115 protein-coding genes, 1 tRNA gene, 1 pseudogene and 1 riboswitch (1 of these 118 cut by a window edge) are annotated in these 111,475 nt (G+C 67.3%); of the genes and pseudogenes, 44 read left to right on the top strand and 73 right to left on the bottom strand.

Going from position 1 to position 111,475, the window contains the following annotated elements:
- Nucleotides 1–132, bottom strand: partial view of a hypothetical protein gene (locus JNB50_RS18505; RefSeq protein WP_179603901.1) — the 5' portion only. The gene continues 93 nt to the left of window position 1, outside the view; 132 of the gene's 225 nt are visible here — the first part of the coding sequence; it begins with the start codon at nt 130–132; the stop codon falls past the left edge of the window.
- Nucleotides 133–239: 107 nt separating this feature from the next.
- On the bottom strand, nt 240–899 hold the full coding sequence (locus tag JNB50_RS18500; RefSeq protein WP_179608787.1) for a hypothetical protein: 660 nt from the start codon (nt 897–899) through the stop codon (nt 240–242).
- Nucleotides 900–1,238: 339 nt separating this feature from the next.
- Between JNB50_RS18500 and JNB50_RS18495 the strand changes: the two genes are divergently transcribed.
- On the top strand, nt 1,239–3,920 hold the full coding sequence (locus tag JNB50_RS18495; RefSeq protein WP_307794792.1) for an AAA family ATPase: 2,682 nt from the start codon (nt 1,239–1,241) through the stop codon (nt 3,918–3,920).
- Between the two features lie 16 nt (nt 3,921–3,936).
- Here JNB50_RS18495 and JNB50_RS18490 read toward each other — a convergent pair whose 3' ends face one another.
- Entirely contained in the window at nt 3,937–4,260 is a 324-nt protein-coding gene (locus JNB50_RS18490) for a hypothetical protein (protein ID WP_179608789.1), read from the bottom strand.
- A gap of 741 nt (nt 4,261–5,001) precedes the next feature.
- Here JNB50_RS18490 and JNB50_RS25840 point away from each other — a divergent pair.
- The 3 genes from JNB50_RS25840 to JNB50_RS18475 all read left to right on the top strand — a co-directional run bounded on the left by JNB50_RS25840 (nt 5,002) and on the right by JNB50_RS18475 (nt 8,908).
- A complete protein-coding gene (locus JNB50_RS25840) occupies nt 5,002–5,448 on the top strand; it encodes a toll/interleukin-1 receptor domain-containing protein (RefSeq protein WP_208041631.1) in 447 nt (148 codons plus the stop codon).
- Between the two features lie 278 nt (nt 5,449–5,726).
- A complete protein-coding gene (locus JNB50_RS18480; protein WP_208041630.1) occupies nt 5,727–8,270 on the top strand; it encodes a hypothetical protein in 2,544 nt (847 codons plus the stop codon).
- On the top strand, nt 8,267–8,908 hold the full coding sequence (locus tag JNB50_RS18475; RefSeq protein ID WP_179608793.1) for a hypothetical protein: 642 nt from the start codon (nt 8,267–8,269) through the stop codon (nt 8,906–8,908). The genes JNB50_RS18480 and JNB50_RS18475 overlap by 4 nt, the downstream gene beginning before the upstream one ends.
- Before the next feature lie 105 nt (nt 8,909–9,013).
- Here JNB50_RS18475 and JNB50_RS18470 read toward each other — a convergent pair.
- Nucleotides 9,014–10,164, bottom strand: a protein-coding gene (locus JNB50_RS18470) for an IS3 family transposase (RefSeq protein ID WP_208041702.1) whose coding sequence is annotated in 2 segments (ribosomal slippage) — nt 9,014–9,894 and nt 9,894–10,164 — 1,152 coding nt in all. Because the reading frame shifts where the segments join, the coding sequence is not laid out codon by codon here.
- Between the two features lie 688 nt (nt 10,165–10,852).
- On the opposite strand from JNB50_RS18470, the gene JNB50_RS18465 reads away from it, so the two are divergent.
- On the top strand, nt 10,853–11,428 hold the full coding sequence (locus JNB50_RS18465) for an HD domain-containing protein (protein WP_179608817.1): 576 nt from the start codon (nt 10,853–10,855) through the stop codon (nt 11,426–11,428).
- Here the strand turns inward: JNB50_RS18465 and JNB50_RS18460 are convergent.
- Both JNB50_RS18460 and JNB50_RS18455 read right to left on the bottom strand, forming a co-directional pair.
- The gene (locus tag JNB50_RS18460; protein WP_179608819.1) at nt 11,416–11,886 is read right to left on the bottom strand and encodes an NUDIX hydrolase; all 471 of its coding nucleotides are present in this window, start codon (nt 11,884–11,886) and stop codon (nt 11,416–11,418) included. The two genes, JNB50_RS18465 and JNB50_RS18460, sit on opposite strands and share 13 nt — an antisense overlap.
- A 4-nt stretch (nt 11,887–11,890) precedes the next feature.
- Nucleotides 11,891–12,670: a helix-turn-helix domain-containing protein gene (locus JNB50_RS18455; RefSeq protein ID WP_179608820.1), complete on the bottom strand. Its 780-nt coding sequence runs from the start codon at nt 12,668–12,670 to the stop codon at nt 11,891–11,893.
- A 208-nt stretch (nt 12,671–12,878) separates the two neighbouring features.
- Between JNB50_RS18455 and JNB50_RS18450 the strand changes: the two genes are divergently transcribed.
- The 4 genes and pseudogenes from JNB50_RS18450 to JNB50_RS18445 all read left to right on the top strand — a co-directional run bounded on the left by JNB50_RS18450 (nt 12,879) and on the right by JNB50_RS18445 (nt 14,641).
- A complete protein-coding gene (locus JNB50_RS18450; protein WP_208041629.1) occupies nt 12,879–13,235 on the top strand; it encodes a hypothetical protein in 357 nt (118 codons plus the stop codon).
- A gap of 54 nt (nt 13,236–13,289) precedes the next feature.
- Complete coding sequence (locus JNB50_RS25920; RefSeq protein ID WP_374222272.1) at nt 13,290–13,517, top strand: helix-turn-helix transcriptional regulator; 228 nt, start codon at nt 13,290–13,292, stop codon at nt 13,515–13,517.
- A pseudogene (locus tag JNB50_RS25915) lies at nt 13,517–13,927 on the top strand (site-specific integrase); the annotation flags it as partial. The gene JNB50_RS25920 and the pseudogene JNB50_RS25915, both read left to right, overlap by 1 nt.
- 105 nt (nt 13,928–14,032) lie before the next feature.
- Nucleotides 14,033–14,641, top strand: coding sequence for a tyrosine-type recombinase/integrase (locus tag JNB50_RS18445; RefSeq protein WP_179608822.1), 609 nt, complete (start codon nt 14,033–14,035; stop codon nt 14,639–14,641).
- A 46-nt stretch (nt 14,642–14,687) separates the two neighbouring features.
- Here JNB50_RS18445 and JNB50_RS18440 read toward each other — a convergent pair.
- From JNB50_RS18440 to JNB50_RS18425, 4 genes are all read right to left on the bottom strand, one after another.
- Nucleotides 14,688–14,778 (bottom strand) — tRNA-Ser (locus tag JNB50_RS18440).
- A 70-nt stretch (nt 14,779–14,848) separates the two neighbouring features.
- Nucleotides 14,849–15,493 carry a DUF2510 domain-containing protein gene (locus JNB50_RS18435; RefSeq protein ID WP_208041628.1) on the bottom strand — a complete coding sequence of 215 codons (645 nt, stop codon included), beginning with the start codon at nt 15,491–15,493 and terminating at the stop codon, nt 14,849–14,851.
- A gap of 31 nt (nt 15,494–15,524) precedes the next feature.
- Complete coding sequence (gene pntB, locus JNB50_RS18430) at nt 15,525–16,916, bottom strand: Re/Si-specific NAD(P)(+) transhydrogenase subunit beta (protein ID WP_208041627.1); 1,392 nt, start codon at nt 16,914–16,916, stop codon at nt 15,525–15,527.
- The gene (locus JNB50_RS18425; protein ID WP_208041626.1) at nt 16,913–18,544 is read right to left on the bottom strand and encodes a Re/Si-specific NAD(P)(+) transhydrogenase subunit alpha; all 1,632 of its coding nucleotides are present in this window, start codon (nt 18,542–18,544) and stop codon (nt 16,913–16,915) included. The genes pntB and JNB50_RS18425 overlap by 4 nt, the downstream gene beginning before the upstream one ends.
- A gap of 95 nt (nt 18,545–18,639) precedes the next feature.
- Between JNB50_RS18425 and JNB50_RS18420 the strand changes: the two genes are divergently transcribed.
- Nucleotides 18,640–19,497: a DUF6578 domain-containing protein gene (locus JNB50_RS18420; protein ID WP_208041625.1), complete on the top strand. Its 858-nt coding sequence runs from the start codon at nt 18,640–18,642 to the stop codon at nt 19,495–19,497.
- A gap of 64 nt (nt 19,498–19,561) precedes the next feature.
- Nucleotides 19,562–19,861 carry a Dabb family protein gene (locus tag JNB50_RS18415; protein WP_208041624.1) on the top strand — a complete coding sequence of 100 codons (300 nt, stop codon included), beginning with the start codon at nt 19,562–19,564 and terminating at the stop codon, nt 19,859–19,861.
- A gap of 15 nt (nt 19,862–19,876) precedes the next feature.
- Here the strand turns inward: JNB50_RS18415 and JNB50_RS18410 are convergent, their stop codons facing one another.
- Nucleotides 19,877–20,473 (bottom strand): class I SAM-dependent methyltransferase, encoded by a 597-nt coding sequence (locus JNB50_RS18410; RefSeq protein ID WP_208041623.1) that lies wholly within the window; start codon nt 20,471–20,473, stop codon nt 19,877–19,879.
- 184 nt (nt 20,474–20,657) lie between these two features.
- Between JNB50_RS18410 and JNB50_RS18405 the strand changes: the two genes are divergently transcribed.
- From JNB50_RS18405 to prpB, 3 genes are read left to right on the top strand one after another with little or no spacing between them, the layout of a single operon-like run.
- Nucleotides 20,658–21,326 carry a GntR family transcriptional regulator gene (locus JNB50_RS18405; protein ID WP_208041622.1) on the top strand — a complete coding sequence of 223 codons (669 nt, stop codon included), beginning with the start codon at nt 20,658–20,660 and terminating at the stop codon, nt 21,324–21,326.
- Entirely contained in the window at nt 21,323–22,876 is a 1,554-nt protein-coding gene (locus JNB50_RS18400) for an MmgE/PrpD family protein (protein WP_208041621.1), read from the top strand. Before JNB50_RS18405 ends, JNB50_RS18400 begins: the two co-directional genes overlap by 4 nt.
- Nucleotides 22,876–23,781 (top strand): methylisocitrate lyase, encoded by a 906-nt coding sequence (gene prpB / locus JNB50_RS18395; protein WP_208041620.1) that lies wholly within the window; start codon nt 22,876–22,878, stop codon nt 23,779–23,781. The genes JNB50_RS18400 and prpB overlap by 1 nt, the downstream gene beginning before the upstream one ends.
- A gap of 30 nt (nt 23,782–23,811) precedes the next feature.
- On the opposite strand, the gene JNB50_RS18390 is transcribed toward prpB, so the two are convergent.
- On the bottom strand, nt 23,812–24,822 hold the full coding sequence (locus JNB50_RS18390; RefSeq protein WP_208041619.1) for an aldo/keto reductase family protein: 1,011 nt from the start codon (nt 24,820–24,822) through the stop codon (nt 23,812–23,814).
- A 158-nt stretch (nt 24,823–24,980) separates the two neighbouring features.
- On the opposite strand from JNB50_RS18390, the gene JNB50_RS18385 reads away from it, so the two are divergent.
- Nucleotides 24,981–25,412 carry a VOC family protein gene (locus JNB50_RS18385; protein ID WP_208041618.1) on the top strand — a complete coding sequence of 144 codons (432 nt, stop codon included), beginning with the start codon at nt 24,981–24,983 and terminating at the stop codon, nt 25,410–25,412.
- A 24-nt stretch (nt 25,413–25,436) separates the two neighbouring features.
- Here JNB50_RS18385 and JNB50_RS18380 read toward each other — a convergent pair whose 3' ends face one another.
- The 4 genes from JNB50_RS18380 to JNB50_RS18365 all read right to left on the bottom strand — a co-directional run bounded on the left by JNB50_RS18380 (nt 25,437) and on the right by JNB50_RS18365 (nt 29,902).
- The gene (locus JNB50_RS18380) at nt 25,437–26,645 is read right to left on the bottom strand and encodes a family 1 glycosylhydrolase (protein ID WP_208041617.1); all 1,209 of its coding nucleotides are present in this window, start codon (nt 26,643–26,645) and stop codon (nt 25,437–25,439) included.
- A gap of 25 nt (nt 26,646–26,670) precedes the next feature.
- Nucleotides 26,671–27,564 (bottom strand): carbohydrate ABC transporter permease, encoded by an 894-nt coding sequence (locus JNB50_RS18375; RefSeq protein WP_208041616.1) that lies wholly within the window; start codon nt 27,562–27,564, stop codon nt 26,671–26,673.
- Nucleotides 27,564–28,502, bottom strand: coding sequence for a carbohydrate ABC transporter permease (locus tag JNB50_RS18370; protein ID WP_208041615.1), 939 nt, complete (start codon nt 28,500–28,502; stop codon nt 27,564–27,566). Before JNB50_RS18370 ends, JNB50_RS18375 begins: the two co-directional genes overlap by 1 nt.
- A 77-nt stretch (nt 28,503–28,579) precedes the next feature.
- Nucleotides 28,580–29,902, bottom strand: coding sequence for an ABC transporter substrate-binding protein (locus JNB50_RS18365; protein WP_208041614.1), 1,323 nt, complete (start codon nt 29,900–29,902; stop codon nt 28,580–28,582).
- Between the two features lie 164 nt (nt 29,903–30,066).
- On the opposite strand from JNB50_RS18365, the gene JNB50_RS18360 reads away from it, so the two are divergent.
- Nucleotides 30,067–31,056, top strand: a complete 990-nt coding sequence (locus JNB50_RS18360; protein ID WP_208041613.1) for a LacI family DNA-binding transcriptional regulator — start codon at nt 30,067–30,069, stop codon at nt 31,054–31,056.
- Nucleotides 31,053–32,873 carry a glycoside hydrolase family 2 TIM barrel-domain containing protein gene (locus tag JNB50_RS18355; protein ID WP_208041612.1) on the top strand — a complete coding sequence of 607 codons (1,821 nt, stop codon included), beginning with the start codon at nt 31,053–31,055 and terminating at the stop codon, nt 32,871–32,873. Before JNB50_RS18360 ends, JNB50_RS18355 begins: the two co-directional genes overlap by 4 nt.
- 9 nt (nt 32,874–32,882) lie before the next feature.
- Here the strand turns inward: JNB50_RS18355 and JNB50_RS18350 are convergent, their stop codons facing one another.
- The 5 genes from JNB50_RS18350 to JNB50_RS18330 are packed head-to-tail and all read right to left on the bottom strand — an operon-like array spanning nt 32,883 to nt 36,624.
- Complete coding sequence (locus JNB50_RS18350; RefSeq protein ID WP_208041611.1) at nt 32,883–33,965, bottom strand: hypothetical protein; 1,083 nt, start codon at nt 33,963–33,965, stop codon at nt 32,883–32,885.
- Entirely contained in the window at nt 33,962–34,582 is a 621-nt protein-coding gene (locus JNB50_RS18345; RefSeq protein ID WP_208041610.1) for an ATP-binding cassette domain-containing protein, read from the bottom strand. Before JNB50_RS18345 ends, JNB50_RS18350 begins: the two co-directional genes overlap by 4 nt.
- Entirely contained in the window at nt 34,573–35,649 is a 1,077-nt protein-coding gene (locus JNB50_RS18340) for a peptidoglycan-binding protein (RefSeq protein ID WP_208041609.1), read from the bottom strand. Before JNB50_RS18340 ends, JNB50_RS18345 begins: the two co-directional genes overlap by 10 nt.
- Nucleotides 35,646–36,269: a hypothetical protein gene (locus JNB50_RS18335; protein ID WP_208041608.1), complete on the bottom strand. Its 624-nt coding sequence runs from the start codon at nt 36,267–36,269 to the stop codon at nt 35,646–35,648. The genes JNB50_RS18340 and JNB50_RS18335 overlap by 4 nt, the downstream gene beginning before the upstream one ends.
- 55 nt (nt 36,270–36,324) lie before the next feature.
- Nucleotides 36,325–36,624 (bottom strand): lactococcin 972 family bacteriocin, encoded by a 300-nt coding sequence (locus tag JNB50_RS18330; protein ID WP_208041607.1) that lies wholly within the window; start codon nt 36,622–36,624, stop codon nt 36,325–36,327.
- Nucleotides 36,625–36,758: 134 nt separating this feature from the next.
- On the opposite strand from JNB50_RS18330, the gene JNB50_RS18325 reads away from it, so the two are divergent.
- Nucleotides 36,759–37,991 carry a DNA polymerase domain-containing protein gene (locus tag JNB50_RS18325; RefSeq protein WP_208041606.1) on the top strand — a complete coding sequence of 411 codons (1,233 nt, stop codon included), beginning with the start codon at nt 36,759–36,761 and terminating at the stop codon, nt 37,989–37,991.
- Between the two features lie 195 nt (nt 37,992–38,186).
- Complete coding sequence (locus JNB50_RS18320; RefSeq protein WP_208041605.1) at nt 38,187–38,387, top strand: hypothetical protein; 201 nt, start codon at nt 38,187–38,189, stop codon at nt 38,385–38,387.
- 24 nt (nt 38,388–38,411) lie between these two features.
- On the opposite strand, the gene JNB50_RS18315 is transcribed toward JNB50_RS18320, so the two are convergent.
- The 20 genes from JNB50_RS18315 to JNB50_RS18220 form a co-directional block, all read right to left on the bottom strand.
- The gene (locus JNB50_RS18315) at nt 38,412–39,104 is read right to left on the bottom strand and encodes a VIT1/CCC1 transporter family protein (RefSeq protein WP_208041604.1); all 693 of its coding nucleotides are present in this window, start codon (nt 39,102–39,104) and stop codon (nt 38,412–38,414) included.
- A gap of 72 nt (nt 39,105–39,176) precedes the next feature.
- The gene (locus JNB50_RS18310) at nt 39,177–39,701 is read right to left on the bottom strand and encodes an Lrp/AsnC family transcriptional regulator (protein ID WP_243768663.1); all 525 of its coding nucleotides are present in this window, start codon (nt 39,699–39,701) and stop codon (nt 39,177–39,179) included.
- Entirely contained in the window at nt 39,701–40,189 is a 489-nt protein-coding gene (locus JNB50_RS18305) for an Lrp/AsnC family transcriptional regulator (protein ID WP_208041603.1), read from the bottom strand. Before JNB50_RS18305 ends, JNB50_RS18310 begins: the two co-directional genes overlap by 1 nt.
- Nucleotides 40,190–40,220: 31 nt before the next feature.
- Entirely contained in the window at nt 40,221–40,955 is a 735-nt protein-coding gene (locus JNB50_RS18300) for a 3-keto-5-aminohexanoate cleavage protein (protein ID WP_208041602.1), read from the bottom strand.
- A 77-nt stretch (nt 40,956–41,032) separates the two neighbouring features.
- Nucleotides 41,033–41,701: an RraA family protein gene (locus JNB50_RS18295; RefSeq protein WP_208041601.1), complete on the bottom strand. Its 669-nt coding sequence runs from the start codon at nt 41,699–41,701 to the stop codon at nt 41,033–41,035.
- A 67-nt stretch (nt 41,702–41,768) separates the two neighbouring features.
- Nucleotides 41,769–42,563 carry a carbon-nitrogen hydrolase family protein gene (locus JNB50_RS18290; protein WP_208041600.1) on the bottom strand — a complete coding sequence of 265 codons (795 nt, stop codon included), beginning with the start codon at nt 42,561–42,563 and terminating at the stop codon, nt 41,769–41,771.
- A gap of 43 nt (nt 42,564–42,606) precedes the next feature.
- Nucleotides 42,607–43,743 carry an ABC transporter ATP-binding protein gene (locus tag JNB50_RS18285; protein WP_208041599.1) on the bottom strand — a complete coding sequence of 379 codons (1,137 nt, stop codon included), beginning with the start codon at nt 43,741–43,743 and terminating at the stop codon, nt 42,607–42,609.
- Between the two features lie 38 nt (nt 43,744–43,781).
- Nucleotides 43,782–44,846: a PotD/PotF family extracellular solute-binding protein gene (locus JNB50_RS18280; protein ID WP_208041598.1), complete on the bottom strand. Its 1,065-nt coding sequence runs from the start codon at nt 44,844–44,846 to the stop codon at nt 43,782–43,784.
- Nucleotides 44,847–44,882: 36 nt separating this feature from the next.
- Nucleotides 44,883–45,701, bottom strand: a complete 819-nt coding sequence (locus JNB50_RS18275; RefSeq protein WP_208041597.1) for an ABC transporter permease — start codon at nt 45,699–45,701, stop codon at nt 44,883–44,885.
- Nucleotides 45,701–46,666, bottom strand: coding sequence for an ABC transporter permease (locus tag JNB50_RS18270; RefSeq protein ID WP_307794790.1), 966 nt, complete (start codon nt 46,664–46,666; stop codon nt 45,701–45,703). The genes JNB50_RS18275 and JNB50_RS18270 overlap by 1 nt, the downstream gene beginning before the upstream one ends.
- A 227-nt stretch (nt 46,667–46,893) precedes the next feature.
- Entirely contained in the window at nt 46,894–47,214 is a 321-nt protein-coding gene (locus tag JNB50_RS18265; RefSeq protein ID WP_208041596.1) for a nuclear transport factor 2 family protein, read from the bottom strand.
- Nucleotides 47,215–47,289: 75 nt separating this feature from the next.
- On the bottom strand, nt 47,290–48,462 hold the full coding sequence (locus JNB50_RS18260) for a thioester domain-containing protein (RefSeq protein ID WP_208041595.1): 1,173 nt from the start codon (nt 48,460–48,462) through the stop codon (nt 47,290–47,292).
- 118 nt (nt 48,463–48,580) lie between these two features.
- Entirely contained in the window at nt 48,581–48,880 is a 300-nt protein-coding gene (locus JNB50_RS18255; RefSeq protein ID WP_208041594.1) for a helix-turn-helix transcriptional regulator, read from the bottom strand.
- The gene (locus JNB50_RS18250) at nt 48,877–49,590 is read right to left on the bottom strand and encodes a gamma-glutamyl-gamma-aminobutyrate hydrolase family protein (RefSeq protein ID WP_208041593.1); all 714 of its coding nucleotides are present in this window, start codon (nt 49,588–49,590) and stop codon (nt 48,877–48,879) included. Before JNB50_RS18250 ends, JNB50_RS18255 begins: the two co-directional genes overlap by 4 nt.
- Nucleotides 49,591–49,597: 7 nt before the next feature.
- Nucleotides 49,598–50,377 carry a 3-oxoacyl-ACP reductase gene (locus JNB50_RS18245; RefSeq protein ID WP_208041592.1) on the bottom strand — a complete coding sequence of 260 codons (780 nt, stop codon included), beginning with the start codon at nt 50,375–50,377 and terminating at the stop codon, nt 49,598–49,600.
- A gap of 43 nt (nt 50,378–50,420) precedes the next feature.
- Complete coding sequence (locus tag JNB50_RS18240) at nt 50,421–51,815, bottom strand: aldehyde dehydrogenase (RefSeq protein WP_208041591.1); 1,395 nt, start codon at nt 51,813–51,815, stop codon at nt 50,421–50,423.
- 2 nt (nt 51,816–51,817) lie between these two features.
- Nucleotides 51,818–53,200 (bottom strand): glutamine synthetase family protein, encoded by a 1,383-nt coding sequence (locus tag JNB50_RS18235; protein WP_279555041.1) that lies wholly within the window; start codon nt 53,198–53,200, stop codon nt 51,818–51,820.
- Nucleotides 53,197–53,967, bottom strand: coding sequence for a FadR/GntR family transcriptional regulator (locus JNB50_RS18230; protein WP_208041590.1), 771 nt, complete (start codon nt 53,965–53,967; stop codon nt 53,197–53,199). The genes JNB50_RS18235 and JNB50_RS18230 overlap by 4 nt, the downstream gene beginning before the upstream one ends.
- 10 nt (nt 53,968–53,977) lie before the next feature.
- Nucleotides 53,978–55,510, bottom strand: a complete 1,533-nt coding sequence (locus JNB50_RS18225) for an amino acid permease (protein WP_208041589.1) — start codon at nt 55,508–55,510, stop codon at nt 53,978–53,980.
- 89 nt (nt 55,511–55,599) lie between these two features.
- A complete protein-coding gene (locus JNB50_RS18220) occupies nt 55,600–56,076 on the bottom strand; it encodes a MarR family winged helix-turn-helix transcriptional regulator (RefSeq protein WP_208041588.1) in 477 nt (158 codons plus the stop codon).
- Nucleotides 56,077–56,171: 95 nt separating this feature from the next.
- On the opposite strand from JNB50_RS18220, the gene JNB50_RS18215 reads away from it, so the two are divergent.
- The 6 genes from JNB50_RS18215 (at nt 56,172) to JNB50_RS18190 (ending at nt 62,590) form a co-directional block, all read left to right on the top strand.
- The gene (locus JNB50_RS18215) at nt 56,172–57,272 is read left to right on the top strand and encodes an LLM class flavin-dependent oxidoreductase (RefSeq protein WP_208041587.1); all 1,101 of its coding nucleotides are present in this window, start codon (nt 56,172–56,174) and stop codon (nt 57,270–57,272) included.
- Nucleotides 57,273–57,318: 46 nt separating this feature from the next.
- Nucleotides 57,319–58,398: an LLM class flavin-dependent oxidoreductase gene (locus tag JNB50_RS18210; RefSeq protein ID WP_208041586.1), complete on the top strand. Its 1,080-nt coding sequence runs from the start codon at nt 57,319–57,321 to the stop codon at nt 58,396–58,398.
- 13 nt (nt 58,399–58,411) lie between these two features.
- A complete protein-coding gene (locus tag JNB50_RS18205) occupies nt 58,412–59,101 on the top strand; it encodes an NADPH-dependent F420 reductase (protein WP_208041585.1) in 690 nt (229 codons plus the stop codon).
- A gap of 113 nt (nt 59,102–59,214) precedes the next feature.
- Entirely contained in the window at nt 59,215–60,957 is a 1,743-nt protein-coding gene (locus JNB50_RS18200; RefSeq protein ID WP_208041584.1) for an oleate hydratase, read from the top strand.
- A 41-nt stretch (nt 60,958–60,998) separates the two neighbouring features.
- A complete protein-coding gene (locus JNB50_RS18195; protein WP_208041583.1) occupies nt 60,999–61,850 on the top strand; it encodes a 3-hydroxyacyl-CoA dehydrogenase in 852 nt (283 codons plus the stop codon).
- Nucleotides 61,847–62,590, top strand: coding sequence for an alpha/beta fold hydrolase (locus JNB50_RS18190; protein ID WP_243768662.1), 744 nt, complete (start codon nt 61,847–61,849; stop codon nt 62,588–62,590). The genes JNB50_RS18195 and JNB50_RS18190 overlap by 4 nt, the downstream gene beginning before the upstream one ends.
- 83 nt (nt 62,591–62,673) lie before the next feature.
- Here JNB50_RS18190 and JNB50_RS18185 read toward each other — a convergent pair whose 3' ends face one another.
- The 5 genes from JNB50_RS18185 to JNB50_RS18165 form a co-directional block, all read right to left on the bottom strand.
- Complete coding sequence (locus tag JNB50_RS18185; RefSeq protein WP_208041582.1) at nt 62,674–63,453, bottom strand: ATP-binding cassette domain-containing protein; 780 nt, start codon at nt 63,451–63,453, stop codon at nt 62,674–62,676.
- Nucleotides 63,450–64,448, bottom strand: coding sequence for an ABC transporter permease (locus JNB50_RS18180; protein WP_208041581.1), 999 nt, complete (start codon nt 64,446–64,448; stop codon nt 63,450–63,452). Before JNB50_RS18180 ends, JNB50_RS18185 begins: the two co-directional genes overlap by 4 nt.
- 46 nt (nt 64,449–64,494) lie before the next feature.
- Complete coding sequence (locus JNB50_RS18175; protein WP_208041580.1) at nt 64,495–65,529, bottom strand: substrate-binding domain-containing protein; 1,035 nt, start codon at nt 65,527–65,529, stop codon at nt 64,495–64,497.
- A gap of 152 nt (nt 65,530–65,681) precedes the next feature.
- Complete coding sequence (locus JNB50_RS18170; RefSeq protein ID WP_208041579.1) at nt 65,682–66,803, bottom strand: LacI family DNA-binding transcriptional regulator; 1,122 nt, start codon at nt 66,801–66,803, stop codon at nt 65,682–65,684.
- Nucleotides 66,800–68,155 (bottom strand): FGGY family carbohydrate kinase, encoded by a 1,356-nt coding sequence (locus JNB50_RS18165; RefSeq protein WP_208041578.1) that lies wholly within the window; start codon nt 68,153–68,155, stop codon nt 66,800–66,802. Before JNB50_RS18165 ends, JNB50_RS18170 begins: the two co-directional genes overlap by 4 nt.
- 147 nt (nt 68,156–68,302) lie before the next feature.
- Between JNB50_RS18165 and JNB50_RS18160 the strand changes: the two genes are divergently transcribed.
- Nucleotides 68,303–69,271 (top strand): ketose-bisphosphate aldolase, encoded by a 969-nt coding sequence (locus JNB50_RS18160; RefSeq protein WP_208041577.1) that lies wholly within the window; start codon nt 68,303–68,305, stop codon nt 69,269–69,271.
- A 59-nt stretch (nt 69,272–69,330) separates the two neighbouring features.
- On the opposite strand, the gene JNB50_RS18155 is transcribed toward JNB50_RS18160, so the two are convergent.
- The 5 genes from JNB50_RS18155 to JNB50_RS18135 are packed head-to-tail and all read right to left on the bottom strand — an operon-like array spanning nt 69,331 to nt 74,649.
- A complete protein-coding gene (locus tag JNB50_RS18155; protein ID WP_208041576.1) occupies nt 69,331–70,494 on the bottom strand; it encodes a serine hydrolase domain-containing protein in 1,164 nt (387 codons plus the stop codon).
- On the bottom strand, nt 70,494–71,477 hold the full coding sequence (locus JNB50_RS18150) for a glycoside hydrolase family 68 protein (protein WP_208041575.1): 984 nt from the start codon (nt 71,475–71,477) through the stop codon (nt 70,494–70,496). The genes JNB50_RS18155 and JNB50_RS18150 overlap by 1 nt, the downstream gene beginning before the upstream one ends.
- Nucleotides 71,478–71,480: 3 nt before the next feature.
- Nucleotides 71,481–72,305 (bottom strand): carbohydrate ABC transporter permease, encoded by an 825-nt coding sequence (locus JNB50_RS18145; RefSeq protein WP_208041574.1) that lies wholly within the window; start codon nt 72,303–72,305, stop codon nt 71,481–71,483.
- Nucleotides 72,302–73,291, bottom strand: coding sequence for a carbohydrate ABC transporter permease (locus JNB50_RS18140; protein ID WP_243768661.1), 990 nt, complete (start codon nt 73,289–73,291; stop codon nt 72,302–72,304). Before JNB50_RS18140 ends, JNB50_RS18145 begins: the two co-directional genes overlap by 4 nt.
- Nucleotides 73,292–73,293: 2 nt before the next feature.
- On the bottom strand, nt 73,294–74,649 hold the full coding sequence (locus JNB50_RS18135; RefSeq protein WP_208041573.1) for an ABC transporter substrate-binding protein: 1,356 nt from the start codon (nt 74,647–74,649) through the stop codon (nt 73,294–73,296).
- Between the two features lie 156 nt (nt 74,650–74,805).
- Here JNB50_RS18135 and JNB50_RS18130 point away from each other — a divergent pair, with 156 nt between their 5' ends.
- Nucleotides 74,806–75,849, top strand: a complete 1,044-nt coding sequence (locus tag JNB50_RS18130) for a LacI family DNA-binding transcriptional regulator (RefSeq protein ID WP_208041572.1) — start codon at nt 74,806–74,808, stop codon at nt 75,847–75,849.
- Between the two features lie 25 nt (nt 75,850–75,874).
- On the opposite strand, the gene JNB50_RS18125 is transcribed toward JNB50_RS18130, so the two are convergent.
- The 8 genes from JNB50_RS18125 to JNB50_RS18090 all read right to left on the bottom strand — a co-directional run bounded on the left by JNB50_RS18125 (nt 75,875) and on the right by JNB50_RS18090 (nt 83,897).
- The gene (locus JNB50_RS18125; protein WP_208041571.1) at nt 75,875–76,474 is read right to left on the bottom strand and encodes a response regulator transcription factor; all 600 of its coding nucleotides are present in this window, start codon (nt 76,472–76,474) and stop codon (nt 75,875–75,877) included.
- A complete protein-coding gene (locus tag JNB50_RS25835) occupies nt 76,471–77,685 on the bottom strand; it encodes a histidine kinase (protein WP_208041570.1) in 1,215 nt (404 codons plus the stop codon). Before JNB50_RS25835 ends, JNB50_RS18125 begins: the two co-directional genes overlap by 4 nt.
- 4 nt (nt 77,686–77,689) lie before the next feature.
- Nucleotides 77,690–78,634, bottom strand: coding sequence for an alpha/beta fold hydrolase (locus JNB50_RS18115; RefSeq protein WP_208041569.1), 945 nt, complete (start codon nt 78,632–78,634; stop codon nt 77,690–77,692).
- Between the two features lie 143 nt (nt 78,635–78,777).
- On the bottom strand, nt 78,778–78,939 hold the full coding sequence (locus tag JNB50_RS18110; protein WP_208041568.1) for a hypothetical protein: 162 nt from the start codon (nt 78,937–78,939) through the stop codon (nt 78,778–78,780).
- Nucleotides 78,936–79,718 (bottom strand): MgtC/SapB family protein, encoded by a 783-nt coding sequence (locus JNB50_RS18105; RefSeq protein WP_208041567.1) that lies wholly within the window; start codon nt 79,716–79,718, stop codon nt 78,936–78,938. The genes JNB50_RS18110 and JNB50_RS18105 overlap by 4 nt, the downstream gene beginning before the upstream one ends.
- Nucleotides 79,719–79,769: 51 nt before the next feature.
- Complete coding sequence (locus tag JNB50_RS18100) at nt 79,770–81,011, bottom strand: magnesium transporter MgtE N-terminal domain-containing protein (protein ID WP_208041566.1); 1,242 nt, start codon at nt 81,009–81,011, stop codon at nt 79,770–79,772.
- 41 nt (nt 81,012–81,052) lie between these two features.
- Nucleotides 81,053–82,690, bottom strand: coding sequence for an Nramp family divalent metal transporter (locus tag JNB50_RS18095; protein ID WP_208041565.1), 1,638 nt, complete (start codon nt 82,688–82,690; stop codon nt 81,053–81,055).
- Nucleotides 82,691–82,902: 212 nt separating this feature from the next.
- A riboswitch (M-box (ykoK) riboswitch) is annotated at nt 82,903–83,071 on the bottom strand.
- 244 nt (nt 83,072–83,315) lie between these two features.
- The gene (locus JNB50_RS18090) at nt 83,316–83,897 is read right to left on the bottom strand and encodes a TetR/AcrR family transcriptional regulator (protein WP_208041564.1); all 582 of its coding nucleotides are present in this window, start codon (nt 83,895–83,897) and stop codon (nt 83,316–83,318) included.
- A gap of 131 nt (nt 83,898–84,028) precedes the next feature.
- Here JNB50_RS18090 and JNB50_RS18085 point away from each other — a divergent pair, with 131 nt between their 5' ends.
- A complete protein-coding gene (locus JNB50_RS18085; protein ID WP_208041563.1) occupies nt 84,029–84,550 on the top strand; it encodes a DUF3817 domain-containing protein in 522 nt (173 codons plus the stop codon).
- A 69-nt stretch (nt 84,551–84,619) separates the two neighbouring features.
- On the opposite strand, the gene JNB50_RS18080 is transcribed toward JNB50_RS18085, so the two are convergent.
- The 3 genes from JNB50_RS18080 to JNB50_RS18070 are packed head-to-tail and all read right to left on the bottom strand — an operon-like array spanning nt 84,620 to nt 86,105.
- Nucleotides 84,620–84,952 (bottom strand): hypothetical protein, encoded by a 333-nt coding sequence (locus JNB50_RS18080; RefSeq protein ID WP_208041562.1) that lies wholly within the window; start codon nt 84,950–84,952, stop codon nt 84,620–84,622.
- Nucleotides 84,949–85,545 (bottom strand): Asp23/Gls24 family envelope stress response protein, encoded by a 597-nt coding sequence (locus tag JNB50_RS18075; protein WP_208041561.1) that lies wholly within the window; start codon nt 85,543–85,545, stop codon nt 84,949–84,951. Before JNB50_RS18075 ends, JNB50_RS18080 begins: the two co-directional genes overlap by 4 nt.
- Complete coding sequence (locus tag JNB50_RS18070) at nt 85,542–86,105, bottom strand: RNA polymerase sigma factor (protein ID WP_208041560.1); 564 nt, start codon at nt 86,103–86,105, stop codon at nt 85,542–85,544. The genes JNB50_RS18075 and JNB50_RS18070 overlap by 4 nt, the downstream gene beginning before the upstream one ends.
- A gap of 195 nt (nt 86,106–86,300) precedes the next feature.
- On the opposite strand from JNB50_RS18070, the gene JNB50_RS18065 reads away from it, so the two are divergent.
- From JNB50_RS18065 to JNB50_RS18040, 6 genes are all read left to right on the top strand, one after another.
- Complete coding sequence (locus JNB50_RS18065; protein WP_208041559.1) at nt 86,301–86,711, top strand: Asp23/Gls24 family envelope stress response protein; 411 nt, start codon at nt 86,301–86,303, stop codon at nt 86,709–86,711.
- Entirely contained in the window at nt 86,708–86,899 is a 192-nt protein-coding gene (locus JNB50_RS18060; RefSeq protein WP_208041558.1) for a hypothetical protein, read from the top strand. The genes JNB50_RS18065 and JNB50_RS18060 overlap by 4 nt, the downstream gene beginning before the upstream one ends.
- 89 nt (nt 86,900–86,988) lie before the next feature.
- Entirely contained in the window at nt 86,989–87,237 is a 249-nt protein-coding gene (locus JNB50_RS18055; RefSeq protein ID WP_243768660.1) for a hypothetical protein, read from the top strand.
- Nucleotides 87,234–87,812, top strand: coding sequence for a hypothetical protein (locus JNB50_RS18050; protein WP_208041556.1), 579 nt, complete (start codon nt 87,234–87,236; stop codon nt 87,810–87,812). The genes JNB50_RS18055 and JNB50_RS18050 overlap by 4 nt, the downstream gene beginning before the upstream one ends.
- Nucleotides 87,809–88,438, top strand: coding sequence for a hypothetical protein (locus JNB50_RS18045; RefSeq protein WP_208041555.1), 630 nt, complete (start codon nt 87,809–87,811; stop codon nt 88,436–88,438). Before JNB50_RS18050 ends, JNB50_RS18045 begins: the two co-directional genes overlap by 4 nt.
- Nucleotides 88,439–88,475: 37 nt before the next feature.
- Nucleotides 88,476–88,649 carry a CsbD family protein gene (locus JNB50_RS18040; RefSeq protein ID WP_208041554.1) on the top strand — a complete coding sequence of 58 codons (174 nt, stop codon included), beginning with the start codon at nt 88,476–88,478 and terminating at the stop codon, nt 88,647–88,649.
- A gap of 259 nt (nt 88,650–88,908) precedes the next feature.
- Here the strand turns inward: JNB50_RS18040 and JNB50_RS18035 are convergent, their stop codons facing one another.
- Genes JNB50_RS18035 through JNB50_RS18020 form a run of 4 tightly spaced genes read right to left on the bottom strand, consistent with a single transcriptional unit; the run spans nt 88,909 to nt 93,062 of the window.
- Nucleotides 88,909–89,865, bottom strand: coding sequence for a zinc-binding dehydrogenase (locus JNB50_RS18035; protein WP_208041553.1), 957 nt, complete (start codon nt 89,863–89,865; stop codon nt 88,909–88,911).
- Nucleotides 89,862–90,755 (bottom strand): carbohydrate ABC transporter permease, encoded by an 894-nt coding sequence (locus JNB50_RS18030; protein WP_208041552.1) that lies wholly within the window; start codon nt 90,753–90,755, stop codon nt 89,862–89,864. The genes JNB50_RS18035 and JNB50_RS18030 overlap by 4 nt, the downstream gene beginning before the upstream one ends.
- Complete coding sequence (locus JNB50_RS18025) at nt 90,752–91,693, bottom strand: carbohydrate ABC transporter permease (protein ID WP_208041551.1); 942 nt, start codon at nt 91,691–91,693, stop codon at nt 90,752–90,754. The genes JNB50_RS18030 and JNB50_RS18025 overlap by 4 nt, the downstream gene beginning before the upstream one ends.
- 4 nt (nt 91,694–91,697) lie before the next feature.
- Entirely contained in the window at nt 91,698–93,062 is a 1,365-nt protein-coding gene (locus JNB50_RS18020) for an ABC transporter substrate-binding protein (RefSeq protein WP_208041550.1), read from the bottom strand.
- Nucleotides 93,063–93,297: 235 nt separating this feature from the next.
- On the opposite strand from JNB50_RS18020, the gene JNB50_RS18015 reads away from it, so the two are divergent.
- Nucleotides 93,298–94,491 (top strand): ROK family protein, encoded by a 1,194-nt coding sequence (locus tag JNB50_RS18015; protein WP_208041549.1) that lies wholly within the window; start codon nt 93,298–93,300, stop codon nt 94,489–94,491.
- A 10-nt stretch (nt 94,492–94,501) separates the two neighbouring features.
- Here JNB50_RS18015 and JNB50_RS18010 read toward each other — a convergent pair whose 3' ends face one another.
- Nucleotides 94,502–95,518: a LacI family DNA-binding transcriptional regulator gene (locus JNB50_RS18010; protein ID WP_243768659.1), complete on the bottom strand. Its 1,017-nt coding sequence runs from the start codon at nt 95,516–95,518 to the stop codon at nt 94,502–94,504.
- 185 nt (nt 95,519–95,703) lie between these two features.
- On the opposite strand from JNB50_RS18010, the gene JNB50_RS18005 reads away from it, so the two are divergent.
- Genes JNB50_RS18005 through JNB50_RS25830 form a run of 4 tightly spaced genes read left to right on the top strand, consistent with a single transcriptional unit; the run spans nt 95,704 to nt 99,885 of the window.
- Complete coding sequence (locus tag JNB50_RS18005; RefSeq protein WP_208041547.1) at nt 95,704–96,495, top strand: ATP-binding cassette domain-containing protein; 792 nt, start codon at nt 95,704–95,706, stop codon at nt 96,493–96,495.
- On the top strand, nt 96,492–97,532 hold the full coding sequence (locus JNB50_RS18000; RefSeq protein ID WP_208041546.1) for an ABC transporter permease: 1,041 nt from the start codon (nt 96,492–96,494) through the stop codon (nt 97,530–97,532). The genes JNB50_RS18005 and JNB50_RS18000 overlap by 4 nt, the downstream gene beginning before the upstream one ends.
- Before the next feature lie 42 nt (nt 97,533–97,574).
- Complete coding sequence (locus tag JNB50_RS17995) at nt 97,575–98,576, top strand: substrate-binding domain-containing protein (protein WP_208041545.1); 1,002 nt, start codon at nt 97,575–97,577, stop codon at nt 98,574–98,576.
- A gap of 34 nt (nt 98,577–98,610) precedes the next feature.
- On the top strand, nt 98,611–99,885 hold the full coding sequence (locus JNB50_RS25830; RefSeq protein ID WP_208041544.1) for a cupin domain-containing protein: 1,275 nt from the start codon (nt 98,611–98,613) through the stop codon (nt 99,883–99,885).
- A gap of 85 nt (nt 99,886–99,970) precedes the next feature.
- On the opposite strand, the gene JNB50_RS17985 is transcribed toward JNB50_RS25830, so the two are convergent.
- The 3 genes from JNB50_RS17985 to JNB50_RS17975 are packed head-to-tail and all read right to left on the bottom strand — an operon-like array spanning nt 99,971 to nt 104,518.
- Nucleotides 99,971–101,650 (bottom strand): thiamine pyrophosphate-dependent enzyme, encoded by a 1,680-nt coding sequence (locus JNB50_RS17985; protein WP_307794789.1) that lies wholly within the window; start codon nt 101,648–101,650, stop codon nt 99,971–99,973.
- A gap of 5 nt (nt 101,651–101,655) precedes the next feature.
- Entirely contained in the window at nt 101,656–103,017 is a 1,362-nt protein-coding gene (hisD, locus tag JNB50_RS17980; protein ID WP_208041543.1) for a histidinol dehydrogenase, read from the bottom strand.
- Complete coding sequence (locus JNB50_RS17975; protein WP_208041542.1) at nt 103,010–104,518, bottom strand: APC family permease; 1,509 nt, start codon at nt 104,516–104,518, stop codon at nt 103,010–103,012. Before JNB50_RS17975 ends, hisD begins: the two co-directional genes overlap by 8 nt.
- A 106-nt stretch (nt 104,519–104,624) precedes the next feature.
- On the opposite strand from JNB50_RS17975, the gene JNB50_RS17970 reads away from it, so the two are divergent.
- Nucleotides 104,625–105,314, top strand: a complete 690-nt coding sequence (locus tag JNB50_RS17970) for a TetR/AcrR family transcriptional regulator (protein WP_243768658.1) — start codon at nt 104,625–104,627, stop codon at nt 105,312–105,314.
- 470 nt (nt 105,315–105,784) lie between these two features.
- The gene (locus tag JNB50_RS17965; protein WP_021762916.1) at nt 105,785–106,702 is read left to right on the top strand and encodes a hypothetical protein; all 918 of its coding nucleotides are present in this window, start codon (nt 105,785–105,787) and stop codon (nt 106,700–106,702) included.
- 8 nt (nt 106,703–106,710) lie between these two features.
- Here the strand turns inward: JNB50_RS17965 and JNB50_RS17960 are convergent, their stop codons facing one another.
- From JNB50_RS17960 to JNB50_RS17950, 3 genes are all read right to left on the bottom strand, one after another.
- Nucleotides 106,711–107,526 carry a hypothetical protein gene (locus JNB50_RS17960; protein ID WP_021762915.1) on the bottom strand — a complete coding sequence of 272 codons (816 nt, stop codon included), beginning with the start codon at nt 107,524–107,526 and terminating at the stop codon, nt 106,711–106,713.
- A 61-nt stretch (nt 107,527–107,587) separates the two neighbouring features.
- Nucleotides 107,588–109,687: a hypothetical protein gene (locus JNB50_RS17955; protein WP_208041540.1), complete on the bottom strand. Its 2,100-nt coding sequence runs from the start codon at nt 109,685–109,687 to the stop codon at nt 107,588–107,590.
- Between the two features lie 88 nt (nt 109,688–109,775).
- Nucleotides 109,776–110,135, bottom strand: a complete 360-nt coding sequence (locus JNB50_RS17950) for a hypothetical protein (RefSeq protein ID WP_155829011.1) — start codon at nt 110,133–110,135, stop codon at nt 109,776–109,778.
- A gap of 82 nt (nt 110,136–110,217) precedes the next feature.
- On the opposite strand from JNB50_RS17950, the gene JNB50_RS17945 reads away from it, so the two are divergent.
- The 3 genes from JNB50_RS17945 (at nt 110,218) to JNB50_RS17935 (ending at nt 111,298) form a co-directional block, all read left to right on the top strand.
- Nucleotides 110,218–110,487 (top strand): hypothetical protein, encoded by a 270-nt coding sequence (locus tag JNB50_RS17945; RefSeq protein ID WP_021762912.1) that lies wholly within the window; start codon nt 110,218–110,220, stop codon nt 110,485–110,487.
- A gap of 35 nt (nt 110,488–110,522) precedes the next feature.
- Entirely contained in the window at nt 110,523–110,813 is a 291-nt protein-coding gene (locus JNB50_RS17940; protein WP_021762911.1) for a hypothetical protein, read from the top strand.
- Between the two features lie 203 nt (nt 110,814–111,016).
- The gene (locus JNB50_RS17935; protein WP_021762910.1) at nt 111,017–111,298 is read left to right on the top strand and encodes a hypothetical protein; all 282 of its coding nucleotides are present in this window, start codon (nt 111,017–111,019) and stop codon (nt 111,296–111,298) included.
- Nucleotides 111,299–111,475: the final 177 nt, after the last annotated feature.

Raw genomic sequence — 111,475 nt, 5'->3', positions numbered from 1 at the left:
TGGGAGGGCGGTGAATTTCCGCGCGATATACCAGGTTGCGATGCCGGCGGCGAAGGTGTCGGTCATAGTACGGCGGATGGTGATGGCGGCGATGGCGAAGCTGTTGGGGAGATGGTTCCGCAGCAATGCCATCCCTCACCTCGGAATGCCTTCGTCAGCGCTCGCTTCCACCAAGATCGCGGGTCTATGATGCGGGAACGCCGCGCTCAGTCGCCTGCGCTCTGCCGCGGAGATCCGGATCACCGAGCCATGACGAGCTCCCGTCGGCAACCGCGCGTCCGGAACCCACTACCAATCCCCCGCATGCGGATTCCGACTGCGGTACAACTGGTACCCCGCAGCTCGAATTCGTCGAGCAGCAGGTAAGCGAACCCGTCGTCGATACCGGTGAAGGTGGCCGGACCTTCGGCACGCGCCTGGTGTTCGCTGCCGAGCTGGAGTGCGACCGTCTGAGCGGCAGTAGTATCGAAGGACGCGGCTCTGTCCTGACGGACCAACTGCGATCTGGATGCCGGGTCATCGGTGAGCGAATTCGCCGTGAACCGCGAAAGTTCACCGCGCCACTCCAGAAACGCGGCGTCGATGACGTCGTGACCCGGATCGAAATACGTGGTCGGCTCCGAGAAGGCAGCGAAGAACCGATCCGCCTTCACGGGCGACACGGCTGGGGTGATGGTTTCGACCCAGCCTGCGTCGGCCGCGCCGGTGTTTGCCTCGGCTATCTGGGACAGCAGCTGCTGGGCGAGCAGCTGCTGGGCGACACCATTTGCATCCGGCGAGCCCGTCGCTTCGAGCATGCGAGCCAGCGAGAGGTTCTTCAGAATGGCCAGCGACGCCGTGTCCAATCCAGCTTGCTCGGCGAATGTTGCGAAAACGTGCGAGCCGGCGGGATGTTTCATCCACGCTCCGATGGTGCTATTCGCGGTTAGTGCGGTGGACTTAGGTCAGGCTCTTCACGGTCGCTCGCAAGCCGGGTCCGATCGGAGAGTTGGGAGACGCCCGACTTGACCTACGCATGCAGAAAAGGACCTAAGCAGTGAACGACCAATGAGCCGTTAACGGAAATCTGGAGCAGTGCCACGAGCCCAGAGACGAGGCGTAGCACGGGAGGGAACCTAAGCGGGGGAAAGGAAGCGGAAAGAGCTGATGCACGCAGGCACTTTCTGTGAAATGCGAGTATCCTGGGCGGCATGCGCGGGGGCGTAGCGCGGTGGAAACGAGGGGTTGCCTCACAGGGGGTGAGGCAAGCGATCGCTTACGCGTTCGGCGGTGTCTGCGACTCTCACCTGACCGCGAGGACCGCGCAAGGGGTGCTCGCGGCGGCGGATTACGCGGGCGCGGTGATGACCCGGTACATCGTGGAGAACGGGTCCATCCGCGATGATCTGCTCACCCGGAAGCAGTTGCGCACCTGGGTCGATGGCGGCGACCCGCTTACCGGAGAGCATCGCGGGTTCGAGATGTCCTCCCCGAACGCGGATCTGGTGTTGGATGCGACGATCAACGCGCCGAAGTCGTTCAGCATCGCGGCGATGCTGGACCCGGAGTTGAACGCGGCGTACGAGGACCTCCAGGACCGGCTGCGGGACCGGATCATCCACCTCTGGCAGGAGGAACTCAACGCGCGGCGTGGGAAGGGCGGCTGCATCCGGGAAGACCTTGCTCGGGTCGAGGTGGTCGAGCTCAAGCATGAACGCTCCCGGTCGCTGGACCCGCACAAGCACCGGCACCTGTGGTTGAACGTGAAAGTCCAAGGCATCGACGGGAAATGGTCCAACGTGGACACCCGGGTGGCGTTGCGGTTCCAAAACGTCATCAACGCTGAAGGCGACCTCGCCGCCCGCACCGACCCCGCATGGATCACCGCCCTCGCCGCGAAAGGGTTCACTCTCAACGAGGATGGGGAGATCGCCCAACTGCAGCACCTGGTACGGCCGTTGTCGAAGCGGTCCGCGCAGATTGAAGCCAACAAGATCGCCCGCACCGCTTGGTGGAAGCAACAGCACCCCGGACAGGAACCGTCCCATGACGTCTTGAACCAGATTGACCGATGGGCCTGGGCCGCGGGCCGACCGAACAAGCCCGGCGATCTGGACGAAGACGACTGGGCCGAGCTTGTCCGCGACGAGCTTGCCACCGCCGACCCCGCACTCCGCCTGGAGCGCGCGGCCATCGACACGTCTTCAGCATCGATCGCGGATCTCGACATCGAGCTCCTTGCCGCCAGAGCCATCGTCGATGCTGACGCCCGATCGACCGGCACCGGTGGCCGGTTCAGCATGATCGACGTCCGCGCCGGCGCAATCCGCGCCCTCGCTGCGACCGGCGTCATCGCCGAGCGGACGGAACTTGCGACCGCAGCCGAGCAGGTCATCGCCGCAGCACGAGCACACACCGTCACACTGGTCGACGAACCCGATGTACCCGCGCACATCAAGTCCAGAATGGCCACCTCTACGGCAGCGCTGAAGGCCACGATTGCCAACCGAATTGAAGCACTGTCCGCGCCCGGCGCCGCGGCCCCCGTCGAGGAGATCACGGCGATCGCTCACGCGCTCGACCCCGAGCGAGTCCTGGACACCGATCAAACCGATGGCGCATCCGCTATTGCCGGGACCGCATCCGTCGTCGCCATCACAGGAGCGGCCGGCACCGGCAAAACCACCATGCTCAAGGTCGCCGGCGCCACCCTGCGACGCCACGGGCGAAACATGATCATCGTCGCCCCCACCAAGAAAGCCTCCACCGTCGCCGGACGCGAAACCGACGCGGCCGCCTCCAGCCTCCACCAGCTCCTTCACGACTACGGCTGGCGATGGAGCACCGGCATCGCCGGCAACACCGAGTGGACACGCCTCAACCCAGGCGACACTGACCCATCAACCGGGCAGCAATACCAGGGCCCGCGCACCCGGATCCGCCCTGGTGACCGGATCGTCGTCGATGAAGCCGGCATGCTGGACCTTGAAGCCACCAACGCCCTCATCGACATCATCCACCGCACCGGCGCTACCGTCGCCGTCGTCGGTGACGACTACCAGGCCCTCCCCGTCGGGCACTCCGGCGCAATGGCCCTCTTCCGCCGGTCAGCATTCGAGAAGATCGAACTAACCGAGATCCACCGCTTCCGTGACCCCGAATGGGCTGACCTGTCCGCGCGCGTACGCGACTCACGTGGTCTGGCGGAGTCTCGAGCGATCGCAGAAGAGATCGAACATGCGGGGCATCTCATGCTCGTCACAAGCGAAGCTGAAGCACACCAAACGATGGTCGCCGCGTGGCTCGAGTCATCGCGCAAGGCTGAGACGATCGCGCTAGTCACAGGTACGCACGCAGAAGCCCAACGGATCAACGAAGCGATTCAGGCCCGAAGAATCGAGTCTGGAGCTTTGGACACACGAACTTTCGCAGTGGGCCAGTCGGAGCAGCCGGTGTTCGTTGGCGATGTGGTTCAGACCCGAAGGAACGACAACGCATCCGGAGTAGAGAACCGTCAGAACTGGATCATTAGGAGCATCACGGACGAGCACCTCACACTGGCGTGCACTTCCGACTCAAGCTCGCTACGACGGATCACTCGCGATTACGCAAGCGCCAACCTTCACCTCGGCTACGCCAGCACCGTCTACGGCGTCCAAGGCGAAACCACCGATCGCGCCATCGTTGGTCCCGGCGTCGATGCCGCCGGCCTCTACGTCGGGCTTACTCGCGGACGGTCGCGAAACGATGCCCTCGTCATCGCCTCGACGATCGAGGCCGCAAAAGAGGAACTGGCCGCCACGATGCAGCGACAGCTACGGGAAGAAACCATCGAGAAGTCTCGAATCGCCGCTCGGGAAGAATTGGCCCGTGCCGCGAGAAACGGCGCCGCAACACCAACGGCGAGCGTCGACGCATCGTCGCCCACATTGTCTCGATGAGCCGGCGGCCCGGCCGTTACTTGGCCAATCCATTCGCGATGATCTCCCGCCCGATACGGCTTCTACCGTCGAGGGCACGGTCCCGTTCCCGATAGTTAAGGAGTGCCACCCCAAGAACGTCGGCCCGCTCTTGGGCAACAGGGCGTACACCGCCGCGCAAGAAGATAAGCGGCTGACGTCCGTCTGCATCTGCCAGCGCCGCAGCCTTCTCCACGGCGTCGACGTCGAGGTTTCCACGGCCGTTATCAACCCAGCCCAGGTAGCGAGAGCTATAGAGATCGCAGGAGTTTCGTGCGGCCCCAGCGGCCACGACCGAGTCAGCTGCGCCGAGATAGATCATCCACTCTCTACACAACTCAACTGCTTCTTCCCCCGACACTCCAAACGGCCTCGGTCGGGGTGGTTCGCGCTCCACCCCTCCAGTGTGCCTGACACCCCCGGCCTCGACTCAAGTGTCCGTTGCCCCATAGGGGCGCTTCGACGCACGTGCTGAGCACAAAACGATGGCATGTTGTCGTCTCCGAGGCCGCCCTGAGAGCGTTGCGTTGCGCAGTGAGATGTTGCGCGTTTGTGGAGACGTGGGCATAACCGATGAGCATGAGCGAACGCTGTTGCGTTTGACGCGCGATCACCGGGCATGTTTGCGGGCGGCTATTACGGGAATCGCCTGCATAACGAAATGCGCGATCCGTCGAGTTGGGATCGGGACGGCGCGAGAGTCCCGTTGATTGACCGGCTTACGGGCGGAGCGGCGCCCGGTGTCGTGGGTCGTCACTATCATCGGCACATGGCTCAATGCACAGCTCCAAGAGAAGGCCATCGCACGGCAAGCGGTCGCGCGAACTGCCCTGCGTGCTCGTCCGGCTATGGGCGTTCTTACTACTCGCCGCCTCGGTCCTACCCGCCCTACCCCACCACGACCGCACCCGTGCGTAGGAGCGGGGGATTATCGGGCAGCGGGGGCTCGGGAAGCGGTGACGGCCGCCCGGCGTGGCAGCCCAGCGGGTCGACGGTCTCGTACACGCAACAGCAGGTGCGCAACCTAGAGCCTGTCAGGGCCGCGACCGTCGTGCGGACTCAGGTGAATGACGTGTTCCTCTGTCACGCTTGGCCCGACCGTCAGGCGGCCGCGAATGAGGTCTACAAGTTGCTCCTCGGAGAAGACGTGTCGGTGTGGTTCAGCGAGGTGAGCCTGCGACCTGGCACGGACATGCGGGTAGCCATCGACCGTGGACTGGTGAACTCGCGCATGGGACTCGTGCTGGTGACGCCCGCCATGCTCGACAAGCTGCGTACAGACCGAAGCATCGCGAGTAACGAGCTCAGCGCCTTGCTGCGCAGGAGTCTCTTGGTTCCTGTCATGCATGGGGTGACGTTCGAGGAGCTTGACCAGGTCACCCCGACGCTCGCATCGCGTGGTGGATTCAGTACGGCTGAAGAGCCCCTGGAAGACATAGTTGTGAAGATTGCCGAGCTCGTCGGAGCTGTGACGGAAGAAGAGGCCGAAGAACTCAGCATGAGCCGCTGACTAGCAGCCTTCTGCAATTGTCCCGTTCCGTGGTTGACATGGCAGACACCATCGGTCTGGAGATTGCACGTGCTTCGCAAACCGCTCGTCCTCCGGGTAGCTGAACGGCAGGTCCCACGGTCGACGCAGGACTCATGCGAGTCCAACAAAACAGTGAGAGCGTCCGTACCCAGTTCGGGGTCTATTTACCCCGCGCTCGTCGCCCTTAGCTTGTTGGCTGTGGTGTTTCTCAGATGCCGCAAGTGGCACTGGAAGTGTCAAGGTTGGTATGGGGGATCATGAGAGTTCGTTGGCTGTCGATTGCCGGGGTTCTGCTGCTAGCTCTCGGGATTGGAGCTTCTCCAGCCTCAGCCAGCGGTGACATAAGCCTGAGCGTCAACTCGACGAGTCGCGCTACCAGCACGGGCTACTTCACATGGGACGCAACAGCAGCAGTCAACGTCTCGAGCACAGGCTACTGCCCCTACGGAACCCAGGGTGGCTGTGGTGCGACCCTCTACGCGGTCTTTTCTGATGGCAGCCGGGCTGCATTGACCAGCCAAGGCATCACCCCATCGCCTCAGACCACTGGCGCCGCGCCGCAGACTTCCGCAGTTCGCATTCTGCAGTTTGCCGGTGCGACGAAGGTGCGGGCTGTCACCGCTCTCGTCGTGGTAGCCAGCAGCGGAAATGACCCCATGGCTCTCGTCAGTGATCAGATCCCCGTCACGGATTCGTTGCCGGCGGCATCAGCGCTACTCGGCGTCAACTCCGTGAGCCGGGACCCCGCTACCGGGCAGCTGCGCTGGGAGGTCGATGCGTCGACGTCGTACTACGCCCTCACCGCCTCCAGCTGCTCGCCGTATGGCTGCAGTCTGATCATCGAGGCACAGACCAGCGCTGGCGTCGTCCAACTCGGATCGAGCGGTCTCGCACTGACCGGCAACGGCGGAAGCCCCCTGCAGTACCCCGTGCAAGCCCACCTCACCGGCAGCAAGATGATCACCACCCCGGTGACCGCACTGCACGCGGTAGTCAACATCAACGGATCGGTCGTCGCGACGTCCGACTGGGTTCCGGTCACTGACTCGGTCCCCGCACCAACCGCATCGATCTCAGTGAACTCGATCACCCGCGACCCGACAACCGGGCAGCTGCAGTACGACGTCGACGCGTCAACGTCTTACTACGCGATCGGCGCCACAAACGGCTGCTCGCCGTATGGCTGCAGTCTGATCATCGAGGCACAGACCAGCGCTGGCGTCGTCCAACTCGGATCGAGCGGTCTCGCACTGACCGGCAACGGCGGAAGCCCCCTGCAGTACCCCGTGCAAGCCCACCTCACGGGTCAGACGACAACGAGGTCGATCAGCGCAGTTCGGGCTCGAACCAATGTGAACGGCACCAGCGTGGCCACATCCGCGTGGACCCCTGTCGAGGATGCGATGCCCACAACCATGACAACCCTTCAGATCAGCTCGATCAGCCGCGACTCCGCCACAGGGCAGCTGAAATGGGAACTGAGCGCTACTGCCTCCTACTACGCGCTTCCCGACGGACCGTGCAATACCTACAACTGCAATCTAATCCTGCAGGCGCGCACCAGCCCGACGACATGGACAAACCTGTCGTCGCAAACGATCCCGACCTCCAACCAGGGACGACCGCAGACCTATCCGGTATCGGTCAACTTCAAAGGCTCCACAACGATCGGCACGATCGACGCGTTCCGGTTGCAGATTCGGCTCAACTCGGATCCGGTCGCGTACGCGTCCTCTGTATACGGTACGAGCGAGAATGTCGGAGGTGGCCACGATCTAGATTCCGCAGTCTCACTGGCACTTGTCGCAGTCGCAGGAATGGCGCCGGCTGAGGCATGTCTGACACTCTTCCCCATCGGCACTCACACAAATTCCACGTCTCTCAACGATCAAGAGGCTGCGTGCAATGTCGCGACTGGCGGAGGAAAGACGATCGCCCAATTCCTTAAGTCCTACCTGGCGACGCTTACACCTCAACAGATCACGAAAATGCTCGCCGCAGCAGGCATCGCAACGGCAGCCGCAGTCACCGACGCGCACCCAGAATGGGCAACGATCGACTACGACGCCCCGCTCCCATCCGGCTGCTCATGGGTCGACTTCCGATACGTCAGCTGCTCTACCCAGAGTGGGCCGGTGGGCGTCACCCCCAGGAGCGCTCCCAGCCGGCAAGACCCCGTTTGGGAATCCAATCAAGCTGCCAAAGCGGCTCAAAACCGCGCCACCTCGGGAGCACCGACCCCCCAATGGCCCACCCCCGCACCTGACGTACCAGCGCCAATGCCTGCTCCAAGCCCATCGGATATCGACGTTTCCAATGCAGAACTCTGCGAACAGGAGCTCACGCTCGCGCAAGCCTCCGGGAGTAACATCCCAGACGACGCCTGTGATAATGGCGCGGTGTTTTTCGGCGGGCAAGATACCCCGGTGACGACCCAGCATGACAAAGACGTGATCGCTTTGACCCCTACCTTGGCCTGGCTAACCTACGCCAACGGTACAGAGAAACCGGATAGCGGCAGACGCTCCTGGGCGAATCAAGGCGCCTGTGCTGGACAGGACACCTCCACCGAGCAGTGCGACGAGTACCCGTTCTACAGTACTGAAGAGGGGTACCCGGCTATGAACCCACCAGATCTTCGGCTCGCACCGAAGGGCGACAACGTTCGTCAGGGAAGCAAGCTGGCACAGTTCTACAAGTGCGACAACTTCAAGAGCTCGCCTCGGAACGACGTGAAGCGGAAGTTCCTGGTCGTCCCCACGCGAGCGTTGACAACCACCTGGTTGTGTGGCACACCATGATCGAACTTCCGGAGATCATATTCGCCGACGGCGTGGCAACCATTGAATCGCCGTCGCCAGAACTGCTGCGCCAGTTGCTAAACGTACTCGAGACCGAGCTCGTTCGAGCCGGCGTCAATGTCAGCGAAGAACTCGCACCCGGGATCCCGAGCGACCAGGCCAAACACCTACTCGAGAGTGCCGGATTCGGGACGCCGGAGGAAGCCCTCGTCTGGTACGGCTGGCATAACGGTAGTGCTCAGGGCAGACAGGCCGTACCCAACATCCTCCTGGTGAGGCTTGATGAGGCCATCGACGCGAACCGGACGATAGTCGCCACAGAAGTCGACGCCGGCGAGGACCCCGAAGCTTACTGGGCCCATGCCGGACCCGGATGGCTCCGACTGGGAGGCGACAACTACGACCCAGCCATCTACTGCGGACCGGACGCCACAGGCCCTCTGCACCTACGTCAACCGAATTTCGAAGATGACGACGGCTCGGGCAAGTGGCACGCCCGCTCACTTTGCACCTGGGTGATCTGGAGGATTATCGGCATACGTAATGGGGCGTACGGCCGGTACAGCGAAGCCACACGAGAGTGGGGCCACCATCCCGAGCTCCTCGACCCGTCGCAACTACGCGCCGACATCCGCTAAGTCCGACGCCCGAAAGGTCACGGGACCTCCTGTTGCGAGGTGTCGCCCCAACCGGTCGACGAGGGCAGACCACCGGACGGCAATCAAGGAGGTGAGCCGCCCCCTTCATTCGGTCCGGACGTTCTGTGAGTCGTCGGTTTCCATTTGATGGGTGCACTGTCGAGCGTACTCGGCTGGGGGTAGGTAGCCGAGCGAGGAGTGCCGGCGGTGGTGGTTGTACTCGTCCTTCCAGTCGCCGATGATGACCTGCGCGTGCAGCAGCGAGTAGAAGCTGTTGATGTTGAGGCACTCGTCGCGGATCCGGCTGTTGAACGACTCGACGTACCCGTTGCGCCACGGCGAGCCCGGAGGGATGTAGGACAGGCCGGTGCGGGTGCCGGCCCAGTCGGCCATCGCCTCGCTGATGAACTCCGGCCCGTTGTCCGACCTGAGCACCGCCGGGGCGCCCCGGGCGGCGACGAGGTCCTCGAGGTGGGCGGTGAGTCGGTCGGCGGTAATCGAGCGCTCCACGAGGCCGCCGATGCACTCCCGGGTGTGTTCGTCGACGATCGAGCAGATCTTGATCGGTCGGCCGTGCTCGTCGGCGTCGAACTGAAAGTCCACCGCCCACACCACGTTCGGCGCGTCCGCCGTCGGCGCGTCGACGGTCGAGGACCCGACGCGCTTGCGTCGACGCCGCTGCGGGACCCGGAGCCCTTCGTCACGCCACAGGCGTTGGATCTTCTTGTGGTTCACCACCCACCCCTCGGCGCGGGCGTCGTGATACGCCCGCCGGTACCCGTAGCGGGGATGGTCCTTCGCCCAGGCGCGCAGCCACTCCCTGAACGCCCGATCCGGGTCCGCGACCGTGTCGCCCTTGAGCGGTCGCCGATACGCGGAGCGCCTCAGCCCGACCAGACGGCACGCCATCCGTTCGCTCACCCGCAGCTTGCGCTTGAGGTGATCGACGGCGGCGCGGCGCCTGTCCAGGCTTAGAAGTTTCCCTCAGCCAGTTCCTTGAGCGCGGCCTTCTCCAGCTCCGCTTCCGCGAGCAGACGCTTCAGGGTCGCATTCTGCTTCTCCAGCTCCTTCAGGCGCTTTGCGTCGTCGGCCTTGAGGCCGCCGTACTGGTTCCGCCACCGGTAGTACGTCTGCTCGGACACCACGAGCTCCCGGCACACCGCCGCGACGTCCTGACCGTCGGCGAGCATCCTGTCGGCCTGCCCGAGCTTACGGACGACCTGCTCCGGGGTGTGACGCTTCCTGCTGTTCGTCATGATCTGACCAGTCTCCCTGCCCGCGACCGCGGACAACAGGACGACTCTCATAACGACTGGACCTACGAAACGGGGTCAGCCCAGAGGGACGCGCCCACCCGGGCGCGTCCCTTCTTCTCTCTGCCCGGCGGTCCAAAAGGAATGGAGTGCGGGGCAGCCCGGGGCCTGTGGCGTACGTTTGGGGATCCGCTTGCGGGCGCCAAGCCCGTCGAGCCGGTCGGTGAGCTACTCCACTCCGCTCGGTGGCCAGGAGGTCAGCGGCGCTTTCCGCGCCGGAGCGGGCGCGGAGAGCCGTTCGCGCATGCCGACGATACTGGCGAGTTGCGCCGCGAGGTCCACGTCGATCTGCGTCGCTGGACGCGAGACTTCCGCACCTGCAAGGCGTATGGTCTCAAGCTCAAGAGTCCTCAATCGGCGGACGCGTGACCCGCTGCAACCAAAGCGGTGAGTAAACGGTGAGTTTGGCCAAAAACCATTGAGCGGGTAGTCTGGGCCGCAGCCTTACTTCCCAGTGTTTATCTGGGATTCCGGGCCGCGCGAGTGTAGTTCAATGGTAGAACTTCAGCCTCGCCACTCGAGTAATCGAAGGGTCGCATCCGGCGCAGGTCATGTCCTGCGAGGGTTTCAGCTACGTGGCTAGGGTGACTGCAGGTCACCCGTCCATGCGGTGCGCCTACGCTATATATCGATGAACAAGGACCTGGTCGACCGAGCGCGAACACTCGCGAGCGAGCGTTTGGCCGTTGCCATGCCCCAGCGTTGGGCGCACGTCCTTGGCGTTGCGAGAACCGCGTCCGATATTGCCCCAAGGCTTCTCGCACGAGACGCCGACGCGGTCGTTGCCGCGGCTTGGCTGCATGATGTTGGCTACGCACCGAGCATCGCAATGACGGGTTTTCATCCTGTGGATGGTGCGAGGTTCGCCAAGTCTGCTGGTATGCCCGATCTGGTTGTCTCGCTCATCGCGCACCATTCCGGAGCCAGTGCCGAAGCAATCGAGCGCGGGCTTACCGACGAGCTGGCGGAGTTCGATCGTCCACCCAGTGTCGTCCTTGACGTGGTGACATACGCGGACATGACCACGGCGCCCGATGGGGCACCAATCGACGCCGAGAGGCGCGTATCGGAAATCCTTTCTCGCTATTCGCGCGATGATCCGGTGCATTCAGCGGTCTCGCGATCGTCTGACGAGCTGCTCGCCACGGTTGCTCGAATCGAGGAGCAGCTTAGATTGGCGCCCGCTCGGGCTGCTCAGCCGAGGTAGGGCGCATCACGTCGTTCGAGGTAGTGGTTGATCCGTAGCCTCATCGAAGGGTGCATCGGCAGACCGGCGATCTCCAGGGGTTCGACCCACGAGATTTCCGTCGACTCGGAATCGAAGGCAAGCTCGCCACCGATCAGCTTTGTCGTGTAGCAGATCGAGAATTGCTGCCGGACTTCTCCGTCGTCGTATTTCATGACGTGATGGGGGTTTGTGTAGATACCGACGAGGCCGGTGAGTTCCACGTCGAGGCCAGTCTCTTCCTTGACTTCGCGCACAGCGCAGTCCTCGATGCTTTCGCCGAGTTCCATGCCGCCGCCGGGCAATGCCCAGAGCCCGTTGTCTTTTCGATGCACGAGGGCAATGCGTCCTCGGTCGTCAAGTACGACTGCCGTGGTTGATGGGACGACGCTGTTCGCCTTCGGCGCCTCAGGGTCGTTGTAGTAGTCGATTCGCGCCACTGCCTCAGCTTTCGATTGGGAACTCGGCCAGTCTTGCGCTGCTCCATACGGCGTCGAACGCGACTGCGTAGGTGTCCCACAGTTCGGGCTCAGCTTCTCTGGGTAGCTCGATCACGGGGTTCTCTCCGGCTGGGGAGCCGAAGATGTGGTGGTTGGCGTAGAGCATGTCGTCGATGAAGAACATCGAGGTGTAGAGCGGCGTGCCATGCGTGCGAATTTCAACGCCTTCGACGCTACCCAGCGGCTCAAGGTGGACAAGGGTCATTCTGCAACGCGCAGCAAGTGCGTCGCCGATCCTCTCCTCCGCACCGCGCCGCAGGACACCCTCTGAATCCGGTGCGCCTACTGCAAAACGAATCTTTGTGCCGCGCGCGGCCGCGTCTTTGATGATGCGGGTGAACCCGTGAAGCGCGTCCCAAAGGAAGGTGCCGCCGTAGACGCAGATGTCGATGCGCTCGGTGGCAGCCTCGAACATCTCGCGCCACAGATCGATTGGGACATGGGCCCGCGACGGGAACAATCGGACTTCGATGGTCGCGTCGTGAATGGCGTGTCGAATGCCGAAACGCGGCCATAGATCCTCAGCCGTGACGCCAAGGGCCGCTGCCATCTCTTCGGCAATCCGAGTCTTGGGCGTGGTCTCGCCCCTGATCGCGCGTTGAACGGTGCGCTCGTCGCATCCCGCGCGAGAAGCGAGATCGCGGATGCTTATCCGCTGCTTATCCATCTGCTCGGCCAAGAGGCGTCCAGTTCCGACGCCAGCCGCTCTTTGAATCACGGTCATGAGGCTCCCCAAACCAGATCTTGCCTGCAACCTCTGACACATTCTGACACTCGTCTGGCCTTCCACTGTCAGATTCGGCCGTGTGCACTCATTGTTGTGCCCGCCGACCGGCGCTGTCACCTGCAACGAGACAGAGGAATTAAGACATGCGTCTGAGCAGCATCCACCAAGCGCAATTCCCCGCGTTCAGCTCCGGTAACCGGGAGTGATGATGCGCAGCACGAGAGAGATCGGCATCGAGCTGTTCGACGGGATGCATCACTTGAGTGTGACAGTTACCGGGAGGCCTATCCCGGGACACGAGCTATGCGACATCCTTACGAATCTCGAGGCTGCCGGCGGCTACAACTTCGGTGAGGTGCTGAGCCGATTGGCGAGAGGATTCGAGCGATCGCTCGGTGAAGACGAGACCTCCCCCATATCCGTTCGCGAACGACTCGTTGCCGCCCTGGTGCGAAGGGCCGCAGAGCAAGCGCAACAGATCGCACTGTGCCTGGAGGCCGCGTGTTGCGAGTTGGAAGCGATGGCAACCCCGGAGCTCCAGGACTCGAGTCACGTTCAGTGACAGGTCGCCAACGACGTGAGCGCACAGGTCAAAGTAGGAGCAGATGGAGGGGACATGAACAAAGGAAGAGGTCCGGTTCGGGGCAACGCAAATACCGTTGCGCCATTACTTCTGACAGAAGCAGAGACGGCAGCGATACTCCGAATTGACCGGACCACGCTCGCGCGCCTGGTCGATCAAGGAACTTGTCCGCTGAGCCCGGTGAACCTCACGCCACGGATACGTCGGTACCGCCTAGCTGACGTCGAGGAGCTGACGGGTTCCCATGTGGTGATGCCGTGATGGCGATCGATAAGCGCCCTTCAGGCAAATATCGCGTGCGCGTCTTTCTGGACCACGTAGTGGTGGGAACTCGATCTTTCGAGCGAAAGGCGGACGCCCAAGCCTGGGAGAAGGAACAGTACCGCGTTCTCTCGCTGGGAGGGATTCCCTCCCCTTCCTTGTCACTGCTGCCTGTCGCCGGGCTGATAACTCGGTTTCTCAACGCTCGGCAGACGCGCGTTTCTCCGCACACGTGGCGTACCGACTCGGACAACCTTCGCCACGTGCCTTCGACGTGGCTGCGTCGACCGGTATCCACGATCACCGCATCCGACGTACACGACCTGCTAGCAGGTCTGCTGGCCGACGGATTCGCGCGTTCGACCGTTACTCGGATGAGAGTCACCCTCTCCGCTCTATTCGAGTACGCCGTCTCAGAACACTTCGCACCAGCAAACCCCGTCCGGGGTGCTCGCATGCCTGTGGTTGTCGGCCTCCCTTCGCGACCCAAAGCGGATACATGGACGCCCGAAGAGATGTCCAGAACCATCGAGGCGCAGCGGGTAGTTAACCCTGCGATGGCCGAGGTTACTGAGTTTCTCGGGCTCAGCGGCCTGCGGTGGTCAGAACTGAGGGCGTTACGCGTTGAAGACGTGGCGCAGATTCCGATGCCGGCGTTGCATGTATGGCGCGCACAATCAGATGGCTACGCCGAAAAGACGCTGAAGAGCAACTCCGGCGAGGTACGGTCCCGAACGATTCCCCTGCGTCCGCGGGCCTTGGAGATCGTGGCCCCTCGAGTTGAAGGCGTTCCCCCCGAAGCACACCTGTTTCGTTCGAAAACGGGGAAGCAGTTGAGAGGAAACTTGTTCCGCCGTCAGGTGCAGTGGAATGAGACAACGTGCCGCGGGCTCACGATCCACGCGCTACGGCACTTCGCAATTTCGTATTGGCTGCTTCGCGGCGTAGACGTCAAGACTGCCGCCGAGTGGTCAGGGCATAAGAACCCGACAGTGCTGCTGTCCACCTACGCTCATGTCCTCGGCATTGATGCCAACCGGGCAGCCCTCGCCCTTCTGGACACACCTGCTGTCCCAGCGCTGTCCTGGGGCACGGTTCCTGAAAGTTTGAAAGGCCTCGACTAGTGCGCTACAAAGCCTTAGAAACTGCCGCTCATCAGCACTTTTGTTGCGGAGACGGTGGGATTTGAACCCACGGTGCCCTGTAAAGGGCACTCCACCTTAGCAGGGTGGTGCACTAGGCCTGACTATGCGACGTCTCCTGAGCGCCCGCGGGCGGACGCACGACAGCCATCATAACGGACGTTGCGTGCCCGGCCGGACACGGGGTTCTCAGGCTCCGACGCCCGGGGTGGGCAGGTCTCGGACGATCGACGCCGCCAGCTCGGCCATGAGGGTTCCAGTGACGATGAAGCTGACGCCCACCACGGCGATCAGCACCCAGATCGGCAGCAGTCCGCGGCGCGGGGCGACGCGGCGCACGATCACCGAGCGGCCGATCACGTAGACCATGCCCGCGAGGAAGGACCACGCCCAGTGGAACGGGCGCTCCACGCCGCGGCGGCCGAGCTCGCGGTAGTCGAGCCAGGCGAAGACGATGATCGCCGCGTAGAGGAGCCAGCTGACCAGTATGTCGATCAGGTAGGCCGGGCTGTAGATCTGCAGGACGTCTTGGAACGACGGGCGGACGGAGGTCTCCATGGTCTGCGTGAAGTGCACGTAGCCGCTGAACGGGTTCGTCACCAGCAGCAACAGGATGCTCACCAACGGGAGCAGCACCACCAGCCAGATCCACACGGTGTACACCGGCTTCTCCTGCGCCAGCGGACGGCGGCCGGCGACCACGAACGCGGCGGACGTCCCCGCCACGCCACCGAGCTGCGCAGTCCACCGCGCGCCGTCCCACCACCGCAGCGGCGCCTCCCGGTACGGGTCGGCATACCAGCCCGGTGCGGGGGGCGTGGTCTGGTCGGTCATTCGGCCTCCGTCGGGATCGAAGTCGTCACGTCTAGAAGTACCCCAGGATCTCGTCCACCGCCTGGCGCGCGTCGCCGAAGAGCATCCGCGCGTTCTCCCGGTAGAACAGCGGGTTCGGCACGCCGGCGTACCCGGCGGCCATCGACCGCTTGAACACGACGACTTGGCTGGCCTCCCACACGCGCAGCACCGGCATGCCCGCGATCGGGCTGCCCGGGTCCTCCGCCGCGGCCGGGTTGACGGTGTCGTTCGCGCCGATGACGAGGACCACGTCGGTGTGCGACAGGTCGTCGTTGATCTCGTCCATCTCGAGCACGATGTCGTAGGGGACGCGCGCCTCGGCGAGCAGCACGTTCATGTGGCCGGGGAGGCGGCCGGCGACCGGGTGGATCCCGAACCGCACCTCCACGCCGCTCTCGCGCAGCTTCTTCACGAGCTCGGCGACGGGATACTGCGCCTGCGCGACGGCCATCCCGTAGCCGGGGGTGATCACGACCGAGGTCGCGTTCTTGAGCAGTTCCGCGGTCTGCTCGGCGGTGACCTCCTGGTACTCGCCCTGCTCCTCCGCACCGGAGGCCGTTGGCGCCTCGATGCCGAAGCCGCCGGCGATCACCGACAGGAACGACCGGTTCATCGCCTTGCACATGATGTACGACAGGTACGCACCCGAGGAGCCGACGAGTGCGCCCGTGACGATCAGGAGGTCGTTGTCGAGCAGGAACCCGGAGGCGGCGGCCGCCCAGCCCGAGTAGCTGTTGAGCATGGAGACGACGACCGGCATGTCGCCTCCGCCGATCGACGCGACCAGGTGCACGCCGAGCGCGAGGGCGACCAGCGTCACCACGGCCAGCAGCCACAGCTCGGGGGTGACGACGTACCAGGCCGCGAGCGCCACGAACACGACCAGGGCGCCGACGTTGAGCACGTTCTTGCCGGGGAGGACGAGCGGCTTCGACGAGATGCGCGCCGACAGCTTCAGGTAGGCGACGATCGAACCGGTGAAGGTCACGGCGCCGATGAAGATGCCGATGACCACCTCGGCGCTGTGCACCCCGGCGAGCGCGCCCGGCAGGTGCGGGTGCGAGAGGTAGCCGTTCCAGCCGACGAGCACCGCGGCCAGACCGACGAAGCTGTGCAGGAGGGCGATCAGCTGCGGCATCCCGGTCATCTGCACGACGCGCGCCCGCCACAGGCCGATGGTCGCGCCGATCAGCACGGCGATGGCCATCAGCACCAGACCGGACGGCGCGAGCGCGTTCTCGGCGGTGAGCCAGATCGTCGCGGCGAGCGCGATGACCATGCCGGCGATCCCGTAGAGCACACCGCCGCGGGAGGTCTCGTGACGGGACAGCCCGGCGAGACTCAGGATGAAGAGGACTGCTGCGACGAGGTATGCGGCATCCGCCACGGCGACCGCGGTCACCGGCCGGCCCCGCTCCGCCCGGCGCCGCCGCGCCCGGCACCACCCGCACCGCCACTCGGCCCGGCGGCGCCCGGCCCTGCGTCGCTGCGCGAGAACATCGCGAGCATCCTCCGCGTCACCGCGAAACCGCCGAAGATGTTGATGGAGGCCACCAGCACCGCGACGGCGGCGAGCACCTGCACCGTGAGGTCGGGTGTGGTGATCTGCACGATCGCGCCGACGACGATGATGCCCGAGATGGCGTTGGTCACGCTCATCAGCGGAGTGTGCAGCGCGTGGTGCACGTTGCCGATCACGTAGAAGCCGATCACGGTCGCGAGCACGAGCACGGTGAAGTGCCGCGGGATCGGGTCGGGCGAGAACGCGGTCAGCAGGAACAGCGCGGCCAGCCCCACGGCGACGAGCACGGCCCGGCGCACGGGTGTCAGCCACGGTTCCTTGGCAGCGGGAGCCGCCACGGGCGCGAGTGCAGCGCGCGGCGGCGCCGCCGAGACCTGCACGGGTGGCGGCGGCCAGGTCGTCTCGCCGTCGCGCACCACGGTCACCGACCGCTGAACGACATCGTCGAAGTCGAGTGTCAGCCGGCCGTCTTTGTGCGGGGTCAGCAGGGTGAGGAGGCTGACCAGGTTGTTCCCGTACAGCTGTGACGACTGCGTGGGCAGCCGCGACGGCAGGTCGGTGTAGCCGAGGATGATCACGCCGCCGTCGGTCACGACCCGCTCCCCCGCGACCGACCCTGCGACGTTGCCGCCCTGAGCGGCCGCCATGTCGACGATGACCGAGCCGGGGCGCATGCTCGCGACGTCCTCCGCCGTCAGCAGCTTGGGGGCGGGACGACCGGGGATGAGCGCGGTGGTGATGACGATGTCGACCTCCCGCGCCTGTTCGGAGTAGATCTCGGCGGCGCGGCGGTCGTAGGCCTCGCTGGTCTGCTTGGCGTAGCCGTCGGCGGACTGCATGGCGCCGTTCTCATCGCCGGCGACCTCCACCGCCAGGTACTCGCCGCCGATCGAGCGCACCTGGTCGGCGACCTCCGGGCGCGGGTCGGTGGCGCGGACGATCGCGCCCATGCTGGAGGCCGCGCCGATCGCGGCGAGGCCCGCCACTCCGGCGCCGGCGACGAGCACCTTCGCGGGCGGCACCTTGCCCGCGGCGGTGACTTGGCCGGTGAAGAAGCGGCCGAACTCGTGGGCGGCCTCCACGACCGCGCGATAGCCGGAGATGTTGGCCATGGAGCTGAGGACGTCCATCGACTGCGCGCGCGAGATGCGGGGCACGGCGTCGAGCGCGAGCGCGGTGATCCCCCGCTGCGACAGGGCGGCGAGGAGGTCGGGGCGGAGCGCGGGGCTCAGCGACGCGATCAGGGTCGCACCGTCGGCGAGCAGCGCGATCTCGTCGTCGACGGGTGGCGCGACCTTGAGCACGATGTCGGCGGCCCACGCGCTCTCCCGCGGGACGATGCGCGCACCCGCCGCGGCGAACGCGTCATCCGTGAACGCGGCCCGCACGCCGGCGCCGCGCTCCACGACGACGTCGTAGCCCAGGGAGACGAGCTTCTTCACGGAACTCGGGCTGGACGATACGCGGGCTTCACCCGGACGTTCAGCGACGATGCCGACTGTCGACACCTGGCCTCCCTGCCTTATTGATGTGGACCCTACCAGGCCGCCTCGGCGCGGACGAGGTGCGGCCGCGGCACACGCCGAGCGGCTACCGTGACCACATGGAGGACACCACGATCGAGGTGTGGATCTCGCCATCGGACTACGGCTGCTGCGGGGTGCCGTTCGCCGTCGGCGACGAGATCGGCTTCACGCTCGTCAGGTACGTGGACGAGGACGGCGATCGCTACTGGGACGTTCGGCACCCGATCGACGACGCCCCCGGCGTGGACGTCCGCGGTCGCGTCGAAGCGATCGTGGCGGGCTACGAGCGGATGGTGCCGGTAGCCGGCGCGCACTATCTGACGAATGATCCGAACGACACACTCGAGCGGATCGTGGACGCCGTGCCGACGGTTGGAGAGCCGGGCGGCTATGCCGAGACGAGTTACCGGGTGACGTTTCGCGTCCCCATCGACGCGGAACTCCCTGCGCCGCGTCGGCCGTTCCCTGCACCCGAGACGGATGTGCGCCCGCGGCCGGCGCACACCGCTGTGCTCACGCAGCTCGTGGACGAGATCGAGGAGCGCTTCGGCGATGCGGTGGAGATTCTCCGCACCCCGGACGACCGCGCCGTGACCCTCGCACCGACACGCGAGGACGCCGCAGCGGTGCGTTGGAACCTCTACGACGACGACCTGGTGGTGGAGATCGAGCGGGCCGGATGGAGGCTGCCCTGGCCGGGCGACGCACTGTCCGTCCTGCTGCAGCTCATCGACGCGGCGGCGAGCGGAGGGTTCTCGGAAACGGTCGACGACGACACGTTCGTATCGATCGCACACCCGCCGAACGGGATTCCGCTGACCGCGACGGCTGCCGCGCCCGTCTTCCCGGCGAACGGCGGCCCCATCGTGATCGCCGGCAGCGTCGCCGAGCGCCTGACGCGCATTGGCTCGGGCCGTCCTTTCCCACCCTGGTGAGCGCCACCGCCGCGGCCTCGGCCGCGGCCTCGGCTGAGCAGCACCACCCGCCAGAATGGTGGGCATGATCACGCACACCGTCACCTTCCGGCTCGCCCACGACCGCGGGTCGGCCGCCGAGCGGGACTTCATCGACACCGCCCGCCGCGAGCTGTCGGCGATCGACGGCGTGCGGGACTTCACGGTCTGCGACCAGGTGGGCGCGAAGAGCGACCTCACGCTGCAGTTCTCGATGGTGTTCGCCGACCAGGCCGCCTATGACGCCTACAACACCCATCCGGCGCACGTCGCCTTCGTGAGGGAGCGCTGGGTTCCGGAGGTCGCGGAGTTCCAGGAGTTCGACTACGTGCGTCATGCGGGCTGATCGACGGTCCCGTGGCTAGGTCGTCGCCACAGCCGCCTGGATCACCGAGGCGAACACCGGACGCCAGCGCGGCGCAGCGAAGCCGGCCGCCCGGATCGCCGCGTCGGCCGCCTCGCGGCTGGCGGCCGCACCTCCCGGCCCGAACACGCGTGTCGGCAGCGGCCGGGACGTGAACACGTCCGCGAGCAGCAACGCGCCTCTCGGCACCAGCACCCGACGGCACTCGCGCAGACCGGCATCGCGGTCCTTCCAGTGGCTGAAGGAGGTCGAGCTCACGACGAGGTCGAAGGAGCCGTCCTCGAAGGGCAGGCTCTCCGCCACTGCCTGCACGACCGCCAGCCGGGAGGACGAGGCGACGCGCACCATCTCCGGCGCGGGATCGACCCCGGCCAGCCGGGCCTCCGGGCGGAGCGCGCCGACGAAGCGCAACAAGGCGCCGCTGCCGCACCCGACATCGAGGATGCGCGGCGCCGGAGTGCCCGCCACCAGCGAGACGGCGAGCACCCCGACCCGCCGGGCGATCTCCCGGTGCAGAAGGCCGCGCGGCCCGCGCTCGTAGCCGCCGGCGCGCCGGTCGTAGGCGACGACATCCCGCTCGCGATCGAAGGTCATGGCGCGAGCCTACGACGTGCGGGGCGCTTCGTGAGATGTGCCGCACATCGTCTCTTACCGGGGCCGTATCGCCACATTTGCCGCAAATCGTCTTCACACCGGCTCGCGTTGCGTATACATGAAGGACCAGGAGGCGGCGGAAACCGGGGCGCGTGTACCATTGTGTATACACGGAAGGCTCTGGATGGAAGCGAAGGCGAGCGATCGCGCGTACACCGCGCTGCGCGCAGACATCGTCGAGTGGCGGCTGGAGCCGGGCACAGTGCTGCAGGAGGTCGAGCAGTCCGAGCGGCTCGGCGTCTCCCGCACTCCGGTCAGGGAGGCCCTCGCCCGCTTGACCGCCGACGGTCTCGTCGCCGCGCAGGGCGGTCGCGGGCTCGTCGTCACCGCCGTCTCCGTGGAGTCGGTCGAGCAGCTCTTCGAGCTGAGGAGGGCGCTGGAACAGGAGGCCGCCCGCGCGGCGGCGGCGAACCGTGACGTCGCGGTGTTCCTCGACCTCCGCGACCGCTTCCGTTCGGCCGCCGACCTCCTCGACGACGGCGATCCCTCCCACGACCGCTACTACGCGCTGGTCGACGATCTCGATCGGGCCATCGACCACGCGGCGGCCAACCCCTACCTCGTCGCCGCGCTCCGCAACCTCCGGCCGCACCTCGCCCGGCTACGCCGGGTGTCGCGCGACGACCCCGACCGCCTGCGGGCCGCGGCCCAGGAGCACCTGCTCATCGTGGAGGCGATCGTCGACGGCGACGCCGACCTCGCCGCGTCCGCGACCCGCGTCCACCTCCACCGCAGCCTGCAGAACGTGCTGCTGACGGCGGAACGACTCACTTCGACGAAGGAGACCGCATGAGAAACCACACCGTCCGCGTCCACCGCAGCGACGAGAACCTCGCTCGGGAGGACCAGCTCGCGTGGAAGATCGCCGAGGTGGCGACAGACCCGGTCGAAGTCGCCCCCGAGGTGGTCGACATGGTGATCAACCGCGTCATCGACAACGCCGCCGTGGCCGCGGCCTCCCTCGCCCGCAAGCCGGTCGTCTCCGCCCGGTCGCAGGCGCTGGCCCACCCGCTGCCGACGGCCCAGCTCGAGGAGATCGTCTCGGCCGCCGAGCATCCGCAGCACGGGTCGACGGTGTTCGGCGAGCCGCAGTCGGTGCGCGTGAGCCCCGAGTGGGCGGCCTGGGCGAACGGCGTCGCCGTGCGGGAGCTGGACTTCCACGACACCTTCCTCGCCGCCGAGTACTCGCACCCCGGCGACAACATCCCGCCGATCCTCGCGGTCGCTCAGCACGCCGGACGCACCGGCCACGACCTGATCCGCGGCATCGCGACCGGGTACGAGATCCAGATCGACCTGGCGAAGGCGATCAGCCTGCACGCGCACAAGATCGACCATGTCGCCCACCTCGGCCCGAGCGCCGCCGCCGGCATCGGCACCTTGCTCGGGCTGGACACCGAGACGATCTTCCAGGCGATCGGCCAGGCATTGCACACCACCACGGCGACCAGGCAGTCCCGCAAGGGCGCGATCTCCTCGTGGAAGGCGCACGCTCCGGCGTTCGCGGGCAAGATGGCCGTCGAGGCGGTCGACAGGGCGATGCGCGGCGAGACCAGCCCGACCCCGATCTACGAGGGCGAGGACGGCGTGATCGCCTGGCTGCTCGACGGGCCGTCCGCCTCCTACGAGGTGCCGCTTCCGGAGTCCGGCGAGGCCAAGCGCGCGATCCTCGACTCCTACACGAAGGAGCACTCGGCCGAGTATCAGGCTCAGGCGTGGATCGACCTCGCCCGCAAGCTCCACACCGAGCACCCCGAGGTCGGCGACCCCGAGCGCGTGGAGAGCATCGTCATCCACACCTCGCACCACACCCACAACGTGATCGGATCGGGAGCGAACGACCCGCAGAAGTACGACCCGACCGCGTCCCGCGAGACGCTCGACCACAGCATCCCGTACATCTTCACGGTGGCGCTGCAGGACGGCGGCTGGCACCACGTGAAGTCGTACCTCCCCTCGCGTGCGGCCCGGCCCGACACCGTTGCGCTCTGGGGCAAGGTCACCACGACCGAAGACCCGGAGTGGACCCGCCGCTACCACTCCATCGATCCCGCCGAGAAGGCGTTCGGAGGCCGCGTCGAGATCACGCTTGCCGACGGCCGCGTGATCACCGACGAGATCGCCGTCGCCGACGCCCACCCGCTCGGAGCTCGGCCGTTCGCCCGCGCCGACTACGTCGCCAAGTTCCGATCCCTGGCGGCGGGGGTGCTCGAGGAGGCCGAGATCGAGCGCTTTCTCGACCTCGCCCAGCGGCTTCCCGAGCTGACCGCGGACGAGCTCGGCGGCCTCACCATCACCGCTCCGGCCGGGACGCTGCCGGCCGCACCGAAGGGACTGTTCTGATGCTGTACTCGTCCGTTCCCGCCCACGAGAAGCGCGCGGCCTTCCGCGCGCGGCTGGCCACCGGTGAGCTGCTGCGCTTCCCCGGCGCGTTCAACCCGCTGAGCGCGCGCCTCATCCAGGAGAAGGGCTTCGAAGGCGTCTACATCTCCGGCGCCGTCATCGCCGCCGACCTCGGCCTCCCGGACATCGGCCTCACCACCCTGACGGAGGTCGCCGGCCGCGGCCGGCAGATCAGCCGGATGACCGACCTCCCCACCCTGATCGACGCCGACACCGGCTTCGGCGAGCCGATGAACGTCGCCCGCACCGTGCAGGAGCTCGAGGATGCGGGCGTCGCCGGCCTCCACATCGAAGACCAGGTCAACCCCAAGCGCTGCGGCCACCTGGACGGCAAGGCCGTCGTCGGCCTGGACACCGCGACCAAGCGGATCCGCGCCGCGGTGGATGCGCGCCGCGACCCGAACCTCCTGATCATGGCGCGCACCGACGTGCGGGCGGTGGAGGGGCTCTCGGCGGCCGTCGACCGCGCCAAGGCGCTGGTGGATGCCGGCGCCGACGCGATCTTCCCCGAGGCGATGGCCGACCTCGCCGAGTTCGAGGCCGTCCGCAACGCCGTCGACGTCCCGGTGCTCGCCAACATGACGGAGTTCGGCAAGAGCGAGCTCTTCACCGCCGAGCAGCTCGCGAGCGCGGGCATCAACATCGTCATCCACCCGGTTTCGCTGCTGCGCATCGCCATGGGCGCCGCCGAACGCGGCCTCGACACCCTCGTCGCCGACGGCTCGCTGAAGGCGGAGGTGCCCGGCATGCAGACGAGGGCGCGGCTCTACGAGCTGCTCGACTACTCCGGCTACACCGCCTTCGACACGAACGTGTTCGACTTCGAGGTGCCGACCGGCCGCTGAGCGGTGGCCCCCACCATCGAAGGCGGCCCGTCAGGCCTCGCGGTGGCGGGGAGAGCGGGTGGCGGTGTGGCTCGGGTCGCGTTCGACGGCGCCGCCGAGCACCTCGTCGATCCGGCCGAGCAGCTCGGCGGGGATGGTGGCGCCGGAGGCCTTCACGTTCTCGACCACCTGCTCGGGCCGGGAGGCGCCGATGATCGCGGTCGCGACGTTGTCGTTCTGCAGCACCCACGCGACGGCGAGCTGGGCGGGCGTGAGGCCGATCTCCTGAGCGATCGGCGTCAACTGCTGGACGCGCGTGAGCACGTCGTCGGTCAGCCAGCGCTTGACGGCGCCGGCGCCGCCCTTCTCGTCGGTGGCGCGGCTGCCCTCGGGCAGCGGGGCGCCGGGGAGGTACTTGCCGCTCAGCACGCCCTGCGCCACCGGCGACCAGACGATCTGCGAGATGCCGAGCTCCTTGGAGGTCGGCACGACCTCCGCCTCGATGACCCGCCACAGCGCCGAGTACTCGGGCTGGTTCGAGATCAGCTGGAAGTTCAGCTCCTTCGCGAGCGCTGCACCGGCGCGGAGCTGGTCGGCGGTCCACTCGCTCACACCGATGTAGAGCGCCTTGCCCTGCCGGACGATGTCGGCGAAGGCCTGCATGGTCTCCTCCAGCGGCGTGAAGAAGTCGAAGCGGTGCGCCTGGTAGAGGTCGACGTAGTCGGTCTGGAGCCGCGAGAGCGAGCCGTCGATGGACTCCATGATGTGCTTGCGCGAGAGCCCGACGTCGTTGTGGCCCTGCGGCCCCGTCGGCCCGAACACCTTCGTGAAGATCTCGAGCGACTGGCGGCGCTCGCCCTTCAGCGCCTCGCCGAGCACGGTCTCCGCGGCGGTGTTCGCGTAGACGTCGGCGGTGTCGAAGGTGGTGATCCCGGCGTCCAGCGCGGCGCGGACGCAGGCGGCCGCGGCGTCGTTCTCGATCTGCGACCCGTGGGTCAGCCAGTTCCCGTAGGTGATCTCGGAGATTCTGAAGCCGGAGTTTCCCAGGTACCTGAACTGCACTGTCGTTCCTTTCGTGACGGGTCGTCAGGGTCGATGCTAGGCACCCGGATTCAGCAAATCCAACAGCGGCAGGTTCTCGGATTCAGTGATGCTGGTGGTGAATGCGGCTGGTGAATGCGGCTGGATGCCCGGCGAGGGCTCGGCCTAGACTCCGGATCATGACCGCACGGATCGCCAACGTCACCTTCCACGCACACGACCCGGCCGCGCTCGCCCGGTTCTGGGCGGCCGTCATGGGCTATCCCGAACCGGAGTGGCTGACCGCAGAGGAGGAGGCCGAGTTGCGCGCCGCCGGCCTCACCGACGATGACCTCGCCGCACGCGCGGTCGCGTGGGACGAGGATCCCGCCCACCAGCGCTTCTACTTCTCCCGCTACGACCACGAGAAGCGGCAGCGCAACCGGATGCACCTCGACATCAGCCCGTCGACCGGCCGGCACGCCACCCGCGAAGAGGTAGAGGCCGAGCGCGACCGGCTGGTCGCGCTGGGCGCCACCGTCGAGAAGGTGCTCGACGGCAAGTGGGGTCCCTACGACGAGTTCGCGATCATGATGCGCGACCCGGAGGGCAACGAGTTCTGCCTGCAGTGACGGCGTTACCGGGCGGCGGGGAGGTCAGCGACGAGCGCGCTCCTGGAACGCCCCGAACACCTCCGTGCGCACGCGCGCGAGCCGGCGGTCGGGGCCGCGCACGACATCCACCAGGCCCATGTGCACGAACCAGTCGTCGGCCGGCTTGGCGTCGTGGCGGTACAGCCAGTCGACGAGCGTGAAGAACGGGAACCAGGTGTAGCCCAGCACCGGGACGCCCGCGGCGCGCAGGCGCTCGACCTCCTCCAGCGACTCGCCCAGCCAGGCGAGCCGCGATTCCACCGAGCCGCCGCGCGAGGTCTCGGTGATCACGATGGGCAGGCCGTAGCGCTGCCAGTAGAGCTCGATGAGGTCGCGGAGGCCCGCCGTTCCGGCCTCCACCGGGTCCGTGCCGCCGTCCGGGCGGTACCGCACCGTCGTGAAGCCCGGGTAGTAGTTGACGCCGACGACATCCGGCGTCACCGCGTTGTCGGCGAACCAGGCCAGGTCGTCCTCGCGGATGCCGTTCCCGGTCAGGTACGCGTGCATCGGGTGCCCCGGCACGACCCGGCCGGTGATCAGGTCGAGCGAGACGAACCGACGCTCCTCGAGCACCTCGCGGGCGAGCGGGAGGTCGTCGCCCTCCCAGCGGAAGCCCGCGTCCACGTGCACGAACCGCGCCGCCGGGTTGACCGCGGCGATCTGCTGCTGGGTGCGCACCGTGCCCTTCGCGAGCGCGACGATGACCTTCGAGAAGCCGTCGCTCCCGGTGAGGTAGGGAGGCCAGGTGCCGTCTTCGCCGCAGTAGATCGCGTTGATCACCGGCTCGTTGAGCGGGGTGTAGTCGTCCCAGACGCCGGCGTAGCGCTCTGCGACGGCGCGCGCGTAGGAGGCGACGCGCTCGGGGTAGGTCGCGTTGACGAACTGGTTGTCGAGCCAGAGCGGAGTGCCGTAGTGCATCAGGTCGACGACGCAGCGCAGCCCGATGCTCTGCATGTGGGCGCTGACCTCGTCGAGCCAGCGCCAGTCGAACTCGCCGGGACGGGGCTCCACGAGGTACCACGGGATGCCCCAGCGGATGAACTCGGCCCCGGCCTCCACGGCGAGGTCGAGGTCCTCCCGCCAGTTCTCGTAGTGCTGCATCAGCTCGTACTCGTCGATCGGTCGGCGGCCGATGCCCTGCTGGGGCACGAAGGTGTCCTCGATGCCGACGCCGAAGTGAAGGCGCTCGTCGCGGAGCCAGTGGGGGGTCATGCGGTCCTTTCGGGGCTGCGGGAGGTTACTTGAGTCCGGTCGTCGCGATTCCCGCGACGAAACTGCGTTGGATGACGAGGAAGAAGATGACCACCGGCAGCAGCGCGAGCAGCGAACCGGCCATCAGCAGGCCGTACTCGACGACGTGCTGGCCCATGAACAGGGCGAGGCCGGCGGGCAGGGTCGCGTTGTCGAGGTCGGACGACATGATGAGCGGCCAGAGGAGGTCGTTCCAGTTGTACTGGAAGTGGAACAGCCCGAGGGTCAGCAGGGCGGGCTTGGCCAGCGGCATGATCACACGCCAGTAGATGCGCCACTCCCCCGCCCCGTCGACGCGCGCGGCCTCCTCGAGATCCTTCGGCAGCGAGAGAAAGAACTGCCTCAGGAAGAAGATGCCGAACGCGTTTGTCACGCGCGGGATGATCATGCCGGGCAGGCTGTTGGTGAGCCCGATCCCGTTGAGCATGTCGTAGAGCGGGATGAGCGTGACCTGGAACGGCAGCATCAGCAGGATCAGCACCAGCACGAGCACGACGTTGCGCCCGCGGAACTCGAGCCGGGCCAGCGCATACGCGGCCATCGAGTCGAAGAACAGCGAGATCACCGTCACCGAGCCGGCGAACACGATCGTGTTGAGGTAGAGATGGGCGAAGGGGATGCGGTTCCACACGTCGATGAAGTGCTGCAGCGTGAACTCGCGCGGCCACAGCGTCGGCGGGAAGGTGACGATGTCGGCCTCCGGCTTGAACGCGGTGAAGGCCATCCAGATGATCGGCAGCAGCATGGCGAGCGCGATGACGATGCCGGCGATGGTCGTCAGCCAGCGCAGGATGGTGCGCGTGCTCGTGTAGTGCGGGCGGCGGCGGCGCCGGGCAGCGGGAGCGGCGGTCGCCGGGGGGCGTTCGAGGGTCGCGGTCATCAGTACCTCACTTGCCGGCGCTGGAAGAAGCCGTACTGGATCATGGAGAGCAGGAACACGAACACGAGCAGCACCCAGGAGATGGCGGCGCCGTAGCCGAAGCGCAGCTCCTGGAAGCCCTCGCGGTAGATGAGCATGACGAGCGTCTCCGTGCGGAAGAACGGCCCGCCGTGCGTCATCACGTAGATCTGGTCGAACGCCTGCAGCGAGGCGATCAGCGCCATCACCGAGACGAGCATCGTCTGGTTCGACAGCAGTGGCAGCGTGACGTTGCGGAAGCGCTGCCAGACCCCGGCGCCGTCGAGGCGCGCGGCCTCGTGCAGTTCGAGCGGCACCGACAGGAGGCCGGCGAGGTAGATCACCATGTAGAAGCCGACGTTCTTCCAGACGCCGACGAACATGACAGCCGGCAGCGCCCAGGTGGGGTCGGAGAGCAGACCCTGCTTGGAGACGATGCCGAGGTTCGAGAGCCAGTACGAGATCAGCCCGATGTTCGGGTCGAGCAGGAACGACCAGGCGATCGCGATGATCCCGAGCGACACGATGAACGGCAGGAAGATGGATGTGCGCACGAACGAGCGACCGCGGAATCCGCGGTCGAGGAACACCGCGAGCGCCAGGGCGAGGACGACGGTCACCGGGGTGACGACCACCGCGTAGACGACGGTGTTCCAGAAGGCGTTCCAGAAGGCCGGGTCGCCGAAGAGCTCCTGGTAGTTCGCCAGGCCCACCCACTGGGCCGCACGGATCAGGTTGTAGTTCGTGAACGAGAGGTACGCCGCCTGGATCATCGGGTAGACCGTGAACAGCCCCAGCGCGAGGAGCGACGGTGCCAGGAACAGCCAGGCCGTGAGAGCGGTGCGTCGCCTCCCGCGCCAGAAGCCGCGCGGCGCGCGGGCCGCCCTCGGCGTCGCGGCGACCGGTGTGGACGTTGTCATGGTGCCTTTCCAGTGGGCGGGCGGGATCCGTGTGCGCGGACCCCGCCCGGCGGACGTGCTGCTTCTGATCGGGGCTGCTACTTCTGATCCAACTTGGCCTGCACCTGCTGCGATGCCGCCTTGAAGACCTCGTCGACCGATCCCTGACCGTTCAGGGCCTTCTGCAGCGACGGATAGAAGATGTCCTGCACGATCGACGAGCCGGACTGCAGCCCGGGGAGGAGGATCCGCGAGTCGTCGACGACGTCCTTCGCGCCGAAGATCGCCGGGTAGGGGTTGTCGGTGATCTGCGCGCCGACCTCCGGCTCGAGCGGGGCGAAGCCGGAGCCCTCCGACCAGGTCTTCTGCGACTTCTCGAGTGTCCAGTAGTGCATGAACTGGTAGGCGGCCTCCTTGGTCGCCTTGTCGTCCTTGGCCGGCAGGGCCATGGTCTCCACGTCGGCGAGGATGGCGTTGCCGGAGGGACCGGCGAACGGGCGCACGACGCCGAAGTCGATGCCCGCCTGCTTGTAGCCGGTGGTCGCCCACGGACCGTTGATCTCGATGGCCGCCTTGCCGGTGGCGAAGAGCTTGTCAGCATCGGCGCCGGAGAGCCCGATCGGCGAGGCCTGCTTGTTCTTCACCAGGTCGACCCAGAAGTTGAGGGCCGTGAGGCTGGCGGGCGAGTCGAGCTCCGACTTCTTGTTGTCGCTCGAGACGATGTCGCCCCCGGCGTTCCACAGGAACGGCGGGTACATGTCGACAGTCTCGTGGTCGGCGAGCGCGATCGCGTACTGGTCGGGCTTGGCGGCGCCGGCCGGGGTGGTCGTCAGCTTCGGGACCATCGCGGCGAACTCGTCCCAGGTCGTCGGCGGCTTGTTCGGGTCGAGCCCGGCCTTCGTGAACAGCGCCTTGTTGTAGTACATCATCGTCGTGGCGATGTCGACGGGGACGCCGTAGTTCTTGCCGTCGTATTTCGACGCGTCGATCGCGGTCTTCGGCAGCTTCGCGGTGTCGTGCGCGCCTCCCGCGTAGTAGTCGTCGATCGGCTGGAAGAGGCCCTGCGACGCGTAGGCGGGGACGCGCGAGAAGTCGAGGGCGACGATGTCGGGGCCGCCCTTGGAGGTCGCTCCGGTCAGGAGCTTCTGGTACAGGGTGTCCCACGGCATGGTGACGTTCTTGACGACGACCTTCGACTGCGACGCGTTGAAGGCGTCGACCACCTTCTGCATGGCGGGGCCGTCCGGGCCGGTGTTGCCGTTCCAGAAGCTGAGGGTGATCTTTCCGTTCTGGTCGGTGTTGGCGTTGCTGCCGCCGGACCCCTGTCCGGCGCAGCCCGTGAGTGCCAGCGCGACAGCCGCGACGGTCGCCGTGACTGCTGCGAGCGCCGGGCGTGCGACCCGGCGGGAACGTGAGTGCATGTCTTCTCCTTCGAAGCGACGTTCAACGTTGAACGGGGAATGTGGTATCAAGTTATACACGACCGGTAATCGTTGAACAAGTGGCACCTCATGTGCGATGGTAAACGTTGACCGAAGGAGCGTCGTCGCTGGGGCGGCGCGTCGGACGATCGAAGGAGACGCTGATGCGCAGGACGACGCTGAAAGACGTCGGCGACCACGTCGGCGTCTCGGCGAAGACGGTCTCGAACGTGATCAACGGCACCGGCTGGGTGCGCGACGACCTGAAAGCACGCGTCAGGGAGGCCATCGACGAGCTCGGCTACCGGCCCAACTCGGCCGCCCGCCAACTGCGCAGCGGGCGCAGCGGGATGATCGCACTGGCCATCCCCGACCTCAGCCAGCCGTACTTCGCAGAGCTGGCGTCGGCGATCGTCGCCGCCGCCGCCGACCGCTCGATCACCGTGCTGATCAACCAGACCAACGGCCAGGCCGATGCCGAACGCCGCATCAGCGACGGCGACGGCATCCCGGTGATGGACGGCCTCATCCTCTCGCCGCTCGCCCTCACCGCGAGCGACCTCGCCGACCGGCAGGACTCCACCCCCATCGTCCTGCTGGGCGAGCACGTCGGCGAGTCACGCTTCCCGCACGTGACCGTCGAGAACGCCGCCGCAGCGCGGGCCGCGACCGAGTACCTGCTGCGCTCGGGCCGCACGCGGATCGCCGCGATCGGCGCCCAGGCGACCGGACCGCGGGAGACCTCCGAGCTGCGTCTCGCCGGCTACCGCGCCGCGCTGCGGGAGGCCGGCATCGCGGAGGATCCAGCGCTGATCCGGCAGGTCATCGACTTCCGCCGCAGCGACGGCGTCGCCGCCATCGACGGTCTGCTCGCCGAGGGCGTGCCGTTCGACGGTGTCTTCGCCTTCAACGACCTGATGGCCCTCGGCGCCCTGCACGCGCTCGGCGAGGCCGGTCTCCGTGTGCCGGAGGACGTCGCCGTCATCGGCTTCGACGACATCGAGGAGGGCCGCTACAGCACCCCTCCCCTCACGACCGTCGCCCCCGACAAGGCCGCCCTCGGCAGCCTCGCCCTCGAACTGCTGCTGTCCGACTCCCCCGCCGCGGGAGACACCACCGTCCCCTACCAGATCGTCTCGAGGATGAGCGCATGACCGCCGACCGACTCCCCGACCCCCTGAACCAGGACGGTTCGTATCCCCGTCCCCAGCTCGTGCGCCCGCACTGGAGCGACCTCGGCGGGGAGTGGGAGTTCGCCTTCGGGTCGGATCCGGAGCAGGCACCGGAGGATGTGGAGTTCGACCGGACCATCGTGGTCCCGTACCCGCCGGAGGCGGAGCTCAGCGGCATCGGCGACACCGGGTACCACCCGGTGGTGTGGTACCGCCGCACGTTCGGCGCCGCCGAGCTGACGGAGGCGGGATTCGCCGGGTCGCGCCCGCGCGTCCTCCTGCACTTCGGCGCCGTGGACTTCGCCGCCGACGTCTGGCTCAACGACCGCTACTTGGGCCACCACGTGGGGGGCCAGACTCCGTTCCACTTCGACGTCGGCGGTCTCGTCGAGCCGGACCGTGCGAACGAACTCGTCGTGCGCGCCGTGGACGACCCGCTCGACGTGGCGGTGCCGCGCGGCAAGCAGGACTGGAGGGAGTCCCCGCACTCGATCTGGTACCACCGCACGACCGGTATCTGGCAGCCCGTGTGGCTGGAGGCCGTCCCCGGCCTCCACGTCGAGTCGCTCAGCTGGGACACGGCAGCCGACGCCGCGTCGGTCGAGCTCGAACTGGTGCTGAACGCCCGACCGTCCGGCGAGGTCTGGGCCGCCGTGCGGATCGAGCACGACGGGGAGCTGCTCGCCGAGTCGCGGTACCGCGTGCTCGACACCACCTCGCACCTGCGGCTCGCCCTCTCGCGGCAGCGCAACGGCCAGCAGTACGAGGAGCTGCTCTGGTCGCCGGCGAACCCGCGCCTCCTCAGCGCGACGGTCTCGCTCGACGGCGGCGATCCCGCCGCGGACGGCGATCCCGGGCGGGGCGGCGACGCGGTCGCCAGCTACCTGGGGCTGCGCACCGTGCGCACCGACGACCGCTGCCTGCTGCTCAACGACCGCCCCTTCTCCGTGCGCGCGGTGCTCTCACAGAACTACTGGCCGGAGTCCCACCTCGCGGCGCCCTCCGCCGACGCACTGCGCCGGGAGGTCGAGCTCATCCTCGAGCTGGGCTTCAATACGGCGCGCGTCCACCAGAAGGCGGAGGACCCGCGCTTCCTGTACTGGGCCGACCGGCTGGGCCTGCTGATCTGGGCGGAGACGGCGAGCGCATACGAGTTCTCCGCGCGGTCGATCCAGCTGCTCACAGAGGAGTGGATGCAGCTGGTCCAGCGCGATCGCTCGCACCCGTCGATCATCGCTTGGGTGCCGCTGAACGAGAGCTGGGGCGTGCAGCACATCTCGCACGACCCGCGGCAGCGCGCGTACAGCCGCGGCCTGACCGAGCTGACCCGCGCCATCGACGGCACCCGCCCGGTGATCTCGAACGACGGCTGGGAACACACGGACTCCGACCTCATCACCATCCACGACTACGAGAGCGACCCCGAAGTGCTCGGTCGCCGCTACGGGAGTCGTGCTGCGCTCGACGAGCTGATCGCCGGGCCGGGTCCGGCGGGCCGCCGCATCCAACTGCACGCCTCCGCGCCTACGCGACCGATCATGCTGACGGAGTTCGGCGGAGTGAGCTGGATCGACCACGACGTCGACGACGCCTGGGGGTACTCCTCCGCCCGCGACGCCGCGGACTTCGGCGCGCGGGTGACGGGACTGATCGGAGCGGTCGCCGACTCGACGGTGCTGGCAGGGTTCTGCTACACCCAGCTCGCAGACACCGGGCAGGAGACCAACGGCCTGCTGCGCGCCGACCGCACAGCCAAGGTGCCGGTGGAGCTGCTGCGGGCGGCGATCGCGGGGCGGTGAGGGTGGGGGTCACCGGTCCTTGAAGTACCGGAACAGTTGCTTCTCACTCATCGTCATCGACCCGACGGCGACACCGATGAGCGCCCCCGCCATTCCCGCCAACGGGATTCCAGCGAACATTTCGAAGAGGGCGAGTTGGTCGTCGCGCCCGATCATCCACGCTGCCACGGAGGCGAGAGCTACTCCGATCACAGCGGCGGGAGCCGACCAGGCACCCCCCTCGAGCAGGTTGAGCGCGAGCAGGTCGCCTCTGGAGACACCCGCATGGAGCGCCGACGTCTGCTGAAGACGCCTGATTCTGACGCTGACGAATCCCAAGCAGAGAGCGATAGTCGCCGAGAGGGGCGTCGCAAAACGCGTCAATCGACCCGCGAAGGCGGCATTTCCGTCGAACGACGCCCCTAACGCTGAGTTCAGTTGCGCTACGGTGGGCTTCTCGCTGCTGGTCCCCGTCGAAGGAAGCATGCTGGCGAGGAGGAGGGATCGCAGGTTCGGGATCTGCGGCCACGCGGTGGCCCAGCACTCGTCGAACGGCCGGGTCGAGTTCGTCGGCGTTAGGATCGCATACCCGAAGCCTGCACGCCGACCATCCGATGGGTAGCGGTATACCGACGCGATCTGGACCGAACCGGAATCGGTCACGACCGATTCGCCGGCGACGACCCCGACGGTGCGCGCGAGGTCCTCCGGGATGAGGATGCCCTCCCCAGTGCCCGGATCCGAATCGGGATCCGAGACGACGGCGGCAAATGCGGGCGAAATCTCGTACGTCGGAATGGGGGCGTCAGGAATTGTGGCTATGACGATCTTCCGTTCGGACGAGCGCAAAGCCCCAGAAGCCGCGACACCGGGGAGGCCTGCCAGAGCCTCGCAGGCAGCACCGTCCACTAGGCCCTCCGCGACGAGGATCTCCGTCGCCGCCCCCGACGCGCGGAACGCCTCCGCCGACGCGACCAACCGAGCCGTCGCCAGCGCATCCACGAAAACCAGCCCTCCGATAAGGAGGATGAGAACCTGACTGAAGAGGGTGAAACGCGCTGTTCCTGACATGATGTCACGGCCGGCCTCACGCAACAGACTGACGAACTTCACAGCGAATCAGGCCCTTCATACGACCCGAGGTCGAGTTGCTTCGTGCATGCCGCGCGCGTTCGTTCGTCGTGCGTCGCGACGATCACGATGGTCCGCGGGTCGGCAACCGCCCTGATCGCTGAATCGACGCGCTCCGCTGTCCGCCTGTCGAGCTGGGCCGTCGGCTCATCGACCAGAAGGACGCTTGGACGGGACGCGAGTCCCCTGGCCAGCATGAGCCTCTGAGCTTCACCACCGGAGAGGTCGCCGAACCGTCGTTGCGCGACCGACTGCAGACCGAATCGGAGCATCAACTCGTCGGCCTGGTGTTCCGCCGACGAGGGCTCCTCCCCACGGGCAAGGATTGGCAAAGTGACGTGGTCGAGCGCAGTCCGGTGTGGCGACCCGAATGGATTCTGGAAGACCCAACTCACTTTCCCGATCTCGGCGAAGCGAACGGCTCCTTCGCGCGGTCTGCTCCGTCGGGCGAGTAGGGAAAGCAGGGTGCTCTTGCCCGACCCGGAAGGCCCGGTCAGCGCGTAGACCTCGCCGGGGTGGAAATCGATGGTCAGGCCCCTGAAAAGCCAATCACCGTCGCGACCGTACCGGTGGCCGACGTTTTCGAGTGCTAAGAGCACAGAGGACGTTCCGAATCTGAGATACGCACGGTCGAGGGCCGCCGCCCTTCATGGAAGAGAACGAATGTCTTGCCCAGTTGCGAACCGACGATCGTAACGTGAAGCGCAGTGTCCTCCGACGTCACGCATCCTTCGGCCCCGGTGATCGAGTACACCGAGGATGGGGGAACCGCGCCGACTTCAATCGGTTCCGCGAGGGCAACGGTGCCACGGAATACACCGGCTCCATTCTCGACGTCCGCCGTCTCCCCCGCAGCCCCACTGGAACCTGCCGCCGCGCGGGCGAACGACGGCGCAGCGGCCAACTCCGTGAGCGCCGAAGGATCCGATACATCTCCCGTCGCATCGAGCGGGACGGTCACAGAGTCGACGGTCAAAGCCCACTTCGCCCCGGAGAAGTCGGCCGACGTGTCGATTATGGAAACGCGGGAAATACCTCCGGCGATCGATGCGAGCGCAGCGCCCGAATCCACCCTCCCGCCGGCCTGTACATCGCAGCTCGCGATCGTGACGGACGCGGAAGCGAGCCAGACGATTCGCCCGACCTCGACCACCGTGGAGTCGCCAGTTCGGTCTCCTGCACGCTCGAACAGGTCGGCAACTGCGGAAAGGGTGCGAGCGCCGACCTTTCCGTCCGCCTTCGTTGTGTAGCCGAGCCGCGCGAGCTCCTTCTGAAGACCCGTGACATCGTCGCCCTCGTCTCCGCTGCGCAGGTCGCGCCACAGTGGAATGTCCGTCGCGAGCGCCACCAACGGACGCCCATCGACGGAGGCCGGAGTCGAGCCTGAGACGATCACCGACCCTGGCTCGCAGGCCGAGTGGGTGATCCTTCCGGCGACCCCCGATTCCAGTCGCGAGTCGGGAATCGACTCGACGCGCAGCGCTAGCGTCCGCGAATCGGAGAACTCCTGATAGGTGACAGGGGCGACCGCGGCAGGTCGAGATTCGGCCAAGGAACTCGGCGGCTCAGCGTTGAACCATAACCAGGTGGCCGTCGTGCCAGAGGCGAAGACGGCAACAATGAGCACGGCGATGACCGCAAATCGCGGCAGGACGCGCGCCGTCATCCCTTCGACTCGCCCAGAAGCCCCAGCGGGTCCAGATCACACTCTCGGAGCGCCCTCTCACCTCGAGCCCCATCACTGAACGGGAACGCCATGGCCGGCGCGTCTCGCGAGTAGTCGCTGCCGGAGTACGAAGCCGGCACGACCTTCTTCTTCACTAAGCACGCAGCTGTGATCGCGGCTTCGTCGAGATTCTGCGGGTTCCGCTGCATGGCGAAGTAAAGGGAGCCGATGGTGTCGAGGCCCGAGGTCGCCGAACACTCGTCCGCGATCGTGTTGGCCTCCTCGGTCGTCGTTCCGCTTCCGGGCTTGAACTCGTATCCCCCACCGGGTCCGAATCCGCCGAAGGTGATGTTGCGGTCGCGCATGCAGGTGGCGAACGCGTTCTCCATCTCGGCGAACTCGGCGTCGGAGATTCGGCCGTCGGCAAGCGCGCTCCGCTCGAATTCGGTCGTAGCACGTCGACGAGCTTCCGCGATTTCGTCTGCCCAGCCAGTGCGCGTGCTGGCGCGAACGCCCGGACCGGATGACGGGTTGTCGGACGTTCCACCGGCTGCGGCGCACCCGCTGAGTGCAAGCATGCACGCGAGCAGAATGCCGATAGGGGAGGTGACTCTCTTCATCGCTGCCTTCCAAGCAGAAGGGCAGGCCGGTCATGACCGCCCTGCCCTTCTACGCTCAGTAGTTGTAGTAGTACCAGGTGTTTCCGGTCACCGTCCACGAGACGGACGCGTACGACCAGTTACCGCCGGCCCTGTCAGGAGAGCGCAGGCACGAGTACGAGTTGCAGGCTGTCGAGCGGTGTTTCTTCGAAGGGTGGTGGTAGTCCGACCACGTCGTTCCCGAGTTTCCGTAGCTCCACGTTCCCCCCTCCGGGTAGCTGGTGTACGCGTTCGCGGGGGTTGCGCCGAGCGTGGCCCCGATCGTCAGTGCCCCGGCTGCCAGGACCGTCGAAACAACTTTGTTCTTGAATTTCACAATACATGTCCCATTCGTGTTACATAACATTTCAAATTTTAATGCCAGCTTCGATCCTAGTACAGATGGCAGCGCATGCCCAACCGCGTGGGCTCGCACTGGCCGCGCGACGACCTCGCGACTAACGTGGCGGCATGACTCCGTCGTCGAAGTCCGAGACGTTCCTCGAGGTCGGCGGCCACGAGGTGCGCATCTCGAGCCCGGACAAGGTGGTGTTCCCCGAGCCGGGGTTGACCAAGCTCGACCTGGCGCGCTACTACGTGGCGGTCGCCGACGGCGCACTGCGCGGTGCGGGCGGCCGGCCGATGGTGCTCAAGCGGTTCGTCAAAGGGCTCACGCAGGAGCCGTTCTTCCAGAAGCGGGTGCCGGAGGGACATCCCGACTACATCGACACGGCGACCCTGCACTACGCGCGCGGCACCTCCGCCGAGGAGGCTGTGGTGCGCGACGCCGCCGGTCTCGCCTGGGTCTCGAACCTCGGCTGCCTCGACCTCAACCCGCACGCCGTCCGTGCGGAAGACCTCGACCATCCCGATGAGCTGCGGGTGGACCTCGACCCGATGCCGGGCGTCGACTGGTCGCAGATCGTCGACGTCGCCTTCATCGCCCGCGAGGTCCTGGAGGACCACGGCCTGACCGGCTGGCCGAAGACGAGCGGGTCGCGCGGCCTCCACATCCTCGTGCGCATCGCCCCGCGGTGGGGCTTCGCCGACGTGCGTCTCGCCGCAGAGACACTCGCGAGGGAGGTCGAGAACCGTGCGCCGGGGCTCGCGACGGCGCGCTGGTGGAAGGAGGAGCGCGGCGAGAGCGTCTTCGTCGACTTCAACCAGAACGCCAAAGACCGCACGGTGGCCTCCGCGTACTCGGTGCGCCCGCTGCCGGACGCGCGCGTCTCCACGCCGCTCGACTGGGACGAGGTGCGCACGCGCCGCCCCGCGGAGTTCACGGTGCCGACGGTGCTGACCCGATTCGCCGAGCGCGGCGACCCGCACGCGGGCATCGACGCGGCCGCCGGCTCCCTGGATGCGCTGCTCGCCCTGGCCGCGCGGCTCGGCCCCGCCGAGAAGCCGCCGCGCGCGGGCGACGGCGCGGGCAGACGCGTATCGCAGATGCCGCTGATCGAGGTCGCGCGAACCAAGACCAAGCCGGAGGCGACGGAGGCGCTGGCGCGCTGGCGCGACCTCCACCCGGAGGCGGCGGCGCTTCTGCATCCCGCCGACGAGCTCATCGACGGGATGCGCGGCTCGAGCTCGCAGTGGTACCGGGTGCGCGTCAACCTCCAGCACGTCCCCGAGGCCGACCGCCCAGAGCAGGGCGCCCTCCTCGCCGACTACGACCCCTGGGCGGGGCGGCGCACAGATTCGTGACGAATCGCGACATTCGTGGCACGAATCACGACATTCGTGACGAATCGCGACATCCCGGCACGCACCCCACCTCGTCGTCGTGAGCGCGCAGCGCGCGGAGATTCGTGACGAATCGCGACATTCGTGGCACGAATCGCGAGATTCGTGACGAATGTCGGCAGCCACGGGGGCGCGTCGCCGGTTTAGGGTGTGGCCATGAAGGGGAGCCTGCCGTTCGTCGTCCCGGGCGTGATCCTCGGTGTGCTCGGGCTGGTGTGGCTGCTGCAGGGTGTCGACGTGCTGGGCGGCTCCGCGATGAGCGGCTCGCCGCTCTGGGCGACCGTCGGGCCGATCGTGCTCGTGATCGGGTTGGCGCTGATCGTGGTCGGGATCGCGCGGAGACGGCGGGCGCGATAGCGACACCGCCACGCACCATGCGCCCTAGAAGATCAACAACCCCGCGAGGTAGCTCACGCCGAGCGTGCCGATGCCGACCGTGAGCGAGCGTGCGACCGTGCGCAGCACCCCGGTGCGACCGGTGCGCGCGCTGACGATGGAGGTCAGCACGAGCGATGCGGCGACGGCGAAGAGCACCGCCCACGCCTCCACCTGCGACGGCACCAGCAGGGTGATCAGCAGCGGCACGAGTGCGCCGAGGACGAAAGCGAGGGAGGCCGAGACACCGGCCCAGACCGGAGCGGCTCTGGGCATGACCTCGCGGATTCCGTGCTCGGTCTCCAGCTGGGCGCCGAGCGCGTCCGTCGCGGTCAGCTGCTCGGCGACGAGGCGTGCCAGGTCGGTGCTCAGGCCCTTGGACTCGTAGTAGCCGGCCAGCTCGAGCATCTCCTCGGCCGGGCTCAGTTCGAGCTGGGCCGCCTCCTCGCGGGCCACGCGCAGCTGGGCATCCCGTTCCGCCGCGGCCTCCGACCACTTCGCGCCGCCGAGGCTGAGCGCCCCTGCGACGGTCGCGACGATGGCGGCGGTCAGCAGCGTCGAATCGCTCGCACCCGCACCGGCGAAACCCTCCAGCACACCGGCGGTGGCGATGATGCCGTCGTTGGCGTCCACCGTCCACGCTCGCAAGGAGGCGGCGTCGGCCACCGCGGCGCGGAAGCGGGTCAGTGCGCTGGGCATGGCACATCGTCTCATGCGATGCGACCGGGCGGCCGGATTGCCGGACGCCGACGAACGACGCGCTCGGCGCCGCTACAGCTTCGGCATCTGCGGCCGCGTGCGCGGCCGCTTGATGACGGCGTCCGCCGTCGTGCCGGGGTCTTCGCGGAAGCCGGCCCACAGGTAGCTGTCCTTGATGATCTCCAGGACCGTCGATGCCTCCACGCGGTCGACGCCCTTGACCCGGCGCACCTTCTCGTTGAGCACGTTCGAGAGCTGCACGACGTCGTCGCAGCGGATGTCGAGGATCATGTCGAAGGCGCCGACCGCGCTCGCCACGAAGGTGACCTCGGGGATGCGGACGAGCTGCTTCGCGACCGTCGCCACCGGGACCCCGACCACGGAGATCGACACGTGGACCTCCAGCGCGCCGAGCTTCGGGGCGTCGGGCATCCCGACGACCTGCACGATGCCCGCAGCCGACAGGCGCCGGAACCGCGCGCGCACGCTGGGCTCGGAGAGACCGACATTGCGGCCGATGATCGCGAACGAGCGGCGGCCGTCGATCCGCAGCTGGTCGATGATCTTGCGGTCGATCGCGTCGATGTCCATGGGCATCAGGCCGTCTCCCGCCCGGCGCGCTGCCCCGCGCTCTGGCCGGACTTGTCGCGCAGCCCCACCCACGAGTAGTCCTTGAACAGCTCCAGCAGCACGAACTGGTCGATCTCGCTGACCCCCGGGATGCGCCGCACGTCGTCGAGCAGCGTCACCAGCTGGTCGAGGTCGCGGCAGGTCGCCTCGATCAGCACGTCGCGGGAGCCGGTGCAGAGGGCAACGTGGTTGACCATCGCCATCTCGGCGAGCGCCTTCGCCACCGACCGCGGCGAGTGGTCGCGCACGCCGATCCCGAGCCGCACCGACTGGTGGCCGAGCGTCAGCGGGTTGCAGAGCGCGACGATCTTGAGGATGCCCGACTCCTGGAGCCGGGAGACCCGGCCGCGGACCGTCGCCTCGCTCACCTCGAGCTCGGTGGCGAGCTCGGTGTACGGGCGCCGGCCGTCGCGCATCAGGAGCTCGATCAGCGACCGGTCGGTCTGGTCGATCATCCGAAAAACCTACCTCGTGTAGCTGGGAGCGTCAGGCGGCGGGGACGGCCTCCAGGGCCAGCACGGCGCGCACCAGCTCCGCGTTCCCGGAGGCGAGGGAGCCGTCTTCGCGGGTCAGTCCGTCCTCCAGGCCGATGCGGGTCTCGCAGCCGTCCTCGATCGCAGCGCGCACCACGGGCCAGACCGTGGCGTCGTAGCCGTGGTAGAGCAGCGGTGCGGTCACCCCGGCAGCGCGAAGGGCCGCGGCGACCTCGCGGCAGACGGCGACCGCCTCCTCGGGCGATTCGACCTCCGGCTCGATGAGGATGCGCACGTTGCGGTGCAGCGTCGGCGAGGCGAGCAGCGCGGGGACGTCGGCCATCGACCAGACCGCGCTCTCGAGCACCATCCCGCGTCCCAGCACCAGTTCCGCGGCCTCGGCCGCGCCCTCCTCGCTGAACGCGACGGAGGCGAAATCGGGCAGCGCGTCGGCCGGCCACGCCGCGACCAGGCGCATCCGCTCGGCGTGGCCCGAGCAGGTCCAGAGCCCCGTCGTCGTCCCGATCTCGCCGTCGGGCACGGCTGCCCGGAACGCGCGGACCATGTCCCCGATGTGCTCGGGGTCGATGGTCTGCCCGCCGTCCGCCGTGCGCGCGTGTGCGTGGACGACCGTCGCGCCCGCGGCGAGCGCTGCGGCGGCATCGCGTGCGATCTCGGTGGCGGTGAGTGGGACGCCAGGGAACTCGTCCGTGGTGCGTCCGCCGTTGATGGCGGCTTTGAGGAGCATCGGGGCCTTTCCGGTGAGCGGGGTGCAGGTGGTGCGGAGGTGCAGGTGGTGCGGAGGTACGGAGGTGCGCGGCGAGGTCAGCGCGTCAGCGCGTGCACCGACGCGGTCGCGCCGGTGAGGTCGCCGAGACGGCCGCCCGCGCGCAGTTCCTCGACGAGCTCCGGCTCTTCGGCGTCGTCGGCGAGCGCGGTGTCGATCAGAGCGGCGAGGACGGGCACCGACGCGAACAGCACGCCGTTCGCGTCGGCGAGGACGACGTCCCCGGGGTTCACGACGACGCCGCCGACCACGACAGGGACGTTGAGGCCGCCCGCGTCGATGTCGTGCAGCTTGGTCGTCAGCATGCTGAGGCCGCGCGCGTAGACCGGCAGGCCGAGCCCGGCGATCTCGTCGATGTCGGTGGCCGAGCCGTCGACGACCGCCCCGGCCGCGCCGCGGAACACCAGCGCGGACGCGACGACCTCGCCGAGCGGAGCGTGCCGGACGTCACCGCCGGTGTCGATCACGACGACGTCGCCCGGCTCGACGAGCCCGGCGGCGTGGTGCAGCATGGTCGAGTCGGTCGCCGTGGTGCGCACGGTGACCGCGCGTCCGACCACGCGGCGGGTGCCGGCGACGCGCACGATCGCCGGGTCCGCGAAACCCTCCTCCAGGTAGTGGCCGAGCGTCGGGAAGGAGACGCGCTCGAGCTTCTCGACGAGGTCGGAGGGCAGGGGTTCCGGCGCGGAGCCGATGGTGATGGGCATAGCGGTACCTCGGTATCGGTGCGGGATGGATGCGGGATCGACGAGCGGACGGGCCGGCGGCCGGCGCTCAGAGCTCGATGGTCGTGTTGAGGCGGCGGTTCTCCAGCACGGGCAGGACCGCGCGGACCTCCTCGGTGCGGCGCTGCGACAGCGTCGTGATCGCGAGGCCGTAGGTCTCGCCGCCGAGCTGGGAACGGACGATGCCGAACGGGTCCACGATCATGCTCTGGCCGATGCACTCCGGGGAGGCCGAGCCGGCCGCGACAAGCCACGCGGTCGACTCGATCGCGCGGGCACGCAGCAGCGTGCGCCAGTGGTCCTCCTTCATCGCGCCGGAGACCCAGGCGGCCGAGACCGAGAGCAGGTCGGCTCCGTGGTCGATCAGGTTGCGCGTGAGCTCGGGGAACCGCAGGTCGTAGCAGTTGACCAGCCCGACCATCGTGCCCGCCAGCTCGACCACGACCGGGTTCGCGTCTCCGGGGGTCACGTAGTCGGACTCCCGGTACAGGAAGGCGTCGTAGAGGTGGAGCTTGCGGTAGCGCGCCGCTTCCTTGCCGTCCTCGTCGATCGCGACGATGGTGTTGTACGGGCGTTCGGTGTCCGTGCCTTCGTACCCGGCCGCGATGATCGCCATGCGGTGTCGCCGGGCGAGCCCGGAGACGAACTCCACGAAGCCGGGCCACTCGGCGCGGGCCAGCTCACCGAGCGGGGCCTCCAGACCGTCCGCGAGCAGCATGGCCTCCTCGGGGAGGACGAGGAGCTCGACGCCTTCGGCCGACGCCTCCTCCACGAGGGTCTCGATGGTGCGGCGGTTGACGGACGGGTCGGTGGTGGGAGCGAGCTGCCCTGCGGCGACCTTCATTGCGGTCCTTTCGTGCGATCGGGGTTCAGGAGGCGATCGGGGTTCAGGAGGCGAGCACGCGGGCGTCGTCCGCGGCCCAGGACACGGCGACCGCGTCGCCGGGTGCGAGCCGGGTGAGCTCGTCGTCCGAGGAGTGGCTCGGCCGGGTGGCGATGAGCTGCACGCCCTCCGCCGCCCGCAGGATGTACCGCCATTCGTCGCCGAGGAAGACGGCGTCGAGCAGCGTCGCCGCGATCTCGCCGCCGCCGGCGGAGCCCGCCCGCAGCCGTAGCCGCTCCGGGCGCACCGCGATCGTCACGGACTCGCCTGCGGCCGCGGCGCCGACGGACGCGCCGACGGAGCCCACTCCGGCGATGTCGACCGTCGCTCCCGCGGGGGTCGAGTGGTACACGCCGTCGAGGAGGTTGCAGGTGCCGATGAACCCGGCGACGAAACGGTTCGCGGGGTGGTCGTAGATCGCACGGGGGGTGTCGATCTGCTGCACCCGGCCCTCCGACATCACCGCGATGCGGTCGGACATCGTGAGCGCCTCCTCCTGGTCGTGCGTCACGTAGACGAACGTGATCCCGACCTCGCGCTGCATCCGCTTCAGCTCGACCTGCATCTCCTTGCGCAGCTGCTGGTCGAGGGCGCCGAGCGGTTCGTCCAGCAGGACCACCGCGGGCCGGGAGACCACGGCGCGGGCGAGCGCGACCCGCTGGCGCTGCCCTCCGGAGAGCTCGTTGGGCTTGCGGTCGGCGAAGCGCTCCATGTGCACGAGCGCGAGCGCCTCCTCGATCGCGGCGTCGCGCTGCGGGAATCGCTTGCGGCCGCGCACCTTCAGCTCGAAGCCGATGTTGTCGCGCACCGAGAGGTGCGGGAAGAGCGCGTAGCTCTGGAACAGCATGTTCAGGTCGCGCTTGCGCGTGGGGAGCGACTCCACCGACCGGCCCGCCAGCTCGATCGAGCCGCCTGTCGGCGTCTCGAAGCCCGCGATCATGCGCATCAGCGTCGTCTTGCCGCAGCCCGACGGCCCGAGGATCGAGAAGAACTCGTTGTCCTCGATGGTCAGGTCGATCGGGTGCACGACGGTGATGCTCCCGAACGTCTTGGTGACGCCGGAGAGTCGGATGGCCGGGGCCTCCTGCGGTGCGCGCACGGTGGTGGCGTCCGCGTCGGCCGAGCTGGCGAGCGTGGTCATGGAATGCTCCTCGTGGATGGTCGGGCGGCGGCCGCGGCTTAGGAGGCCTTGACCTTGGTCCAGCCCTGCTGGAAGTACTGCAGAGCCTTGCCCGGGTCGACGATGAACTCGCTCTGCTTGAGCTCCTCGTCGGTCGGGTAGACCGCGACGCTCTCGAGCATGGTCTTGTCGGTGATGTGGGACTTCGCCGCCTCGTTCGCCGTCGCGCTGCCGCCGTCGTTGGTCGCCATGGCGGCGATCTCGGGGCGCAGCGTGAAGTTCAGCCACTTGTAGGCGGCGTCGGCGTGCGGCGCGTTCTTCGCCACGGAGAAGCCGTCCACCCAGAGCGTCCCGCCCTCCTTGGGGATGACGAATTTGACGTCGGGGTTGGCCGCGGTCACCTTCGCGATCGCGCTGCCGCCGTAGGCCTCCGCGACGCAGGCGTCACCCGACGCGAGCAGGTCGGAGTAGTTGGAGGAGTTGTAGCCGGCCAGCAGGGGCTTCTGGTCGAGCAGCGACTGGGTCGCCTTCGCGATGTCCTTCTCGCTGGTGGAGGTGGCCTTGAGGCCGTTGACCTGCAGCGCGGGGATGTACGCGCTGAGCATGTTGTCCAGCATGTAGATCTTGCCCTTGTACGCCGGGTCCCAGAGGGCCTTCCAGCTGTCGATCGCCGTGCCGGTGCACTTCTCGTTGTAGGCCAGGCCGGTCGTCCCCCAGATCCACGGGACGCTGTACTGGTTGCCCTTGTCGTAGCTGGGGTCGGCGAACTTCTTGCCGAGGTTGTCGAGGCCCTTGATCTTGGAGTGGTCGAGCTTCTCGACGAGGTCCTGGCCGACGAGCTGCTGCACGGCGTACTGGCTCGGCTCGACGATGTCGTAGCCGGAGCCGCCGGCGGCGAGCTTGGAGATCATCGTCTCGTTGGCATCGAACGTGTCGACGGTGACCTTGATGCCGGTTTCCTTCTCGAACGCTGCGATGACGGTCTTGGGGATCTCGTCCGCCCACGCGTAGATGTTGAGCTGTGTGGAGGCGGCCGTGGTGGACGAGCCGCCGGCTCCGCTGGAGCAGGCCGTGAGACCGAGGACGGCGACGGCCGCGACGGTCAGCAGTGCTGTGCGTTTCATGGGTCTTCTTCCGGGGGTAGAAGGGATGGGAGGGGTCTAGCGGGGTGCGGTGGTGCTGTCGGGAGCTGGCGCGGAACCGGATGGGGTCGCGAGGATCCGCCGCATCTGTTGGATGCCGACGGAGAGGACGATGACGAACGTCAGGACGATCAGCAGCGTCCCCAGGGCGTTGAGCTCCGGGGTCAGACCGGACTTGAGCAACGAGTAGACGCGCAGGGGCATCGTGGTCGAGCCGACGCCGCTGACGAAGGTCGAGATGACGATGTTGCCGAGCGAGACGGTGAAGGCGAGCAGCCACGAGGCGATGATCGAGGAGCGCATCAGCGGGAACAGCACACGGGTGAAGGTGCGCCAGGGTGTGCAGCCGAGGTCGGCCGCCGCCTCGATCAGGCTCGGGTCGAGGGTGCGGAAGCCGCCCACCATGATCAGGGTCGTCAGGGGAAGCGTGATGATCAGGTGGCCGAGCACGAGCGTGACGATGCCGAGCGGGACGTGCAGGAAGCTGAACACCGAGAGCAGCGCGACGCCGAGGACGATCTCCGGCACGATCAGCGGCAGCACGATCGCGGCGAGCACCATCCCGGATCCCCTGAACGGGAACCGCACGAGGGCGATGGCCGCGAGGAGGCCGACCACGGTCGCGACGGAGGCCGCGAGCACTCCGACGATCGCGCTGATCCCGAGGGTCTGCAGCAGCGCTCCGTCGGCGAACAGCTCGCCGTACCAGCGGAGGCTGAAACCCTGCCAGGTGTAGCCTCCCGCCGCCGAATTGAAGGAGTACACGATCACCGCGATGATCGGGATGTAGAGGAAGACCAGCACCAGGCGGGCGATCCACGACGTTGCGCGATCCATCAGGCGACCTTCTTCCGTCCGCGTCGGGCGATGAGGCCGGCCACGGCCATCGCGAGCAGCATGAGCACGAGCAGCACCATGGACACCGCGGCGCCCATCGGCTGGTTCCGGAACTCGGTGTAGAGGGTGACGATGAGGTTGCCGACGAGCTGCTGCTTGCCGCCGCCGAGCAGCACCGGGATGACGAACACGCCGAGCGTCGGGATGAAGGTGAGCATCGCCGCGGCGATGATGCCGGTCGAGCTGAGCGGCACGAGCACGCGGAAGTGGGTCTGCCACCAGCCGCAGCCGAGGTCGGCTGCGGCCTCCTTCACCGACGGGTCGATGGCCCGCATGCTGGCGTAGATCGGGAAGATCGCGGTGGGCAGGAACGCGTACAGGAGGCCCATCACGACGGCGCCCTGGCTCGGCACGAGCGACAGCTGCGAGGTGTTCACCCCGAGCAGGTCGAGGAGGCCGTAGACGGGGCCGCCGCGGCCGAGCACCGAGATCCAGGCGAACGTGCGGACGAGGAAGTCGATCCAGAACGGGACGATGATCAGCAGCAGGAGCAGCGACTGCCGCTGCGGAGGCCGCGACACGATGTAGTAGGAGACGATGTAGCCGACGACCAGGCAGATCGCCGTGTTGAGCACGGCCATCCCGAGGCTGTAGACGAGGACCTTGCCGTACACCGGGTCCAGCAGCTGCGCGTAGTTGTCGAGCGTGAAGCCGCCGGTGATACCGCCGTAGACGTTGCTCTCGGCGAACGAGTTGCGGGCGACGATCAGGATGGGGACGATCGCGAGCCCGAGCACCGCGACGATGGCCGGCACCAGGAGCAGGACGCCGGTGAGGGTGCGGCGGCGGGTGCTCCGCCGGGTCGTGGCGCTCACGCCGCCTCGCCTGCCCGTGCTGCCGCCGGGGCGAGAGCGGACGCTCTGCACGGCCAAGGTGTCCGCACGTTCGATCGTGTCGCTCGTCACGCCTGCACTCCCTCCGTCGGATGTTCCAGGACGACCGCCTGGGTTGATCCATTGTTTGCGGAAGGTTCAGCCGGCCGAAACTCGGGGAAGGTTCGAGATCAGTGGCGTCCGAGTTACATGCTTACGCATATCGCACCGGGGCGTGCGCCGACGGACCCGGTCGGCGCCGGCTCCCTGGGGGAACGGCCGCCGGTCCGCCGGACCCGGCCTCGGGTTTCGCAGCCGGGCTACGGCGCGATGACCATGCCGGAGATGCGGTCGCCGTCGACCGCGAACCGGATCGGGCTGGTGCCGGTGAATCCGTCGCCCGTCACCGCGACGGTCACGACGTAGTCATCGCCCTCGCGCTCGACGCCGAGGACGTCGAAGTGCGACCGCTTGCCGATGTTGTCGCTCGCGTTCCAGGAGCGCGCACCCTCCTGGCCGCGGAAGACACGCCCCCAGTCCTCCAAGTGCGCGTCGTCGGTGAACACGGCGACGAACGCTTCCGTGTCGCCGCGGTTCGTGGCGTCGATGAACGTCTGGATGGGCGCGGGGAGGTCGGTCATGGGTCGAGGATGTCACGCGTGGCGGGGCGGTATCCAGGGGCCGTCGGTCCCCCTATCCGGATTCAGGTGCGCGGCTCAGCCCCGCGCGCGCCTCCGCACGCCGGTCAGGCTGTGCGCGCCGAGCACGCCGAGCGCACCGAGTCCGCCGGCGAGGCAGAGCACGGCTAGCAGCGCGGTGCCGTCCACGGCCGAGCCTGTCGCGGCGAGCTCCGGAGCGCCCGTGCCGGCCGTTCCCGTTCCCGCAGCCATCCCGGTTCCCGCGCTCGTGCCCGCCCAGGTGACACCGGTCTGCGCGCTCGTTGTCGCGGTGCTTCCCGCGACCAGGATGACGGACTGGGCGTGGTCGGCGGCGGTCGGGATCCCGCCCGGGAGGTTCGGCACCGACACGATGCGGCCGTTGACCGGCGCACCGGAGACGGTCGCGGTCAGCGTCGTCGACCCGCTCGCCGTCGTGCCGCGGAGGTCCACGTAGACCGCCTGGCCGTCGGCGACCGCGGTCGGGTCGATCGGCACGCCCGCCGCATCGGTGAGGGCCGCGGCGGGGCTCGCTGTGACACGGGCGGTCGTGCGGTTGGTCGTCACGACGAACGGTCCGACGAGCGTTCCCCCGGTCGGGGTGGCGGCGGGCGCCGAGATCGCGACCGTCGCGGTGTCGACGGGAGTGGGCACCGGGCTGGCGTTCGCTCCCGCGAGCAACGCCCAGTAGGCGGTGCCGGAATCGGGCGTCTGGAAGGCCCACGGAGCGTCGAAGGTGAGCTCGGTGTACCGCCAGATCGCGTACTGGGTGGCTTCGATCGCGTCGTTGCGGGCGATGCCCGGGACACCGACGGATTGTCCGAAGTCCGCCAGGCTCAGTGCAGGGTAGCTGTGGGCGACCACCCAGAGCACCCTCGCCTGCACAGTGGGATCCACGAAGTGGTTGGTGCCGAGGTACCCGCTCGGGTCGCCGATGACGCCCTCGATGTTCGTCTTGGCTGACACATTGTGCTCGATGCAGTACGCCCAGAGGTCGGGCTCGCCGGGGTCGGCCGGGTCCGCGGGCGGCTGCGCGTAGACCGGGAACACACCGGTTCCGCCGTAGCCCTGGCGCTTCCCCAGGTAGACGGTGCTTCCGTTCTGCGTGCCGGCGTCGATCGCGGACGCGGTCGCCGCACCGACGCCGGACAACACGACGACGGCGGCGAGGAGGATGCCGGGGACGAGGGCGCGGCGGAGGGCCGAGGCCGATCGTGAGAGTGAGCTCATCATCGTGCTCGACGCTATCCGGGACGTGACGGTGCACGGCATCCCCCGAAGGGGCCATTTGCGTCACGCGCTCGAATCCGACCGGATTCAGCCATCCCGGCACGGGGGACGGGGTCGCCACTCAGCCGGGTTGACGCTCCCGTGCCCTCGCCTGCGCCGCGTCCGCGAATTCCGCCGCTCGAGCCACGAACTCGAACGGGTCCATGCCGAAGATCTCGGCGAGACCATCGAAGTCGTTGGAGCTCCAGGGCAGCTCCAGCCGTACCCGTGCGGAGACGTACGGCTGCGTCTTTCCGATCGCCTCTGCGATCTCCTCCTGCGTGACATCCAGCTCACCGCGAAGCGCATCCACCAGGGCCGCCACCGCCAGGGTGAAGGGCGAAGGCGGGCCGGCGGCGCCCTTCCGGCGCGGCTTACTCATTCCGTTGCCCGTTCACGCGCCGCCGCGACCAGCCCCTCGAACAGGCCGAGATCTCGTCCGGTCTCCGGATGCCACTGCACGGCGAGCTCGAAGCGTTCCCCTGTCCCTTCCATCGCCTGGAGCACGCCGTCGCCGTCCTCGGCCGTGCCGATGAAGCCGGGATGGCTGCTGACGGCCTGGTGGTGGTGGCAGGGGGCGATGAAGGTGCTCTCGAGGAGCGTGGAGATCCTGTGTCCGGGGCGCAGCGTCACCTGGATCTGCCCGTAGTCGCTCGGACCACCCGCGTGATCTGCGTGGCCCACCGTGTCCGGCAGGTGCTGCACCAGCGTCCCGCCGGCCGCGACCGCCATCAGCTGCATCCCGCGGCAGATGCCGAGCACCGGGAGGCCGGCCTCCTCGGCCGCGTCCAGCACCCACAGCTCCGACGCGTCCCGGTCGTCGTACCAGGTGGTGACGTGCGGGTCGGGCCGTTCGCCGTAGAGCTCCGGGTTCAGGTCGGCGCCGCCCGCGATGAGCACGCCGTCGAGCCGGGAGACCGCGGTGACAGCGGCCTCCCGGCCGGCGAACACCGGAAGCAGCACGGGCACGCCGCCCGCGCGCTCGACGGCCGACGCGTAGTCGGTCGGAAGGAGGTCGGCACGCACCGACCGCCACGTGCCCCAGTCGGCGGGCTGGCGGTAGGTGGTGAGGCCGATGACCGGGGCGCTCATCCGCGACTCAGTCGAAGTCGGAGTCGAGCGGGGTCACGTAGGCGTGCGACAGGCCGCCGTCGACCAGGAACTCGGTCGCGGTGATGAAGCTCGACTCGTCGCTGGCGAGGAACGCCACCGCGTTGGCGAGCTCCTCCGGTTCGGCGAACCGCCCCATCGGGATGTGCACGAGACGACGCGCCGCACGCTCCGGGTCCTTGGCGAACAGCTCCTGCAGCAGCGGCGTGTTCACCGGGCCGGGGCAGAGCGCGTTCACGCGGATGCCCTTGCCGGCGAACTGCACGCCCAGTTCGCGCGTCATCGCCAGCACGCCGCCCTTGGACGCCGTGTACGAGATCTGCGACGTCGCCGCGCCCAGCAGCGCGACGAACGAGGCGGTGTTGATGATCGATCCGCTTCCCTGCTCCAGCATGTACGGCAGCACGGCCTTGCAGCACAGGTAGACGCTGGTCAGGTTGACCTTCTGCACCCGGTCCCACGCCTCGATGCCGGTCTTCAGGATGGAGTCGTCGTCCGCGGGCGAGATGCCGGCGTTGTTGAAGGCGATGTCGATGCGGCCGAAGCGCTCCTTGGCGAGCGCGAACATCGCGCCCACCTGCTCGGCGTCGGTCACGTCGACCTGGATGAAGGCTCCCCCGAGCTCGTCGGCGATCCGCGGCCCGTTCACGGCGTCGACGTCGCCGATCACGACCTTGGCGCCCTCGGCCACGAACTTCTTGGCCGTCGCCAGGCCGATGCCGCTGCAGCCTCCCGTGATGACGCCGACCTTGCCGTCGAGCTTTCCCATGTGTTCGCCTTTCGTGTGGTGATTCGTCGTGACCGTCGACACGTCAGTCGTCGGTGGAGAGGAAGACGTTCTTGACGTCGGAGAAGGAGTCGGGTGCGTCCGGTCCGAGTTCTCGCCCGAGGCCGGACTGCTTGAACCCGCCGAACGGCGTCCAGTAGCGCACCGAGGAGTGCGAGTTGACCGACAGGTTGCCCGACTCAACACCTCTGGCGACCCGCAGGGCGCGGCCGAGGTCGCGCGTGAAGATGGATCCGGACAGCCCGTACGTGGTGTCGTTGGCCTTGGCGATCGCGTCGGCCTCGTCGGTGAACGGCAGCACGGCCACGACAGGACCGAACAGCTCCTGCGTCCACACCGGGTCCTGCAGCGTGCGCGGCAGCACCACCGTCGGCGCCAGCCAGTATCCGTCGGTGCCGCTCACGGTCTGGCCCGCGAACGCGATGTCGGCGTCCACGAGGTGCGCGGCCACGGAATCCCGCTGGCCCGCTGAGATCAGGGGGCCCATCTCGGCGTCCTCCGCGTGCGGGTCGGTGACCCGGAACGACTTCACGGCCGGCTCGAGCAGTTCGAGGAACCGCTCGTAGACGCTCTGCTGCACGAGGATGCGCGACCGCGAGCAGCAGTCCTGGCCGGCGTTGTCGAACGCTCCGCCCGGCGCGGACGCAGCGGCCTTCTCGAGGTCGGCGTCGTCGAAGACGATGTTGGCGCTCTTGCCGCCCAGCTCCAGCGTCACCCGCTTCACCTGGTCGGCGCAGCCGCGCATGATCCCCTTGCCGACCTCCGTGGAGCCGGTGAAGCAGACCTTTCGCACCAGGGGGTGGGTGACGAAGCGCTCCCCGACGATGCGGCCCTTGCCCGGGATGACGGTGAAGACGCCCTCGGGGATGCCCGCCTCCAGCGCCAGCTCCGCGATCCGCAGCGCCGTCAGCGGAGTCAGCTCGGCGGGCTTGAGGACCACGGTGTTGCCCGCGGCGAGCGCCGGTGCGAAGCCCCAGCCCGCGATCGGCATCGGGAAATTCCACGGGACGATGATCCCGACGACCCCGAGCGGTTCGTGGAACGTGATGTCGACACCGCCCGGCACCGGGATCTGCCGGCCGAAATGGCGCTCGGGCGCGGCGGAGTAGTACGCGAGGACGTCGCGGACGTTCCCCGCCTCCCAGCGGGCGTTGCCGATCGTGTGTCCGGCGTTCAGCACCTCGAGGAGCGCGAGCTCCTCCCTGTGCTCGTCGACGATGGTCGAGAATGCGCGCAGCAGGCGGGCGCGTTCTCCCGGCGCGATCGCGCGCCAGGCCGGGTAGGCGCGGTGCGCACGCTCGATCGCGGCGTCCGTCTCGGCGAGGTCGGCCAGGGCGACATCGGTGATGACCTCGGCCGTCGCGGGGTTCAGGACCGTGTGCGTGCCGCCCGCGCCGAAGGGGGAGGTGGGGAACGTCATGCTCACAGCCTCTCGAATCCGCGCCGGAGTTCCCAATCCGTGACGGCGGACTCGAAGGCGGCGAGCTCGACGTCCGCGTAGTTCACGTAGTGGGCGACGACATCCTCTCCGAAGACCTCCCGGGCGATCTGGGACGCCGCGAAGGCGTCGCGCGCCTCGCGGAGAGTGGTCGGGACGGTCGGCGCCCCGGACTCGTACGCGTTGCCCAGGGTCTCCGGTTCGAGTTCCAGCTCGTGCTCGACGCCGTAGAGGCCGCCGGCGAGCATGGCCGCCAACGCCAGGTACGGATTCACGTCGCCGCCGGGGAGCCGGTTCTCCATCCTGGCGCCCGACCCGTGGCCGACCAGCCGAACGGAGCAGGTGCGGTTGTCGTGCCCCCAGGCGACGGCGGTCGGGGCGAACGACCCCTTGGCGAAGCGCTTGTAGGAGTTGATGTTCGGCGCGTAGAAGAGGGTGAACTCGCGCATCGTGCGCAGGACTCCCGCGATGAAGTGGTCGTAGAGCGGCGTGCGCTCGCCGGTCGCCTCGTCCCAGAACGCGAGGGAGCCGTCCAGTCCGCGCAGCGACATGTGCACGTGGCAGGAATTGCCCTCGCGCTCGCTCGGCTTCGCCATGAACGTGATCGACTTGCCGCGCTGGGAGGCGATGTCTTTGGCGGAGGTCTTGTAGACGGTGTGGTTGTCCGCGGTCGTCATGACCTCGGCGTACTTGAAAGCGATCTCGTGCTGGCCGAAGTTGCACTCGCCCTTGGCGGACTCCACGTCGAGGCCCGCCGCGTACATCAGGTTGCGGATGTCGCGCAGCAGCGGCTCCACCCGGCTCGAGCCGAGGATCGAGTAGTCGACGTTGTAGAGGTTCGCGGGCGTCAGATCGCGGTAGCCGGCCTTCCAGGCGTCCTCGTAGGTGTCCTCGAACACCACGAACTCCAGCTCGGTGCCCGCGAGCGCGGTGAACCCGTGCTTCGCCGCGCGCTCGGTCTGGGCGCGCAGGATGGCGCGGGGCGACACGCGCACCGGACCGCCGTGCTCGAGCGAGAGGTCGCACTGGATGAGCGCGGTGCCCGGCCGGTGCGGGAGCCGGCGGATGGTCGCCAGGTCGAGCTCGAAGACCATGTCGCCGTAGCCCTTGTCCCACGAGGAGATGTCGTAGCCGTCGACCGTGTTCATCTCGACGTCGACCGCGAGCAGGTAGTTGCAGCCCTCCGTGCCGTGCGCGAGCACGGAGTCGAGGAAGAAGCGGCCGTGGATGAACTTGCCCTGCAGGCGTCCCTGCATGTCGGTGAAGCCCAGGACGACGGTGTCGATCTCGTCGTCGAGGATCGCCTCCCTCAGCTGCTCGACGGTCAGCATGCGGTCGTTGCGCGTGGTCACGTTCGTGTCCCTCATTTCAGTAGGCCCTTCAGCAGCGCCGCCGTGGCGGCGCAGTGGTCGTGCATGACGAAGCGGGCCCGGTCGGCGTCGCCGTCCAGGATCGCCTGCACGATGATGCGGTGCTGCTCCTCCGAGCTCTCGATGTTCTTCTGCAGGAACGGGATCTCGGCGAGCAGCTGGTGGATCTTGATCTGCACCGTGTTGCAGGCCGTCGAGAGCTCGTCGGAGCCGCACACGGTCGCGATCGCCAGGTGCAGCCGGGCGTCGGCCTGTCGGTACTCGGCGGGCGACCCGGCCGCGTCCAGGTCGCGCAGGCAGCTCCTCAGCAGCTCCCGCTGATCGGCAGAGAGATCGGTCTGCGCGGCCTGGTAGGCGGCGCCGGGCTCGATGACGGCACGGAACACCGTGACGTCTTCGATGTCGGAGGCACGGGCCGGGACCGCCGTCTGGTCGGGCCGCCAGTCGCCCGGCACCACGACCGACTCCACGATGGTGCCTCCGCCCCGCCCGCGCGTCGTCGACACGAATCCCGCGGCGCGCAGCGCGCTGATCGCCTCCCGGAGGGTCGCCCGGGAGACGCTCAGGCGCTCCGCGAGCTCCCGCTCGGCCGGCAGCCGGTCGCCGGCCCGGAAGATCCCCAGCTGGATCGCCGAGCCGAGCTGCTCCACGCACGACTCGAACGCCATGTGGCCGCGCACGGGACGCAGCACCGCATCCACCAGCGGGGAGTCGATCGGTGCTGCGTCCGTGCCGGAGTCGGTCGTGTGTTGCCGTTGGTTCATCGTGCTGCGCTCACTCCTTGAGCAGTTCGTCCGCGCTGAGCGTCAGGTGGCTGGCCTCGTCCTGCGTCATGAAGTGCTTGCGGCCGGTCGTGAACCAGAGCACGGTCGCGAGCAGGGCGACGACCACCACCGCGATCGGCGCGTAGTTGAAGGTGTCAGCGGTGATCGGTGTGACCGGCGGCAGCACGAACAGGATGACGATGAAGATCACCCAGACCACGGCGATCCAGCCGATCACCGCGCTCCAGCGGCCGAGGTTCCAGACGCCGGGCGTGAAGCTCTTGTCGAGTCGTCTCAGCAGCACCGGTGTGACGTAGGCGATGTAGAGGCCGATGACCGCGATCGAGGTGACGGCGAGGTAGGCGGTGAGATTGACCAGCGCGGGCGCCGCCAGGATGATCGCCAGCACGACGCACAGCCAGATCGAGTTGGTCGGCGTGCCGGTGCGCGGGTTCACCTTCGCCCACAGCCGCGAGCCGGGGATGGCGTTGTCGCGCGAGAACGCGTAGCTCATGCGCGAGTTCGCCGTGACCGACGCCATGCCGCAGAAGAACTGCGCGCCGCAGACGATGAAGAGCAGGAACTTCGCCACGGTCGGGTTGTTGAGCGCGTCGAGGAAGATCTGAGCAGGCGGGAGCCCGGTCGAGGTGGCGGCGAGCTTGGTCAGGCCGGCCTGGCTGCCGTCCTGGATGGCCGCGGTGATCGAGAACAGCAGGATCCAGCCGCCGACGATCGAGATCAGCACGCTCATCACGATGCCGCGGGGTGCGGCCGTCGAGGCCTTCTTGGTCTCCTCGGAGACGTGCGCGGAGGCGTCGTACCCCGTGTACGTGTACTGCGCCATGAGCAGACCCATCAGGAACACGTAGGGGGCGAACGACCAGCCGGTCTCGTTGTGCCACGCGGTGAAGGTCCAGCCGACGTCCTGGTGCCGGGTCGGGATGATCCAGAGCGCGCCGACGATGATCAGCACGCCGACGATGTGCCACCACGCGGACACGTTCGACAGCAGCGAGACCAGCTTCACGCCGAAGGTGTTCAGCAGGCCGTGCACCACGATGAGCACGACGAACAGCACGAACGTGTTGATCGCGTTCACGTCGATGCCCCACACCAGGTTGCCGAACGCCATCATGGTGACGGCGGCGCCGTAGTCGATGGCCGCGGTGACGGCCACCTCGCCGAGGAAGTTGAACCAGCCGACGAACCAGGCCCACTGGCGCTTGTTCCGCTTCGCGAGCCGGCCGGCCCAGAAGTACAGGCCACCGGCGGTCGGATACTTCGAACAGACCTCCGCCATCGCCAGCGCCACGCACAGGACGAACACGCCGACCAACGGCCAGCCGATGTTGATGGCCGACGGGCCTCCCGACTTGAGCGCGATGCTGTATGAGGTGATGCAGCCGGCCAGGATCGAGATGATGGAGAACGAGATCGCGAAGTTCGAGAAGCCGCTCATCCCCCGATGGAGCTCCTGCTTGTAACCGAGTGCCGCGAGATCGGCGGCGTCGGAGTCCTCGGTTTCCTTTCTGGTGTCACTCATGCGTTACTGCCTCTCCTTCGAGGGATCACATTGGTGTCCATATCGTGCCGAGCCGCGATCGGTGTTGTCAATGGCCTGACCTCAGACTTTTAACCGAAGGAGTCCAACCCTAAGTGCCGGCGCAGCGCCCGCGTGAGGTCGTCGACCTCGTCGAGCTGCGCCGGTGTGAGTGCGTCGAGGAACAGCTCGCGTATCGCTCGGAGGTGCGGGACCGAGCCGGCCCGGAAGGCCGCCGAGCCGGCGTCCGTCGCGATCACGTCGATCCCGTGGACGTCGTCCGCGCACGCCTGGCGGCTGATCAGTCCGCGTTTCTCCATGCGGCCGAGGTGATGGGAGAGTCTGCTGCGTTCCCAGCCGATCAGGTCTGCGAGCTCGGAGGAGCGGAGCGTGCGACCCTCGGCTTCCGTGAGCGCGAGCAGCACCTGGTAATCGCCCGTGGACAGCTCCGATTCGCTCTGCAGCCTGCTGCCCAGGCGGGTGCGCAGCGCTTCGGCCGTCTCGATGTAGTTGCGCCAGGTGCGGAGTTGGTCCCGCGTCGGCCCACGGCGCGGGCTGTCCTCGCTCATCTGGTCTCCCTCCGGGAATTGACGCGTCAAGTCCATTGTTACAGCATTGACACGTCAATCCGGATGGTCCGGCGGCGAGAGAGGTCGTGATCGACATGGCAGAGCTTGAGTTCGGACTGAACTCCTTCGGCGACGTCGCGACCGACGGCGGCAGGGTCCTGTCGGACGCCGAGACCCTGCGGCTGATGGTCGAGGAGGCACAGCTCGCCGAGTCCGTCGGCCTCGACGTCTTCAGCGTCGGCGAGCACTACCGCGAGGACATGGTCGACTCCGCCACTCCCGTGGTGCTCGGGGCGGCCGCCCAGGCGACCTCCACGATCCGGCTCGGCACCTCGGTCACAGTGCTGTCGACGCAGGACCCCGTGCGGCTGTACCAGCAGTTCTCCACGGTCGACGGGATCTCCGGCGGACGGGCGCAACTCGTGCTCGGCCGCGCCTCGGCGATCGAGTCGTTCCCGCTGTTCGGCTACGACATCGCGGAGTACGAGGACATCTTCGACGAGAAGCTCGACCTCTTCCTCCGCCTCATGCGCGAGGACAGGGTCACCTGGTCCGGCCGGTACCGCAGCCCGCTCGAGTCCGTCCGGCTGCGGCCGCGGATGCCCGAGGGCGGCATCCCCGCCTGGATCGGCATCGGCGGGAGCCCCGACTCGGTCATCCGCGCCGCCCGGCACGGCCTTCCCCTGATGATGGCGATCATCGGCGGCAAGCCCGAACGCTTCGCCGGCCATGCAGAGCTCTACCTGCGGGCCCTCGCCCAGTTCGGGCAGCCGGAACTGCCGATCGGACAGCACTCGCTCGGGCTGATCGCGGAGACCGACGACGAGGCGAAGACCGAGCACTGGGAGTACTGGCAGCCGGTCGTGACCGCGCTGAGCCAGGAGCGCGGGTTCTACCCGCCCACCGCGGAGCGCTATGCGCAGGAGGTCGCGACCGGCGCGCTCTACGTCGGCTCCCCCGAGACCGTGGCGCAGAAGCTGGCCGCGATCGTGCGCACCAACCACCTCTCCCGGTTCGACCTGAAGTATGACGTCCGGCACCTCCCGGTGAAGGCCCGCGAGCGCAGCATCCGCCTCTTCGGCGAACAGGTCGCGCCCCGCGTCCGCGAACTCATCGCCGAAGACCCGGGCGACTGGCGCCTCACCGGCCGCCACACGGCCCAGATCGTCAGCGCGCGGGCGAAGACCGCGCAGTGACCTCCCTCGCCAGCCCCTCATCATCCGTTCCGACAGGAGACACACCATGACCGACATCACCGGCCTCGAATTCGGCCTCGACACCTTCGGCGACCTGCCGAGGGACGACCGGGGCGAGATCACCAGCTATGCACAAGCGATCCGCGCCACCAGGGACGAGGCGATCCTCGCCGACGACCTCGGCGTCGACGCCTTCGCCGTGGGTGAGCACCACCGCCCCGAGTTCGCGATCTCGACCCCGGAGACGGTGCTCGCCGGCATCGCCACCGCGACCGAGAACATCCGCCTCGGCTCCGGCGTGACCGTGCTGTCGTCCGACGACCCGGTGCGGGTGTTCCAGCGCTTCGCGACGGTCGACGCCCTCTCGAACGGGCGGGCGGAGGTGATCCTGGGCCGAGGGTCGTTCACCGAGTCGTTCCCGCTGTTCGGGTACGACCTGGCCGACTACGACCTGCTCTTCGACGAGAAGATCGACCTCTTCCACAAACTGCTCGACGAGAAGCCGATCAGCTGGGAGGGCACCACCCGGGCCGCCCTGCACGAGGCCGACGTGTTCCCCAAGACCGAGTCCGGCCGCCTCCGCACCTGGGTCGGCGTCGGCGGAACTCCGCAGTCGGTGCTGCGCACGGCGCACTACGGGTTCCGGCTCATGCTCGCGATCATCGGCGGCGCCCCCTCCCGGTTCACGCCGTATGTCGACCTGTACCGCCGGGCGGCCGAGCAGTTCGGCACGGAGGCCCTCCCGGTGGGGATGCACTCCCCCGGGTTCATCGCCGAGACCGACGAGGAGGCGAAGGAGCTGTTCTACCCCGGCTACAAGGTGATCCGCGACCGGATCGGCGCCCTGCGCGGCTGGCCGCCGCTGCAGCGGCAGGAGTTCGAGACGGACGTCGCGCACGGCTCGCTCTACATCGGCTCCCCCGAGACCGTCGCCCGCAAGATGGCCGACGCGATCCGCACGCTCGACGTCGGCCGCTTCGACCTCATCTACACCGCAGGCGGCGCCATGCGGGCCGGCGACCGGATGCGCGCCGTCGAGCTCTACGGCACGACGGTCGTCCCGATGGTGCGCGAGCTGCTCGCCGAGACGCCGAAGGCCACGACGGGCGCCGCGTTCCGGCGCTGACGGGAGGACAAACATGAACGACAGCATCCTCGCGACCGACATTCACACGGTCGGCATTCTCGGGGCCGGAAAGGTCGGCACCGTCCTCGCCAGGCTCGCTCTCGCGGCCGGCCATCGCGTGCTCATCGCCGGCTCCGGGGACCCCGACCGCATCGCCCTCACCATCGAGGTCCTCGCCCCGGGCGCGACGGCGACGCGTCCCGAGGAGGCGGCAGAAGGGGCGGATGTCGTGATTCTCGCGCTGCCGCTGGGCAAATACCGCGACCTCCCGGTCGAGCAGCTGCGCGGCACGCTCGTGATCGACGCGATGAACTACTGGTGGGAGACCGACGGCATCCGCGACGACCTGAACGACCCGCTCACCTCGACGAGCGAGATCGTGCAGGAGTTCCTCGCCGGATCGCGCGTCGTGAAAGCCCTGAACCACATGGGCTACCACGATCTGGAGGAGGAGAGCCGCCCCGCCGGTGCACCCGAACGCAAGGCCATCGCGATCGCCGGCGACAACGCGGCCGACCTCGACACGGTTGCGGCCCTCATCGACGCCCTCGGCTTCGACCCGGTCGTCGCCGGGCCGCTCGCCGCCGGCGTCCTCCTGCAACCGGGCCGCCCGACCTTCGGCGCGGACGTTCCCGCCGACGAGCTGCGCACGCTGATCCGCGCGGCGGAGACCGACCGGGATCTGGCGCCTGCGCGGCTCTGAACCGCTCGACCGCCTCCCGTTCGGTCAAACGTGCAGATTCCGCCCCTAGACGAGTCCTTCGATCGGAGGGATAATTTATCTTGCACAGACTAGTGCAAGATAAGGGGTGGGGCATGTACTACAGCAAGGGGAACTACGAAGCCTTCGCACGTCCGCGCAAGCCCGAACGCGCCGATCGCGCATCCGCGTACCTCGTCGGCGGAGGCCTCGCCTCCCTGGCGGCAGCCGCCTTCCTGATCCGCGACGGCCAGGTTCCCGGTGAGAGGATCACCATCCTGGAGGCCTCCTCGATCGGCGGCGGCGCTCTCGACGGCGCCGGCGATGCCGAGACCGGCTGGCTGATCCGTGGCGGCAGGGAGATGGAGGACCACTTCGAGTGCCTCTGGGATCTCTACCGCTCCATCCCGTCGCTCGAGGTCGACGGGTCCGTGCTCGACGAGTTCTACTGGCTCAACAAGGACGACCCCAACTATTCGCTGCAACGGGCCACGGTCGACCGCGGACAGGACGCCAGGACGGGGATGACGTTCACCCTCGACGCCAAGGCCACCAAAGACATCGTCGACATCGTCCTCGCCGTTCCCGAGCAGCTGTACGACAAGCGCATCGACGAGGTGATGAGCAGGAACTTCTTCGACTCCAACTTCTGGCTGTACTGGCGCACGATGTTCGCCTTCGAGGAGTGGCACAGCGCACTGGAGATGAAGCTGTACGTGCAGCGCTTCATCCACCACATCGACGGCCTGCCCGACTTCAGCGCACTCAAGTTCACGAAGTACAACCAGTACGAGTCGCTCGTGCTGCCCCTGCTCACCTGGCTCCGCGACCAGGGGGTACAGGTGCGGTTCGACACCAGGGTCATGAACGTCGCGTTCGACATCCGGGCCGACCGCAAGACGGCGCGGCGGATCGAATGGATCGAGAAGGGCGTCGAAGGCGGGGTGGACCTCGGCGACGACGACCTCGTGTTCGTCACGAACGGTTCGCTGGTCGAGAACTCGAGCTGGGGCGATCATCACACGGCCGCGGGCTGGGACCCGGTCGTGCACGATGGCGGCAGCTGGCACCTCTGGCGCAACATCGCCGCCCAGGATCCGTCGTTCGGACGCCCGGACAAGTTCTGCACGTTCCCGGAGCAGTCGCAGTGGGAGTCGGCCTCGATCACGACGATCGACGAGCGCATCCCCGCCTACATCGAACGGATCGCCAAGCGCCCCACCCGCAGCGGCAAAGTCGTCACGGGCGGCATCGTCACCGCCCGAGACTCCGCGTGGCTGCTCAGCTGGACAGTGAACCGGCAGCCGCACTTCAGCAAGCAGCCCGACGACCAGACCGTCGTCTGGTTCTACGGCCTGTTCACCGACGTCCCCGGCGATTACGTGAAGAAGCCGATGCGCGAGTGCACCGGCGAGGAGATCACGCGGGAGTGGCTCTACCACCTCGGCGTTCCGCTGGAGGAGATCGACGGGCTCGCCGCCACCGGCGCCATCACCCGGCCGTGCATGATGCCCTTCATCACCGCCTTCTTCCTCCCCCGCACCGCGGGCGACCGGCCGGCCGTCGTACCGGACGGCGTGACCAACTTCGCCTTCATCGGCCAGTTCGCCGAGTCCACGCGCGACTGCATCTTCACGACGGAATACTCGGTCCGAACGGCGATGGAGGCCGTCTACCAGCTGCTCGACGTGGAGCGCGGCGTCCCAGAAGTGTTCGGCTCGGTCTACGACGTCCGCGAGCTCATGAAGTCCACGCGCTACCTCAGAGACGGCAAGAAGCTGCCGATCCCGGCGTTCGCGAAGCGCTACGTGGAGAAGACGATGATCGGTCGGATGCTCGAGGAGTACGAGGTCATCTAGCGACGTCGCCCCACGGAACACGTCACGCGAATAGGAGAGAAATGAACGACATCACCACAGTCACGGTCCTCGGCACCGGCGTGCTCGGCTCGCAGATCGCATACCAGACCGCCTTCCACGGCCTGAGCGTGACCGCGTACGACATCAGCGAGGAGGCGCTCACCGCCGCCCGCCAGCGGTTCGCGGGGCTCGCCGCCCTGTACGAGAAGGAGGTCGCCGGAGCGGCGGACGGCACGGCGCAGGCAGCGCTCGCCACGATCCGCTACAGCTCCGACCTCGGCGACGCCGTCGCGGACGCCGACCTGGTCATCGAGGCGGTGCCGGAGAACCTGGACCTCAAGCGCGACATCTACACCCGGCTGGGCGAGCTCGCCCCGGCGAAGACGATCTTCGCCACCAACTCCTCCACCCTGCTGCCGAGCGACCTCGTCGGCTACACGGGACGGCCGCAGAAGTTCCTCGCCCTGCACTTCGCCAACCATGTGTGGGTGAACAACACCGCGGAGGTGATGGGCACGACGCAGACCGACCCCGCCGTCTATCAGTCGGTCGTCGACTTCGCGACCGCGATCGGGATGGTACCGATCGAGCTGAAGAAGGAGAAGGCGGGCTACGTCCTCAACTCTCTGCTCGTCCCGCTGCTCGACGCGGCGGCCGAGCTGCTCGTCGACGGCATCGCCGACCCGGAGACCATCGACAAGACCTGGCGGATCGGCACCGGATCGCCGAAGGGGCCCTTCGAGATCTTCGACATCGTGGGCCTCAACACGGCCTACAACATCTCCTCGGTCTCCGGCCCCAAACAGCAGGAGTTCGCCGCCTACCTGAAGAAGAACTACCTCGACCAGGGCAAGCTCGGCATCGCGACGGGGGAAGGGTTCTACCGGTATTGAGCGGGCCGGCCCCCGTGATCGTCGAGTTCACCCACGCGGGCGCGACACTGATCGCGGAGGAACGCGGCGCAGGACACCCGGTCTTCGTGCTCATCCACGGCATCGGGATGGGTCGTACGGTCTTCGGCGGGCTGATCGACATCCTCACCGAACACGGCCGGGTGGTCGCCATCGACCAACCCGGCTACGGGGATGCCCCGGAGCCGCCGCGCACACCGACGATGGAACGCACAGCCGACCTCGTCGCCGCCTACCTCCGCTCGCGCGATCATGGCCCCGCCATCGTCATCGGCCACTCGATGGGGACGCAGGTCGCCACGGAACTGGCCGTGCGGCATCCTGCGCAGGTCGAGCGACTCGTGCTGGTCGCGCCGACCGTGGACGCGAGCGCACGCCGGGTGGCACCACAGCTCTGGCGGCTGTTCCGCGACCTCGCCCCAGAGAATCCGTTGGTGCTCTACCGTGGGGCCCGAGAGTATCTGCGCGCCGGCCCGAACCTGAGGCGCAAGCTGCACGCGATGCTCGCGCACCATCCAGAGCTCTCCTATCCACGGGTCTCGGCACCAACCCTCGTGATCCGCGGCGCTGACGATCGGGTCTGCCCGCGGTCCTGGTGCACAACAGTGTCCGCGACCGTCCCCGGCGCCCGATACACGGAGGTCCCTGGGCACCGCCACGAGACGATGATCCGCGACCCGCAGGAGGCCGCTGTGCGAATCCTGGCGTTCGTGGCGGACTGAGCCGACACCGCCTCACGCTCCAGCGAAGTAGCCCCACGGGACGGCGAAGGTTCCGATGGGATGAGGATGAGCGCGGATCCGGATCACCTCCCGTCGCCGAGAATTCCCCCACGCGCGCTGACCGCCGGAATGGCGCCGGTCACGAGCCCGACCAGCTCCTCGCCGGTGACCTCCTCCGTCCGCACGCCCTGGACCACGTTGCCGGCGCGCATCACCCAGACCTGCGACGACAGCCGCTTGACCTGCTCGAAGTTGTGCGAGACGACGAGCACGGTCTGGCCGCCGTCCACCACCCGCTGGATCAACGCCTCCACCTGCGCCGTCTCGCGCAGCCCGAGCGCCGCCGTCGGCTCGTCGAGGATGATCATGCCCCTGGCCCACATCACGCCGCGGGCGATCGCCACGGCCTGGCGTTGGCCGCCGGAGAGTCGCTTGACGGGCCGGTTCACCGAGGGGACGTTGACGGCCAGATCGGAGACCAGCCGATGGGCCTCGCGCTGCATCTCTCGGCGGCGGAGCATCGGGAAGCCGACGAACCGGGTGAGCTCGCGCTCCAGGTAGAGGTTCTGCCACACGCTGAGCTGGTCGCACAGCGCGAGGTCCTGATAGACCGTCTCGATCCCGGCAGCGCGCGCGTGTTTCGGCGAGCCGAACTGCACGGGCTCGCCGTCGATCCTGATCTCGCCGGCGTCGGGCTGGTAGAGCCCGGTGAGGCACTTGACCAGCGTCGACTTGCCCGCGCCGTTGTCACCCACGATCGCAGTGACCTCGCCCTTCCGGACCGTGAGCGACGCGCCGCGGAGGGCCTCGACGCTGCCGAACCGCTTGCGCAGGTCGGAGACCTCCACCTTGATGTCGTTCACTTTCGTCCTCTCATGAGTGTCGCGGCGGCGATGACGACGATGCCGATGACCAGCGGGGAGTAGAAGGCGCTCACCCCGAGGAGGGTCAGGCCCGACTGCAGGAAGGTGAGAAGGACGGCGCCGATCACCGGGCCGACGATGGTGGCGCGCCCGCCGAAGAGGCTGACTCCGCCGAGCACCACCGCGGCGATCGCCTTGAGCAGGTAGTCGGTGTTCGTCGCCGGCTGGCTCGACCCGATGTACGAGGTGAGCATGATGGCGCCGACACCTCCCATCGCGCCGCAGATGATGTAGCCCGCGAGCTTCACCCGCGGGACCTTGAGTCCCATCGCCGTTGCCGCTTCGGTGTTGTCGCCGACGGCGAGCACGTGCGTGCCGAACCGGGTGTGGAACAGGAGGATGTGCAAGACGATCGCGATGCCGATCGCGATGAGGAAGTTGTAGCGGATGCCGCCCAGCGAGTGCACGCTGACGAACGTCAGCGCGGGCTCCGGGATCTGCACGGGCTTGCCCTCCGAGATGATGAGGCCGAGACCCAGCACCAGGCTCAGCGAGCCGAGAGTGACGATGAAGTCGGGGATCCTCACCCAGCCGATGAACGCACCGTTGAACGCACCGACGGCGACGCCGGTCACCAGTGCCACGAGGCAGCACAGGATGAGCGGCCAGCCGGCCTGATACGCCGTCGCCATCGTGACACTGCCGAGCGCGACCGTCGCTGCGAGCGACAGGTCGATCCCGGCGAGTGTCACCGCGAAGGTCGCGCCGAGCGCCAGGACGATCGGGATCGTCGAGTCGGCGAGCATCGAGGTGATGCTCGGCCAGGACAGGAACCGCGGGTTGGCGATCGAGAAGACGATGATGAGCACAGCCAGCGCGACGGGCGCGGTGGCCTTGCTCCACACCTCCTCCTGTCCGAGGCTGCGGGTCAGGCTCCGAAGCCGTCCGAACGGTGGATCGGTCGGGGCGTCGATGGTGGTGGACTGCGTAGTCATTGGATGAGGATCCCCAGGGTCGTGGGTGGATTGCTCGGGTGGCGGGTTACTCGAAGGGGTTCGGCACGGTGAAGTCGGCGGGCGGCGCCGGGAAGTTCTTCAGCGCGGCGTCGGCGTTCTTCTTGTCCACGATGAGGACCGGCGTCTCGACCTTGGCCGGGATCTTCTTGCCCGAGTGCGCCGCGAGGCAGGCCTGGACCGACTGCTCCCCCATCAGGTAGGGGAACTGCTCGACGGCGGCGGGTTGTCCGCCCGCGATGATGTCCTTCAGCTGGTCCTGCGTGCCGTCGACGCCGACCACGGCGACCTTGCCCTTCAGGCCGGCCTCCTCCACGGCCTGCTCGATGCCCATCGCCATGTCGCCCGACGGGGTGAAGAAGCCCTTGATGTTCGGGTTCGCGATGAGGATCGTCGCCGCAGCGCTCTTGGCCTTCGCCTTGTCGAAGTCGGCGGCGACCGTCTGCGTGATCTTCAGCTTGCCGTCCACCGTGTCGGTGAAGCCCTTGAGCCTGGCGTTGCTCCCGGGGTCGGCGACCAGGCCGCCGATCAAGGCGACCTCGCCGCCCTCGGGGACGAGGCTCAGCATGGCCGTTCCGCCCGCTGCACCGGCCGTCTCGTTGTTCGTCCCGACATAGGTCGTGAGCTTCACGCCTGCCGCCTCCGCGGCTTTCGTGTCGATCGGGAGGTCGAGGTTGACGATCGGGGTGCCGGCCTGCGACACCGGGGCAAGCCCGGTGAGGAGGTTGGTCTGACTGGTCGGGTTGACGATGTAGCAGTCGTAGCCGGCCGTGACGAGCGCGTTGAGCTTGGTCGCCTGGCCGCTGTCGTCGGTGACGGTCTCCGCTGCGACCGTGGTGAGCTTCGCTCCTGCCGCCTTCGCCGCCTTCTCCGCGCCCTGTGCCATGGCGCCGAAGTAGGTGTTGTCCAGCGGTTTGATGACCAGGGCGATCTTCACGCCTGCGGCGTCGGTCGAGCCGGCGCCTGCCGTCCCCGCGGAACAGCCGCTGAGTGCGGACACTACAATGAGGCTCGTCCCTGCTGCTGCGAGGACGAGGCGCTTCCGGGTGGTGCGATGTGCCATCTTGCTCTCTCCTTTGAGTGTGACTTCGGACAGTCGCTGCCTCGGCGGCAGCGGTGACGCGATGGCTGGTCACAGTGGTTCTTCGCATGAGTTGCTGTGACCAGCCGTTCCGTGTGGTGCTTCGGACGGCCGCGCGCCTGCGGCCGTGCCGCTCAGGCCCGGGGCGACCCGAGCATGAGCGGAGTCGTGAGGGGGACGCATCCGCAGGTCGTCCCGAATTCGATGTCGAGCGGTACCCGCACCTCTCGGACCTCCCGCGTCGGATCGGAGGTGCGCTCGCCGAGCAGCTCCATCGCGCGGGCGGCGACCGTCTGCACCGGCACGACGGCCTGCGTGGGCTTGAGTCCGGTGACGGTGGCCTCGCCGATCGAGTCGATCGTCGTCACGAGAACGTCGCGCGGCACGTGCAGCCCCAAGCGGGCGATGGCGGCCATCGCACCCCAGAACATGCGGTTGTTGGTCGTGAAAACGCCGAACGGCGGGGTCAGCTCGCGGAAGAGCTTGAGCGCTCCCGCCGCGGCATCGTCCGGCGTCTGGTGGCCGTCGCTGACGAAGACGTCCAGCCCGGCCTCCTCGAGCACCCGCCGGTAGCCCTCTTCGCGGTCGCCGACGGACGAGATGCCGGTGTCGCCCGCGATCAGCGCGACCTGGGTCAGGCCGTGGTGCTTCACGAGGTGGCCGACCAACTGCTCCGCCGCGCGCTCGTAGTTCGGGAGGACGTGGTCGGCGAGGTCGCGGAGGGCCGGCGTGGTGCGGTCGACGACCACGGTCGGGATCTCGCTGACGGCGTCGGCGAGGCTGGGCGCCCCGGCAGGGAGGACGATGAGCCCGTCGACGCGCTGCTGGCGGAAGGTGCGCAGGTAGCGCTCCTCCTGCTGGCTCTCCTCGTCGGAGTCGCCGAGCAGCAGCGTGGGACTCTCCGCAGACAGCCGCTCCTCGATCGCACGTGTGAGCAGCGCGAAGAAGCCGTTGCGCACATCCGGGATGATCAGGCCGATGATCCCGGAGCGGCGGGTGCGCAGCCCCGACGCCGCGGCATCGCCCACGTAGCTGAGCTCGTCGACCGCCGCCATGACCTTGTCGCGCATCGACTGCGTCACGTACTGCTCGCCGCGCAGCACGCGCGAGACGCTCTTGACCGATACCCCCGCGTGCTCGGCGATGTCGACGAGCCGCGCGGGCGCTCGCAACCCGGAACCGGTCTGCACACTCATGCGCACCTCCCAGAAGACGAGGATCCATCCCGCATACAGCGCTTCCCTCCGCACATTCACGCGGCCTCCTCGCTCATCGGGATGAGGTCCGCCGGAGGATAGTCTTCCGCCTCCCACCATCCCGCAGCGATTCCGGCGAGCAGCGCGGCGCCGCGCGAGACGGCTTCCCGCTCTGCGGCCATCGCGAGGGGCCATGCCGCGCGCGCCATCTTGGCCTCGATCCAGCGTCGCGATCGCAGCCCTCCGCCGATCAGCAGCGACCTGCCGGTGACCCCGGACAGCCGTCGCATGCCGACCTCGGCAGCTGCCGCGGCCGCGGCGTAGCCCTCGAGCGCGCCGGCCCAGGCGACCTCGGCCGGCAGGTCGAGCACGTGGCGCGGAACGTCGCCCTCCTGCATCCTCAACAGCTGGTCGACAGGGATCGGGTCGGCTGGGACACGGATCGCGGCGAACTCGATGTCGTCGCGCGTGAGGCCCAGGTGCCCGAGCAGTGTCGACATCGCGAGCCCGGGCCGCAGGGTCTCCCAAAGCAGCATGTGCCGTTCCGTTCCCGGCCAACGCGTGACGGTGAGGTCGCCGGGCTGTCCGGGGAGGACGGGGTGCGGATCGCCGACCTCCGGGCTCCAGGAGACGACCAGGGGTTCTCCCGTGCCGAGTGAGTCGATGACCTCGTCGCGCTCTCCGCCCGCGCCGACGACGCCGACCGGGTGATCGTGCCCCGCGATGGTGACGGGGATTCCTCGGCGCAGGCCGCTCCAACGCTCGCCGCCCTCGTTGACCCGGCCGAGGACGGTCCCCGCGCGGCGGGCGGGCGCCCAGGCGATGTCGTCCAGGCCGACGGCGCGGAGGATGTCGGCGTCGTACCGACCGGCGACCGGGTCGAAAGCTCCGCTGGTCGCGGCGAGGGAGTGCTCCTGGCCCAGCGCCCCGGTCAGCCGCCAGAGGGTGAGGCCGGCCACACCGGTCCAGGTCCCTGACAGCTCGACCCCGGAGGCCCTCAGCCAGCCGAGCTTCGCGATGCTCGTCACGTTGCGCGCGCGGCGACCCGTTCGACGGAGGATGTCGTCGGGGCCGAACTCGGCGGCCAACCGCTCGGCGATCTCTTCGCCGCGGCCGTCGTGCCAGGCGACGAGCGGAAGGCGTCCCGGTCCGTCCGGACGGATGACGGTGCCCGTCTCGCCCATGCTGGAGACACCGACACCGGCGATCCTGTTGCGCAGTTCTCCGAGCTGGGCGATGGCGGCGCCGATCGCGGAGAAGAGATCCTCCGGCGTCATCTCGACGCCGTCGGCGGTGGCACGGAACGGTGTGGGAGCGGTCCCGATGCCGAGCGATCGACCGTGCCGGTCGATCGCGTTCGCCTTGATCGACGACGTGCCGAGATCGATGCCCAGCAGCAGCTCGTCGCGCATCACCTGTCTCCTTCGACGTTCCGTGAGGTCTTTCTGACCAACGATGGACAAAGTAACACACGATGGATAGTCTGTCCAACGTTGTCAGACCGGGTTCCACAACTCGCTGGGAACGAAGACGTTCAGCCATCGACCAAGGAGACGAACTTGTCCCTCATCACACTCCGAGAGATCCTCGACGCCGCAGGAGACGGCTCGTACGGGGTCGGCGCGTTCAACGTGACCGACCTCGTGCAGGCAGAAGCCGTGCTCGAGGCCGCCGTCGAGACCGACTCACCCGTGATCGTCCAGACGATCGCCGGCTCGTCGGCGCACGGCAGCGACGAGCCGTTCTGGGAGGCCCTGGTCAACCTGATCAAGCGCTATCCGCAGGTGCCGGTCACCCTCCACCTCGACCACGGCGCCTCCTACGAAGACTGCGTGCGAGCGATCCAGGCGGGCTTCACGAGCGTCATGATCGACGGCAGCCTGCTGCCGGACCGCGTCAGCCACGCGAGCTTCGACGAGAACGTCGCAGTCACCCGCACGGTCGTGGAGTACGCCCACGCGCGCGGGGTCTCCGTGGAGGGCGAGCTCGGCACCATCGGCGGCTCGGAGGACGGCGGCGCAACGGTCAAGGAGATCGTCCTCGCCGACCCGGACGACGCCGCGGACTTCGTCGAACAGACCGGTGTGGACGCCCTGGCGGTCGCCATCGGCACGTCGCACGGCGCCTACAAGTTCACCAGCCCGCCGGACGGCACGGTGCTGCACATGGACCTGATCGCCGAGATCGCCTCCCGGGTCCCCGGCACCCACCTGGTCATGCACGGCTCGTCGTCCCTCCCGGCCGACCTCCGCGCGGAGATCAACCGATTCGGCGGCACGCTCCCCGAATCGTGGGGCGTCCCGGAGGACGAGAAGGCGCGCTCGACCCAGCTCGGCATCCGCAAGATCAACCAGGGCATGGACTCGCACATGGCGTACTCGGCGGCGGCGCGGAAGTCGCTCGCCGAGGACGGCATCACCGTCGACCCCGCGCCGTTCCAGCGCGCCGCACGCGAGGCCATGCAGGCCATCGTCGCCGACCGGATGCAGGTGTTCGGTCAGGCCGGGCAGGCCTATCGGCATCGTTGACGCCGGGTCGGCTCCGCGACGCGGAGCCGACCATCGCCGCCGGCGTGCCGCGGGCCGACTCAGGAGCGGGATTCGTCCAGCACCCGGCGAAGCGCGTCGACGATCCTGGTCGCGCGATCGTCCGCGCCCGCTTCGAGCCAGTTCGTGACGAACGCGAAGCCGACGCGTGCATCGAGGTCCGCGAAGGCGACCTGGCCGCCTGCGCCGTCGTGGCCGAAGCTCGAGGGACCGAGGTAGCGACGGGCCTCGGAGTCGAGCTGCAGTCCCCGCCCCCACCGCGGCCAGGGTCCCGGCGTAGGGAAGACCGGCTCACCCGAGCTCATCGGGACCAGCGCTTCCCTCAGCGTCGCGTCGTCCAGCAACCGGGTGCCGTCGGCCTCGACGACCGTCGCGGACCAGATCGCGGAAAGTGCGTCGGCCGTCGCGATCCCGCCCGCTCCCGGAACCTGGGCGGCACGAAGCCGCGCATCGTTGAAGCCGCCGTCCGGCGTCACCAGGGCCGCGGGGAGGGCGCCGCCCAACGTCATCGCGAGTCCGGTCCACTCGGACGGCGCTTCGAGGAGCTGCTCTCCGGCCTCCAGCTGGCTGGGCGACGCCTGGAGGTGGGCGACCCGCTCCGCCTCCGCGTCCGGCAGCCCGATCCAGGCGTCGCCGGTGATCGGGCCCGCCAGCTCGGCGAGGTACGCGCCGGGGAGCTGTCCGGTCACGCGCCGCACCAGCTCGCCCGCGAGCCAGCCGTGCGTGATCGCGTGATACGCGTATCCGCTGCCCGGCTCCCAGAGCGGACTTTGGCGGGCGAGCGCAGCGGTCATGTAGTCCCAGTCGAGCAGCTGTTCGAACGCGATCGGCTGCCGCAGCGCCGAGAGGCCGGCGCGGTGTGACAGCAGTTCGGCCACCGTTACGCCGGACTTGCCCGCTGCGGCGAACTCGGGCCAGTACCGCACCACGGGTGCCGCGTAGTCGATCCGCCCTTCCTGGACCAGCCGGGCGACCAGCACCGACATCAGCCCCTTGGTGCACGAGAAGACCACCGTCGCCGTCTCCGCGTCCCACGGCCGGGCTGAGCGTTCGTCCGCGACTCCGCCCCACAGGTCCACCACCCGCCGGCCGCCGACCCGCACCGAGAGGGCGGCTCCCATCGTCGGCCGGTCGCGGAAGGCGTCGGTGAAGGCCTCGGCCACGGGCTCGAACCCGGGCTCCGTTGTGCCGTGTGTGACCGCCATCAGGCGAGGTCTCCTTCCTCGACGAGCGTCCCGAGTCGCAACTCGGGCCCGTCGATGATCAGTTCGTACGGATCGGTGATCCGCCCCTGGAAGCCGTCGGCACCCAGGCTGTTCTCGAATGCGATGAAGCGCGGCGTTCCGCCACGATCCACGACGATCCGGCCGGCATACAGGGTCTCGGGGGCGAGCAGCCGCGCTCCCGCCGGGTCGAACGGACCGGCGGAGGACACGGCGTCGGCCACCCAGACCCCTCCGCCTGCGCCGGAACGGTCGCCGGCGAGGTGGGCGGAGTCGCACGAGAAGACGAGGAGGTCGCGTCCCCCGATTCGCACCGCCTGCGGTACTTCGAGATGCGCGAACCCGCTTCCCGGCGAGCTCAGCGGCGGCTGGACCTCCCAGTGGACGAGATCGACCGACCGCGCGTGCCCGACGACCCCGCGGTCGGTGTCGCGTCGGGAGCGGAGACCGCGGCCCCGGGCGGTGATCAGCATGTGCCAGCCGTCCCCGCCCTCGTCACGGAACACCCAGGGGTCCCGCCAGGCCTCCTCGTGCCAGGTCGCATCGGGAAGGATCTCGTACCAGGCCGGGTCCGCCCCCAACCGCACCCGTGCGTCCTTGCGCCACACGTGGAGATCCTCGGAGACCGCGACGCCGATCGTCTCCACGTTCGTGATGTCGCGGGGCGAGAGGAACTGGGAGCCGGTGTAGAACATCCGCCAGAGTCCGTCGTCGCCGCGCACGACGCAGCCGGTCCAGGTGGCGGAGGCGTCGATGTCGCCCGGCGCACCCGGAGAGAGCACTTCGCCGAGGTCCTCCCAGTCGATGAGATCGTCCGAGACGGCGTGGCCGATCCGCGCGTTGCGGTGACGCAGATCCGGGTCGCCGAGCGAGGTCGGGGCGTGGAGGTAGTACAGATGGTGTTTCTCGCCGTCGTCTGCGAGCCAGAAGTCCCAGACCCAATAGCCGTCTTTGCTGAACGCCATCCTTCAGCCCTTGACCGCGCCCTGGATCAGCGCCTTGATGAACTGACGCTGGAAGATCACGAAGACCACGATCGTGGGGACGATGATGAGCAACGCTCCGGCGTTGAGCAGCGGGATGCTGAGGCTGTACTGGCCCTGGAAGAACGTGAGGGCACCGGCCACGGTCCGCTGGAGCGGGTTCGCGACGAGGACGACGGGGAGCAGGAACTGGTTCCAGGTCCAGAGGAAGAGCAGGATCGCGAGTGCCGACAGCGCGGGGCGGGCCAGGGGCAGGTGGATGTGACGCAGCTCCTGCCACATCGACGCTCCGTCGACGCGTGCCGCCTCGGAGAGCTCGGCCGGCACGTTCACGAAGTGCGCGCGCATCCAGAACACGCTGAACGGCATGAACAGGCCGATCAGCGGGAGGATGATCGCCCACTGCGTATTGAGGACGTTCAGCGACTGCATCTCGTAGTAGAGCGGGATGATGAGCGCCTCGAAGGGGATCGTGAGGCCGAGGACGAACAGGATCAGCAGGGCGCGCCCGCCCCGGATGTTCAGGCTGCCGAGCGCATAGCCCGCCATGCTGGAGATGAGCAGACTGATCGGCACCACGCCGAGGACGATGAGCGCGCTGGATCCCATCAGCTCCCAGACGTGGCCCGTCACGAAGGCCTCCGCGAAGTTGCCCCACTGCGGGTTCGACGGCCACGTGAGCCCCGTCGGGTTCACGTCGGCGGGCTGCAGTGCGGCGGAGACCATGTTGATCAGCGGGATGAGGGTGAGGACGAGGACGACGGCGAGCAGGGTGCGGCCGGTCCACTTCTCGACGGGGTTGACGATCATGAGTCACGGACTTTCGAGAGGCGCTGGACCGGGAGGACGACGGCGAGGACGAGCAGCATCAGGACGATGCCGAACGCCGACGCGAGACCGACCTCGCTCTGCGTGAACCCGATCCGGTAGATCGAGATCCCCGGGACGAGGGTGGCGCGACCGGGGCCGCCGAGGGTGGTGGTGTAGATGATGTCGAAGCTGCTCAGCGCAGCGATGATCGTGAGGGTGATCAGCACGGCGAGCTCCTGGCGCAGCCCGGGCAGCGTGATGGTGAAGAACTCGCGCCACCATCCGGCGCCGTCGAGGCGCGCGGCCTCGTACAGCGAGACGTCGATCTTCCCGATGCCGGTCAGCAGGAGGACGGTGCACAGCCCGGTCAGCGTCCACGAACCGATGAGCCCGACGGCCGGCAGGGCCGTCTGGTAGTCGCCGAGCCAGGGCCGGGCGAGGCCGCCGAGACCGATCGCGTTCAGGATCTGGTTGACGGCGCCGGTCTGCGCGTACATCCACGACCAGGCGATGCCCGCCGCCGCGAGCGGGATGATCTGCGGCAGGAACAGCACGGTCTGCGAGAAGCTCGTGAACGCACCCGCCCGCATGGAGCGGATGAGCGTCGCGAGCACCAGCCCGAAGGTGACGGGGATGATCGTGAAGAAGGCGATCAGGATGAAGGCGTTGACGATCGAGCCGAGCAGGTCGGGGTCGGTGAACACCGTCAGGTAGTTGGCCAAGCCGACCCAGGTCGAGGCGCCGATGCCGTTCCAGTCGTAGAACGAGTACTGGACGCCCTGGACGAGCGGCCAGAGCACGAATGCGGCGTACGCGATCAAGGCGGGTGCCACGAGGAGCCAGCCGATCCGCCGCCCCCGCCCGGCCGGCCGTCTCCGGACGGCCGGGCGCCGTGCAGCCCCGCGTGCGCTGCCGTGGCCGGCCTGTCGCGCCGACGGATCCTGGCTGACCGCGGCCGCGCGGCCGCGGGACTGCACTGAGGTCATCGTTACTTCTTCACTTCCTGCGCGTAGAACGCCTGCACCTTGTCCACGAACTCCTTGCCGGTGATCTTGCTGGTCACCAGGAGCTGGGACTCCGGGATGATGGCACCGGCGTAGATGCCCGCGGTCGTGTTCGCCATGAAGTCGACCTGGCCGTTCTCCTTGCCGATCTGCGCCGCTGCGGCGAGGACCTGCTCGGTGAGCGAGCCCTTCTCGACCTTCGGCTGCGCCTCCGCGGGGTCGCCGCCGGGTGCGGCGCCGGTCACGTCGACGACGATCTGGCGCGCTTTGGCGTTCGTGTGGACCCAGTTCAGGAAGTAGGCAACAGTGTCGAGGTTCTTCGACTTGGCCGCTGCGGAGAACGAGTTCGCCGCTCCCATGGCGACGTGATCGCCGCCCGCCTTGGCCGGAGGAACGAGGAAGAACTGCACGTCCTTGCCGAGCTTCTTCGCGTAGTTCGCCGCCTCCCAGTTGCCGTTGAAGGTGTAGACGCCCTTGCCGTCCTGGAAGTTGCTGACGAACGTGAAGTAGTCCACGGCGTTGATGTCGGACGGGAAGTACCCGGCGTCCGCCCAGGTGCGGATCAGCTCCGCGCCCTTCACGTTGCCCGGCTGGTCGTAGGTGGCGCCCGGCTTGTTGAACATCCAGTCGAGGAACTGCTGCTTGTCGACGTACTGGTTCATCGCGGCCTGGACCGTGAAGTTGACCACACCGTCCTTGTCGCCTTCGACGAGGGGGGCGATGCCCGCCGACTTCGCCTTGGCGAAGTCGGCACCGAGCTCGTCCAGGGTCTTCGGGATGCTGGTGATGCCCGCCTGCTGGGCGAGCTTGGTGTTCACGAAGATGCCCGTGACGCTGTAACCGAGCCCGAGCTGGTAGAGCGACCCGCTGCCGCGGACACCGTCGGCGGTCATCCGCAGCGGTGCGAGCTGCGCGGCGGGCCACTTGTCCCACCCGTAGGCCGTGAAGTATGGGTCGAGGTTCGCGACGAGACCGTCCCTGACCGTGTCGCCCAGCGTCGGGAGACGGATCAGATCGGGAGGCGTGGAACTCGCCAGCAGTTTCGGCGCGTTGGCGGTGAGGTTCTGGAAGGTGTCACGCGTGATCGTGAAGGTCACGTTCGGGTGCTGCTTGGTGAACTCCTTCGTCAGCTCGTCGGTGAGCGGGAAGCCCGTCTCGTCGGCGATGGTGAGTGCCACCTTCTTCGAGGTGAGCTGGGTGCTCACGTCGGTCGCGCCTTTGGCGGGTCCGGTGGTGGCGGACCCCGGTGCGCATCCGGCGAGCACGAGAGCGACGGCCGAGGCGACGACGCCGGCGGCGAGCGCGCCGCGGAGACGGCGGCGGGGGGAAGCGAATGACATACAGGACTCCCTTGTCTACAGGACCGGATCGGGTTCGATCCCTCTGCTAAAAGCTTTCAGCACGGCCTATACTGAGTCACGTCTTCCGGTTTGTCAAATGATGTTCCCGGATTGTGATGGACCGACCGGATAGCATCCGCTGGAGGAGGAATCTCGATGCTGAGCAAGCGTGTGACGCTCGCCGACGTGGCTCGCAGGGCCGGGCTGTCGGTCTCCGCCGCGTCGATGATCCTGAACGGGCGCCCGGACACGCGGCTGTCCCAGGACGCGCACGACCGTGTGCACGCCGCCGCGGCCGAGCTGGGATACCGCCCCAACGTCGCGGCGCGCGGCCTCAAGACCGACAAGACGCACACGATCGCCTTCGTCTCCGACCTCGTCGCGACCACCCGCTACGCCTCCGGACTGATCACCGGGGCGATCGCCGCTGCCGAGTCCGCCGGCCACGTGATGATGGTGCTCGAGACCGGCGGCGAGCCCAAACGCGAGACAGAAGCCATCGGGGCCGCGCTCGACCGCCAGGTCGACGGGCTGGTCTTCGCGACGATGCGCGCACGAGAGCTCTTCCTCCCCGAGATCGCGTTCGACTCTCCCGCCGTGATGCTCAACGCCACCAACGCGCGCTTTCCCCGGGCCGTCCTGCCCGACGAGTTCAACGGTGGCCGGAGTGCCGTGAACGCCCTGTTCGCCGCCGGCATCCACGACGACATCGCCCTCATCGGGTACAGCGAGCGCGAGGAGAAGGAGCTCTTCCGGTCGGCCACGGTGGCGGAACGCATCGCGGGGATCCGCGCGGCCATGGCCGAGGGCGATGCGGAGTTCAGCAGCGAGTCGTCGATCTGGCTGTGGGAACCGGACGGCGGCTACGCGGCCACCAAGAAGATCCTCCGGCAGCGGAAGCGCCCGGCGGCCATCCTCGCGATGAACGACCGGCTCGCGTTCGGCGCCTATCAGGCGATCGCGGAGACGAAGCTGAGGGTTCCCGACGACATCTCGGTCGTCTCGTTCGACAACGACGAGCTCGCCGCCTACCTTCGCCCCGGCCTCACGACCGTGGCGCTCCCCCACGAGGCGATGGGTCGCCGCGCCGTCGAGATCCTCCTGGGCGATGAACCCGGCGGCCTGACGAAGGTTCCGATGCCCCTGGTGGAGCGCGACTCGATCCGAGACCCGGAGCCGGTCGCGTCCGCGAAGCGCTGACCGGTCCCGGCGCAGCACCGCCGCACTAGATCCAGCCGTTGTCGCGGGCCGTCCGGGCGGCGGTGATCCGCGAATCCGCGTGGAGCTTGGCTATGGCCGACGACAGCCGATTGCGTACCGTGCCATGCGCGAGCCCGAGGGACCGCGCGATGTCCTTGGTGGCCAGTCCTTCCGTGGTGAGCCGGAGAACATCGGCTTCGCGCGGTGTCAGGGGGCTCTCGTCTTCGGTGAGCGCGGCCGCGGCGAGTCGCGCGTCGATGTACCGTTCGCCGGAGGCGACCGATCGGATGATGTCGGCCAGCTCGGACGCCGGAGTGGATTTGGGGACGAAGCCCCGAACGTGGGCCGCGAGCGCTCGCTTCAACGCTCCCGGTCGAGCGTGCCGGGTGACGATGACGACGCGCGTTCCTTCCGAGCGCAGCTCTCGCGCAGCATCGACGCCGTCCAGTCGCGGCATCTCGAGGTCGAGGAGGGCGACATCGGGATGGTGTTCGAGCACCGCGGCGACGGCGGCCCGGCCGTCGCCGACGTCGCCGACCACCTCGATGTCCGGCTCCAGCGAGAGGAGGGCGACCAGCGCTCCTCGGATCAGCTCTTCGTCGTCGGCTATCACGATCCTGATCACCGTTCCTCCTCCCCCGCGTCCGGCGGCACGGCGGGAATGCTGACGACGAGGGTGAACGCGTCATCGCGACGTCGCGCGCTCACCGTTCCGTTCCGCGCCGCCACCCGTTCCGTGAGCCCCACGATGCCGGTACCTCCCGTGCGGACGGCTTCTGGTCTGTCGTTCGTGATCGTCAGCCGGTACTCGTCGGCAGTCGGACGGACGAGCTCGACCGTGGCCTTCGTCGCGCTGCTGTGTCTCATGATGTTCGTGACCGCTTCCCGGATCGCCACGGCGAAAACGGCTCCCAGATCGGTCGAGAGCTCCCCCGCGTCGATTCGCGCGGTGCAGTCGATCCCCGCCGATCGCAGAACGGCGGCCGCATTCCGCGCCTCCACCGCGACGGTGACCGTGCGGTAGTCGTTGACGACGGCGCGGGTGTCCTCCAGCGCGGCCTGCGCGATCGCGCGGATGTCCGCAAGCTCCGTCGCCGCGAGGGTCGCATCGCCGGAGAGCAGGCGGCGTTCGGCGAGTTCGCCTTTCAGGGCGATCACCTGGAGGTGGTGGCCTTGGATGTCGTGGAGGTCGGTGGCGAAGCGCAGACGTTCCGTCGCCACGGCGAGCTCGGAAGCCGTCCGCCGCGCCTGGTCGAGGCGCAGCACGACGCGCAGCACCCAGACGGCGCTGAGAGGAATGAGCACGATCAGGGCGAGGGTGCCGACGATCATGAGGGTGCTCGGGTCGCCTAGGGCCGGCGCGCCCGTGGCGGCCGCCGACGACTCCAGCGAGCTCGACACGCCGCCGAGAGCGAGCGCGCCGAACGTTCCGACCAGTGCGACGACGCGCCACCAGCTCGCGACGACGCACGTGAGCATCCCGCCGGCGATGGCGAGCAGGAATCCCCACCCCCACCCGGCGAACGGGGGGATCAGCGCCAGAACCCAGGTGAGGCCGGCCATCGCGAACAGCGCGAGCAGGAGCGGATGATGCGCGAACGCACGGCCGGAGGGCCTCAGCAGCAGCGGGATGACGGCGAGGGCGAGCAACGCCGTCGCGATCGTCGTCCCGACGAGGAACGCCGTGCGCGGCTCCGGGTCACTCGCCGTCCCGAGGACGAACTGCAAGAAGCACCCGATGAGGACGAGCACCGCGAGGGATGCTGCCGTCAGGCCGCGCATCCACCGGAGATCCGTGCCGGAGCTGCGGTGGATGCGCGCGGACCCGTCCGTCATGTCGTCAGCGTATCGGGAGAGAATCCAGGAACGCCGTGGTGTCCGTTCCGATCTCGGCCGATCGGGTGTGGTGCAGGTAGTGCTCACCCTCCAGCACGATGACCTTTCCTCGTTCGACGGTCGCCGCCTGCTTCTCGTGGAGGGCGAGCCAGCCGGGGACGTCCTGGTCGTCCCGCCTCACGAAGAGCAGGACGGGCAGCGACGCCGGGAACGTCATGCTCCGCACCGAGGCGAAGTTGGCGGCGGTCCGGTTCATCTCGTCGAGGAGCGTCGGCTCGGTCGAGTTCTTCGTGGTCAGAAGTCGCATCTGCTCCTTCGTGTGCTCGTCGTACGGCATCCCGGCGTACGGATCGCCGGACACGGCCGCCAGGACGCGGAGGATGCCGAGGTCGCGAAGGGCGGCGAGGCCATCGGTCGGGGCCGGCTCATCCCAGCCGGGCTGACCGGGGACACTGCTGTCGATCCCCACGAAGGCGATGAGTTCATCCGCGTACAGGGAGCTGCACTCGAGGGCATAGATCCCGGCGATCGAGTGCCCCATCAGCACGTAGCGGTCGACCCCGAGGTACCGCAGCGCCTCGTGCACCTCTCTGGCGATGTTCTTCGCGGTGCGAGGGCTGCTGGTCTGGTCGCTCAATCCGGTGCCGAACGGTTCGACCGCGATCACCCGGTACTTCTTGTCGAGCTCGGAGATGAGCGGCTGGAAGTCGAGCGCAGGTGCCGCAGTGCCGAGGCCGGGGAGCAGAACGATCGTCTCCTGCCCCGTCCCGGTGTCGACCACGTTCATCTTCTTGCCGTCAACGGGGACCTTCTCGCCGTACGGCGTGATCGCCGCGAGGTCGGACGGCGTCGCCACGGCGTTCACGATCGACGTGGTCGTGAGCAGCAGGACGGGAAGCGCCACGATCGCGCCGATCGTCAGCAGGGTGATCTTCACGCGTTTTCGCACAGGGTTCTCATCTCGGGAGGGCGGCTCGGAGTCCGCGGTTTCGTCGTCCCTCCATCCCAGCGAACGTGCGAAGGCGGCGAAAGTGCCCTGATGTCACGCGCGCGAGTGACAGATGTCACGGTGCGGGAGCCTCCCGGTTCGCACTACTGCGGCGGCCGCTTCCTCGGGTGCTGGCTTGCGTGGTGGAGCTTCGAGTGCGCCCGGTGCACGCGGAAGGCGTCGGTCAGGGCCAGGCTCACGGTCAGTGCCGTGATGCTGAGCACGATGGCGAGCGGGATGAGAGCGCGGAGGTCGAGGTCGTTCATGCGTCACCCCGCCGTCTCAAGAGCGAGCGGAGACCGAGTCGGCCCTGGTCGAGGGACTGCACGGGAACGGGCTCGGGGTCCTCTGAACGCCAGGAGGCTTCTTTGATGCCGTCTTCGAGGGAGATCTGGGTGATCACGCTGTCGAGCAGCGCCGGGGCGGCGCCTTCGATGAGGACTTCGGCCTCGAGCCGGGAGAGCTCGTGACCCTTCTCCGTGGTGGCGTCGAGGTGGCTGCTCATGGCGTGGACGATGATGTCCGGTTCGCTGAGCAGCTCGCTCAGGCGCGAGCGCACCTCGGGCTCCCGCGCGTCGTCGACGAGCACGGTGAGCGCGTACGCGCCGATGGTGTCGGTCTTGGCCACGGGCGCCCGGTCGACCAGCCGGCCCAGCGGCCGGAGCAGCAGGTGGATGGCCAGCACGATCCCCGTGGTGGTGAGCGCGGGGACCACGTGGCCGCCGGCGGCCTGGCAGCCGACGGCGGCGGAGCACCACAGGGTGGCCGCGGTGTTGAGTCCCTGCACGGTGAACCCCTGCCGCAGGATCACACCACCGCCGAGGAAGCCGACACCCGAGACCACGTATGCGGCGATCTGCAGCGGCGCCTGGGGCACGTTCGCCTGGATGCCGAACAGGACGAACGCGGCCGCGCCGACGGCGACCAGTGATTGGGTGCGGAGCCCGGCGGTGCGGGAACGGTACTGACGCTCCAGCCCGATGAGCAGGCCGCATCCGCCGGCGAGCAGCAGGCGCAGCAGGTAGTCCAGGTCGGTGAGGTTCACGGTTCTGCTCCTTCAGGCCTCAGGCGGGTTGCGGGTCGCGTGGTTCCGCGATCAGGGGGTGCGGGTACGCCCGCGTTCGCGCCAGTCGTCGGGGATGGACTCTTCGAGGGCGTCGTCGACGGTGATGATGCCGACGAGTTCGCCGTCATCCGCGACCACGGGCACCGACAGCAGGTTGAAGTCGGCCATGGTGTTCACGACGGCGACGGCATCGTCCGACGGGGCGACCGCGACCGGCTCGGGCTCGGCGATCTCGCTGACGGGTGCCTGCGGGTCGGCGCGGAGCAGCTGGAGGAGGCCGACGGCGCCGACCAGGCGGTTCTCGGCGTCGACGACATGGACGGTGGTGAGCGCCTGGTCCTGGATGCGCGCGGCGCGCACCGCCTCCACGGCGTCGCGGGCGGCGGTGTCGGGAGGGACGGCCAGGTACTCGACGCCCATCATGCCGCCGGCGCTGCGGTTCTGGTAGTGCATCAGCCGCAGCACGTCCTGCCGTTGCGGGGCCGGCAGCGCGTCCAGGACGGCCGTACGACGATCCTGCGGGAGCTCGAGGATGGCGTCGACGACATCGTCGGCGTGCATGCGGCTCAGGACCGCCGCGATCTCCGCGGTGCCCCTGCTCCTGAGCACGCGGGCCTGCTCGTCGTCGTCGAGCTCTTCGATGACGTCCGCTTCCAGTTCGGGGTCGCCGTGCAGGTGCTCGAACAGGTCGGCGCGCTCGCTCTGGGTCGCCGATTCGATGACGTCGGCGATCTCTGCGGCACGGAGACCGTCGAGCCGACGGAAGCGTGATCGCAGCGCCACCGACGGTGCGTGACCGATCAGAGCGTCGAACGACGTCCAGTCGCGGACGGGATGGTCGCGTCGACCACGCCACAGCGGCGCGCTGACGTCGACCCCCGAGGCCACCCAGCCCTGGCCGTCGTGTCGGATGGCGATGTCGTAGGCGCGGACCAGCCGGGCGTGCTCGACATCGACCAGACGGTGTCCGAGCACGGCCTCCTTCAACAGCACTTCGCCGGGCCGCCGCTCGAACGGCCGGAGGTCGAGGCGGGCCGTGCCGAGGGTGATCGACCCATCGCCGAGCTCCGTGATGCTCTCGGCCGGGACGAACACGGATCGGCCGCCGACCCGCGCCACCAGTCCGGTGACGGCAGGGTAGCCTTCGGGTCCGAGGCGGACGATCAGGTCGGCCAGAGCGCCGATCTGGGTGCCGTGCCCGTCGCGGATCGGCCCGCGCAGCAGGCGGGAGAGCATCACCGTGGTGTCGGCGGTGGTGACTGCGTCGTTCATGACTTCCACGTCCTTTCAGCAGAATTATGCGGGAGAGCGGGTCAGTGGCCGAGGGCCAGTTGCACCACCCGGACGATGACCAGGATCATCGCGATCAGCAGGTACCCGCGGAGGACGCTGAGCCCGAGCCGGCGCCCGGTCGAGAGCTTCGGGGGGTTCAGCAACGCCAGGGGTGGCATCCGCCAGCCGGCCCGGTCGCCGCGGGCGACCGCCGGTGCAGCCGGGGCCGGGTGCCGCAGCCGCCAGATGCCGAAAGCGACACCGACCGCCACCGACAAGGCACCTCCCGCGGCGAGGATCAGGACGATCTGACCGCTCGTGATGCTCGGGAAGATCACACTCGCCGTCAGGACCAGCGACAGGATCACGAGCACCGCGATCACCGCGGAGGTGAACACGTTCAGCCAGCGCCCGTTCACCCACGGCCCCAGCACTTCCTTGTCGTTGCACAGCAGCAGCAGGAACACCGTCGCCGACGGCAGCAGCACTCCGGCGAGGACCTGCACGCCGACGGTGATCAGGCCGAGCGGGCTGCCCGGGAGCACCACCACCGCGGCGGCCACGAGGAGCAGCCCGGCGAACACCGCGTAGAACCCCTTCGCATCGCGGACCTTGCGGTGCAGGGAGTGCTTGAGCCCGAGGGTGTCGCCCAGCGCGTACGACGTGGACAGGCCGACCGCGGCCGCACCGATGATGGACGCGTCGATCAGCGCGATAGCGAACAGGATGCCGGCGACCTTCCCGACGTACTTTCCGATCCCGGCGGCGACTCCGGCCGCGTCGGTGAAGTTGCCGAATTCGGGCTGCCCGGCGAAGACCGCGGCCGGGACGGCCATGAGGATCGCGCCGCCGATGACCACGATGACGATCCCCACCCACAGGTCGACCTTCTCGTAGGGGATGAACCGGGGAGTGATGCGCTTGTCGATGATGTATGACTGCTGGAAGAACAGTTGCCACGGCGCCACGGTGGTGCCGACGATGCCGATGATCAGCAGCATCACCGTCGACAGCTCCGCCCCGGCCGGGAGCCCCGGAACGAAGAACCCGCGCGCCACCTCGGTGAGCGACGGGTGCGCGAGGAACGCCAGCGGGACCAGGATGAGCGACCCGAAGATCAGGAACATGCACAGCCGTTCGAACCGCCGGAACGATCCCGTGGAGGCCGCAGCGATGATCACCACGGCGGCGATGATGACGCCGGGGATCTGGGGCAGCCCCAGGTAGCTCAGCCCCAGGCTGATCCCGATGAACTCGGTGACGATGGTCAAGGCGTTCAGCAGGAACAGGTCGATGACGCTGAACGCGCCCCAGAACTTCCCGAACCGCTCCAGGATCAACCGGGCGTGACCCACCCCCGTCACCGCCCCGAGCCGCAGCACCATCTCCTGGTTCACGTAGAGCACCGGCACCAGCAGCAGGAGCGTCCACAGCAGGCTGTACCCGTAGTTCTGACCGGCCTGCGTGTAGGTGCCGAAGGCACCCGCGTCGTTGTCGCCCACCATCACGATCAGTCCGGGACCCACGATCGCCAGAAGCGTCTTCAGCTTCGCGGACAGTTTGGTCCGTGCAGCGTCGTCTCCGACGGGGATGGTGCCGAAGGCACCCTGGATATCGCCGACGTGCGCCGAATCGAGGACGGCGTTCTGCGGGGGCGGGGTCTGCATGGTCGAGGGCATGGCGAATCGCTTTCTCTTCGGCGGCGCGCGGGGAATCGGCGCGCGCCGTCGCGGGCACGAGCAGGAAAGGTGGCCGCGTTCGGCGGCCGGAACGGGTCGGACGGACGCGTTCAGAGCAGGGAGGAGGGAGCGATCGGCTCCCGTCTATCGCACTCGCTCATCGCTCACCTCCCAGTCCGCGTTCCGCTGCCTCCAGGACCGCCGAGACCGGCGGCGCCTCTCCACGTAAGACCTTTGGCACTCCGCGACGTCACCCGGGAACCGGGAGCCAATCGGGGCCACCCCTTAAGCCGGGGAGACCTGTCCTGACCCGTGGCGTCTCTCGACATTTGGGGTCGCTGGCATGTTTTCGCGAAGGAGCCTCAGCTAACGATCGGCACCTACGAACGTGATGTTACTCCGAAAATCGCCTATCTGCATCTATGTGCAGATGAAGATCTTCGCATGTTTCGTCGAAGGTTCGGCCCCCGAATTTCGGGGCGCCAGGTCGATGGTAGGGCCGGCTCGAAGGCGTCGTCTAGCAAGCTGAGCCAGCCCTAACCTCGGGAGCGCGTGATCGGGGTCCGGCGAAGAAGACGCCCCGCGATTCCCGTGGGGCGCGGCGAGGAGCCGCGGCCCGCTCGCTTCAATCCATCGCCGGGAGGAGGCCTCGCTCGAGGAGGGCGGTTATCCGCGCCGCGACCTCGCTGACACTCCGACCACCGTTGACGAGCTCCATCCCGGAGTTCAAGAGCCCCCGGAGAAGAGAGCGATGGATCTCGGGGTCGGGGACGTCGAGGTCTCTCAAGAGCGAGTCGAGCGGTGCGAGAAGCTTGTCATGCAAGAGCATGATGTCCTCCTCCCTGCTCGGCGAAAGCCTCGCCCGTTGAAGAATCGCAGCGATGTCGTGCTTGCCGTCCGCCGTCAACCGAAGCGTGGTCTCCACCACGGCACGCAGACGATCCGTCGGGGTGGGCTTCGACAGAGCATGCGAGAGCTCCGCCTCCCACTCGCCGAACGCGTCGACGGCGACTGCCGCCAACGCGTCGTCTCGCGAGGCGAAGTACTCATAGAAGCTGGAGCGGGCAAGTCCGGCCCGCTCTGCCACAGCCCGCGGCGTGACCTGTTCCAGGCCCGAGGCGACGAGGATCTCACCGGCCGCCTTCAGTATCGCCGCGCGTTGAGCCGCGCGATGCTCGCCGACGGTCGGCGCGGAAATCTTCGGCACCGCTCCATTATGCCCAGGGCAATCTTACCGACAGGGTGTCGGTATAGTTGGAAGTGCAGGCGAACGACGCCCTCACGCCCGGGCTCCTGTATCGATGCACTGCAACAGGCAGGCAGAAAGAACCGGCCACCATGCCCACTGGACAATCCACCGCGCCGATCGCGACGAACACCGCACGATCGCCTGTCACTCCGCGACGCGTCTACCGCGCCGTCGCCATCGCCGAGTCGATAACGTGGTCGCTGCTGATCGTCGGGATGGTTCTGAAATATGCGGCGGGACTCGGTGCCACGCCCGTTCTGATCGCGGGTTCGATCCACGGGTTCGTCTTCATCACTTACGCTCTCTTGGCCGCTCTCATAGGCGTCAACCAGCAATGGGGACCGTCGCGTATCGTTGCCGCCGTGGCTACGGCCGTCGTGCCATACGCGACGATTCCGTTCGACCGGCACTTGGAACGACGCAATCTGCTCGACGGCGACTGGCACCGCGAGGCGACCGGAAGTCCCCGTGATCACGTGTGGACGCGCCGATTCCTCCGCTGGCTCGTCAGGCATCCGCGCACCTTCGTCGCACTCTTCATCCTCGGTGTGATCGTCATCATGTCCGCCCTGCTGCTCATCGGGCCTCCCGGCGGATGGGGCACGAAGTAGAGCGCTTCCGCGAACAGAGCGCCGACTGGCCGAGCAAGAGCTCGAGCCGCACCCCGGGGACCGCGCGGATCAGTCGGCCTGAATGGCGTCATCGATGCTGGCGGCCGTGACCTCGATGGCGGCGTCGGGGAGGCCGGCCCGGTCGGCCCACGTGCGCGACACTGCGTAGACATCGCGGCATACGACCGCGGTGGCGAAACCGCTGTCGACACCGATACGGATCGCGACGCGGTCGTCGCCCACGGCGATCCGTTCGCCCGGTGTCGATGCGCCGGTCACCGCCCCGATCGCGGTGCCCACCCGGGAGGCAAGCGTGCCCGCCGGATAGAGCCGAGACACACCTGACACGGCGATCACCTCCGCCGCGAGCGCGGCGACCGAGGCGGGATCGGTCGGGGTCATGCGGGACCTCCATCGTCGCGACGCTCATCGCGTACATCCGTCACTGTCACGTCCACCGATTCGATCGCCAACTCGGCGTGCCGTGCGAGCTCAGCCGCCACGGCCTCGCGCACGCGGGTCGCCACCTCGGCGAGCGGTTCGCCGAATCTGACCGAGATCTCGATGTGCACCGCCACTGGCGCGCCGGGGGTCTCGATCTCGCCGTCGAGTCGGCAGCGACCCACGAGGACACCGTCGATGCTGTCGCCGACGCTGCGGATCAGCGCGCGCACAGCCCCTTCCGTGAGGCCGAGGTCGGCAGCGGGGTCCGGGTGCACCACAGGGATGCGACGTCCCGCCTTCACGTCGAGCCGGATCCCGTCGAGGATGCGGCTGACCCAGCCCTCGTCAAGCGGTGCGTTCTCCGCCTCCGCCGCGAGGGCCTCCGCCGTGGTCCGGCTGAGGCGTTCGAGCGCGGCGAGTGCTGCGCGGCACTCCGGCGAGTCGTCGATGCTCGGATCGGCCGGCCTGCGCCCGCGCGCAAGGTAGTCGCTCAACTCGTCGAGGGTGTGTCCGTCGATCCGGTCGTCGCCGGGCAGGAGGGGGTCGGTCATCGCCAGTCCTCCATCGCGTCGAGCAGCCTCCTGCGGCCACGTGCGAGTTGCCCCCGCACGGTGGAGGCGGGGATGCCGAGCTCGGCTGCGATCTCTTCATAACTGTACTGTCCGACTTCTCGGAGCACCCAGCATCTCCTCTGCAGCGCGGGCAGCTCGTCCAATGCTCGGGTGAGCGCTTCGCGGGCGGTGCGGACCTCCGCAACGTGTTCAGGACCTTCGCTCGGAGGTGTGGGCGTGTCGAGCTCCGTGACGTCGTCGTATTCATGTCGTGCGCGGATGCGGTCGATGCAGCGACGGCTGAGGATCCTCATCAACCACGCCTTCACCGCCCCGCCGTCGCCGAGCTCGCCCAGTCGTTGCCACGCGGTCACGAACGTCTCCTGCACGACGTCGTCCGACTCGTAGGTCGATCCCAGCATCCGCGCGGCATACGCACGCATGAGGGGCGCGTGCCTGCGCACGAGCACTTCGAAGGCGGCCTCGTCGCCATGCGCCGCGCGGTCGGCCAGCGTCGCGTCGCTCGCCTCGAGGAGTGCGCGGTGCGGGGATCGACTCACCGCGCCTCCCTCCCCCGGGCGTGAACGACTGCCCTCTCTGACAGTATCGGATCCCCTGCTAGAAAGGTGAGTAAATAGCCACGCTAGCTAAATCAGCAAACTCCCAGCCAGCGCACGTGACGAATACCGGCGGCCACACGTCCAAGGAGCACGGGTCGCAGGAACGGCCCGACCGACACGAAAGGACGCACCACAATGGCGAACACCACACCCACCATCCCCGCCGACGCAGCCCAGGGCAAGACCGTCATCAACGATGCCGTCGTCGCCAAAGTCGCCGGTATCGCGGCTCGGGAGGTGCCCGGCGTACACGCCCTCGGTGGTGGCGCCGCGCGCGCCCTCGGAGCCCTGCGCGACGCGATGAACGCGACGGACCTCGGGCAGGGCATCAGCGTCGAGGTCGGTGAGACGCAGGTCGCGGCGGACGTGACGATCGTCGCCGAGTACCCGGTGGCACTCCAGAAGGTCGCGTCGGATGTGCGCGCCGCCATCGCCCAGGCGATCGAGCGGATCGTCGGGCTGGAGGTCACCGAGGTCAACGTGACAGTGAACGACGTCTACGTCCCCAGCGACGACGACGACGACCAGGAGGCGCGAGTTCAGTGACCACCGCACGATTCGGAGCGATCGTCGGCGGCACCCTCGCTGTCGTCTGGGCCGCGTTCGGGTTCTGGGTGTTCGTCGGCGTGGCCGCGGCCACGTTCGTCGGCTATCTGATCGCCCGCGTCCTCGGCGGCGACGTCGATCTGGCTCGCGTGGCCGATGCGCTGCGCGGCCGCCGCTCGTCGTCGTGAACACCGCGAAGGGGCCGAGGGGACGGGACCGTTTCGTCGGCATAGCACTCGAACACCTTGCCCGTGCCATCGCGGCCGAGGAGCTCGGCGTGGGGTACCGCGACGTGTCGGTCTCCATCCATGACGCGTCCGGTTCGCTTGCCGCGCACGTCTCGGCGCCGGTGGCTCTCCGCTCCCCTCGGATCGAGTCCCCGGGTGCGGGAGAACCTCTCCCCCGGCGGCTCACCGCCGCGAGCGCCGCCATCCGCGGCCGGCTGGCCGCTCTCACCGGACTCGAGGTCGCTCGCGTCGACCTCCGGGCCACGGGGGCGAGGATTCTGAGCAGGAGGGTCAGATGATCTCCACACGAGCGCTCATCGAGCGACGCGAGGCTCACTCACCCCGTTCGAGCGCTGCGATAGCGGTAGCCCTCGTGCTGTTCGCGACCGTCGTATGGCTCGGCACGGAAGCCGTGCTCTCCCTGCTCGGACTCCGGCCGATCCTCATCGCTCCGCGCTCACTCGCGACGCTGATGGCCTCGGCCAGTGGTGCACCTGCGTGGCTGCTCGTCGCCGTGTCGGTCGTCGCAGCGATCGTCGGCGTCACGCTCCTTGCGCTCGCCGTGCTGCCCGGCCGGCGCCCACGTCGGCCGCTTCGGGCTGAGCACGCCGCCGTCATCGCGGACGACGCGATGATGGCGTCCGCCCTCGCGCGACGTGCCGCCGTCGCCGCTGCCGTCGCTCCCGACGCTGTGACGGTGTCCCTGGGCCGGCGGTCCTGCACCGTACGGATCGTGCCGGTGAGCGGTCGGCGGGTCGACCGTGAGGCGGTGCGCCGCGCCGTCGCGGACGAATTCGAGCGGGCCGGCGCTGCCGGCGCCGGCAGCCTTCGACTGCAGGTCGCCGTGGAGACGACAGGGAGGGTCGGATCATGAATGGCACGAACAGGGCACTGAACCGGACCGTGCTGGCTCTGACCGGCCTGATCGTGCTCGGAGTCAGCGGCCTGGCGATTCTCTTCCTCGTCGCGCCCGCGTTCGCCAGCGCCTGGAAGACGACGTCGCACGGCGTGCTCGCGTCTCTCGACGAGCTCTTCGGGCAGCGGCTGTGGCCGTCGACCACGCTCAACGCCGCCGCCGTCGTCGCGCTCGGAGCCGCCATCGCGTTCGCCGCCCTCCTGTTGGTATTCGCGCTGCGCCAGGGGCACGGCAGAACCTCCACCGTGCTGCGCGCCACCACGGACGACGGAACGGTCGAGCTCGACGCTGCGATCTCCGCCGTGCTGCTCGAAGACCTGCTCAGCCCCGCGCCCGGAATCGCCTCGGTCGACGTCTCGGCGTACCGGGTGCGCCGCGACCCGGCGCTCAAGATCACCGTCCGCTGCCGGCGCGGAGCCTCGCCCCGCGCAGTGACGGACGCCGTCGACGAAGCCGTCGCTCGGCTCCACGCTGCACTCGGCACCCCCGTGCCGGTGTTCGCCGAGCTGACCGGCGGGTTCCGCGCCCGTCTGCGTCCCGCAGTCCGGGTCGACACCACCACGAGCTCCATCCGGTCCTCGTGATCCCCAGAAACACCGACATCGAAAGAGAGGAACAGCTATGAGCGCTGCCGACAAGATGAAGAACACCGCACAGGACCTCAAGGGCAAGGCAGAGGAGGCGATCGGCAAGCTGACCGACGACGACAAGAAGATCGCGGAGGGCAAGGCCGACCAGGCCGCCGCCAAGGCGAAGAACCTCGGCGAGGACATCAAGGACGTCTTCAAGAACTGACGGACCGCCGCGCCGTCTGTGCGCGCATCAGCCCCTATGGATTGCGCGCACGCGCACGAGAGTGCTGAGGCGAACCGAGGAGGGCCCGAGATCCCAGTGAGGTGCAGGGATCTCGGGCCCTCGACTGCCGCGGGGGCGTGGGATTCGAAGGGTAGGCCTCTAGTACGCGTAGGCGGGTGCAGTCATCGATGGCGGCATGTTGGTCGCAGCGCTTCCTCTTGCCCGGCTGGCCCAGCGGCTCGTCACCGTGCCCAACCCGTCAGGCTCGCGCGAAGTCCACGACAGATTTGATGAAGCCGGTCGGTTTGTCTCTGAGCGTCTGGAACGCGTCGTCGATCGTGGTGCGATCGAACCGGTGAGTGACGAGCGAGGCGATGTCGAGTCGTCCCGCGTTCTGGAGTTCGAGTCCGGCGGCCGTCGCGTCTCTCAGCAGTCGGCTCTCACGCACGTGGGCATTGACGACGTCGAGTGCTTTCCAGTTCCAGGTCTGCATAGGGACCTGCCGGGACCCCTGGTGGTAGCCGAGAAGGGAAAGGAGCCCGTGCGGCCGGACAAGACTGCCCGCGAGATCGAGTCCAGCTTGGCTGCCCGAGGCCTCGATCACTACATCCACGCCGTTCGACGGGTCGCTGAGCTCGTCGAAGCAGAGCCGAGCGGGCACATCCGCGGGAACGGATACCACGTCAGCTCCGTTTCGCAAGGCCACATCGAGCGCGTCCTGACGGAGATCGATCGCGTAGATCCGGGACACCGGCGAGCTCCGCAGAAGCTGGAGCATGACCAGTCCCATGAATCCGAGTCCGACGACCGCAACCGAAGCTCCGACAGGAATGGGCGTGCGGCGGTAACCTTCCACGACGCATCCGACCGGCTCAGGCAACGCAGTGAACGGATCGACGTTGCTGGGCAGAACCACCGCATCTTCGACGTCGGCGAGGGCATAGTCCGCGAACGACGAGGTGATTCTCCCACCGACGATCGTGCCGACGGGCACGCGCGAGCCGGAGCCGGCGGCCTCGACGCGGCCGACCGGCTCATGACCGATGTCGATGGGGTACCGCGCCTGCTCCCGCGCCCAGAGAGGCAGGTCGCTGGCGCAGACGCCGTTGGAGAGGACCCGGATCAGGAGCTGGTTCGGGCCCGGCTCGCCGACGTCATGCGGGAAGAGGCTGCCTGTTCCCGGAGCGATCACTTGGTACTTCTGTCCCCTGATCATCCTTTGACTCCTCCAGAGGTGACGCCTTGCACGAAATGCCTTTGAAGAAGCACGTAAACGATGAGAGCCGGCACGGTCATGATGATCGCAGCCGCCGCAAGACCTGACGTGTCGGTGCCGTGCTCACCGGTGAACAGCCCCAGGCCGGCGGGCGCTGTCTGAACGGCGTGGTCCTGGGTGAGGACGAGCGCGAGCAGGAACTCGTTCCAGCTCCAGATGAAGAACAGCACGACCATCGTCGTGATCGCCGGCCAGGCGTTCGGAACGAGGACCCGCCACAGTGTGGTCCAGGAGTTCGCTCCATCGATTCGCGCGGCTTCGACCAACGACCGTTCCGTCGCGAGGAAGCTCGCTCGCATCCAGAAGGTCCCGAAGCTGAGAAACAGGGCCGTCTCGGGGAGGACCAGTCCGGCATACGTGTTCGCCAGCCCGATGCTGCGCAGGTCGTAGTACAGCGGCACGATGGTGGCTTCGAACGGCATGAGCAGCCCGATCAGGAAGATCGTGAACAGCGCGCGTTCGCCTCGGAAGCGCATGGTTCCGAATGCGTACCCGGTCAGGATGCAGATCACACTCCCGAGCGGCACAACGCAGGCGGCGACGATGAAGCTGTTGCGCATCAGAACGCTGAAATCGGCGTTGTTCCACGCTCGGACGTAGTTGGCGAAGTCGAGAGCGCGCGGCAGTTGCAAGCCCTCGGAGGTGGATCCGAGTGGCTGGAGCGACGCCAGCACGATGCTGACCAGGGGCAGGATCGCGAGCACGCTGAAGACGATGAGAATGGCGTGCGTCGCGATGGGTGCACCGATGGGACGCCTGCGACGATGCACCGTTCGCGGTGTCGGGGCGCTGGATTCCCGTGATCGGGGAATCGAGTCGGTGGTGGTCATTCCGAGCTCCGGGAGAGGCGATTGATGAAAGTGGTCACGATGAGGATGATCACCGTGAGAACGACGGCGAGACTGGCGGCCAGCCCCACCCGCTGATTGCTGAAGGCGTCTTGGAAGATCACGTAGCCGGGCACGGACGTCGACGAGCCAGGACCTCCCTGGGTCATCAGGTAGACGAGGTCGAAACTCCGAAGGGCGGCGACGACGGTGAGCGTCAGCGCGACAGTGAGTTCCGCCCGCAGGCCGGGCAGCGTGACACTGATGAACTCGTGCCAGGAGTTCGCCCCGTCGAGCCGCGCCGCCTCGTAGAGCGAAGCGTCGATCTTCTGGACGCCGGAGAGAAAGAGGACCATGCAGAGTCCGGTGAGGAGCCAAGACCCGACGATGCCGATCGCGGGGAGGGCCCAGGTGAAACTGCCCAGCCATGCAATGTGCTGGTCGAGCCCGAAAAGCGCCAGAAACTGGTTGGCGACTCCGGTCTGGGCGTACATCCATTGCCACGCAATCGCGACGACCACCAGCGAGATCGCCTGAGGCAGGAACAGCACAGAACGATAGAACGTCATTCCGCGGACGGTACTGCGGGCGAACATCGCCGTGATCAGTAGACCGAGCCCGATCGGGATGACCGCGTAGAAGATGACGAGCACGCTGCTGTGCACGAACAGGGACCACAGGGCCGGGTCCTGGAGGATCTGGACGTAGTTCCCGAGACCGACCGGTGTGGCGGGCGTGACTCCATCCCACTGGAAGAAGGAGAAGTAGACGGTGTGCAGGAGCGGAACGATGACGAAGGCGAGGACGAGCAGGAACCCGGGCGCCAGGTAGAGATAGGCGACTCTGCGCGGCTCGCCGGGCGGAGAGCCGACAGTGCGCCGTCCCCCCGCCCGGCGGACGCGTGGCGCCCGCAGGTCATCGTGTCGAGATGCTGCGGTCATGTCGTCAACCCTTGCCGTGGTAGCCGGTCCAATCGGCCTGCATCGCTTCGAGAACCTGGGTCGGTGTCTCCTTTCCAGCGAGAAGCGATTGGAGAGCCGGGAACTCGGTGGTTCCCATCGACGGAGTACCCGAATCCAGATAGCCGCTGTTGCCGTTGGCTTCGGAGACCCGATACCAGTTCGCGAGGACGTCCTTGGCAACAGCCTTGCCGGGGGTCGTCGCACCCGGCGCGAAGGGCAGGTACCCGCCGACGATGTTGTTGTCAACACTGCTCGGACCGTACATGTAGTTGAGGAAGGCTGCCGCGATGTCGGGGTTCTTCGACTTCGAGGAGATCGTCCAGCCTTCGGAGAACCACCCGGTGGCCGGGGCCTTGTTCACCGAACTGCCGGGTAGCGTCATGAATCCGCCACGGTCGCCGAGCGCCGTGTCGAACTGCGTGCTCCGCCACGATCCGGTGATGTCGAACAGCGCGTTCCCGGCGGCGAAATCCGCGGCTCCGTCGTCTTCTTTGATTCCATTGGCGTCGCTGGAGATGTACCCCTTGTCGACCCAGTCCTTCAGCGTCGTCAGAGCCTTGGTGTTACCCGCGGTGCGGATATCCGAGCCGCTGACGCCATTGATCCAGTCGTTGAGCGAAGCCGGCGACTGGTAGTAGCTCATGAGGGTGGAGGCGATGTGGCCCGCTTGCGCTTGATCGAGATTGCCGACCTCCAGCGCGGTGATTCCCGCGTCTTTGGCTTTCTGCATCGAAGCGACGAGGTCGTCGAACGACGCGGGAGCTGAGGCGCCGATCTTCTTGAGGAGATCCTTGTTGTAGTACAGACCGACCAAGTTGCCGCCGATCGCCATGCCCCATTGCTTTCCCGCGCCGAAGGTCTTGCCGTCTGCCGAGAGCTTGAGGCCCGCCTTGATCCCGCTCGGGTACGCCGCGTTCCACCCGTACGCAGCGGAGTAGGCGTCGAGAGGTTTGAGCAGGCTGGCGCCGACCAGCCTCGGAGCCATGGCGGCGTTGGACTGGGCGATGTCCGGCGCGGAATCGGACGACATGCTGAGCGCGATCGTCTTGCCGTAGTCGGCGAACGACTTGTCTGCGCGGACAATAGTGACGTTGGGGAACTTCTTCTCGAAGCCGGCGATCGCCTGCTTGAGCGAATTCAGCATCCCGCCGATCTGATAGTCGCTGAGGTGCAGGGTCACGTTCCCCGCACCCTTGATCTGGTCGTCGGTGAGCTTGGCTCCTGCGGCTGACACCGCCGCGTCTCCTGATCCTCCCGGATTCAGGGCGCTGCAGCCGACTGCGGAGAGGCTGATCGCCGCGGCGAGCGCCGCGGCGCTCACCGCCTTGCGGCTCAGCCGTCGAGACATGGGGGACATCTTTGTGCCTTTCTCAAAATGGTGCCGGGTGATGGATGAGCATACTTATCTCGTCACTGCGTCACAAGTACAAATCGCAATCAGTGCTTTTCTCGTCCATGCGGGATAAGATGAGCGTGTAAGCAGACGAGCTCAGGTCCCCGCGCCCGGCTATATTCGTGATGTGCTTCGCGCGAAGGCGCATCCAGGACGCGCGCGGCACTTCAGGCGGCCGAATAGGAACACAGTGACATCCGAGAACTACGCCACCGGCGAGACCGGCGTCCCCGACGCCGGTGTGCTGTTCCAAGGATTCCGGGACGGCCGACCGCGCACGATCCAGGAGGTCCAACTCGTGACCGGCTTGGGCCGGACCGCCGTGGCGGTCCGCACCGACGCCCTCGTCACCGCGGGTTACCTGGTGCCCGCCGGGGAGGTCCCGTCTCGCGGTGGACGTCGCGCGGTCCTGTACGGACTCGACCCCCGCTCTCGCGTCGTCGCCGGCGTGGATGTCGGCGCTACGCACACTCGGGTCATTCTCTGCAGCCTCGCCGGAGATCAGCTCGCGGTGCGCTCCCGGCACGTCGAGTCCGTCGGGAGTCCCGACGAGAGCCTGGGCTGGGTGGTCGATGCCGTCGAAGAGTGCCTCGCCGATGCGAACCTGGAGCGAAGCGCGCTCAGCGGACTCGGGGTCGGGTTGCCCGCGCGAGTGAACTTCAGCACGGGGATGCCCATCAAGCCCGTGCTCATGCCCGGCTGGGACGCCTATGACGTCGGCGGGTATTTCCGGGAGCGGCTGACCGACGAGGTGGTCGTGGACAACGACGTGAACGTTCTCGCGGTGAACGAACGCGCGGTCTCCTGGCCGGATGTCGATGATCTGATCTACGTCAAAGTCGGGACAGGGCTGGGGAGCGCTGTTATTTCGGGGGGAATCGTGCAACGCGGCGCGGCGGGAACAGCCGGTGATCTGGGGCATGTCCGCGCACACAACTTCACGGTGCCCTCCGATCCGTCCGTACGGCCGACCGTCCTCGGCGACATCGCCAATGGGGCCGCCATGGTCGAGAAGCTCAGCGGCGACGGCCTCGACGTCTCGAGTGTGAGCGACATCCTTGCCTACGTCCAACTCTCTGAGCCCCGCGTCCTCGAACACCTCCGGAATGCCGGCCGCGCACTCGGCGAGTCCCTGGCCGATGTCGTCGACATGCTGAACCCGTCGGTCATCGTCCTCGGCGGAAGACTCGGAATGGAAGGCGATCACCTCATCGCCGGCGTGCGCGACGCTGTCTACCGGCTGTCTCTGCCCGCGGCGACCCAAGACCTGCAGATTGTGAGATCCCGGGCCGGCGTCACCGGAGGCGCCTTCGGCGCGGCACGACTGATTCTCGATCGGATTCTGGCGCCGGCCGCGGTCTCCGCCGCCGTCTCCGCGATCTAGGATCCGGGCTCTACGGCCGCTCTCTGGGACGCCACCCGGGAGCCGTGATCTCCCCCGACCCGCGGGCGATGAGTCGGGTCGGAACCACCACGCGCTCGGGAGCGCCGTTGTCGCCCTCGATCCGGCGCAGCAGGATAGCGGCAGCGGTCGAGCCGATGAGGTCAGGATCCTGTGCCACGGTGGTGATCCCGGGGGTGAGCAGCGTCGCGTACTCGAGGTCGTCGAATCCCACCATGGCGATCCCGTCAGCGAGACCATGTCGTCGAAGCTCTGCGATGACTCCTTTGCTGATCACGTTCTGAGCGCTGAACACTGCCGTCGGCCGGTGCGTTGTCAGCAGGTTGGCGAGCTGAGCACTGGCGTCCGACGCCGACGTCACGCCCTGGACGATGATCGCCTGGTCCAATGGGACGCCGGCTTTCGCAAGCGCGCGGGTGAACCCGGCCAGACGTTCGGACTCCGTGAACACCCCCTCTCGCTCCCCGAGGAACGCGATGCGTGTGTGCCCGTGATTCAGAAGCTGCTCGGTCGCGAGCTCGGCGCCGAGGCGGTTGTCGCTCACGACGGAGTCGACGGGTGCCCGTGGTGGGGTGCGGTCGATCATCACGATCGGGATCCCCTGCGCATGAGCTGCGCGGGCCACGCGCTCGCCGTCATCCGCCGGGGCGACGATCAGCCCATCGACGCGCCGCTGCATGAACGCGCGAGCGATCTCATCGACGCGGTTCTCGTCGTTGTCGACGCTCGCCGCCAGTACCGCCACGCGATCGGCGGCCGCGCTGCGCTCGACGGCTCGGGCGATCGCTCCGGAGAACGGGTTCGCGAGATCCTTCACGAGCAGTCCGACCGTGAACGTCCTCCGGCTGCTGCGGCGAAGGCTCCCCGCGTAGATGTCGGCCTCGTAGTTCAGGGCCTTGACCGCGGCGCGCACACGCTCCTGCAGGATCGTCGACACTCCCGGCTCGCCGTTCACGACCCGGGAGACGGTCTTCAGGCCCACCCCGGCGAGCTCGGCGACCTGAGTCATGGTCGCTCGCCCCTGGCGCGTCGGCGCGGCGGATGGTTCACGAGAACGAGTCACACCACCGATACTAGCGGATACGGACTTGACATAGTTGTCATCAAAGCGCTTGCTTCTCAATAAAAACATGGTTGACAACCTTGTCAAGATTGCCTACTGTCGCTGTATAACCCACGCAAGGAAGCGAGTCAATGGTCGACAATCCAGCCAACGCAGCCGCCCCGGATGCGTCCATCGCGATCTCCGCAGAGCACGTGTCGAAGCGATTCGGCCATGTTCAAGCCCTCGTCGACGCATCGGTGCGCGTGCACCGGGGAGAGGTCGTCGCCCTACTCGGCGACAACGGTGCCGGCAAGTCCACGTTCCTCAAGTCATTGATGGGCATCCACGCCCCCGATACAGGCCGGATCGTGATCGACGGCGAGCCGGTGCAGCTCACAGGCATCCGCGACGCGCAGGAGCGCGGTGTCGACAGCGTCCACCAGGACCTGGCATTGGCTCCCGACCTGTCCGTGGTCGACAACATGTTCCTCGGTCACGAGCGATTCGTCCGCGGGCCCGGACGCGCACTCGGTGTGCTCGCCCGCAAGGAGATGGAGGAGATCTGCGACGCTGCGCTCACTGACCTCTCGATCAAGCTGCCGTCTCTTCGGGTGCCGGTGAGCGAGCTCTCCGGCGGCCAGCGCCAGGGTCTCGCCGTCGCCCGGGCTGTCATGTGGTCACGGACGGCCGTCCTCATGGATGAGCCGACCGCGGCGCTCGGCGCCCGGCAAAGCGAGATCGTATGCGAGCTCATGCGAACGGTGGCATCGCGGAACCTCGGCGTGCTCGTCGTTTCACACGACCTCCCGCGCATCCTCAAGGTCGCCGACCGAGTGACCATCCTCTGGCGCGGACGCACTGCACTCGACGCGCCGGCGAGCGAACTGACTGTTCCGGACTGCGTGGCGGTCATGGTCGGCTATGGGATGGACGCGGCATGACCGCCCAGCAGGCCGCAGCCGTACAGCCCGTCGACGACCGCGCGATCACGAGCCAGCCGCGCTGGAAGACCCTCTTGTCAGTCAACTGGCTCTGGCTGCTCGCCTTGAACGTCGGGATGATCCTCCTCTTCGGCGCGCTCTCCCCCGGCAATGTCTTCTGGAGCGTCGCCAGCCTTCAGTCGCTGCTGCTCAACGGCACAGAGACGCTGCTCCTGGCGCTCGCGATCACCATGCTCCTCGGCGCCGGGCTCATCGACATCTCCGTCGGCGCGAACCTGGTCCTTTCGTCGGTGATCGGGGCGGCCGCCATGAAGGCGCTGTTCGCGGCTCAGCTTCCGCCAGCCCTCTCCGTCGCGACGGGCATACTCGTCTGCCTCCTGTCCGGCATGGCCTTCGGCGCGGTCAACGGGTTCATCGTCTCGACGCTCGGTGTCAACTCCCTGATCACGACACTCGGCACCACCGGCGTGGGGACCGGTATCGCCCTCCTGCTCACCGGAGGGACCGACATCAGCGGGTTACCGCCGGAACTGCAGTCCTGGTTCTCACTCAACAGCGTGCTCGGGATCCCCCTGCCGGGCCTTGTCGCGGTCATTGCCGTCGTGGCGGTGTGGTTCGCCTTCCGCTACACGCGATTCGGGTCGCGGACCCTGGCGATCGGCTCCTCGGAGGCGGCCGCGTTCCGCGCGGGCATCCCGGTGAAGTCGCAGATCTTCACACTCATGATCATCGGCGGTCTGCTCGCCGGCATCGCCGGCTTCGTGGACGTCAGCCGCTACACCGCCACCGTCGTCAGCGGCCACGTCAACGACCCGCTCGCGGCGATAACGGCGGCGGTCATCGGCGGATCGCTCCTCGAGGGAGGGCGAGTCAGTGTCCTCGGCACCGTCATGGGTGCCGCCCTCAGCGTCATCCTGCTCGGCGGCCTGACCGTCATCAGCGTGTCCTCGTTCTGGCAACTCGTGATCACCGGCGTCATCCTCATCTTCGCCGTCGCGATCGATCGCCTGCGCTACCGGCGCCGCACTCAGCTCTGAGCCTGATCTCCACCCCACCCCTACCAATCGAAAGGACCCCCGATGCGATCGAAGACGATTGCCACCCTCGCCGCCACAGCCGCCACGCTGCTGGCACTCTCCGGCTGCGCCGCTGGAACCGCCCCCTCAGGCACGGACTCGGCTGCGAAGCCGAAGCTCGCACTGGTGCACGGCAACCTGAGCGACCCGTTCCAGATCAACTGGGTTTGCGGCGCAAAGGCCGAGGCCAAGAAACTCGGCGTCGAGCTTCAGGCGTACACGACTCCGACAACGGACAACCAGGCGCAACTGCAGGCCATGTCGACCGCGGTGCTGCAGAAGCCCGACGGCCTCATCCTCGACCCGTTCAACGTCGCCCAGTTCGCCACTCAGGTGAAGGGACTCATGCAGCAGGGCATCCCGGTGATCAGCTGGAACACCCTCCAGCCTTCCACCCAATGGAAGGTCGTTCAGTCGAACACCGACGGCGACCTCTTCACGAAGCAGTTCATTGACGCGGTCGGCACAGAACCCGGCACCGTCGCCGTGCTCGCGAACACTGCGGGCAACCCGGCGGAGGACAAGCGCTGGAAGCCGCTGGTGGCTGCACTCACCAAGGCGAACCCGGACATCAAGGTGGCGCCCGTGCAGTATGACAACTCGAACGTCAGCCAGGGCACCTCGATCGCGGCGGGCATGATCTCGGCCTACCCCGACCTCCGTCTCATCGTGGCGGTCTCCGGGCCGGAGACGACGGCGGCGACCGCCGCCGTGGAGGCGGCGAAGAAGACCGGGACGGTGAAGGTCTGGGGGTACAACGCGACCCCTGCGAACATCGAGGCGCTGCAGCGCGGCACCGTCGTAGCTCTCGGCGCGGAGCCCTCGGCGACCTGGGGCGCCAAGGAGGTCCAGCTGATCACGGAGTACCTCGCATCGCACACGGACAAGAAGCCCGTCGAACAGGATCCGAACATCGAGCTGCTCCCGATGAAGATCGTCACCAAGGCTAATCTGCACGACGCCGCCACGGAGCCCTACGTCCTCAAGAGCTCGTGCTCTGAGTAGCCCGACACGCCGACACAAGGAGTTGAACAGCACGGTGCATCAGAACCTCAGCCAAGGGCAGAAGAACCCCCGCGTGCCCGGGGCGCGCATCATCGGCAGGGCGGACGCGTGGCACGGCTACGACGCCGCGACCGCGACCGACCGCCTCTCGTACCCGGTCACGGAGGTCAACGACCTGGCCGTCTTCCAGGAGGTGAGCAGCACGGGGACGCAGGGGTGGACCATCCAGAGCCACCCGAACGTGACGGCCTATCTCTACATCCTCGACGGTCGGGGCTCTATCGAGCTCGGCGCCACCGGCTCGGTGTTCATCGGCGAGAGCTACGACTTCGGCCCGGAGGATCTGGTCATCGTCCCGCGCGACATTCCCTACCGGATCTCCGGGAGCTGGAGCGGGCTGTTCTTCCACTACCGGACCAGCGCGTTCGGGCGCTCCAGCGGGCCCAACCGGTTTCCCCACCCCGTCCGCACCTGGGACGCGCCCGAACGCCCTGCCGAGGAGGCGAGCGTCCTGGCGCCCGCGGGCACCCTCCGCTACCTGGACCCGCTCGGCCTCACCGCGCAGGAGGGGGGACCGGCTGCTTGCGAGCTGGTCCTCCCCCGGCTCCGCGACAGCGGCCGGGATGCAGCGGAACTTTACGCCGCCCTCACTCCCGACGACCGCCTCACCGCCGATGCCGCAGCGAGCGGGATGGCCGGCCGCAACCCGTCCGTCCTCGGCTCCCGCATCGTCCGCCGCACCGACGCACCTGACGTGTACAACGCGAACGCGGGCAACCGACAGTGGTCGTACCCGCTGAGCTGGGTGGACGACATGGCCATCTTCATCGGCTCGAAGCACCTGGCCAGCTCCGACGAGGAACGCCCGTTCGACTCCCACTCACACCCCCACATCGAGGAGTACAAGTACATCCTGGCCGGCAGCGGCACGATCAGCTTCGGGGTTGGCGACGACACGTTCGAGACCGAGACCTATGCCTTCACACAGGGCGACCTGGTGATCACCCCCCGTGGGATCCCCCACTATGATGGCGGCGACTTCATGGCCCTCAACTTCCATGCGAAGACGAGCACATTCGGCGTCGCCCCCGGCACCCCGCGCACACCGCATCCCGCCTACGTCTATACCAAGCCTCCGCGCCCGACGCCCGAGGAAGAGGCCGCCCTCAACGAGCCGGGAACGCTGCTGCTGATGGACTCCCGCGAGGAGCTCCTCCTCTATCTGCCGAATCCGATCCTGAGAACCGGACGCCACCCGACCGAGATGACCTGGCTCCGACCAGATCTCTTCGAGGACGCCCAGCAGTAGTACTTCGCGGTACAGGCGATGTGCAGCCCGACGTGGGCTCGCACATCGTCGCTGGCACGGTGGAATCTGCGCTCTCAGAATCTCTCTAGAACGCGGTCGTCCTTTGATCGACGACCAGGTGGATGAGAGCGAAGGAACGGCACTTCCGAACGTGGCCGAGCGCTCGCCCGACTGCGGCAGAGACGTCGGCATCGCGCTCGACTCTGATTCCGAGACCTCCGTATCCACGTGCGAGCCTGGCGAAATCCGGGTTTCGCAACTGCGTGCCCGAGACTCGACCGGGATGGTGCCTCTCCTGGTGGGTACGTATCGTGCCGTACTCCTGGTTGTCCATCACGACCACGAGCGGTGCGGCCCCGTATTGTCGAGCAGTCGCGAGTTCCTGACCGTTCATCAGGAACTCGCCGTCACCAGCGATGCACACGACCTCGCGCTGCGGGAAGAGCAGCGAGGCGGCGACGGCTGACGGGACCGAGTAGCCCATTGACCCGTTTCCGGCGCTGACCATGGAGCTGAAGTGCCGTGTCGGGAAGTATCGGTGCACCCAGTTGGTGTGCTCGCCCGCGCCAAATGTGACGATGGCGTCCCGCTCGAGAGCAGGGACCAGATTTGCCATCAGGGTGTCCATGCGCGCTTGCCCATCGCCAGGCGCAGCCGGAGGAAGGGCGGAGAACTCAATCTGCTGTGCGCGGACGTGCGCAGTCCAGTCGTCCCAGACGGGCTGACGCGGCATGACGATCGTCATCAGGTCACGTACGAATCGTTCGGGCCGCGCCACAATCTGGTAGGAGAGCGCACCCGATCGACCCCGAAGCCCCGGGTCCATCGACACGATCACGTTGAGCTTGCTCCACCCTTGGCGAGCATGGAAACCATTAGTGAGGACGTCCCCTGGGACTGTACCCACGTAGACGAGGAGGTCGGCCTCTTCAAGCATCTCGGTGGTTGGTTTCGGGCGACCGTAACCGATCGGACCGGCATATGACGGAGAATCGGATGAGACGATGCCCTCGGTACGCCACTCGGCGGCCGCTGGTACCTTGTGACGCTCAAGCCACACAGTGAGGTGGTGCCCCGTCTCGTCGTCCCAATCGTTGCCGCCCGTCACCACGAGCGGCTTTCTGGCGTGAGCGAACGCCTCCTGCAGGGTGAGCGCATCGCGTGCGGTCAGTCCGCCACCTGCGACCGGGAGAGCTGGATGCTCCCGCACTGGCACCTTCTGGCGCACCACGTCCTCGGGGAGACCGACCACTACTGGACCTGGACGGCCTGACTTCGCGGCAAAGATGGCTTCGGCGACGACCTCTGACGCTCGCGCTGCTGAGTCCAGCACCATCACTCTTTTAGCGCCTGAGTCGAACCACGAACGGATGTCGAATTCCTGGAACGCTTCGCGCTCTCGATGGTCCAGCGGAACCAGACCAACGAAGAGGATCATCGGAGTCGAATCCTGCCAAGCGGTGTGAAGACCCACGTGCGCGTTAGCCGCGCCTGGTCCGCGCGTAACCATCGCGATACCGGGCTTCGAGCTGAGCTTGCCTTCGGCCTCGGCCATGTACGCCGCCCCGCCCTCGTGACGGCAGACGACGGTCTCAATGGTCGATCCGTGCAAGCCATCGAGGACCTCCAGGAAACTTTCGCCGGGAACCACGTAGGTACGCTCGACTCCGTGCTGTTCGAGCGTTCGCACGATCGCATGCCCTGCAGACTCGAAGAGGCCGGGAATCGGCCGCGTTGGCGGAGCAATGCTGTCAATGATGGACACGAGTATCACGACTCCTTCGGGGCGCTAAGGGACGTGGAGAAGCGCACTCGCGCGGCGAATCCGTGCGCGGGAAGGTCCTCGGCATCGGCGAGGGCGGTGACGAATGGCTCCACAGTGCCGAGTGCTGTCGCGTCGTACTCGATCAGGTGCACCCCGCGCAAGAAGGTCTGAACAGACAGCCCGCTCGCATGAGCTGCTGAGCCACCCGTCGGGAGCACATGGTTGGAACCTGCGCAGTAGTCACCGAGAGCAACCGGCGCGTTTCCGCCGACGAAGATAGCACCGGCGTTGCGGATCTGTCGGGCGACTGCGGCCGCGTCTCGTGTCTGGACCTCGAGGTGTTCCGCGCCGTATGCGTTCACGACTGCCAGGCCCGCTTCCAAGTCATCCACGATCAGAATGGCCGACTGCTGTCCGCCGAGAGCTTCTCGAATCCGCTCGGAGTGCTTGGCGTTGACGATCTGGCGGTCCAGCGCTGCAATCACATCCTCTGCAAGGTCGGCGCTCGTGGTGACGAGCACGGATGCGGCAATGACGTCATGTTCGGCCTGGCTGATCAAGTCAGCGGCCACCCACTCCGGGTCTGCGCTGTCGTCCGCGAGGATCGCGATCTCGGTGGGTCCGGCCTCGGAGTCGATCCCGACGACACCGCGGAGTGCTCTCTTGGCGGCCGCGACGTAGATGTTGCCAGGCCCTGTCACCATCGACACGGGCGCGCACAACCACGTACCGTCTGCGTCTCGAACACCGTGCGCGAACATCGCGATTGCCTGGGCGCCACCGACGGCATAGACCTCCTCGACCCCGAGCATCGCCGCTGCAGCAAGGATCACCGGGTGCGGCCAGCCGCCGTTCTCCACCTGCGGCGGGGAAGAGATCGCGAGCGATGGCACGTCAGCCTCCTGCGCTGCGACCACGTTCATGACGACTGAGCTGGGATACACGGCGCGGCCGCCGGGAACGTACAAACCGACCCGGTCGACCGGGAGCCAACGCTCGGTCACAGTAGCTCCGGGAGCAAGAGTCGTCGTGTGCTCCTCACGCCGCTGGTCGTGGTGAACGGCTCGCACGCGTCGGATCGTTTCGTCGAGGGCCTCTCGGACGGTTGGATCGAGGTTCGACAGGGCTTCCTTCAAGACTGAGCCCGGCACCCGCAGCGCTGGCGGGCGAACGCGGTCGAACTTCTCCGCGAACTCCATCAGCGCATCCACGCCGTGGGTCTTGACAGCCTCGATGATCGGACGCGTCGAAGCGAGGACGGCGTCGATGTCGAGGAAAGCACGCGGCGCGACGTTCTCGGTATAGACGTCGTGCCCGCGCAAGTCACGAACGGCGATCGGGGAGCTGATGGTGGTCTCTTCAGGCATGTTCGTTCTCATTCGACGGGTTGGTTGTGGACAGAGTGGACGGCTGGGCGAGGCGTCCCCACACGAAACCGGCGACAGCGATGAGGACCAGGACGAGAAGCGTTCCAACGGTGAACATCTCGAAGGTCTCTTGATCCACGCCCCAGATGTTGCGGAAGTTGTAGTCGAGGCCGAGAGCGTGCTCGATGGTGCCTGGGAAAACCGCCACCCACGATCCGAGGAGAACCCAGAGGTAGATCAGAATTGCGCAGATCCAGATGCCGGCTGCGCCCCCCGGGACACGGTAGGGACGATCCGTTTCGGGCCTTTTTCGGCGAAGCACCAAGGCCGTGGGGAATATCAGCAGGTATGACAGCAGCAGGGTCGAGATCGCAACGGTGAGCACGACGGTGAAGACCGCTGCGGTGGATCCCTGGAGCAGAAGCGTCGCGGCGATGGCGAAGATGGTTGCGATCACACCGGAGAAGACGTTCATGCGTACGGGGGTTCCTAGCCGCGGCGAGAACTTACCGAAGTACCGGGGAAAGGCACCCTCAGACGCCGCCGCGGCCTGGACGCGATCGGACGCGATCATCCATGCGCTCGCCTGGGTGAAAACAGCGAAGATGAAGAGGATCGCCGCTACGACGACCATGGGCTGCGCTGCCGGCCCGTAGACGGTGAACACCTCCCTGACGGCATCGAGGAAGCCACTCGCACCGTGAATCTTGTCGGCCGGCAGAACCGCCAAGATCGCGAAGATCGGCACCAGATAGCACAGGACCGCGACCGTTCCCGAAGACGCGATCGCGCGCGGTACATCGCGCTTCGGATTATGCATCTCCTCAGCGGCCCCGTTCGGCGCCTCGAATCCCACTACTGCGAACAAGAGCACGGGCGTGACCGCGAGAAAGCCCGCCACAGTCGGTGTATATCCGCCGACAGCGTAACCGTGCACACCGTGCTGAACGGCATAGATGATGACGGTCACGACGAACACGATGATGAGTCCGACCTTGGCGATAGCACCGGCGGCGACGATTCGTTTGCCATGCCGCAGGCCGACGACAGCCGTAGCTATAGCCAGCCAGATGAAGCAGAACTTGACGGAGATGTCACCGACGCCCCCTGATGGAATCGGCGAGATATATGTGTTCCACGTCGCGGCTGTGATGAAGGCGAGCGACCCTCCCATCCAGATCGGATTGGTCACCCAATAGAACAGCGTCGCGATCGCGGCGGCGAGCTTGCCGAAGGCGAGTCGAACCCAAATGTACGGGCCGCCCTCCTCATGGAATGTGCTCCCGAGCTCCGCCATGATCAGCGCGTAGGGCAACATGAAAGTCACCGCGATCACGAGTGCCCAGGTGAACGCCTGAGCACCGCCAGTGGCGGCGATCTGCGCGATGGTGTCAATGCCGATGACTGCACTGATCGAGAGAAAGACGATGTCTGCTCGGCGCAGAGTCTTGCGGAAAACGGGTTGGCCGGCTCTCACCGGCTCTTCCACAAACACATCCATTTCATGGACTCCTTCGTCGCAAGCGGGATTCTTGAACAAATGATCGAGTTGAACACATGATCAGGAAAACGTAGCGGTTTGTCAACACGCGTGGCAGTCTTCTCATATGGGAAGAGATGGAGCCCCAAGTCGACGGAGCGTTCTCGATGCGGTCGGACGGATTGTGGCCGAGCGTGGGCTAGAAGGCATTCGGGTGCGCGAGATCGCCGCCGAAGCCAATCTTTCGCCGGGCGCGGTCCTGTATCACTTCCCCGACCAGAGCGATCTCCTCATGGCCGTGCACCGCGACATCGTCGCACGCTATATCGACGGCAGGCGCGGGGCAATCGACCCTGAGGTCGACGCGTGGACGAATCTCCTCAACGTCATGCGCGCAGGTGTTCCGGGCTGGGCGGATGAGAAGATGATCCGGCTGCTCTACGAGATGCACGGTCTCGCGCGGCGAAGCCAGCCGCATGCCGAGCTACTCAGCGACCTCTGGATCGCAGAGAGGAGCATCTACCGAGACATCATCGAGTCAGGTATCCGGGCTGGCGACTTCTCCCCACCTGAAGAGCCTGACGTCGTTGCCGCGCAACTGCTGGCGCTCGAAGACGGTCTGGTGTTGCACCAGATCAGCAGAAACGAGAACGTGGATGGCGAAGCGGTAGTGAAGACCTTCGCACAAGCGTCTTCGACGCTGCTCGCACGAGCTGACGGCTCACGACTCCTTCCCGATTCGGGTGGCGTCCAACATATGTCCGGCTGCCCTCAACCCTTCGCGCCAGTCATCAGACGCCCTAGCGAAGAAAGCTAGGCCGGTCGGCGATGTGCGCCACTCCGACGTTCAGGCGCGGATCACGGCGCCACCACCATTCTTCGCGCCCACGTATTGCTCGCCGGCTCGATACCGGCGGGAAGCACGAGGCGCTCGTCCTTGCGGGCGAATCGACACACCTGCGAACACATTGTGGCCCGGGATCCCGTCAATTACTGGGATTCCAGGCCATCGGATTCTGCGGAGGGCGTGGGATTCGAACTCTAGCCGCGGGTCAGCGGACAGCTTCTCGTCTTCCAAGATCCCCGGAACCACGGTGATTCGTAGTTGTCCTCGATGTTCTTCAATTGGCTCCAGTTTCGCCCGAGTGTTGTCAAATTGTTGTCATACGGGCCCGCTAGGCAGGGCTATCACTGCCTCCCTTACCCGAGGACCGCGTAGCGCAAATAGGCGATCCAGCAGTGGGTGCCGATAACCTCCATTTGGAGAAGTCACCAAAGGGGTATGTTATGGATCTTTCGCAGGAAGAGGCGCGCCGGCTGCGGATCCTGGCTGCATTATTCGAGCTTGCTGGGCACCACACGGCGAGCGATGTTTCACTCGCCGAGTTGAACGACAAGCTCATCCAAATGCGTGACCTCGGTTCGTTCGATCTGCAGGACGAGTGTCGCCGCATGAAGGACCGTGGGTGGGTCGACTTCTTTGACTCCCTTGCCGGAATCGGTGGGGTAATCGTCACCCCGAAAGGAGCCGACGCCTATCAGCAATTCGATACGTTCCGCAGATCGGTGGTCGCTCGACGCAAGCAACTCCGCGACACGTACTTACGTTGGATCTACGAGGAACAGGAGGAGGGTCGCGCCCCCACGCCGGCTGGCTTCTTGAATGGGGAACCAAACTTCCTAGGCGTCGTTTATACCGAAGACGACATCCAACGTGTAGGTGACTGGCTGGAGCAGGAAGGCTTCGTCGAGGGGCCGGGAGCGTGGGGCCATGGCGGGCCGCTGCGCCCACGAGTGACGACCAAGGGCTCACGGAGGGTAGAGAACGGGACAAGCGTGAATGATGAATCCCAGGATGGAGTCGTGCATCACTCAACGGTGATTAACGGCAATGCAAACATCGCCAATAACAGCTCGCATTTCTCGCAGACCATCCATACACCCCCGAGCGAATGGCTTTCGGGAGCGATGGAGCTTTCGTCGCTCCTTCAGCAGTCCATGCCTGTACTTCCCGAGAGCGTTAGGCGTGACGTCTCTTCCGAGCTCGAGCTTCTTGATGGGGAGATCGCAGGGTCAGCTGACCTGGGGAGAGTCCACAGTATTGTCTCCCGGATTGGCCAGTTCCTCGATAAGGTCGGCACTAACGTTCTGGCGGCAGTTATCAGCAGGCAGGTGAACGACTTTCTTTCTGGTTTACCCCAGTAGGCGACAACTCACCGAAGCGCGGCCGCAGGGTTCTCTGCAAGTCTGCGCCATGCTGCAAGAGCGGCTTCAAGGTACGTAACACCGATCTCGTAGACAGTTGCGAGCAGGTCGACATTGTTCGCTATTCGAGAGAGGCCTCCGTCCTTGTCAATCCAGGTGTGCTCGAGCAGAGCGAGGGCAACCTGAGGGTTTGAATGCGCAATTCCGCTGCAAATCCGCCAAGCTTCGAGCCCCGAGATTTGGCCGGTATTGACGTGCCGGTCGGCGATCATCAGCACCTCGGTGATCGAGGGCATGTTTTCGATCGAACCTTGGCGAGCCGGACCGGCTGCCTGGATCTCGAGAAGGCGATCCTCGATCTCTAGAAGGTGGTTGCGATCGTCGCCGGCGACACGCATCAACGCGGCGGCGTCGCTTGCCGAATCCCAGGACAACCGGAGTGAATTCTTGACTCGCTTGATGCGAGTACCCCCGGTCGCTAGCCAGACCGCATAGGCGCTAGCTTCAATCGCGCTGCGGATAACGGAGTACTCGGCCATTACTGCAAGATCCTGTCGGGTACTGATCGCGTCTCGCACGAATCGTAAATGATCTACGGAAACGAGTGCGAAGTAGGCGAGCTGGTAGCTAATCGGGTTGTACGGCGTGAGTTCGTCATCGCGCTCCAACGTGGAACCCGAGGCGTTCGATACGACGGTCCGCCCGGACTCGATGAGGCTAGTCAGCCTGTCGAACGCATGTTGCAGCACCGCGCCGGCGGCTTGAGCTGCGGCGGACTCGAACGCGTCTAGGCGTGTGTACCTTGGTGAATACTGCTCCTCCATGCGGTCCCAACTCCGACTGACCGGTATCTGCGCGGCGGATGAAAGCTTATGAATTTGCCCGTCAGTCGTCTAAGGCTTCTGCCATTGCGCGGGCGAGTTGGCCGGCGTTTCCGCTTCGCTGGGCGCTCAACGCCTTCCGCACGCGATCGCGGCTGAAATTCGACGGGGCCCCAGCGGATACCGCCACCCAGTATGGGTGAGATTCGAGGGCCGCATCAATGCGGGCGATTCTGCTTAGTATCCAGTCGATCTCCTCGGCAGTCAGGCTCGGCTTCCAGAGCATGAACTGGTCGGTGGGTGAGCCATCCTCCGTGGCCAGAGCGACCACGTCAGGAAGGACTTCGACATACATTCCGTCGGCGGCGCGACCGGCGCCTCCATGCAAGAGGGGGTTTCTGAATCGGGAAGCCATGAGACTCAGGTCGCTCTTCGCGCTCCCGATCGAGACATCAGCGAACGCTACGTCGAATTTGACGGCCCATGATTCTCGCAGTAGCTCGCTTACGGCGAATCCATCTTCGGAAGCGGCAGACGAGTACGCGGCGAGGAGGACCGATACATGCTCGATGTAGGCGAAGTAAGACGCTACGAGAGCAGTAGCCACGTGTGCAATCTCCCCGGCCCTTTGCTGCTCATTCTGAAACTCCGAAAAGTAGCTCATTGTGTCTGCAATGAAGTCGGGTGCCGGGACCTGTTTTCCACTCTCGAAGTCGTGAACCGTAAACGTCGACCTGTCGACCTCAGGCATCGGTGCACCTCGGAGGCCTCGCAGCTGCGCAATGAAGTAGTTGACCATCCCCCGGTAACGGAAGAACTGGTTGACAACCTCCACTGCATTGACGCTGATTCCAGCATCGATAGCATCCCTCAGACCGTTCTGATGCAGGAACCTCAAAGCCTTCGTCAACTGCTTGCCGAGTTGGTCTGCGAGCCGCGCGCCTTCATCTTCCCCAATCCAGAAGTCGGCCCAGAGGCCGGATCGACCAAGCTGAAGTCGACATTCCTCGCCACGGTACCGCAGTCGGTAGACCCAGTCGATTTTGTCGAAGCGTCCTTCGTAACGTGCCCCTACACCGGCGCGAAGCATCAGAGCGACGAGGTCTCCAGCTGATGCGAGAGGCGTCGGTAACGAGTGTCTGGCGGGTTCGCCATCCGGGTCTTCTCGTGGTCGGGCAAAGTTCCGGAGGAAGTTTGATCTCAGTCTCATCAGCCCTTCAACTAGCCCCCGCACATGCGAAGGAATTGCTGGCTGGCCATCTTGTTCGGAGCTGGTTAGCTTTGCTTCTGCTGCCGGCTGATCGTCAGCATCTAGCTGTAAGCGCGCCTCTCGATATCGAGTCCATCCCGTCGTCGCAGTTGCGATCACTGACCCGAAGGTGACCAGCGGGATAGCGAACACGAGCGGGTCAAATTGCTCACCGCTGCCGAGCTTGAGGCCGCTCGCGCTCCAAGCTAGGGTCGCGGCCAACAACAAAATCCATGCCCAAAGCACGCCTCGGGCGACTTCGGTCGCTTTCGCGTACTCAGCCGACGGAAGGTTGCGAAGCTTGAACGCCCAGACTGTGAGGACAATTGCTACGGCAAACGCGGGCACGAAAAGCGTCAGAACGACAACAAGCTGCGTGCGGTCTCCTGAGGTGGAAAGCTGCAGCAACATCCATGCGTCCAGAGCGACCGGCAGCAAGAATGCGAAAGGTATGTACTTGCCCGGATAACGCTCCGCAAGTCCAACCGCGAGCGCGGCGGTCGCAACGCTCAACCCCGCCGCCCACCAACCAGGTGCGACAAGGGCTGCGAGTATACCAACGGTCGCGGCAGCTGCTCCGGACAGCGCAAACGCAAATATGTATACTCGACGCCGCGGTGAGGCTGACGCGTTCCCACGGTTCGGCATCAGCTGATATGCGAGACCGATGAGAACTCCAGCGGTAAAGGAGTATGGCAACCGTTGCCAACCGCTCAGATTTGGCACGACGAACATCGCGAGGCCCAGGGCGACACCGACCACGCCGACGATCCAGGCACATAGGATTCGCCACTTACGAGATCTCCGCCATCGTCGAACTATCGCCTTCGTCGCCCAATCAACGATTTGCCGCTGCTCCGCTTGGGAAATACGCGCCATCATCTTCTCCAAGTCAGCTATGGCCGTCATCACCACCCTGACACGACACGACGGTGGAAGATCAGCGACCCACTACCCGCTTACTGGGGTCAATCCGGGGCCGACGTCCGCAACTTCTGCGAACTCAGTACCGCGTTACAACGGATCGCATCTGCAGGCCCGTGCGGGGATCACGCCCGACCTGCCAACGAGCCTTCTGCTCTTCTGGGCTCACGATCGAACCGTCAGGAGCGGTAATCGGAGCCAGGAAATTCGGCATCCCCAAGCTCAGCGCACATGCGTCGATCGCGTGTTGAAGCTCGTCGTAGTATCCGAGCGGCCACCGCTCGGCGCGCTTGATCGTGAAGTGGTCGACCCGGTACATCATCAGCGTTTCGTGGGTGCGCTGATGCACCGCCGGCCCGTACTCGATCACGAAATGGATGCGCGTTCCAGCGTCGGCGACGACTAGCCAGACGCGCTCTCCGGCCTGCAGAACCCTCATGACCCACCACCCAAACATTCGAACATATGTTCTATTGTGGCCAGTAAGACCGACACCCGCTACCCGATCGGAGGAACTGGTCATGAGCATTGCTCCCGCCGCTGACATCGTCCACATCTGGACCGATTCCGGGACCCCGAACCGGCTCGTTTGGCGCGATCACCGCTACCGCGTCATCGCAGCTGAACCCGTTCGCTCTTCCGCAGTACACGACGCGCTCACCCACCCCGCCGAGCGGCTCGTCGGGTGGTCAATTGTCGCCATCTCAGACCAGGACCCCTCCGAAGTCCGTTCGATGCAGTTGCAGTCCGTCGGCACCGGCTGGGTGCTGGTCGACGTCGACCCCGCCTGACGGTGGGACAGAACAGCCGCTACCCGGGATCCGGGATGGACCGAGTGATCGAGCAAATCGTCACCCGGCCCCGACCCGTCTGGCTGACCGAAGAGGAGGTCGATCTCGACCACGACCCGGCCGTCGTTGCTACCGTGCCAGCGCCGGCGATTGCGTACGTGCGCTTCCACGAAGCGGTTGTGCGACCGGAAGTTGAGGTGGTGGCGTGGAACGAGCACGCCGTCCGCGTTCGGTTCACCGCCCGCGATGGCCAGACCCACGAAGGGTGGGTGTGGAAGGACGCCGTCCGCTCGAAACCACCGCGGACGATCGAGCGTCGACGCTGACCCCACTGTTCGATGCACCTTGTCACCTCACCTGGTTGGTTGGTGTGCCGTGAAGCCTGCGGCGATCGTTCGGTCGCGCACCCTGCGCGCAAGCCCCTGACGGGGCCGACTGGCGTCGCCCTACCGGGTGGCACTCCGGGCGGGTCTCCCTGATCGGCACTGCGTGCCTTCACGGCACACCAACCAGCAGGGAGGAAACGATCATGAGCACCCTCATCAGTGACAGCAACGAGCTCATCCACTTCACGGCCGTGTTCAGCAAACACGACCTCACAGCCGACCTGGCACCCCGGCTCAGCTGCATCGAAGTCGAAGCCCTCGCCGGCCTCCTCCGAGCACTCGGAGAACCCGCCGCCGCCAACACCTGGATCCAAGAACACGCCACCGACGACGAACTCGGCGACGCCCACTATCAAGGCGACACCCTCGAGTATCTGGTCCCGATCGACCCGATGGACGACCTGGGCTGCGACAGCTGCCAATAACAACCCGCGAGCCCACGCCAATCTGGCGCGGGCTCGTCTCATGTGACGGGCAGAGGTGAATGAGCCGCGAGCGGCGCCGTGTTTGTTGGGTTGTCCGTCTGCCTGGCCGTCGATCGTAGTTCACTCCCGCGGGCTGCGTTCCGGGCTTTCGACGCTTCTATGTTTGTCAACTTGTCT

Origin of the sequence: Leifsonia sp. TF02-11 (assembly GCF_017565305.1) — a bacterium.
Classification (GTDB): Bacteria; Actinomycetota; Actinomycetes; order Actinomycetales; family Microbacteriaceae; genus Leifsonia.
The sequence above is the reverse complement of the archived record's forward strand: the minus strand, read 5'-3'. Positions and strand labels throughout refer to the sequence as shown.

Excerpts from the sequence above, each read along its gene's own strand:
- JNB50_RS18500 (WP_179608787.1), bottom strand. The coding sequence starts at position 899 with ATGAAACATCCCGCCGGCTCGCACGTTTTCGCAACATTCGCCGAGCAA.
- JNB50_RS18490 (WP_179608789.1), bottom strand. The coding sequence starts at position 4,260 with ATGATCTATCTCGGCGCAGCTGACTCGGTCGTGGCCGCTGGGGCCGCA.
- JNB50_RS18480 (WP_208041630.1), top strand. The coding sequence starts at position 5,727 with ATGAGAGTTCGTTGGCTGTCGATTGCCGGGGTTCTGCTGCTAGCTCTC.
- JNB50_RS18475 (WP_179608793.1), top strand. The coding sequence starts at position 8,267 with ATGATCGAACTTCCGGAGATCATATTCGCCGACGGCGTGGCAACCATT.
- JNB50_RS18465 (WP_179608817.1), top strand. The coding sequence starts at position 10,853 with ATGAACAAGGACCTGGTCGACCGAGCGCGAACACTCGCGAGCGAGCGT.
- JNB50_RS18455 (WP_179608820.1), bottom strand. The coding sequence starts at position 12,670 with ATGACCGTGATTCAAAGAGCGGCTGGCGTCGGAACTGGACGCCTCTTG.
- JNB50_RS18450 (WP_208041629.1), top strand. The coding sequence starts at position 12,879 with ATGATGCGCAGCACGAGAGAGATCGGCATCGAGCTGTTCGACGGGATG.
- JNB50_RS25920 (WP_374222272.1), top strand. The coding sequence starts at position 13,290 with ATGAACAAAGGAAGAGGTCCGGTTCGGGGCAACGCAAATACCGTTGCG.
- JNB50_RS18445 (WP_179608822.1), top strand. The coding sequence starts at position 14,033 with ATGTCCAGAACCATCGAGGCGCAGCGGGTAGTTAACCCTGCGATGGCC.
- JNB50_RS18435 (WP_208041628.1), bottom strand. The coding sequence starts at position 15,493 with ATGACCGACCAGACCACGCCCCCCGCACCGGGCTGGTATGCCGACCCG.
- JNB50_RS18420 (WP_208041625.1), top strand. The coding sequence starts at position 18,640 with ATGGAGGACACCACGATCGAGGTGTGGATCTCGCCATCGGACTACGGC.
- JNB50_RS18415 (WP_208041624.1), top strand. The coding sequence starts at position 19,562 with ATGATCACGCACACCGTCACCTTCCGGCTCGCCCACGACCGCGGGTCG.
- JNB50_RS18410 (WP_208041623.1), bottom strand. The coding sequence starts at position 20,473 with ATGACCTTCGATCGCGAGCGGGATGTCGTCGCCTACGACCGGCGCGCC.
- JNB50_RS18405 (WP_208041622.1), top strand. The coding sequence starts at position 20,658 with ATGGAAGCGAAGGCGAGCGATCGCGCGTACACCGCGCTGCGCGCAGAC.
- JNB50_RS18400 (WP_208041621.1), top strand. The coding sequence starts at position 21,323 with ATGAGAAACCACACCGTCCGCGTCCACCGCAGCGACGAGAACCTCGCT.
- prpB (WP_208041620.1), top strand. The coding sequence starts at position 22,876 with ATGCTGTACTCGTCCGTTCCCGCCCACGAGAAGCGCGCGGCCTTCCGC.
- JNB50_RS18385 (WP_208041618.1), top strand. The coding sequence starts at position 24,981 with ATGACCGCACGGATCGCCAACGTCACCTTCCACGCACACGACCCGGCC.
- JNB50_RS18380 (WP_208041617.1), bottom strand. The coding sequence starts at position 26,645 with ATGACCCCCCACTGGCTCCGCGACGAGCGCCTTCACTTCGGCGTCGGC.
- JNB50_RS18375 (WP_208041616.1), bottom strand. The coding sequence starts at position 27,564 with ATGACCGCGACCCTCGAACGCCCCCCGGCGACCGCCGCTCCCGCTGCC.
- JNB50_RS18370 (WP_208041615.1), bottom strand. The coding sequence starts at position 28,502 with ATGACAACGTCCACACCGGTCGCCGCGACGCCGAGGGCGGCCCGCGCG.
- JNB50_RS18365 (WP_208041614.1), bottom strand. The coding sequence starts at position 29,902 with ATGCACTCACGTTCCCGCCGGGTCGCACGCCCGGCGCTCGCAGCAGTC.
- JNB50_RS18360 (WP_208041613.1), top strand. The coding sequence starts at position 30,067 with ATGCGCAGGACGACGCTGAAAGACGTCGGCGACCACGTCGGCGTCTCG.
- JNB50_RS18355 (WP_208041612.1), top strand. The coding sequence starts at position 31,053 with ATGACCGCCGACCGACTCCCCGACCCCCTGAACCAGGACGGTTCGTAT.
- JNB50_RS18340 (WP_208041609.1), bottom strand. The coding sequence starts at position 35,649 with ATGACGGCGCGCGTCCTGCCGCGATTTGCGGTCATCGCCGTGCTCATT.
- JNB50_RS18335 (WP_208041608.1), bottom strand. The coding sequence starts at position 36,269 with ATGAAGAGAGTCACCTCCCCTATCGGCATTCTGCTCGCGTGCATGCTT.
- JNB50_RS18325 (WP_208041606.1), top strand. The coding sequence starts at position 36,759 with ATGACTCCGTCGTCGAAGTCCGAGACGTTCCTCGAGGTCGGCGGCCAC.
- JNB50_RS18320 (WP_208041605.1), top strand. The coding sequence starts at position 38,187 with ATGAAGGGGAGCCTGCCGTTCGTCGTCCCGGGCGTGATCCTCGGTGTG.
- JNB50_RS18315 (WP_208041604.1), bottom strand. The coding sequence starts at position 39,104 with ATGCCCAGCGCACTGACCCGCTTCCGCGCCGCGGTGGCCGACGCCGCC.
- JNB50_RS18310 (WP_243768663.1), bottom strand. The coding sequence starts at position 39,701 with ATGCCCATGGACATCGACGCGATCGACCGCAAGATCATCGACCAGCTG.
- JNB50_RS18305 (WP_208041603.1), bottom strand. The coding sequence starts at position 40,189 with ATGATCGACCAGACCGACCGGTCGCTGATCGAGCTCCTGATGCGCGAC.
- JNB50_RS18300 (WP_208041602.1), bottom strand. The coding sequence starts at position 40,955 with ATGCTCCTCAAAGCCGCCATCAACGGCGGACGCACCACGGACGAGTTC.
- JNB50_RS18295 (WP_208041601.1), bottom strand. The coding sequence starts at position 41,701 with ATGCCCATCACCATCGGCTCCGCGCCGGAACCCCTGCCCTCCGACCTC.
- JNB50_RS18290 (WP_208041600.1), bottom strand. The coding sequence starts at position 42,563 with ATGAAGGTCGCCGCAGGGCAGCTCGCTCCCACCACCGACCCGTCCGTC.
- JNB50_RS18285 (WP_208041599.1), bottom strand. The coding sequence starts at position 43,743 with ATGACCACGCTCGCCAGCTCGGCCGACGCGGACGCCACCACCGTGCGC.
- JNB50_RS18280 (WP_208041598.1), bottom strand. The coding sequence starts at position 44,846 with ATGAAACGCACAGCACTGCTGACCGTCGCGGCCGTCGCCGTCCTCGGT.
- JNB50_RS18275 (WP_208041597.1), bottom strand. The coding sequence starts at position 45,701 with ATGGATCGCGCAACGTCGTGGATCGCCCGCCTGGTGCTGGTCTTCCTC.
- JNB50_RS18265 (WP_208041596.1), bottom strand. The coding sequence starts at position 47,214 with ATGACCGACCTCCCCGCGCCCATCCAGACGTTCATCGACGCCACGAAC.
- JNB50_RS18260 (WP_208041595.1), bottom strand. The coding sequence starts at position 48,462 with ATGATGAGCTCACTCTCACGATCGGCCTCGGCCCTCCGCCGCGCCCTC.
- JNB50_RS18255 (WP_208041594.1), bottom strand. The coding sequence starts at position 48,880 with ATGAGTAAGCCGCGCCGGAAGGGCGCCGCCGGCCCGCCTTCGCCCTTC.
- JNB50_RS18250 (WP_208041593.1), bottom strand. The coding sequence starts at position 49,590 with ATGAGCGCCCCGGTCATCGGCCTCACCACCTACCGCCAGCCCGCCGAC.
- JNB50_RS18245 (WP_208041592.1), bottom strand. The coding sequence starts at position 50,377 with ATGGGAAAGCTCGACGGCAAGGTCGGCGTCATCACGGGAGGCTGCAGC.
- JNB50_RS18240 (WP_208041591.1), bottom strand. The coding sequence starts at position 51,815 with ATGACGTTCCCCACCTCCCCCTTCGGCGCGGGCGGCACGCACACGGTC.
- JNB50_RS18235 (WP_279555041.1), bottom strand. The coding sequence starts at position 53,200 with ATGAGGGACACGAACGTGACCACGCGCAACGACCGCATGCTGACCGTC.
- JNB50_RS18230 (WP_208041590.1), bottom strand. The coding sequence starts at position 53,967 with ATGAACCAACGGCAACACACGACCGACTCCGGCACGGACGCAGCACCG.
- JNB50_RS18225 (WP_208041589.1), bottom strand. The coding sequence starts at position 55,510 with ATGAGTGACACCAGAAAGGAAACCGAGGACTCCGACGCCGCCGATCTC.
- JNB50_RS18220 (WP_208041588.1), bottom strand. The coding sequence starts at position 56,076 with ATGAGCGAGGACAGCCCGCGCCGTGGGCCGACGCGGGACCAACTCCGC.
- JNB50_RS18215 (WP_208041587.1), top strand. The coding sequence starts at position 56,172 with ATGGCAGAGCTTGAGTTCGGACTGAACTCCTTCGGCGACGTCGCGACC.
- JNB50_RS18210 (WP_208041586.1), top strand. The coding sequence starts at position 57,319 with ATGACCGACATCACCGGCCTCGAATTCGGCCTCGACACCTTCGGCGAC.
- JNB50_RS18205 (WP_208041585.1), top strand. The coding sequence starts at position 58,412 with ATGAACGACAGCATCCTCGCGACCGACATTCACACGGTCGGCATTCTC.
- JNB50_RS18200 (WP_208041584.1), top strand. The coding sequence starts at position 59,215 with ATGTACTACAGCAAGGGGAACTACGAAGCCTTCGCACGTCCGCGCAAG.
- JNB50_RS18195 (WP_208041583.1), top strand. The coding sequence starts at position 60,999 with ATGAACGACATCACCACAGTCACGGTCCTCGGCACCGGCGTGCTCGGC.
- JNB50_RS18180 (WP_208041581.1), bottom strand. The coding sequence starts at position 64,448 with ATGACTACGCAGTCCACCACCATCGACGCCCCGACCGATCCACCGTTC.
- JNB50_RS18175 (WP_208041580.1), bottom strand. The coding sequence starts at position 65,529 with ATGGCACATCGCACCACCCGGAAGCGCCTCGTCCTCGCAGCAGCAGGG.
- JNB50_RS18165 (WP_208041578.1), bottom strand. The coding sequence starts at position 68,155 with ATGCGCGACGAGCTGCTGCTGGGCATCGATCTCGGCACGTCGTCGATC.
- JNB50_RS18155 (WP_208041576.1), bottom strand. The coding sequence starts at position 70,494 with ATGGCGGTCACACACGGCACAACGGAGCCCGGGTTCGAGCCCGTGGCC.
- JNB50_RS18150 (WP_208041575.1), bottom strand. The coding sequence starts at position 71,477 with ATGGCGTTCAGCAAAGACGGCTATTGGGTCTGGGACTTCTGGCTCGCA.
- JNB50_RS18145 (WP_208041574.1), bottom strand. The coding sequence starts at position 72,305 with ATGATCGTCAACCCCGTCGAGAAGTGGACCGGCCGCACCCTGCTCGCC.
- JNB50_RS18140 (WP_243768661.1), bottom strand. The coding sequence starts at position 73,291 with ATGACCTCAGTGCAGTCCCGCGGCCGCGCGGCCGCGGTCAGCCAGGAT.
- JNB50_RS18135 (WP_208041573.1), bottom strand. The coding sequence starts at position 74,649 with ATGTCATTCGCTTCCCCCCGCCGCCGTCTCCGCGGCGCGCTCGCCGCC.
- JNB50_RS18130 (WP_208041572.1), top strand. The coding sequence starts at position 74,806 with ATGCTGAGCAAGCGTGTGACGCTCGCCGACGTGGCTCGCAGGGCCGGG.
- JNB50_RS25835 (WP_208041570.1), bottom strand. The coding sequence starts at position 77,685 with ATGACGGACGGGTCCGCGCGCATCCACCGCAGCTCCGGCACGGATCTC.
- JNB50_RS18110 (WP_208041568.1), bottom strand. The coding sequence starts at position 78,939 with ATGAACGACCTCGACCTCCGCGCTCTCATCCCGCTCGCCATCGTGCTC.
- JNB50_RS18100 (WP_208041566.1), bottom strand. The coding sequence starts at position 81,011 with ATGAACGACGCAGTCACCACCGCCGACACCACGGTGATGCTCTCCCGC.
- JNB50_RS18095 (WP_208041565.1), bottom strand. The coding sequence starts at position 82,690 with ATGCCCTCGACCATGCAGACCCCGCCCCCGCAGAACGCCGTCCTCGAT.
- JNB50_RS18085 (WP_208041563.1), top strand. The coding sequence starts at position 84,029 with ATGCCCACTGGACAATCCACCGCGCCGATCGCGACGAACACCGCACGA.
- JNB50_RS18080 (WP_208041562.1), bottom strand. The coding sequence starts at position 84,952 with ATGACCCCGACCGATCCCGCCTCGGTCGCCGCGCTCGCGGCGGAGGTG.
- JNB50_RS18075 (WP_208041561.1), bottom strand. The coding sequence starts at position 85,545 with ATGACCGACCCCCTCCTGCCCGGCGACGACCGGATCGACGGACACACC.
- JNB50_RS18065 (WP_208041559.1), top strand. The coding sequence starts at position 86,301 with ATGGCGAACACCACACCCACCATCCCCGCCGACGCAGCCCAGGGCAAG.
- JNB50_RS18050 (WP_208041556.1), top strand. The coding sequence starts at position 87,234 with ATGATCTCCACACGAGCGCTCATCGAGCGACGCGAGGCTCACTCACCC.
- JNB50_RS18045 (WP_208041555.1), top strand. The coding sequence starts at position 87,809 with ATGAATGGCACGAACAGGGCACTGAACCGGACCGTGCTGGCTCTGACC.
- JNB50_RS18040 (WP_208041554.1), top strand. The coding sequence starts at position 88,476 with ATGAGCGCTGCCGACAAGATGAAGAACACCGCACAGGACCTCAAGGGC.
- JNB50_RS18035 (WP_208041553.1), bottom strand. The coding sequence starts at position 89,865 with ATGATCAGGGGACAGAAGTACCAAGTGATCGCTCCGGGAACAGGCAGC.
- JNB50_RS18030 (WP_208041552.1), bottom strand. The coding sequence starts at position 90,755 with ATGACCACCACCGACTCGATTCCCCGATCACGGGAATCCAGCGCCCCG.
- JNB50_RS18025 (WP_208041551.1), bottom strand. The coding sequence starts at position 91,693 with ATGACCGCAGCATCTCGACACGATGACCTGCGGGCGCCACGCGTCCGC.
- JNB50_RS18020 (WP_208041550.1), bottom strand. The coding sequence starts at position 93,062 with ATGTCTCGACGGCTGAGCCGCAAGGCGGTGAGCGCCGCGGCGCTCGCC.
- JNB50_RS18010 (WP_243768659.1), bottom strand. The coding sequence starts at position 95,518 with ATGACTCAGGTCGCCGAGCTCGCCGGGGTGGGCCTGAAGACCGTCTCC.
- JNB50_RS18005 (WP_208041547.1), top strand. The coding sequence starts at position 95,704 with ATGGTCGACAATCCAGCCAACGCAGCCGCCCCGGATGCGTCCATCGCG.
- JNB50_RS18000 (WP_208041546.1), top strand. The coding sequence starts at position 96,492 with ATGACCGCCCAGCAGGCCGCAGCCGTACAGCCCGTCGACGACCGCGCG.
- JNB50_RS17995 (WP_208041545.1), top strand. The coding sequence starts at position 97,575 with ATGCGATCGAAGACGATTGCCACCCTCGCCGCCACAGCCGCCACGCTG.
- hisD (WP_208041543.1), bottom strand. The coding sequence starts at position 103,017 with ATGCCTGAAGAGACCACCATCAGCTCCCCGATCGCCGTTCGTGACTTG.
- JNB50_RS17975 (WP_208041542.1), bottom strand. The coding sequence starts at position 104,518 with ATGGATGTGTTTGTGGAAGAGCCGGTGAGAGCCGGCCAACCCGTTTTC.
- JNB50_RS17970 (WP_243768658.1), top strand. The coding sequence starts at position 104,625 with ATGGGAAGAGATGGAGCCCCAAGTCGACGGAGCGTTCTCGATGCGGTC.
- JNB50_RS17965 (WP_021762916.1), top strand. The coding sequence starts at position 105,785 with ATGGATCTTTCGCAGGAAGAGGCGCGCCGGCTGCGGATCCTGGCTGCA.
- JNB50_RS17960 (WP_021762915.1), bottom strand. The coding sequence starts at position 107,526 with ATGGAGGAGCAGTATTCACCAAGGTACACACGCCTAGACGCGTTCGAG.
- JNB50_RS17950 (WP_155829011.1), bottom strand. The coding sequence starts at position 110,135 with ATGAGGGTTCTGCAGGCCGGAGAGCGCGTCTGGCTAGTCGTCGCCGAC.
- JNB50_RS17945 (WP_021762912.1), top strand. The coding sequence starts at position 110,218 with ATGAGCATTGCTCCCGCCGCTGACATCGTCCACATCTGGACCGATTCC.
- JNB50_RS17940 (WP_021762911.1), top strand. The coding sequence starts at position 110,523 with ATGGACCGAGTGATCGAGCAAATCGTCACCCGGCCCCGACCCGTCTGG.
- JNB50_RS17935 (WP_021762910.1), top strand. The coding sequence starts at position 111,017 with ATGAGCACCCTCATCAGTGACAGCAACGAGCTCATCCACTTCACGGCC.